Origin of the sequence: Streptomyces sp. TSRI0281 (assembly GCF_001905125.1) — a bacterium.
Lineage (GTDB): Bacteria > Actinomycetota > Actinomycetes > Streptomycetales > Streptomycetaceae > Streptomyces.
Genome location: NZ_LWLE01000009.1, coordinates 1 through 114,338, shown reverse-complemented (window position 1 = coordinate 114,338; position 114,338 = coordinate 1). Strand labels below are relative to the sequence as shown.

The following is a 114,338-nucleotide window of genomic DNA, read 5'->3' as shown; positions in this document are numbered from 1 at the left end:
GGCCAGTGGATCGACCCACTGGGGCGGACCGGCACCGGTCCGGCCGTGCCGCTGTCGGAGGGGTACTTCGATCCGTACTACCTGACGGCCCTCGCCCCGGCCGTGGTGGACATCGCGCCACCGCCGCCGGGACCGTACCCGCCGGGGCAACCGCCGCCCGCGCCCGGCCGGGTCCAGCCGGCGGTGGAGGCGGCCCTCCGTCGGCTGGCCGGGCTGCTCACCGGCCGCGTCCGGGTGACCTCCGGTTTCGACCCGGGCGCGGCGGACGCGCGGGCGACCGGCCGGGCGGTGCTCCTCACCCATCCCACCACCGGCGCGGGCCGGCTCGCCGCGCTCGCCCACCGCGCCGGCTTCGACGTGGTCACCCACCGACCCGACGGCCAGGTGTACGCGGAGTGCGTGCCGGGCGAGCTGCTCGTGATGAACACTGGGCCGGGGGTGGTGACCGAGGGACAGCAGCTCACGCTGGGCGTGACGCCCGCTCCACCGTCCGGTGCGACGGTCCGCTGGCGCACGGTCCACTGCGGCCCCGGCCGGGGCACATTCACCGCTCCCGCGGAAGGGCCCACGGCGTCCCTCACCGGGCAGGCGGCGGGACGGGTCGTCGTCACGGCGGAACTGCGCGACGGACCGCACACGCTGACCGTGTCCCGGGAGATCACGGTCCTTCCGGGGCCGCTCGCCAACGGCACGGCCATCGGCGCCGACGGCACACGCGCCCCTGCGGATCCCGTCGTGGGCGTGCCGGTCGACCCGGTGTTCCTGGCCCGTCACGATGACCCGGCGCACGTCGACTACGGCACCGACCCGAACCATCACCGGATGCGGCGCGAGGCGGCGCGGCTCCTGGACGCGCTGGTCGGCCTGCTGAGGGACGGCGGGGTGACGGGCAAGCTCGTCGTCCAGGCCGCCTTCGAGCCGACCGGCACCCCGCTCGCACGGGCGGGCCAGGAGCTGCGGCTGACCCACCCGGGTCTCACGCCCGGCGCGTTGGCGGTAGGGGCGCACCGCGCGGGCTTCACCCATGTCAGTGTGAGTGGCGCTGTCGTGACTGTTCGTCAGGCGATCGGCGACCATCCTGTCGAGGTGGGCGCGGTGGGCCTGACCGACGGTGTCCTGGAGGTCGGGGCGGTGGCGAAGCTGACCGTCTCGCCCACCGAGTCGCAGGTCGGCGTGCTGGGCGTCCTCGTCTGGTCCACCGGCGACGGCGCCGCCTCCCTTCTGACCACCGCCCCCGCCGAGATGTCGGTACGGGGCGACCACCCGGGCCCCGCGTGGGTCCAGGCGTCCTACCGCCCGGCCACCGGCCCGGGCGCGTACCAGATGACCGTCCGGCCGCATCCCGACCTGGCCGGCCACGTCCTGACACCCGCGGAGCGGGACCTCATCACACACCTCCTCGCCGAACTGCGCCCGCTGGGCGTCGAGGTGGTCACCAAAGAGCTGACCGGAGGGTCTCCATGACCGACATCGTCTTCACCCCGACGTTCAAGCACACCACCTGGGTGGACAACCGCGACCGGGTCTCCGCGAGCGGCCCGAACGGCTTCAACATCCGTTTCGACACGCTGCAGAAGGACCTGGAGACGCTGTCGGGGGTGGTGAAGACCATTGACACCGCGATCAAGACCAGCGGGGCGCCGCCCGTGGCGGTCGAGCGAAAACTGTCGGTGGCGCCGGTGTTCGCGCCATTGGCGGGCGAAACGAACTGGGAGCTGGACACCACCGGCGTCGCGGGCCGTCCGGGTTCGTCGGAGACCGCACGGGGGATCATCGCCGTCACTCCGCCGGACGGAGCGAAGCTGCTGAAGTTCCGTGCCCTGGGCAAGAACACCACCGGCGGCTCGCTGACCATCGCTCTGGTCCGCTCGACCGTCCAGCCGGCCCCGGCCCAGGAGATCCTGTCCGTGGTCAACGGCACCGGCACGTACGACAGCCCCCAGGACATCGCACCGGGCAAGGAGCGCGTCGACATGGCCGCGTTCCGCTACGCCGTGAGGGCCACCCTCATCGGTGCCGGCGCGGGCAGCGCCACCATCACCTCTCTCCAGATCTCGTACATCCTCGACTGAAAGCAGGCTCCCCATGGGAGAAGGAAACCTCTACGTCAGCGTCGACTACGGCAGGGCCACCGGCCCGGCCGTCGACGACGGGACCCGGCCATGGACCCGGGAGGATCCCCCGTTCTGGGCCAACGCCAGCATCTGGCTCGAACCGGGCATCGACAAGGCGAAGGTCGGCCAGCCGTCCTTCATCCACGTCCGCGTCTCCAACAAGAGCCAGCAGGAGATGAAGAACGTTCAGGTCCAGACGTTCATCTTCACCCCGACCGTGGGCGTTCCGGTGACGTTCAACGACTGCATCAAGAACAACGGTGCGAAGCTGGGGATCCCGTCGGGCTCCGGTACCAACGCCGCGGACGACGGCAATGTCGTCAAGATCGGCCCGTGGACGCCCGTACCGGGCGACCTCAAGGGTGACGGGCACATGTGCCTCATCGCCAACGTCTTCCAGACCGAGGAAGGGTCCTTCCCCCTCCCTCCGGACCCGGGCAGCCACGAGATCGTCTCGCAGGACGAGAACCCTTTCAATCCCAACGGGGATTCGCACCAGTGCCAGCGCAACATCCAGCTCCTGCCTGCCACTCAGCAGGCCATCCAGCAGCCGGTGAAGGTGGTGTACACGACCCGGCCCTCATCGCCCACCGTGCACCCGCGTGCGTACCAGATCAAGATGGATCTCGTGGACATCGACGGCTTCACCGCGGACGAGTTGTTCATCCTCTCCCGTCAGCGCGAGATCGAGTTCAACGGTTCCGAATCCAAAGACGGTGAGCTGCGGCTCAAGACCTCGTGGGGCACCGAGCGCATCGCACGGGGCCCGCGCCCGCTCTCCTTCGATCTGAAGGCCGAAGGGATTCCCGGTTTCGGCCAGACCTTCGAGAGGGACGCGAAGATGCCGCAGGACATCCCCAGCGAACTGGAGGTCCAGATCGATCCCGAGGCCCCGGTCGGGAGTCTGCACACCTTCGACATCACCCTCCACGACGAGAAGGAACTGGTCGGCTCAGGCCTGCGCGTCATGGTCCTGGTCACCGAGTAGGTGAGAGCGGCGACAGGCATGGGTGAGATCCACATCCGCGTGCCGGTCCGGGTCTCGCTCGTGGGCGAACCCGGGCCGGAGGCCCTGGAGGCGCTGCGGCAGCGGCTCACCAGCGCCGTCGCCGCGCGGCTCGTCCGGGCCGAGCGGATGCTGCCCCGGTACGGGTCCGGGCACGGTCCGGGCAGGGGTGGGGAGACGTTCGACGGCGGGCGGGAGGCGGCGGACGGGTACGCCGTGCCGTCGTACGACGGCGAGGGACGGCCGACCAGGATCCCGGTGCGGGGCAAGGCCCCGGAGAAGCCGTGGACCGTGGTACGCACGGTCCGGACGCGGGTGGCGGTCGACCGCTACCTGGCCTTCGTCGCGGAGGTCCTCGGCCATCCGCTGCCGTTCGCGGTGCTGTACGAGGCGCAGACGGGCGTGGAGTTCCCGCTGGAGGTCTCACTCGTGCGGGTCGACGCCCCCACCCTGCCGGAGGAGCTGGGCGAGGAGCTGCTCCGCCGGACGGCGCAGGCGAAACGGCCGGCGACGCCGGGGGAGGGGCGCACCGAGCCGGCGTGGGTGCTGACCGCCTCGTCCGCCGCCCTGCGCGCGCTCCACGCGCTCGACCGGGGCGGCCCGGTCGCCGCACGTATCCCGGCTCTGCAGTCCGGGCATGTCCTGTTCGCGGTCATGCCGCTGCCGAGGATCGACATCACGGACGTCGCCGTCCTCGGGTCGGGGCTCGGCTTCACCGTGCCGGTGCGCGAAGCCGGTTTCTGCGTCGACCCGGTCCTGTTCGCCCAGGTGACGGGCGTGCCCTGGGAACAGTACGCGCAGGAGTTCGGCGCCGAGGAGGTCACGGTGTGGATCCGGTCCGCCGTGGTCCGCCCCTCGTCGGGTCCGGCGCGCGGCGCCGACGGCCGGGTGCGGGAGGATGTCGTGTTCCTGCTGCTCGACCGGCACACGGGCGGCGCGGCCCCGCACCGGGAGCCCGCCGCGCGGCTGTTCACGCAGGAGGGGCAGGACTTCCCGGGGCTGCCCGAGCCGGTGCGGCGGCGGGCGGAGTGGCCTGACGAACCGGGGACCCGGGTGCTGTACGCCCGCGCCCATCTGGACCTGACGCCCGAACGGATCGGCGCCGCGATCTTCCGGCCGGTGGCCCGGCAACTCGTCCGGCTGCTCCTCGCCCGGCTCAGGGCCGGTGAGGACGCGGGCCGCGCGACGGACGCGCTGCTCGACGAGGTGGGTGCGCCGCATGTCCGGGGCCGCCTCGGCAGCCTCTTCACGTACGTACTCGCCGAGCTGGAACGGGAAGGCGCCCTGGACGAGGTGTTCGACGCGGTGGACGGCACGGGCCGGTTCGCGCTGCGGGCCCGGCTGCTCCAGCACTGCGCGGTCACCCCGTACGCCCGCCACGCCCGGGTCCAGCGGCTGCGCACCGCCCTCGCCGCGGAGCGGGCCTCGACCGCGCTGCACGCGTACGTGCCGGGCGGCACGGGCCGGGGGGCGATTCTGCTGGACCACGAGGAGGCCCGGAGGGTGCCGGCCGGCGAGGTCCTGATGAAGGGCGACGAGATCTACTCCCGGCGGGTGTCCGGGCTGCGGCCGAAGCACGGCAAGGTGGAGGCGCTGCGCGAGCACCTGCTCCGTGAACGGCACCGGCTGGTCGAGGAGATCCTCACCGGGCAGGACACCGAGGTGTACGACGCCAAGCAGTTCTCCGCGCTGGCGCTCGCCCGCGCGACGAGGGCCGCTGGGCTCACGGAGGACGACTTCGAGAAGGTCGACGTCGAGTACACGATCCGGCTCCTCGAAGTGATCGCGGCAGAGCGGGACGGCCTTCCCTCGTACGACCTCCGGTTCGAGATCGTCTCGCGGACCGTCGGCAGCGGCGAGGAGTGGCACCGCACCGCGGGACCGCTGGTCGAGCCGTTCGGCGAGTTCGAGACGCGGCTCGTGCAGTGGGGCATGCTGCGGTCCGGCGAGGCGCTCGAAGTCGTGAACCTGATCGTGGTGGGCGTGGGCGCGCTCGTCGTGGGCTGGGCGACGGGGATCGTCGTCATCCTGCTCCGGTTCGCCGTCCAACTGGGCGGCGGGCTGCGCGCCATCGCGGGCAGCATCACGTTCTCGGAGCTCCTGTACGTCCTCAAGGTCGTCTTCGGGGACGAGCACCTGACCCCCGAGGGGGTGGCGATGGCGGCCCTGGAGGGCTACCTGGGGGCGGTGGGCTTCCGGTTCGGCACGGGGGCGGGAAACGCGGTGGGCACCCTCAGCACGCGGCTGCTGCGGAACAGGGTCGCCACCGGCGTCGCCCGGAAACTGACCATGGGCGTCGTGTCGGGCGCCTCGACGGCTGCGCTCGACGTGTTCGCGCACGACCTGGTCGACGTCACCCTGCGCGGCGGCACCGGCTCCGACATCAGGGCCTATGTGGGGGCGATGGGGTCGGGTGCGCTCATCGGGTTGTTCTTCTCGTTCGTCGGGGATCCGGTGCTGCGCCGTGCCCATGAGGCCGTCACCAAGCGGCTCGGCCCCACGGTGGCGAAGGCGGCATTCATCGCGCAGCTGTTCGCCGGGCAGGGGACGACGGCCGAACAGTGGGGGGCTGCCTCGGCCGTGGGGCAGCAGCGGATGGAGCAGACGCTCGCCGGAACGCTGCGGGAGGCAGAGGCCGGTACCTGGGCGAAGGCGGTGGGGGAGCGGTTGGACGAGGTGGGCGAAGAGCTGGCCCGGCTCCGCACGACCAGTGGCCCGGCGGCGCCGAAGGCCGTAACCGGGGCGGAGGCGGCGCCGCGCGGCGCCGTGCCGAAGGCCGGCGTACCGAAGGCCGATCCGCACGCCACCGAGACCCCGGTGCCGCCCGGGACCCCGCCGCCCGTACTGCCCCCAAAGGCCCCTTCCCCGGGACCGGTTCGGCCCGCAGGGCCGCCGCCGCGCTGGCGGACGCGCAAGGAACTGGAAGCGGCCGCCCGGGCCGGCGACCCGGAGGCCATGGCCGCGCTGCACTGGTACCGGACGGCCACGCACGCGGAGCTGCGCGCCCTGGAACCGGGCGATCCGCTGGCCACGGCGGAGCTGAACCGACGCTACGGCGGTCCGGGCCGCCGCTGGGGGCCGGACCTCAAGCCGTCCTCGGCAGCCGTGCAGGACCGGCTCAGGCAGGACCTGACCGAGGTACGGGCGGACGTCGAGGCGCGGCGCGCCCAACTGCCCCCGGACGATCCACGGCAAGTGCCGCGCAAGGATCCTCGCGGCTGGGAGAAGAAGCGCACATGGGGTGGCGGGGAGGAGGGGGAGCCGGTCCCGCCGACGGCCAAGGCGGCGGCCGGTTATCAGGGAACGATCGCCGTCGCCCGGTCGGACATTCCCGCCCTGGCGGAGCAGCGCTTCGACGGGGGCTCCTTCCTGGCGCTCGGCGAGTACGAGCCGACGCACCAGATCCGGCCCGGGTCGAAGGTCACGAACATCAAGGCTCACGGCCACGCCGAGCAGGCGGTGGGCCAGCAACTCAGCAACCGGATCAAGGGCTTCACCCCCGCCGAGCTGGCGGCGGCCCGCGGGCGCACGGTGTGGATCCGGGTCGACCAGGAGGTGTGCTCGTCGTGCGCCGCCGGGCTCACCGGGAGGGTGGAGCAAGGGGTGATCGGCACGCTCAGCAGGCTCCATCCGGACATCGTGTTCGAGATCACCGCCGACGACACCAGCAAGGTGTACCGGCTGGTCGGCGGAAGGTGGGCCGAATGACGCCGGAGCGGCACTACCACCTGCCCGAGCGGCAGCCCTGTCCCGAGGGGCTTTCCCCCGAGGCGGCGCGGCGCCTGGAGCAGGTGGTGCGCGAGGCGGTGGTGGCGGCGATCCGGCTCGCCACACCGAGCGGTGGCGACGCGCGGGGGACCGGTGGGCCGCCGCGCGAGCCGTACGCGCCGGGGCGGGCCGTGCCGGACGGCTACCGGGTACCCAGCTTCGACGGCGAGGGCCGGCCGGTGGTCCTGCCGGTGCGGGGCGGGCGGGCGGCGCGAACCGGAGGGACGACCGGGCGGCCGATCGGCGGTCTCGGGCCGGGGAGCCGGTCCGGCTCCGGGGCGCTGAACCCGGGCGGGCGTGCGGGGCGTCTGCGGCCCGACCCGTCGGCCGTGGGCAGCGCAGCCCCGATGGCCGCGCTCTCGGCCGTACGGGACCGGATGGGCCCCGCGTTCCGGGCCGCGCCCCTCGGCCGGATCACGGTCAACACCCTCTGGTTCGGACAGACTTCGGCGCATCTGATGCCCACGACCGGCGGTGGCACCCCGCCGGGACCGGCGACGGTGTCGGCCCGGCTGGGTCCTGGGACGTTCTATCTGCATCCCGTCTCCCGCGACCGGCTCGGCATCCTCGCGGCGGGGGCCCCGGGGGCCGCGTACGCCGTTCAGCGGGTCGCGGCGGACGGGGGCCGGCAGGACACCGCGCTGCTCGTTCTCACCCGGGACGTCGATCCGGTGCGGGCAGGCATCGTCGCGTACACGACGGACATCGGCGCGGCACCTCCCCCCGCGCCCGCCACCGCCTCCGCCGGGCGGAAGGCCGGGGACCCCAAGCAGGCGGTGGCCCTGATCGTGGCGGCGCTCCCGCATCTGGGACCGACGTCTCCGGCGAGCGTCGCGACGGGGCTCCTCACGGCGTACCTGCGCGATCTCGACCACGACGGGCTCATGGCCGCCCTGGAGGAGCTGCGCGGGCTCGGCCATCTCGGCACGGTGCTCGCCTGGGCCCGGGCACACGAGTTCCGCCGTTTCCTGAGCGAGCGCGGTGTGCCGCGGGCGTATGTGCTGAAGCACTCCGAGCTGGACGCCGCCGATGTCGCCGCGCTGGTCGGCGGGATCGTGTGGGGCGCCGGTGAGAGCTACTACCAGATCGTCGAGATCATCGGCATCCTCGCGGGCTCCGCCGCCTCGGAGCGGCTCGCGCAGGAGCGGCACCAGCTCTGGCAGGGCATCGTGCTCCTCGTCGAGAATCCGCTCGTCACCGGCGTGACGGGGGTGAACCTGCTCGTCGCCACGGCCATGGAGAGGTTCGAGCAGCGGGAGTTCTTCGACCTCGGCCGGATCATCGGGCAGATCGTGGTCTTCGTGTGGACGACGTGGACGGCCCTGAAGTCCGTGCCCGCGATCGCCCGGCGGGTGGCGCAACTGAGCGTCACCGTGGCCCGGATCGGGGTGGCCGCCCTGAAGGAATTCGGGCTGAGCTTCATGGACGTCCTGCGGTTCCTCCTGTCCGAGAAGCACGTGCTCAACCTCAGCGCCCCGGGCGGGATCACCCTCATGATGGTCGGTGAGGACGTCGGGATCTCCAGCCCCAAGGTCAAGGGCACGTCCTCGCTGGCCAGGAACGAGATCGTCAAGGCTCTGGGGACGGACAAGGCGCCGCTGACGGGCGCCGAACTCGACGAGCTGTTCCAGCTGTTGACCGATGCGGAGAAGAAGGCGGCGACGGACCCGGCCGAAGCCGGCGCCGCGGCGGCGGCCGATGCCGCCTCGGTGACCCCGCAGAACCTGGAACCCCTCGTGGTCCAGGCCCTCACCGAGGTCGAGGGCATGGCGGGCAGCGCGGAATTCTCCGCGACGGGGCGGGGCTCGCGCATGCACAAGGCGCTCAGCGACCTGGTCAAGAAGCACTTCCCATCCGCCGTCTTCGAGGCCTTCAGCGAGCAGCCGCTGCGGGAGTTCGCGAAACTCCCCCCGTCCCTCCTCGACACGCCCGTCGAGACCTTCGTCGCCAACACCCCGGAGGTGGCCGACTACGCGAGCAACCTGAAGTCCCTGTTCCGATCGGAGAAATCGGGAGCCGTCCGTCTGCTGGGCGACCTCAGACCGGACCTCGTCACGCGCTCGCCGAGCGGCCTCGTCATCTGGGACCTCGTACCCGTCCAGCGGCAGGCCCACGTCGCCAAGACCTTCCTCTACCGGGCGGTTCTCCGCCAGGGCGGCGAGTCCGTCCAGGCCGCCGAGATCTACTACAGCCACTTCGGCAGGACCGCCGAGGAGATCCCGAAGCTGCGCGCCTACGAATCCGCCGTCCGCAACGCGGCGAAGCAGCGCGCCATCGCCAAGGCCATCAAGGAGAGCCATGGCGCAGGCGGATCGCAGTGAGGCGTGCCGGGGCATGAGATTCCTTTGTCCCGGGACACGATGGGATGAACGCTCAGTCAGTACGCCGTGACCCGGTCGGGTTCCGGGGCGGGTGCGGTCGCACGGTGCTGCGGGTGACCTCCCGTGGTGGGGCGCGGGCGGACCGGCCACCAGATGGCCCGGCCGAGGAGTGCGGCAAGGGCGGGGACCAGCACCAGCGAGAGGACGAGCGCGGAGAGCATGATGCCGAGCGTCAGTGCGAAGGCGACCTGTTCACTTCCGGGGGATGTGGCGAGCGTGGCGAAGGAGCCGGCCAGCACCAGCCCGGCCGTCGCGATGGCCGGTGCCGTATGCCGTACCGCGCGCGCAACGGCGGCGCGGGCCGGGCCCGGTCGCTGCATCTCCTCCCGGATCCGGTCGGCGATCAGGATGTTGTAGTCGGTTCCCAGTGCCACGACGAACAGGAACAGCACCAGGGGGAGGGTGAAGTTGACGCCCGGCTTGCCGATGCCGTGCTGGAACAGCAGCGTTGCGGCGCCGAGGGTGGCGGCGAAGCCGAGCCCGACGGAGAGCATCAGAACCACCGGTGCGAGCAGGCTGCGCAGGAGCAGCAGCAGGATCAGCGCGATCAGCGCGGCCGCGACCGGGAACACGATCTTCAGGTCGTGGTCGACAGCGGTGGAGATGTCGGCGAAGATCGCCGCCGTTCCGCCCACGTGTGCCGTGGTCCCGGCAGGTGTGTGCCGGGCGACCGCGGCCCGAATCGGCCCGGAGGCCAGGTCGCGGGCCTGCCGGCTCTGCGGGTCAGCGGTCGGGTAGACGTCGATCCGGGCGGCGCGGTGGTCCTCGTTCAGGACGGTCCGTGCGACCTTGCCCACGCCACCGACCTGGGCGAGCGCATGGGAGAGGCTGTCGAATCCGGCGGTGGTGAGGGTGCCGCCGTCCTTGGCGGTGATGAAGACACTCGTCGGGTCCGACACTCCGGCCGGCAGCGAGCGGGAGATCTCGGCCGCGGTGGCCGCGGCGGGGGTCCGGTCGCCGGAGTCGCCCCGGCCGTAGTCCATGCGCATGCCGATCAACCCGGCGGCAAGCGCGGCGAGCAGCCCGACGGAGGCCGTCAGCATCAGCAGCGGGCGTCGTGTGACCAGCGCGCCCAGGCGGGCGGCACGGCCTTCGCGCGGCTTGTGGTGCAGGGTCCGGGAGGGCCAGAACATCTTGCGCCCGGCGGCCGCGAGCAGCGCCGGCAGCAGGGTGAGACTGCCGAGCAGCATCACCAGGACCGCTACGGCGATCGCGGGGCCCAGCGAGCGGAACTGTCCGAAGGTCGCCAGGCCCAGCGTGGCGAACGCGGCCACGATGGTCAGCGCCGCCGAGGTGATCGCGGTGCCCACCCGGCCGGAGACCTCCTCGGCCGCCTCGCGGGCGGGCTGTTCGGGCCGGTCGCGCAGTTGCTCGCGGAAGCGGAACAGCAGGAACAGCAGGTAGTCGATGCCGATACCGAGCAGGACCACGTTGATCAGGCCCGGGGTGCCCGCGTCGAGCTTGTGCCCGGTGATCATCGCGGCACCCGCGACGGCACCCACCGCCACGCCGCCGATGACGGCGACCGCGAGCAGCGGCAGCAGGGCCGCCAACGCGCTGCGGAACGCCAGCACATTGAGCAGGATGATGAACCCCAGGACGAGGGCGCCCCCGACCTTCGCGGCGGTCTCGTGGGCATCGGTGGTGTCGACGGTGTCGGCGAGACTCCCGGTGAACCCGGTGCGCATCCCCGCTTCGGAGAACTGCGTCCGGGCGGCGTCCCGGAAGGTCCGGTAGACACCCTGGACCCCCTTGTCCGAGGGATTCCCTGTCAGTTGGACGGAGAGGAGCTCGAAGCTCCGGTCGGGCGCCGTCATCGCCGGGGCGATCCGGGGCGTCTGGGAGCGGTCCGGGACAAGGAACTCCGGCATGTCGTCTTCTCTGGGCATGATCACCCGGCGCTGGGCCAGCTTCGCCGCCTCGGCCCCGACCCGCCTCCGGTCGGCGGCGCTGAGGGCCTTGCCGTCGGATCGGGCGACCAGCACGGTCACCGTGGTGGCGTCGGGGTTCACCCCGAACTGCTCCTCGGCGATCTGCAGCGCGGCGGCCGAGTCGTAGCTGCGGGGCAGGAAGTCCCCGGTCCGGTGCTGGGTGACGCGGGCGATCAGTGTCGGGGCCAGGGCGCTCAGTACGACACCCAGCACCGCCCAGAGGGCGATGACCTTCCACGGGTGTCGGGTGGAGTACCCGGTCAGAGCGCGGATCACGATGTGTCCTCCGGTGGACGGACTTGGATGCGGACGTCGGCCGGGGGCTCCCGGCCGGTCTCCAGACCATCACTCGCAGGGGCCGTCGAGCGTCGTGGCAGCGGATGATCCGGACCGGGGCCCAGGGGCCCTTCCCGGCCCGCGGCCAGGACCCTGGTCCTGGTTCCGATCCAGGTCAGCGCCCGGAGGCGGGGGCCGTGAACCGCCGCCGGTGGTGCCGGCGCTGCGGCTGCTGTGCAACCCTGTCCCGGGGGCCGGGAGGCCGGACACAGGGAGAACAGAAATGCCCAGCAGCCGACACACCGGGCCCGGCGATGCCCGAATACCGCTGCACATCGACAGTGCCGAGCCGCCGTGGACCCGTAACGACGCACTCGTGACCGCCGGGGCCTGCGCGATGAACCTGCTCAGCTACGTGTTCTTCAACGACCCCGACGGCCGGCACGACGTGAGCGTGGCCGGGTTCCTGCTCGTCGCGCTGGCAGCCGTGCCGCTGCTCGCCCGGCGCAGCCACCCGGTGGTGGCGCTCGCCGCCGTACTGGCACTCGATGCGACGGCCGCCCTGACCGTACCGCTGCCCACGCACTTCGGTGCCGTCCTGGTGGTCGCCCTGTACTCGGTCGCCAGGGCCTGCCCCGGCCGGGTGACGGCGGTCGCGGCCGTCGCGACGGTGTCGCTGACGCTGCTGAGCCAGGCCAACGGCCGGATTCCGCCCTGGCAGGATGCCATCGCCTCGCCCCTCACCACGCTGATCGTCGTGGCCACCGCCGTGGCGATCAACCGCTGGCAGCAGGAGGTGGCGGCCAACCGCAGGCTCCTCGCCGACCGCGCGGTGGCCGACGAACGCCGCCGCATCGCAAGGGAGTTGCACGACATCGTGGCCCACCACATCACCACCATGCAGCTGATGGCCGGCGGAGCGCGGGCCAACCTCGCCGAACCGGAGGTGGTCCGGGACGCGCTGATCACCCTGGAGTCCTCCGGACGGCTCGCGCTGCGCGAGATGCGCCAACTCCTCGACGTGCTGCGGGCCGGCGACGAACCGGAGACCGCGCCCTCGTTGCCCCAGCCCGGCGTGGACGACCTCGACCGCCTGGTGGCCGAGTCCCGCCTCGCCGGACTGCCGACCGGGTTCGGCGTCAGCGGGCCGCAGCGCCCGCTGCCGCCGACCGTCGGCCTCACGGTGTTCAGGATCGCCCAGGAGGCCCTCACCAACACCCGCAAGTACGCGGGAGCCGCCCGCGCGTCCGTGCAGCTGACGTACCACCAGAAGCGGGTCACCATCGAGATACGGGACGACGGCGGGGGCGCACCGCCGCAGGAAGGGGCGCCGGCGGTGGGCTCGGGCGGTCACGGGCTCACCGGCATGCGCGAGCGCGTCGCCCTGCACGGCGGCACCCTCACTGTCGGCCCGCAGGCCGAAGGGGGGTTCGCTGTGGTGGCCGACCTGCCACTGCCCACGGACGAGGCGGACGAGGCGGCCTTCCAGCACGAGGGGTCACGCCGATGAGCGGGAGCATGCCGACGCCGGAGAGGATCAGGGTGCTGATCGTGGACGACCAGCCACTGGTCCGGCGGGGCCTGTCGCTGATTCTCTCCCCCGACCCGTACTTCGAGGTGGTGGGCGAGGCCGAGAACGGCGCGCTGGCCGTCACCCTCGCCCATCAACTGCGCCCCGACGTCGTGGTGATGGACATCAGGATGCCCGTCCTCGACGGGGTCGGCGCGACCGAGGAACTCGCCGCCACCCTGCCCGGCTGCCGGGTCCTGGCCCTGAGCACCTTCGATCTCGACGAGTATGTCGTGGGCGCCCTGCGCGCCGGAGCCTACGGGTTCCTGCCCAAGGACAGCTCTCCGGAAGACCTGAGCGCGGCGATCCGCACCGTCCACGCAGGCGAGGCCGTCGTCGCGCCGCGCCTGCTCACCCGGCTGATCTCCACCTACGTACGGGCACCGAGCGGCGCGCGGCCCGCCCCCACCGGCCCGGGGGAACTCACCCCCCGCGAGGTCGAGGTGTGGCATCTGATGGCCACCGGCCTCGACAACACCGAGATCTCCCGAGCCCTGGACATCAGCGTCTCCACGGTCAAGAACTACATCACCAGCATCTTCGGCAAGCTCGCCGTCCGCGACCGCGCCCAGGCGGTCATCGCGGCGTACGAATCGGGCCTGGTCACTGCCCGCGCGGCAGCCGTGGACCCTCCCGGCGACGGGCACACCGGGTAGCGGGAACCGCCGCGCCCAGCTCCAGAGACGCGACGGAGCCCGCAACGCCGCCTCCCCGCCGCCATCGACCCGTCAAACGCACCCCGGCCGTCCCGCAGGGGTACTTCCTGGTTGTGCGGAACCAGGACCAGGGTCCTGGCCGCGGGCCGGGAAGGGCCCCTGGGCCCCGGTCCGGATCATCCGCTGCCACGACGCTCGACGGCCCCTGCGAGTGATGGTCTGGAGACCGGCCGGGAGCCCCCGGCCGACGTCCGCATTCAAGTCCGTCCACCGGAGGACATCGTGATCCCCCCCCCATGGACCGGACAGTGCGCACGCGTATCACGCAGCACAGAAGGCGATGAGGAGTACGGCATGACGCCAAGAAAGACCGCACGGGTCGGCGCGGTGGGTCTCGTGACGGCCGCGATGGCGGCCACCGCCTTCGCGGTCCCCGCCCGGACAGCATCGGACGGCGCCTCCGCGAGGGCGGGGCACGAGGCGACCCAGCGCGCGATGGACGCGGAGGTGGAGGGAGGTATCCCCGGCATCACGGCCCAGGTACGCGACACCGACCGCGTCTGGACGTCAACGTCGGGTGTGGGCAACCTGACAACCGGCGCGCCGCGCGGCAAGAACGACCGATTCCGGATCGGCAGTATCACCAAGACGTTCGTCGCGACCGTCCTGCTCCAGATGGAGGCGGAGGGGAGAGTCGGTCTCGACGACACCGTGGAGGACCATCTCCGCGGCCTGGTGCGAGGCAACGGCAACGACGGGCACAAGATCACCGTACGTCAGCTTCTCAGCCACACCAGCGGCCTGTTCGACTACCTGGCCGACGAGGAATACCTCAGGACGTACATGCGGGGCGACGGCTTCCTCAAGCACCGCTACGACACCCTGCCGCCCGAGAAGCAGGTGGGGGTGGCGCTCTCCCATCAGCCGCTGTTCCCGCCCGGTGACAGACTCTCGTACTCCAACACCAACTACGTCCTGGCCGCGCTGATCATCGAGAAGGTGGGCGGGCGGACCTACGAGGCCGAGGTGCGCGACCGCATCATCGAACCGCTGCGCCTGAGGAACACTTCCCACCCCGGCAACAGCATCCACATACCCCGGCCCAGCAGCCGGAGCTACTCCAAGTTGTTCGCGTCGGACCCCGATCGCATCGACGACGTCACCAGCATGAACGGGTCGCAGGGCTGGGCCGACGGCGACATCATCTCCACCACCGGCGACCTGAACCGGTTCTACAGGGCCCTGCTGCGCGGCAAGCTGCTCCCGCCGGAACAGCTCAAGGCCATGAAGACCACCGTCCCGGCCCCCGGCCGCCCCAACGTGTCCTACGGGCTGGGCCTCACACAGTTCCGCACGAGCTGCGGATCGACGGTCTGGGGCCACGGCGGAGGCATGGTGGGGTCGACCTCCCTGGCCGTCACCACCGGGGACGGCCGCCACCAGCTCGCCTACAACCGCAACGGGGACTGGAGCGTGGCATCCCCGGACGGCATCATGGAGGCCGAGTACTGCCCCACGGCCTCCTCCGGCTGAGCCCCCTCTCCCTCCTCTCCTCGCCCACTGACGACAAGGAGGGGAAGAGAGGAGGGACGGTGCTTCAGCGGACCCGAAACGGGTGCTGACCTGGACGAGCGCTGGAACTCACCACCGCGGGCACCGGAGCGGGAGGTCGCGCCCATTTGGGCTCGCCTGCGGCGGTCCCGTTACTTCGGGTCGAAGGACTCCCAGGTGCCGGCGATGCCCTGCTGACCCGCCCAGGGCACGGACCAGTCGCAGACACCGGTTCGGAAGATCGACTGCAGATCCTCGAACTGGGCGTCGGTGCCGGAGTCCCCCTTGATGCCGGTGAGCCACTGGTCCATGTCGGACAGCATCCCGGCGAGAGTGAATCCGTGCCCGCTGGAGCGGGTGAGCATGACCTGGTTGGCGTGGGTTCCGTTGGCCTTGTCCAGGCGCGCCCGGGTGGAGAAGGAGTGGAAGCGCATGTGCATGTCGTCGTGACCGCCGCCGGGCTCTCCGCGGCCGTGGCCATCGACGCCGCCTACCGCCTGCGCGCCCCGGGGTGCGTTGCCGACCCCCTCACCGCCCAACTGGCTGCTGCCAGCTCCCCGCCGACGCCGTGTGCCTGGCGATCAGCCACCCCGGCGACACCCGTAGCACGGTCGACACCGCACGCCGCGCCCGTGAAGCCGGCGCCACCGTCGCTCAACCGCGCTGAGCACGGATGAGGTCGCGGTACCACGCGAAGGACGCCTTCGGGGTGCGGACCTGGGTGTCGTGGTCGACGTGGACGAGACCGAAGCGCTGGTGGAAACCCTCGGCCCATTCGAAGTTGTCCATCAGGGTCCAGGTGAAGTAACCGCGCACGTCCACGCCCTGGGCCACGGCGGTGGCGACGGCCTGGAGGTGGGTGTCCAAGTAGTCGATGCGGTCGAGGTCGAGGACGGTGCCGTCCGTGTTGACGACGTCCTCGGTCGAGCAGCCGTTCTCCGTGATGTAGACCGGTGGGAGTGCCGGGTAGCGCTCCTTGAGGCCGACGAGCAGTTCCCGTAGGCCGTCGGGGACGACGGGCCAGTAGGAGGTGCGGCGGTAGCCCTTGATGGGGCCTCTTCGAACGGCAGTCCCTCGGAAGCCGGCGCCTGGATCCGGGTCGGGTTGTAGTAGTTGATGCCGAGCGCGCTCAAGGGGGCCGAGACCAGTTCGAGATCGCCGGACCGCACGGAGCCGCCGAGGGTCGTGTCCGCGCCGAAGTCCGACAGGTCCGGGTAGGTGCCCGTGAGGATCGGGTCGTTGAACAGGCGGTTGTGCAGGTTGTCGTAGGCTCGCGCGGCGGTGTGGTCGGTGGGGGAGTCCGCAGCGGGCCAGACCGGGGTGCAGTTGTTGGCGATCATCACTTGGAGGCCGCGCGCCCGCAGCTCCCTCAGCGCCAGGCCATGGCCGAGCAGTTGATGGTGGGCGGCCGGAAGGCAGTCCAGGAACAGGGTGCGGCACTGCGCGACATCCAGGATCTGCTTGCAGCCGAACGGCTCGGAGGTCTCGACCCTCAGGACGACGGCCAGCCTGCCCTGCTTGATGACCTCGCGGGCCTGCGCGCTGTCGGTGCCGATCCGGAACCAGCCCTTGCCCGGGCCGCCGTACATCTTGTCGATGAAGGCCTGCATGTCGTACGTCTTCTGCGCCTCAAGGCGGATGGCGGTCATCTCGTCGCAGCTACGGTCCTTGAAGAAGTAGACCGAGCAGATCACGCCGTTGGTGACCAGGTCGTTGACCAGCACTCGCTGGCCGCCGCGCCAGGCCCGCTCGATCCAGGAGTAGTAGTTCTGCTGGTGGGTAGGCGAGTCGTGGGCGGGCCAGTCCTTGAACGTGGGCCACCCGTTGGGGTCGTGCTTCCCGTCGCCCTTGGTGATGAAGTCGAAGACGGCGCCCGTGCCGTCGGGGTAGTGCTCGGGGCAGTCCTTGGGCGCGTCGGCGACGCCCTGCTCCGAGAACGGCTTGCCGCAGATCAGCCGGCCGCCGAAGCCCTCGTTGGACATGATGTGGTCGTGGGCGTCGACGAAGCCCCTTACACGCCCCTGGGCGTCGGTGCCCTTGAAGGGCTCGCCCGTGACGCCGATCTGCGTGTCGGGTGCGGGCCGGGCGGTCGGATCCCACCAGTTGGGCTCCGCCGCGGAGCTGGGCATCGGGCCGAGTGCCAGGGTCATCACGGCGAGGAGCAGTGACACCACCGTGAGGGATCTGAGTCTGCGGTACGGAGGTTGAACCATGGTCATCGCATCCCTAAATGTGAGTTGGGCTCATGTTCTGCTCGCGACTTAGGGATACGAGCCCGCAGCGCCAAGCCCGACGAATCCGCTCACCGGTTTCGAGGTGTTCTACCGGCCCCGCCTAGCGCCGATCCGTGAGTGTCCTTCCGGCGAGCGCCCGGACGTCGAGTCGGGCTTGAAGAGGCCAGGGGGGCGAGGCTTGATGTCGTGGGCGGTCAGTGCACGATACTGACGACGGTGTGGGGTGGTGCGCGCCGTGGACTTTGGGGGAGTGGTCCTGCATGCCCACGAGCCCCTCGGGGGTGGAGAAGCCGCTGAGTTTGGTGTACGCCTCGAAGGTGACCTCGGTTCCTTCGCGGGTGACCCCTTGTGCGGTTTCGGGGTGGGAGCGGGCCTCCTGCGCGATCCAGGGCCTGCCGGCCGCGCGGTTGGCCATGATCCGCTCCAGCATCGCGCGGCAGGCGGTGACGGAGAGGCTGCCGGAGTAGTAGACGCCCCGGCTGCCCCAGTTCAGTCAGGGGCCCTCCTGGTGGGTGAAGTGATGCAGTACTCCCGTACACCGCCGCGTGGTCCGAAGGCGGCGGAGGCGGGCGGAGTACAACAAGGTTGAGGCTGGTGTGAATGTGACGTGCAGGGGGCAGCGGTGGCCGAGGACGGCGCCGGCCGGGCCGGGGGATACCGTATCGGAGGGCGGTGACGGGTCCGGCTGCGCACAGGCCCTTCTGCAGGTAGGGACAGCGTTGCTGATCCGATCAAGCGCGGGGGCGGAAACGGTCGCTGCCGCCTGTGCAGCCGAGGCAGGGCCACCCGCAAGCTCACCGTGACCCTGGATCGACTCCGCGCCGACCGCCGGCTTGACCAAGCCCTGATCCACGGGCCCGACCCGCTCCACCTGTCCCTCGTCTTCGGCATCGGCGAGTAGACCGCCATTCGCTACGCGGACTCAGCAGGGGCCCTCCTGGAGCAGGCTGTCGAGACCCGGCCCTTGTCCTGACGCGAACCCATGGGTCCATCCTCCAGGATCAAGGCAGCGGTCCCTCGGGTTCGCGCTGGAGACCCTTCAGTTTCCATGAGCTCGCGGGCCTCTCCGCCCTGTTCTCGTATAGCTAGGCCAGGTGGTGGCGTGTGGCGCTGAGCAACTACTTGGGGCTGCGGTTTCGCTGTTGAAGGGCGGCGAAGTTGAGCCGGGCCGCGATAGGTGGAACCCAGCCAGGCATGCGGGAACTACGGGAGACGTGTCGCAGCGCGGACAAGGTCGGCGACGGCTCTGGACCGGCTGTGCGGGGGCCAGGCAATGACGGTGGTGACTTTCGGCGCGTCCAGCACGGGCACGGCCGCGAGGTCACCGTGCAGTTGGGCTCGGCACGACTCCGGTGAGACCGCGCAGGCCCGGCCGAGCGCGACGAGCTGCAGCAACTGTGCGTGGTCGCGGACCTGTGGGCCGGGGCCGGGTGGGTAGGTGCCGTCGGGGTCGGGCCAGCGTGGCAGAGGCAGGCCCGGCAGCCCGGTGATGTCGGCCATGAGTACATGGGCCCGGTCCGTGAGCGGATGCCCGTCCGGCAGGACCACCACCTGGCCCTCCGTGCTGAGCTCTTCGGTGTGGAACCCGGCCGTCGAGTCGAACGGCCGGTGCAGCAGCGCCACGTCGGCCCGGCCTTCGCGCAGGAGTCGTTCCTGCTCAGCCGGGCCGCACAGGATGACATCGACGGGGACTGCGCCGGGTTCGGCGGCGTACGCGTCGAGCAGTTTCGCCAGCAGCTCGCGGGACGCGCTCGCTTTCGCCACCAGGACCAGGCCGGGACGGCCGGTTGCGGAAAGGGCGGCGCGGCGGGTCCGGCGCTCGGCGGCCCCGACCGCAGCGAGGGCCGCCCGGCCCTCGGCCAACAGCACGGAGCCGGCTTCGGTCAGCGTGACGGTGCGGCTGGTCCGATCCAGCAGCGCTGCCCCGAGCCGGCGTTCGAGTTGCTGGATGGCCCGTGACAAGGGCGGCTGCGCGATCCCGAGTCGCCGCGCTGCGCGCCCGAAGTGCAGCTCTTCGGCCACGGCGACGAAATACCGCAGTTCCCGGGTTTCCATGCAGCCACGCTACCCCGGTTCAATACCCTGTCGGTATCGTTGGTCATCGGATCGGTCTTGGACCCCCGGCGGGGTCCGGGGGCAGCATGGTCCCTATGAGCGAACGAACGATTGCGCTGGTCACCGGTGCGAACAAGGGAATTGGCTACGAGATCGCCGTGGGCCTGGGCGCCCTCGGCTGGAGCGTTGGCGTCGGAGCCCGAGACGATCGGCGCCGTGAGGCAGCGGTGGAGCAACTGCGCACGGTCGGCGTCGACGCCTTCGGCGTACCGCTGGACGTGACCGACGACGCGAGCGTGAGCGCCGCCGCGCGGCTGATCGAGGAACAGGCGGGGCGCCTCGACGTGCTCGTCAACAACGCCGGTATCACCGGCGGGATGCCGCAGGAGCCCAGCCGGATCGATCCCGTCACCATCCGGACGGTCGTGGAGACCAACGTGATCGGCGTCATCCGCGTCACCAACGCGATGATGCCTTTGCTGCGCCGCTCTGCCTCGCCGCGGATCGTGAACATGTCCAGCAGCGTCGGCTCCCTCACCCGGCAGTCAGGAACCGCCGCTGAGCTGACGACGGGACCGGTGGCCGTGGCGTACGCGCCGTCGAAGACGTTCCTGAATGCCGTCACCCTGCAGTACGCCCGGGAGTTGAGCGGCACGAACATCCTGATCAACATGGGCTGCCCCGGCTACGTCGCGACCGACCTCAACGGCTTCCGCGGCGTGCGCACCCCCGAACAGGGCGCGGCGATCGCCATCAAGCTGGCGACCCTGCCCGACGACGGCCCGAGCGGCAAGTTCTTCGAAGACGCCGGCGTAGTGCCCTGGTGAAGTGCACGGCGGTCATCACCCGCCGGGGCGGTCGGCTTCGCCCGCGCGTCTCGAAACAGGTCTATCGACTCTGATTCCCACATGAATGGCAATTCACCGCAGGTTGCAAGCAGCGTGACCATGTGGTTCCAACAAGCGTGACCTACGGGATCCGGATCGCGTAGGTCACCACACCCCCCCCGTGGTTCCAACTACCGTTTCACGGCAAAGAAATCGGTGTGTACCGTCTCGACTGCCTCCGGGTACGCCTGGGTCTCTCGTGCTCGGCGAGCGCCCGGTAGATGCCGGCGACGGAGGGGTTCTGTCCCTCGCGCTTGCCGGTGGGGATGATCAGGGGGGATCTGCTCGACGGACTCGCCGAGTGCCTCGCGCCGGAGCACGGTGTGCAGCATGTCGTCGGCTGGCCGGGGTCGGCACCCGCAGCGACACAGACCAAGACCCCCACGAGGCCGTGCCGCGCGCACTGCGAGCCGCCTACGGCCTTCGCCCAGACAGCCCGGTCAATCACGGGAGGCCAGGCAGCTCCTATGCCGGACGGAGCGTGCTGGAGGATCCGTACGGCGATGCGCGCCCCCACCTGACGCGGGGGAACTGGGCACGCCGCAGCCGTAGACCGAACGGCGGTATCCGCCCCACACGAACACCAGGCTGCAGCTGCTCGATCCATTCACGGGGCGGTCCCAACCGCGTACGCCGCGAACAGTTGGTCGTACGGCCGGCCGATCGCGGCGTGGCGGCACCGGACCAGCGCTCGGCCCTGGTGCCGGCCACAGCCCGGCCTTCGGGCCGGGCAGCATCGAATCGCGTGGGTCGGGCGGTTGAGCGGACTGACCTGCTCGGCTCGGGCACCTCCTGGCAACGGCGGCCCGCAGGGGCGGCCCGCAGGGGCGGGCCGCCGTGCCGGGGTGGGGAGGGGGACAGGCGTCAGCCGGTTCGGTTGACGACGAACTGCGAACCGGGCTCGATACGGACGTCGCCATCGGCCGAGTCGGTGATGGTCACGCCGGTCAGTGTCGCGCTGCCGCGGGCGCCGCTCATCGCGAGGATTCCGGAGCCGTTGACCGACTTGTCGATGCGGACGTGGGTGATCTTCACGTCCGGCATCTTGCCGCCACCCGTCTTGAACTGGATGCCGTCGTACGTCGAGTCGAGGATCTCGGTGTCCCGGATGGTGACGCCCGGGATGCCCTGGCCCTGGGCGAAGAGTGTGATGGCCCCGAACTCCTGGTCCTCGTTCCAGAACGCGCCGCCGGTGCGGTGCAGGGCGTTGTTGGCGATCAGGGTCTGCCCGGAGAAGGGAAGCGGGTCGTGGTCGGTCGCCAGCATGATGCCGGGGTAGTTCATGGTGTCGGAGATGATGTTGTTCTCGATGGTGTTGCCGTATCCGCCGTAGACCGCGATGCCGTTGGCGCGCCACGGCAGTTGGATCGTGTTGTTGCGGAAGTGGTTGTCGTGACCGACGTCGACCGAGGTGTCCTTGACGTACTTGCTGGCCCAGACAGCCAGGGCGTCGTCCCCGGTGTTGCGGAAGGATGAGTTGAAGACGGTCGAGTTACGGGTGCCATTGGCGAAGTTGATGCCGTCGGCGTAGGTGTTGCGGATCCGCATGCCGTTGAATTCGAGGCCGTCTCCGGGGCCCCACAGGTCGGGGATGTTGGAGTAGTCGCGGCCGGCCCAGACGCCGACGTTGGCATGCTCGATCCACACGTTGCTGATCTTGGTGTCCTCGCCGAAGCGCCCGTTGAGGCCGACGCCGCCCTCGGCGTTGCCGTCGCCACCGCGGATCGTGCCCGAACCGAAGATGGCGATGTCGGAGATCTGTGTGTTGTCGTCGATGTCGAAACCGAAGTTCCCCTCGTGCGGGTGGTTGATCCCGCCAGCTTCCTGCGGCGGGGTGAGGGTGTACAGCTGGGAGTGCCACATGCCCGCGCCGCGGATGGTGACGTCCCGGATACCCACCTGATTGAACTGGCCCCGGTCGAGCGGGTCGTCGGTGAGGATCTTCTGCTCCTGGCGCCACTGACCGGCGGGAATCCACACACAGGGGATCTGCCCGTTCTGGTCGGCGGTCACCGCGCGCTGGAGCGCGTCGGTGTCGTCGATGCCGTCGTTGGGGACGGCACCGTACTCGGTGATGGAGACGCAGTTCGCGGGCTTGCCGGCCGGGGGCGCCACCTGCTCCAGGTCGATCAGGTCGACGATGTAGAAGGAGGCCCGGTCGTCGGCATCGCGCTGGAGCCGGAACCTCGTGCCGGCCGGGTACGACTGGGCGAGGAGTGCGTGGGACTCGTCGAACAGGCGCCGGGCGTCACCGCCGGGCCGGTTGGTGAGTCCTTCGGGGTCGTCGGTGCTGCCGTACAGCCAGCTGTGTTTGGACGACAGAGCCAGCTTCCGGACAAAGACGTCGTTCGCGTAGAGGCTGATGGTGGCCTCGGCGCCCCCGCCGGCGGGGGCATCGGGGACGGAGTTGCGCACGACGACGGAGTTGGACGGGTTGGTGGAGGTGAACTCCACGTACTCCCCGGTGGAGTTGAGGCGGACCGACTTGCGGCCGGAGGACTCGGTGGCGAAGTTGGTGTGGCCGAAGGTCCGCTTCTGGTCGGCGGTGAGAAGGGTGCCCTGGTAGCGGGCATCCTCCGCCTCGTACTCGGTGTACGGCACGGCCGCGCCCCGGCCCACGACGAGGGAGCGGGCGAAGACGTTGTTGCTCTCGTCGGTCTCGGTGAGCGTGCCGGTGGCGTCGGCGGTCGCGGTGAGTGTCGCCCCACCGGTGGTGGCCGTCCAACTGCCGGAGATCGGCACGTTGACCGTCTGGCCCGCGGCGACGGTGCCCGTGGTGCCGTTGAGGGTGCTGCTTCCGGCGGTCAGCCGGGTGACCGTACCGGCCGGGGCGCCGGTGGTCCCCCGGTTGTGGACCGCGACGGTGAAGGTGACCGCGGACCCGGCGGCGGGGCTCGCCGGGTTGGTGGTGATACCCGTGATCCGGAGGTCGGGGCCGGGACTCCGACCGACGACCAGTTTCGCCGAGGCCGTACCGCTGTTGTTGCTGTTGTCCAGCTCGGGGACGATGTCGGTCGGGTCGACAACCGCCGACACGGTGTACTCGCCCATGGGCCGCTTGCCGACCTGGACCGGGACGGTCGCCGAGGCACCGGCGGCGAGCGCGGCGACCGGGCCGGAGCCGGCCACGGCGCCCCCGACGCTGACCTCGACCGTGGTGGCGGCGGCAGCGGCGGTGCCGCTGTTGCGCACCGTGGCGTTGACGGTCACACGGTCCGTCTCCGAGGGGGCGGACGGATCCCAGGTCAGATCGGTGACGGTGAGGTCGGGGCCGGGGGCCGCCGTGCCCACGACTTGGAACTCGGCGACCTGGGCACCGGGGGCGCCGGTGTTGGAGGAGAAGGTCAGCCGCAGGTCGGCGTAGCGTCCGGTCACCGGGATGGTGACGGTGTTCTGCCCGGTGGCGGGGCTGAACGCGTAGTCGGCCCGTGCCTTGAGCGAGGTGAAGCCGGAAGCGGCCTGCTCGCGTCCGAGTACCTCGATCGCCTGCGTCCTCGCACCCCACACCTGGTCGGGGTTGAGCTTGACGACGACGGCCGTGACGTCGGCGTTGGCGCCGAGCTTCACCGTCAGGCCGGACGGGAATCCGGCGGACTCCCAATAGGTGGCGGTGCTGTCGTCGTTGGCGTTGGCCGCGACGTAGTTCTGCGTCGTCGAGGTCGCCTCGATGGGCTTGTTGCGCGCCAGGTTGGTACCGACGGGCGGCGGGTCGACCGGTCCGGAACCGTTCTCGCCGTAGACCTCGACCTCGGAGAGCTGGGCCGCGTCCCAGCCGGTGTTCGCCGTCACCCGGATCCGGAGGTACCGGGTCGTCGCGGAGGTGAGGTCGATGCTGACGGTGTTCGCCTCGGACGGGTCGAACGCGCGGGACCGGGACGCGGCGAGCGTGGTGAAGTCGCTGCCGTTGCCGCTGCCGAGCACCCCGACGGTCTGCGAACGGGCCTCCCAGGTGGTGGGGAGCTTCAGGACGACGCGGTCGACCCGGGTTCCTGCACCGAGGTCGAGCTGCACCCACTGCGGTAACGCCCCGGCCGGGCCCTCCCAGTAGGACTGCTGGCTTCCGTCGGTGACGTTGCCGGCGACGTACGCCCCCTGGGTGCCGCCTGCCGTCACGGTTCTACCGAGAGCGATGTTCGGTGGTGGTGCGGCTGCCGCGTACGCGTGGACGGGAAGGAGTCCGACGGCGATCAGTCCGGCTATCAGCATGCCGACCGTCAGCCGCAGGCTCAGGATGTTGCCTCTCATATGGGCCTCTCCAAGCGCTGGGCCACGGCTCGGCGTTCCGTTACCGGCCCCGTATCGCAACAGGGTGACGACGAGCACGGCGCCCAGCTGCAGGTGGGGACAACAACAGTGGCTCTCGCCAGGAAACCAGCAGGACTCTGACAACGAATGACGACGCCCTACCAACATATTGAGCGTTTTGGTTCATATTTTGCGTCGTCGAGGTGTCAGGTTTCTATCAGGTCACCGCTTTGTCAACAGCCGTGACAGAACCCACGCGCTGGACGACGCGTCCCCGCAGGTCAGCTTCGAGAAGTCCGCGCAGGCGAACGGCTCCGGTCCGGGAGGCGTTGGGCCTCCCGGAACCGGCGCCGGGAAAGAAGGAGGAAAGCGGGGAGGGGCGCATGAGGGGAAACGGGACGCTGCGAGGGAGCGGAGGGGTACGGGTGGGTCAGCCGACGGGCGGCGGCGCCGTCGACCCCCGTACGACGAGCTCGGGCTCGAAGGTGTACCTGACGCTCCATCAGTAGATCAGGGACACCGCCTCCACGCCGCCTCATCCAGCTCCGGGCGCAGGGCGGCATCGACGGCCATCGCGTAGGCAGGCGTCGTATCGCGTCCCAGCGGGTGAGGGCTTCGCGGCCCAGGCTCGGGCCCGTTGGCAGGCGCTGGGGCGGTGGGCTCGCAGCCCGCCACGGCCACAGCCGCGCCCTACCCTCCTACCGCTCACGCGCCTGGGCCGTCCTCGCCCCCGCCATCCCCACCCCGCCGGACCGCTCACCGTCGTCCCGGCCTCCGTTCCCTGGAGCCCACCTCATGACCCACCCGAGCCTGCTGCCCGCCATTGCCGCCCCGAGGCCGGCACCGGCCCGCCCGCTTGACCTGCGCGTCCACGTTCAGCACATCCAGGTCGACGATCTCACCGTCACCGACACCGACCCCAGCCAGGTCCTCGCCCACGCCCGCCAGGCGGTCCGCACCCAGCCCGACACCGGCGCCCTGCTCGGCCACGGCTCCACCACCCCTCTGACCCTCCCGGCCGCGGCCGCGCTCCTGTGTGCGCTCCACGACCTCGACGACCTCACCGACATGGGCCTCTGCACCCCACCCGGCACACCACCCGCGTCAGCGCGGCCCAAGACCAGCACGGTCCCCGTCACCCTGGAACTGTCCGACACACCCGACCGGGAGAGCTGACGTGCCCGCCCGCCGACTGCGCCTCCTGCGCTACGTGACCCTACGCACCCTGAGAAACACCGCACTCCTCCAGCAGCGCCCGCACCACCAAGCCCCCGGCCGCCCTGCGCACCCCGCTGCACCGAACAGCGGCTGCGCCTCGTGCCCCGGCCCCGCATCGGAGAGGAGGGGGGAATGAAGGGATCGAGGGGCAAGCCCCCTATCGCCTCCGCGTCTGACACAGTCCTTCTTGTCCAGGGCTGTCCGAGGGCTGACCAGCGCGGACTCCTGGGGGTGGACGACCGGCCCGCTCCAGCGGCCTGATTCGTCCACCCCGCGGACTCCTGGGGGTGGACGACCGGCCCGCTCCAGCGGCCTGATTCGTCCACCCCAGCTCTCTCCGCGCCAGGCCACTTCGAGCCGGACGGCCATGCCGGGCAGCGGCAGCACACACCCGCGTACTCACCGCTGCCCCGGTCCTCACCGCGTACGCGATGGCCAGCGCGGTGAGCGGGTGCCGTGGCTGAAGAGGATGACCGCGGTGACGGGTAGTGGTGAGTACAGCCACCCGTCAGCGGCTCGGAGTGTGGGGTATCGGACTGCGGCACCGTCCCGCGTTCCAGACCATCCGAGGCGATGCACCTGGAAGGTCCGGATGCGGTGGACTGGTTGCGGCGAGAGGATCGGAGTACGGGCAGCGGCCCGACCGCGCCGGGCGGCAGGCCTTCTCCGGGCCGGCTCTCCCTTCCGGTGCTTCCGGCCCGCTTCCCGGTGTTGGATCTCGCCGCTCGTGACATGTCGATCTTGCGTGACCTGGCGGTTCTTGGCTGTCTCACGGCCTTGCCACCCATGATCAGTCTCAATCCGCAACATTTTCTCGCGAGGGCGAGGGCGAGATCAGATGGCTTGTCCGAGTCGGCCGAGTACACCACGCTGAGCCCCGAGCATGAGGGCTACCGGCGAGCCCCGATCGCGCACCGATCACGCTGGTCTATACGCCGGACACTCACGGACGGAAGGCTGGGCCATGCGGAAACTGATCTACGGCATGAACCTGACGCTGGACGGCTACATCGCCGCGGCCGGCGACGACATCGGCTGGAGCGGGCCGCCGAGCGACGAGCTGTTCCAGTGGTGGCTCGACCACGAGCAGGCGAGTGGCCTGTCGCTGTATGGGCGCAAGCTGTGGGAGACGATGAGCTCCTACTGGCCGACCGGCGACCAGCAGCCCAACGCCACCCCGGCGGAGATCGAGTTCGCGCGGAACTGGCGGGACACGCCGAAGGTGGTGTTCTCCTCGACGATCGACAAGGTCGACTGGAACACCCGCCTGGTCACCGGCGACGCGATCGCAGAGATCACCCGGCTCAAGGCCGAGGACGGCGGCCCCATGGACATCGGCGGCGCAACGCTCGCCGGGGCGGCCATGCGCGCCGGGCTGATCGACGAGTACTTGATCGCCGCTCATCCGGTCCTGGTGGGCAGCGGCACGCCGTTCTTCACCGCGCTGGACAGCTGGGTGAACCTGAACCTGGTGGAGACGCGGACGTTTCCCGGCGGTGTGGTCCTGACCAGGTACGAGAGGAGGCGCTGAGCAGCATCACTCACGCGGCAGACCAAGCCTCATCTGTGAAGACTCTGCCTTGCGGAAGGCAGATGCTCACAGCGGCATCGGACAGGTCCACCGCGTCGTCCCGATCAGCGGCCCCCGCTACCGGCTCAAGAACCGCCTCCAGGTAATCGAGCGCGAGACGGACGTGGCCTGACAGGTGGGGGCGAAGAAAGGTACGCGACTGGGGATCCAACTCCGTACGCCGACAACAGGGTCCCGATTGGGCGACCGGGACCCTGTGATCCTCGCTGAGATGGAGGGTTAGTTGGTCCGGTAGCGGGTGGCGAGTGCGGGGCTTTGTGCTCCGAAGGCCGCGAGGTCGGCTGGGAGTGAAGTGGATGTGGAAGCGGGGGTGCTTACCGAGCCAGGTCCTGATCTCGGCGGTGTGGTGGGTGGCGTAGTTGTCACACACCAAGTGCACGTCCAGGCCGGTGGGCACGGCCTTGTCGATTCGGATCAGGAACTTCTTGAACTCGATGGCCCGGTGGCGTCGGTGGAGTTCCGATATGACGGTGCCATCAGCGATGTTGAAGGCCGCGAACAGGCTGGTGATGCCATGCCTGCAGTAGTCGTGGGTACGACGCCCGGGCATGCCCGGCATCATTGGCAGCACGGGCTGGGAGCGGTCCAGCGCCTGTATCTGGGACTTCTCGTCCACGCACAGCACGACCGCCTTCTCGGGCGGGTGGTGGTACAGGCCGACGACGTCGACGGCCTTCTCCACGAACAACGGATCCGTCGACAGCTTGAACGCGTCCTGGAGGTGCGGCTTGAGGTCGAACCTCGTCCAGATCCGCCCGATCGTCGATCTCGACAGGCCGGAACTCTTGGCCATGGAGGCCCGCGACCAGTGGGTGTCCTTGCCCGCGGTGGATTCCAACGTCGCGGTGAGCACGTCTTCGACCTGGTCGAGAAGGATTGAGGGCGGCCGGCCGGGACGCGGCTCATCGGTCAGCCCGTCCAGCCGCAAGCGGATGAACCTCGACCGCCATCGGTTGACCGTCGCGTGAGCGACACCGAGTTCGGCGGCGGTCTCCTTGTTCGTGCCGCCCTCCACACACCGCAGCACGATCTTCGCGCGCAACGCCAGATACTGCGCGGTCTTCGCCCGTCGCGCCCAGCGCGTCAACTCCGCACGTTCCTCGGCGGACAGCCCAACATCGACAGGACGAGGACCCCGAGGCGACATAAAAACAGCCTGCCAACTTAGAGCTCCCATTTCCGGCGCAGGACACTAGGGACGATCGGGTACGGGGGACACGGAGCTGCCCTGCTTCGGCACCACGCCTCGCCGCTCCTCTGAGGTCTCCGGCGTCCCAGCGGCCTCAGGAGCCTCCGGTGTCTCTGCTGCCACCGGCTGTGGCTCTTCCGTACGTCCGAGCGCCCTCCGGACCAGTTTTCCGGCCGCGACCCAGAAGCGGTCGGGCAGGAACACCGCGTCGGCGATGATCATCGCGCCGGAGAACAGCGGCAGCCCCATGAGGACCGCGATCCCGATGTGCATCCCGAGCAGCATCGTCAGCACCGGGTACTTGAGCCTGCCGAACAGCACGAACGGGAAGGCGACCTGGAGGAGCACGGTCAGGTAGCCGACGACCGCGATGGCCAGCGCCTGGTCGTCCGCCCAGTGCGACAGCGCGGGCCACGGCTGGAAGAGGTCGAGGTTCAGGACGTAGTGCAGCGCGGTTCCGGCGCCCCAGGTGCCGCCCTGCACCTTGTAGAGGCCGGCGGCGCCGTAGAGGAAGCAGACCTGGACGGCGATCACGAGGAGCCCGCAGTTGTGCACGGCCGTGACCAAGGTGCGTCGCGCGTCTTGGAGTTGGGGCGGGAGTGCGGGCAGCCGCCCGCAGCCGCGCGGGCGGCCGACTCTCCTCGAGTCCAGGGACCAGCGGCGGCCGGACGCGGTGAGGACGAGGTAGAGCGCCATCAGGAGGACGAGGTTGTCGCCGCCGTCCGTCATGAAGATCGACCGCGCGTGGAACGAGGCCACGACGACGGCGAAGAGCACGGAGACCGCGCGGGTCCGCCAGCCCAGCAGGAACAGGACGCTGACGACGAGCGCGGCCGTGTAACAGAGCTCGAAGTGGAGGCGGCTGTCGGAGAGGGTCAGCACGCTGACCCAGCCGGTCTGGTCGAAGAGCTGCCGGGCCAGGTCCGGAGTCCACGGGGAGCCGGGGCCCCAGATCTCGTCGCGGTGCGGGAACTCGCGCAGCAGGAAGACGAGGTAGAGCAGGCCGTACCCGATGCGCAGGACGGACACCGCGTAGAGGGAGAGAGGGCGTTCGGTCAGCAGCGCCCACGCGTGGCGCGCCGCGCCCGTCACCCGTACCAGCGGGCGGGTCGGGCCGCCGACCGCGTTCAGCGGACGGATCGGGCTGCTGGCCGCCTCAGGTAGGCGGGTCGGGCTGTTGGCCGGTTCAGGCATCGGAGGCCACCTTCCACCAGGGCAGAAGCCGTGTCTCGGCGTTCTTCGCGGCGGCGGCACGGCGGTCACGGTCCGTGCTGCCCGGAGCGGCTACGGGCAGGGTGACCACCCGGAGCTGGATGTTCTCGAACCGCCGCTTGCCGTCCCGTTCGGCCATGCGGTCGGCGGCGATGTTGCGCAGGTAGCGCTGCATCATCACGGCCCGGTCCGAGCGCGGTACGTCGTCGCCGCCGTGGAGTTCGACGTACGACGTCCAGGACCGGCGCAGCATGTTCTGCGAGGTGTGGCTCGGGAAGGCGTTGTGCTCGATGGCGGAGGCGTCCACGGCGGTCAGGTCGATCCAGCCGCTGACCTGGATAGAGCCGTCCGGGGCCGTGTGCGCCGTCCGCGCGGAGATCTGCCGGTTGACGGAGTCCGGGTCAGGGGCGAACAGCCGCCAGTTCTGCTCGAAGAGGGGATAGACCCAGGCGTCCACCTGTGAGCTGAAGCGCTGCGACACCGTATTCGACGGTGCCACGTGCAAGAACACCAGACCGACGTGGGCCAGGGCCATGGTCAGGCAGAGCGCCACGGCGGTGTTGAGGACTCTTCTGCGTACCTGTCTGCGTACGTACTCGCCTACGTGCCTGCGTACATGTTCCGTTGCGGCTCCACCCAGCACGTGCCCCAGCCCCGCCCTGTTCTTCTCGTCGTCCGTCTCGTGGAAGCGTGCGGCGGGGCAGGAGGACATGCCCCGCCGCACACCGGTCATCCGGCAGCGCGTGAGCCGCGCCGCCGGTCAGCCCTCGTGGTGGCCGTAGCCCTCCGGCTTGTCGCCGTAGCCGCCGTGCTCCTCGCCGTGGTCGCCGGGGCTCCCGTCGCCGTAGCCGCCGCTGTCGTGACCGCCGGAGTGGCCGCCGGTGCCGCCGCCCTTGCCGCCGCCGGAGTGGCCGCCGGTGCCGCCGCCCTTGCCGCCGCCGATAACGCCGCCCTTGCCGCCGCCTGTGGTGTTGCCGGCGATGTTCCCGGAGGTGTTGCCGACGGTGTTCCCCGTGGTGGTCCCGGTGGTGGTCGAGCCGCCCGGAGTGCCTCCTGTGGTGCCGCCGGTCAGGACGCCGCCGAGCACCCCGCCCAGCACCCCGCCGGTCCCGCCGGTCGTGCCGCCGGTCAGGACGCCGCCGAGCACCCCGCCCAGCACGCCGCCCGTGGTGCCGGTGGTGGTCCCGGTCGTCGTGCCCGTCGTGGTGCCGGTGGTCGTACCCGTGGTGGTGCCGGACGTGGTGCCGCCGGAGCAGGTGGACCGGGTGATGCGGTTATTGTCCAGAGTGACCGAGCCGTTACGGGCCAGCGCGCGGCCCTCGATGGTCGCGCCGGTGGTCACGCTGATTGACGTCAGCGCCAGGATGTTGCCGATGAAGGTCGAATTCGTACCGAGCGTCGCCGAACTGCCGATTTCCCAGAACACCTTGCACGGCTGCGCACCGTTGATGAGGTTGACACGGCTGCCGGACGCCGTCGTCAGACCCGATCCGACCTGGAAGACCCATACGGCGTTGGGGTCACCCTGCGCGTCGAGAGTGAGCGTGCCGGTCAGGCCCAGCGTCGAGGATGCCGTGTAGACGCCGGGCACCAGCGTCAGACCCCCGGCGTCCGGCGGGAGCGCGGCGTCCGTGGCCTGGCCCGCCGCGTTGTTGAACGCCGCCACCAGGTCCGACTTCGCCTGGAGCGCCACGGCGTCGGCCGAGTGCTGGACCCCGTTCACGAGCCCCGGCGGGAATCCGCTGATGGCCGTTCCCGGGCTGACGCCGACGTCCCCGGTGATCACGGTGGGTCCGGTGTTGGTGACCGACTCCCCTGCCAGCACGGCGAAACTGTCCGCCGTCCCGAGCGGTACGGGCGTGGCGATGGCGAATGCCGGGGCCGGTGTCACGGCCACCATGGCTGCGGCGACCGTCGCGGTGAGAGCGGCGGTGAGCCAGGAAGAGACAATGCGCCGTACTGCGATATCAGGAGTTCTGAGCTTCATCAGAAACCGGTTTTCTGTGCGAGGCGGCGGCTTCCGAGCCGTTCACGTTTTCCCGGAAGCCCTCGTGTGTCGGCAGCACATTACGCACAGCAGTAGCTCTTAAACCCGGAGGAATGGTGGCGAGTCGGACCTTTTTTCTAGTACTAATTCAGGACTATAGGAAATTCCAACGAGCCACCCCTCTGTCTTCGTTTTGTTTTTACGTGGCGAGGAACGTTTCTGCGCGCTGCAGAAATGTTTACTCGAAAGTTCATGCCCCACAATTACGAACCGATCAAAAAACAATCCGTCACCATATTTCCCCGCCGAAGTAGAGCAGTCTTCTCGGCCGGCGTGTCCGAACGGCCTGAACTTCTGTGTTGGCACTTGGAATGCCAGTGCTGTCACAGCTGATCCTCTCTGGCAGATGTCCGCGTAGTCCGTCACCGGGGCACGTCCGGTCCGGCCCCCGCGAAAGGCTGTGGGCTGTCGCCGCGGGGAGGGTGACGGGCTGGATGCGGGCGACGCGGATTTTCACGCCGAGGTCGACATCAATGGTGCCGTTGGCGTGCAGGGCCCGGGTGGGCTGCTTGAGGAGGTCGTCGGGGATGTTGCCGAGTTTCTTGATGTCGACGTGCACGAGGTCGCCGGGTTCAGCCCGAGCAGGTACGCGATGCGGGCCGGTCCCCAGCGGCGCAGAACCCTGACCTTGATGATCCGCCGCTCGGTCCGGGTCGGCGGGCACAAGCGCATGTACTCGCGCTTCGTGGCCCTGCGGATCCGGCCCGCCGGACGTGAGATCCGCAAGGCCACGGCCGGCAGCGAGCTTCCGATGCGCTGGCTGCTGGCGGAGTGGCCCGCCGACCAGGACGAGCCCGTGCAGTTCTGGCTCTCCAACCTGCCCGGGACCACCCCGCTGCCCGTCCTTGTGCGCACCGCGAAGCTCCGCCGGCGCATCGAGAACGACTACCGCGAGATGAAACAGACACTGGGCCTGGCCCACATCTCGCCGTACCTGACCGAGCACATCAAACGGTTCGGCGAGTACAGCACGCACGAGTTGGGCATCCAGCCGGAGGCGTACGATCCGAAGTTGGACGTGGACTTCACTCCGCTGCGCGAACAGCAGCCGGCTGCGGCCGGCTGCGGTCACACCCCCTGAGAGGTCGGGGCCGGGTCGGCATGGCCGAGCACGCCAAGCGCGAGGCTCGCCCCGAAGCCGTCGAGCAGGCGCACGGCGACACGCTGGCGTCATACCTCCCTGCTCAGGCGGCGGGCCGCAGATGTTCGTGCGCCCACTCTTCGAAGCTGGTCAGGCCGATGCCCAGCGCACGGGCGAACTGTGGCCGGGCCGGCTGGCCGACAACCTCCATGAACTCGTGCGTGGCGCCCATGTCTCCCATTCCGGCGGCGCGGGCCTGTTCCTCGGTCATGTCCGGGGCCGTCAGCGGGACGCCCACGGCGCGGGAGAGGATCTCGGCGATTTCGGTCATGGTCAGGTAATCGCTGGTGAGCTCCAGTTCCACTCGGTGGAACTCGGCGGGGGCGGACATGGCAGCCGCCGCGGCTCGGCCCACGTCCTTGGCTGCTACGAGTGCCAGGTGCGTGCTCGGTTTGACGACGGTGACCAGACCCCCTTCGACGCCGCGGGGGAAGTAGAACCGCATGGACGGCTCGAAGTTCTCCATGAAGAACGACGGCTTGAGCAACGTCCAGTAGGGGAAGTCGAGTTCGCGCAGCCGGTCCTGGATCGCAGCCTTCGTGCCGAGCGGGGCTTCCATCACCGCCCACCGTCCTTCGGCCCAGCCCGGAGCCTCGACGTGCTGTCCCACGCCGCTGGTGGAGGACTGGACGAACTGCTCTACACCGGCGGCCCGCGCAGTCGTCATGAGGTTGTCCGCCTGGCTGACCTCGCCGGCGAAGTCGAACCCCTGCTCGGTATATGCGGGCATCTGCACGGAGAAGACGGCCCGCACGCCGTCCATGGCCGCCTCAAGGGTTGCGGGCTCGGTGAGATCGCCCACGAACAGGCTGGCGCCGAGTTCTTCGACTGCCCGTGCACGCGGCGTGCTCGGGTCGCGCACCAGGGCGCGCACCGGTGTTCCCTGCGCGAGCAGGGCGCGGGCGGTGGCACCGCCTTGGCGGCCAGTGGCACCGGCGACGAGAACCGGTGTTGGGGCAGTGGCCATGTGTACATCTCCTCAGCGGTCACGTACATCACAAACGGCGGGGCACGCCGTTTTGTGTTCGCTACAATACGGCGGGGCCCGCCACTAATCAATGTTGGGGAGATCATGACCGGCCAGCGCTCGGACGCCCGCCGCAACTACACGCACATCCTCGCCGTGGCCGAGGCCGAGGTGGCGACCCAAGGAGCCCAGGCATCCCTTGAGCAGATCGCCCGCATCGCAGGCGTCGGATCAGCTACCGTGAGGCGCCACTTCCCCACCCGCAAAGCCCTGCTCGAAGCCGTCTTCAAACAGCGCGTCCATGACCTGTGCGATCGCGCTCATACGCTCTGTGGCGAGCACGACAGCCGCTCCGCGCTGGTGGAATGGCTGCGCGAGCTGCTCGCCTACTCACTCGCCGCACGCGGTCTGGCGGACGTCCTCTCCTACCAGCCCCTCCAGGACGAGGCCACCCAGGACTCCTGTGCGCAGGCCATCGGTGGGGCCGGCGCCTTGCTGCTACGCAAGGCCATTGACGACCAGACTGTCCGGGCGGACATCACCATCGACGATCTGCTCATACTGATCGTCGGAATCGCCCTGGCCACCGAGAAGTACACCGACCCGGCGATGCAGGCGGACCGCGCCTTCCGGCTCGCCGTCGCAGGCTTCGGCGCCAACGGCACCTGAGCACTCACATACGACCGTCACAGCCCTGGCAGTGGGGGACCGGCTCGTGACCGCGGACCACCTGTCGGCAAACGAACGTTGTCTTGAGCCGCCCCAAGGGGCGTCCTTGACGTTGAGCAAGCCCGGGTGAAGCCCCGGGAACCGCCTGATGGACGTGGCTATCTGCCGCTGTCCATCACGCAGATTCCCCGGAGGTCCGATGCTCGTACGGCGCGTGGTGATGCCGCCCTCGCCGCTTGAGTCATGGGCGGTGCTCGGCGAGGACGCCGCCCCGGTCGAACCGATCGCGCGCTACCTGGCCTATCTCACCGATATCGAGCGGTCACCGAACACGGTCAAGGCGTATGCGCATGATCTGAAGGACTGGTTCCCCTTCCTCGGCGTCCGGGGCCTGGACTGGCGGGAGGTGCGACTGGAGGACGTCGGCGAGTTCGTCGCCTGGCTGCGGCTACCGCCAACAGCCCGGGCTGGGGCGGTCGCGGTGCTGCCGTCGGTCGAACATCACTGCGGCGAGGCGACGGTGAACCGAAAACTGTCGGCGGTCAGCGCCTTTTACCAGCACGCCGCACGCTATGGCGTCGATGTGGGCGAGTTTGCTGACGACTGGCAGTCGGCCGGGGGCCGCAGCACCGCGTGGAAGCCGTTCCTGCACCATGTGAGCAAGGGCCGACCACAGCAACGGCGGGCTATCTCGGTGAAGACTGACAGGAACTCCCCCGCACCCTTGCCGCAGCCGAGGCCCAGGCCATCCTGGATGCTTGCGAGCGGCTTCGGGACCGGCTGCTGTTCGCCGTCCTGGTCGAATCGGGCATGCGGATCGGGGAGGCCCTCGGCTTGCGGCACGAGGAAGGGGCCGTCGCTGAGCGCGAGTTGTCGGTGGTGCCGCGGCTCAACGACAACGGCGCCCGCACCAAGTCGGCGAGGACAAGGACGATCCCGGTCAGCGCTGAGCTGATCCGGCTGTAGGCCGACTACCTGCACACCGAGTACGGCGACCTCGACTCCGACTACGTCTTCGTCAACCAAGGGCAGTTCGCCTTCGTGGTCCAGCCATGAGGAGCGGTGGGTGAGCCGGGGGTGGACCCGTTCCCATGCCTGAGTTTCGGCCTTGCCGTAGTTGGTGGTGTCCGTGATCGTGGTGATGGCAGGCTCGGGCCAGGTCTCCGGTTCGGGGAAGCGGAATTCCGGGCCGTGCTGGGCGGTCGGCCGTCGGCGCCGTGCATCCGCGGTGTCTTCGGCAGACGCATGACACGGTGGGAGCGGACCCGGCCGACCGGCTCGACCGGCAGGTCGCGCAGGACCCAGGCCAGGCGGGTGACGTCGTAGCCGGCGTCACTGACGATCACGATGCCGGGTCCCCGGTCTGCCACTGGCCGGCGGTGATGAGCCGCTCGACGACACCTCGCAGTTGGTCGGCCGTGATGACGGTCGCGTCGTCCTCCGGGCCGAGCCGGACCGCGTCCAGAATCGCGGTCCAGGACGTGGCGCCCGGCTCCAGCACGGCGACGAAGGAGTAGGGCCGGCCCGGGACGGGCCTTGACCCCGGAGTCTGGACACCGGAGAGACCTGGATCTTGATGGTCCAGGAGAACGGAGTCTCCGTGGGGATGAAGCACTACCCCGCCGGGTTCAAGGCGGATGCGGTCATGTTGTACCGGTCGAGGCCGGAAGCGACGATCAAGTCCGTCGCCGGTGATCTCGGGGTGAACGCCGAGACGCTGCGGAACTGGATCCGGGCCGCGGACGGGCGCCGTCCCGGCGGCCACTCCGCGCCGCCGGCCGCCGGCCGGGCCCGGTGGTGACGAGGTTGCCGCGTCCACACAGCCGGCGGGGTACTACACCCGTGCGACCGGCGCGGAGGTCGATCGGGACGACCTGTTCCGTGCGTGTGCCTCCCGTCTGCCTCCCGTCTGCCCCGGTTCATGGTCCCCCGGCACTTCATTGAAATGGAGGAGCTCCCGATTGAACTGGAGGCTCTCCCGTCGACGCGGAACGGGAAGATCGACCGGGCGAAACTCCGGGAGATGTTCCAGGAGCTTTCGGTGAGCCGGGGCTGAGGCGTTGCCGCGTCCGGGCTGTCGTGATCGGCACCTGCCGACGGCTGAAGGCGTCTCTCGGCGCATCGGATGAGTTGAGGGACGCCTTCGGCCCACACGCCGCCGGTATCCGCAGCGGCAGGGCTCCGGGCAGCCATGACCATCCGTATTGCCGTTATTTGATACCGCGGGGGCGTTTCGTTCACCCCCCGCTTTGGTGCCGGGGAACTTGGTGAATGGTTCCGTCTGTGGATTCCGGGACGGGCGCCCACCATCCTGGAACAGCGGAAGGGGAACGGCCGGACAACGCCGGACGGGACTTTTCACACATTCATCACTCTGAATTCTGGGAGAAGTCATGAAGTCTGCCCGCGTGTTCGTGGTCACTGTTCTCTGCGCGCTGATGATCGGCACCGTCGCCGGTACCGCTGTCGCCGAGACCGGCAGCGCCGACATCGTGGCAACGTCCTCCGCCGCGCCCGGCAACGACAGCGGTTGGGGTCTTATCCCGGCATGACCTGTGGGTACGTGGGAAGAAGCCGGCCCGTGGTGAGTTCCGGAACCTGTGGTCCATCAGATCCCGGAATGCAGGAATCATGCGGAGAGAGAACGCTCGACTCCTTCATCGATGGAATGCGGGAAGTTGTCCGTAAAGTCAGTGACCGGGAAAGAGAAGTGCTCGGGCATATCGTGCGCGGAGCCACCTACGGGGAGATCGCCCGGCGCATGGATGTCAGTCCGCATACCGTCGACACCTACATACGCCGGATACGCGCGAAAACCGGAGCCCGGAACCGAACGCATCTGTTGCTGCTGGCTCTGTCGGTCGAGGGGCTACTGACGACGCCGAAGCCTCCCGACCGGACTCAGGTCTGACCGGATCCAGGTCCGACCGAACTCAGGATCGAGTGCCGAGTCGTTGCCGCGGGCGCCGGATGGCGCGCGAACACGTGACTGTCGGGACCGGCGTCCCTGCGGCAGAATCCTCACTGCGCCGCAGCGGTGCTCAGGTAGTTCCTCCCCTTTTCCCTCAGTGTGTCCGGGCGTCGTGGCGCCCTACACGCCTTATTCATCCCGCATCGCCCGGACTTGCGGTGAGATCGGAGAGCTGTGCCTGGACGGCGAGTTCTGAGCCAGCCGATGCGGTCCTTCGTCGAAGAGCTGGTTCTGTGCGTGGCGGCCAACGGCGGCCGAGGGCCCGCCCTGCTGTGGCCCGAGGATCCGACGACCTTGCCGGCCCTGCTGGAGCTGCCCCGCCCGGCCCGTCCGGAACCGGGCGCCGATCTCTCCGTGCCGGGCGGACCGGGCACGGAGGAACTGGCGGCCGAGCTGGGCCGCAGGCTGCAACTGCGGGTGCGCCCCTGCTTCCGCTTCCTGTCGGCGGACTCCCCCGTCGTGGAGAGTGCGCCGAACGGTGCCGAGTCCACGGTCACGGTCCTGGAAGGAGCCTGCCGCTGCGTTCTGTCGCGTGTCGGTGAGGACCCGGCACCTGGCCCCTTGCACCCGCTGGGCATGCGGCTGCGTTCCGGCAGCACTCTCTTCATGCCCCAGGACCACACCTACCGGCTGTCGGAGATCCACGCCCCGACCACACTGCTCGAACTCCACCTGGAGGGCCCGGGCTGACGGCGTGCGCCCCCGGGCGGCCGCCCGGATCAGGTCAGGGCTGTCGTGGGTGCCGCGTCCGGCTCTCCGTCGTCGTTCAGCAGCCCCCTCGCGGCCACCGCGACGCCGGCCTGGAAACGGCTCTCGGCACCGAGAGCCTGCATCATGTCGCCTATGTGTTTGCGGGTGGTGCGTAAGGACATGCCGAGCCGCCGCGCGATCGTCTCGTCCTTCAGTCCTGTCGCCAGCAGTCGCAGGATGGTGCGGTCCAGATCCTTGGCGACCGCCTCCAGGCCGTCGGTGGCCGCGTCGGAGAACGGCTGGGCCTGCGACCACACCTGCTCGAACAGCTCGTACAGGAAGTGCACGACCGACGGCTCCCGGATCACCACCGCGCCCAGCCGGTCGTTGCGGTTGGTCATGAACGCGAGTTCCCGGTCGAAGATGATCATCCGGCCGACGAGCTGGTGGGCGGTCCGGTACTCGCCGCCCAGCGCGCTCACCGTGGCCACGTACGCCTGGCTGGGGCTGTTGAACCGGGCGGTGTGGTGGTACACCGTCCGCATCCGCACCCCCCGAGCGAGCATCTGGCTGTCCCGGAGCAGTGCGTCCTGGAGCACCTCGGGCGGGCGGGTGCCGCCGGGCTGCACGGTGACCATGTCCTCGCGGCACTGCTCGGCCGCCCGGTTCAGCGCGGCCCGCACATTGGTGAGCCCGGGAATGGTCTCCAGGTCCGTGGAGACACCGTGCCTCCCCTCGTTGTAGTCGGCGGCCAACTGGGCGAACTGGTCGCGGAAGAGGCGCAGTTGCGTCTGCTGTTCCGCGATGGTCCGCTCCACCGATGCGGTGGCCACGGCCGCGACGAGGTCCGGGTCGACAGCCCAGAGGCGGTCGTCGCCCTCCCCGCCTCTGTGCACCAGGCCGATCCGGACGAGGTGGTCCACCGCACCGCTCACCGCGGTCTCGTCGACCCCCGTCTCCTCGGCCAACAGGGCCGGGTCCAACCGACCGTGCAGAGCCAGCCGGCGGTAGACGGCCACTTCCTCGGCGCTGAGTGTGTCTCCCACGGTGAAAACGTTGTCATCGATCTGCTGATCCACCATCAGTTCTCCGCTCCTGATACCCACATGGACACGTGCCGCACCCTCATCGCACTCAACGACTCCCGGCTGCCACGTACGGGCCGCCGACCGGTTGCCCGCACGTGCTGCGGATCGCTTCGTACGGGACAGGCGACCGCGGGAGCAGGTTCATTGCTGGGAATCTTGTGGCTGGCGGACGCCGGGTCGACCAGGCCTTGCAGGACGGCGAGTTGAGCGCTGCCCTGCAAGGCCGGTCCGAGGAGGGCAGGATGGGTTGACTGGTTCTGCTCATGGCGGTGATCGAGTCTCCGGTGGGCTGTCAGCTTCTCTGCCTCTAGAGAGCCGTAAGCCGGGGAATCGGTTGCTCCGGCACGCTGGTCGGGTCACTTCGGTCCTGAATTCGCCCTGCGAAAGCACTCCTTCCTCCTGCCCCGTGCAGGGGAGGAGGCACCGTTGCCGCCGCCGCGGACCACGCGCGGCCCCGGTCCGGCCCTTTTCCGGGGCCGACCCGGGGCCCGGGGCTCGCACGAGTCCCCGGTAGGTCGTTCTTGATGGCTCTTGGACGTGTCTCGGAGCCAGATGACGATCGTGGTGACGGTGAGGGTGCCGTTGAAGATGTAGCCGCGTTTGTCGTAGTGGCTGGCCACCGACCGGAACTGTTTCCCTTTGCTGACGCAGCGCTCGACCACGCTGGGCCGTCGGTACTGGGCCTTGTCGAAGGCGGGTGGACGGCCGCCGGCCCGGCCGCGGTGCCGGCGGTTGGCCCGCTGGTCGTCCGGCTCGGCGATGGTCGCCTTGATACGCCGTCGGCGCGGGTGGGCGCGGTTGCTGCGGCTGGAGTGCGCCTTGTCTCCGCGCAGGGGATCCGGGCGTCGGCGTGGGCGGCCGGGCCCGCGGCGAGGAACGCGCAGCGTCTCCAGCACCGGCAGGAGCATGGGGCTGTCGCCCCGCCGGCCCGGCGAGGTGAGCCAGGTCAGCGGGCGGGCCCGGTCGTCGGCCGGCAGATGGACCTTGGTGGTCAGTCCGCCCCGTGAGCGTCCCAGCGCCTCCCGCCCATCGGCCTCCACAGGGGCCCCGCCCCCCTTTTCGGGAAGTCCCGGGGCACCCGGCAGGTGCCGGGCCCCGGCCGGGTGCTGGTGAGCCCGGCAGGAGGTGGAGTCGATGTCGACCGCCCACTCCCGCTTCAGCTCGCGGGCCGGAGCGCCGTCGGGATCGCCGGCATCGGCCCCGATCTGCAGCCCGGCCGGGATCCGCCGGCCGGCAGCAAGGGCTCGATCACCCGCCACTGCGCATCGGTCGGTTCATGACGCCGCACCATGCCCGACGCCTGCCCGGCCCAGAACCTTATCCATTCCACGCCAGGGCCCTGACCCTGGGTTTTGGACACCAGAGACACTTGGATCTTGATGGTCCGGGGCGGCCGGGTCCGGGATCGTGGTGCGGTGCTTCTTGCGCAGGCGAAGGCCGGCGAGTCCGAGTTCCGCATCACGCGGGCGACGCGCTTGTGGTTCAGGCGCTTGTGGTTGACGCGCTCGCCCGTCTCGCGGAGCTCGGCGGTGAACCTCGGGACGCCGTAGGTGCCGTCGGACTCGCGGTGCACGGCCCGTATTCGTTCGGCGAGCCGGGCGTCGGCCGTCTGCCGGACGGCCCGGTCCGCGGCCGTGGCACGCCAGTAGGAGAAGCTGGAGCGGGCGATGCCGAGCATGGTGCACGGCCGCTTCACGCCGTAGCGGTGGTGGTCGGCGACGAATTGGAAGCGGTTCACCAGCGCGTCTCCCCCGGGAATACTTCGCCGCCTTCCGGAGGATCTCGCGTTCTTCCTCCAGCTCGCGGACCTTTCTGCGCAGGGCTGCGTTCTCCGCTTCCAGCGGCGTGGGCGGCTCGCCGGGTGCTTCCGTCCGGCGTTCCCGGGGCCGGCTCGCACCAGCTGCCCGGACCCAGTTGCGCAGGGTCTCGGGGTTGATCCCCAGATCGGCGGCGACCTGAGGGGTCGTCGCCTCGGGCAGCGACTGGTACAGCGCGGCCGCGTCCGCCTTGAACTGCGACGGATGGTTCTTCGTGACCACGAGATGTCCGTTCTCAGATCCTCGGAATCCAGTGTCTCGTGTGTCCAGGATCAGGGGTCAAGCCCCCGTCGCGGTAGGACTTCGGACAGCCGCATCCGTCCGTATTGCCGTCGATTGCAGCCCCGTGGGCTTTTCGTCCACCCCCCGCTTTGGTGCCGGAGAACTTGGTGAATGGTTCGGTCTGTGGATTCCGGGACGGGCGCCCACCATCCTGGAAGAGCAGAAGGGAAACGGCCGGACAACACCGGACGGGACCTTTCAAACATTCCCCACTCTGAATTCTGGGAGAAATCATGAAGTCTGCCCGCGTGTTCGTGGTGACTGTTCTCTGCGCGCTGATGATCGGCACCGTCGCCGGTACCGCTGCCGCCGAGACCGGCAGCGCCGACATCCTGGCGACGTCCTCCGTCGCGCCCGGCAACGACAGCGGTTGGGGTCTTGTCGCGGGATGACCTGCGGGTACGCACGGGGAAGTCGACCCGTGGTCAGTTCCGGAGCCTGTGGTCCAACAGGTCCCGGAACGCAGGAATCAGACAGAGAAAGGGCGCCCGACTCCGTGAGCGATAAACTACGGAAAGCTGTCCGGAAAATCGGTGACCGGGAAAGAGAAGCACTCGGACACATGGCGCGCGGGGACACCTGCGGGGAGATCGACCGGCACATGAGCGTCAGTCCGCATACCGTCGGAAAAAACGCGGCAACCGGACTTTCGTTACGTGAATGCGCGGTGGGCGGCCCGCGGCAGCGGCCGGTGCCGACACCGTCGGAGGGGCCCCGCGAAACAGTTTCCTTCGCCGAGTTGCTGAAGAGACATCGGGGCCGGTCCGGGCTGACCCAGCAACAACTGGCGGACTTCGCGACGTTGAGCGTCCGGGCGATCCGGGACCTGGAGAGCGGACGGGTCCGACGGCCCCGGCGGGAGAGTGTGGGGCTGCTTGCCGACGCCTTGCGGCTGGGCGATCCCGAGCGCCTGCAACTGCACGCCGCCGGTGGAAGCCCGGCGGACCTGCGGGTCGCACCGCTCGAACTGCCCGCGCCGTCCGCTCCCCCCGAGCCGCCCGCTCCGCCCGGCACGCTGGTGGGCCGCGAAGCGGAGCTGCAGGTTTTGCTCGATCAGGTGACTGTGTACGGTCACCGCCTGGTGAGCGTGGTCGGCATCAGCGGCATCGGGAAAACGCATCTGGTGCTTGAGGCGGCCCAAGTGCTGCGTGCCAAGGGCTGGCGGGTCGGGTGGCACGCGTCGGCCGGGGACCCCCTCTGCTGCGGTGCGATTCCTGCGGCCGGCTCCGGTTCCGGCGGGCCGCCTCCGGGTGCCGCTGACCTGACTGACGACCTCGTCGGGGCGATCGGTGAAAGGCATGAACTGTTGGTGATCGATGGCGGCGACGCTTCGGGTCCCGGCAGGGTGGACGTTGGCGAGTTGCTTCGGCGTTGTCCGGGGCTGCGCGTCGTGGTGACCGGTCTGACGCCGCGATACCTGCCGGGTGAGCGCGTACTGCCGCTCACCGCGATGGCCGTGCCGGAGGAGGCGCGGGACTATGACTACGCCCGGTTGAGCGAGGTCGAGTCCGTGGCGTTGTTCCTGTCCCACATGCGCCGGTCACGGCCGGGATTCCGGCTTCGGGAGGACAACGCGCACGCGGTGGTGCGGTTGTGTCGCTGGCTCGACGGTGTACCCAGGGCACTTGAGTACGCGGCGGGCTGGTGCCTGGTGTATCCGCCTGAGCTCCTGCTGGCCCGAGCCGGTCGGGACTCCTCTCTCCTCTCCTCCCCGGCGGGCTGCGGCTGCCAGGACCTGCTGCATTCCCTGGCGCGCAGCGTCGACATCGTGGCCGAGTGCTGTCGCCATGTGCTGGCTGAGGTGGCGGACCGTCCGCACTGGACGGTCGGGGACCTCGATCACCTGGTGCCGGATCCGGCTGCCGCCCTGCACGCGCTGCTGGTCCACGGCCTGGTGCGGCCGGTGGGCGCCCACCTGCCGGAGCGGTTCACGGCGCTGCAACTCGTGCGGCTCCTGTACGCGCGGGACCGAGCTCCGGCGAGGGTGGCCCGGGCCGGCTGAGACTGCCGCTGATACTGCCTACCGGGGCCCACCGCGGCCCATACGTTTACCCGTGTCTTGTGGCGGTCGATGAAAGGGATGGGAAATGGTCACCTGCCCGGAATGCGAGAACTCGGTGGTTCCCGCCGGAACTCCGGTGATTGGCGAGATAGTGGAATGCGGTGAATGCGCCAGCGAATTGGAGATCCTCACGCTGGATCCGATACGGGCCGCGCTCGCGCCGGAGATCGAAGAGGACTGGGGCGAGTGAGCGGCGCCGTGCCGTTCGCGGTCCTCGCGTCCCGTGTGCGGGCCAGCGAGAAAAGGATCCTCGAAGCCCTCCGTCACAGAGGGATTGCCCATCGGCACCTCGACACCCGTGAGTGGTGGCAGCAACTCGGTGACCGCGGCCCTCAGCCGATCGTGCTGAACAGGGAGATCGGGCTCGCCAGGGCGACGTACGCCGCCCATGCGCTGGAGGCGGCGGGTGCGACGGTGGTCAACTCCGCGCGGGCGACCGAGCTGTGCGGGGACAAGTGGCGCACGTCCGCGGCACTCGTCGAAGCCGGACTGCCGACACCGCGAACGGCCCTCGGGCTGACCCCGGAAGCCGCGCTGACGGCTCTGGAGAGCATCGGCTATCCGGCTGTGGTGAAGCCGCTGCAGGGTTCGTGGGGCCGGCTGGTCGCCGCGTTGCCGGACCGGCAGACCGCGGAGACCGTGCTGGAGTATGTCGCCGCGTTGCCCGCACCGCAGGCGCGGATCGTCTACCTGCAGGAATGGATAGCCAAACCGGGGCGGGACATCCGGGTGATCGTGGTGGGCGGCGAAGCGCTGGCCGCGACCTACCGGCGCAGTGAGCACTGGCGGACCAATGTGGCGCGGGGTGCGGTGAGTGAACTGTGCCCCCTGACACCGGACATCGCGAAACTCGCGGTCATGGCCGCGCAGGCCGTGGAGGCCGAGATCGCCGGTGTCGATCTGATCGAGGACGAGACGGGAGAGGTCCTTGTCCTGGAGGTCAACCACGGTGTCGAGTTCTCCGGTCTGCAGCAGGCTCTCGGTGACGCGGTTTCCGTCGCCGACCGGATCGTCGACCATCTCCTGGAGAAGTCACGCTCATGCTCCGAGTAGCGATCGTCGGGGCATCCGGCTACATCGGTGGCGAGCTGCTTCGCCTGCTGCACGGTCATCCACGGGTCACCGTCGTGGCCGCCACCTCCGACCGCCTGGCCGGGCGCCGGGTCGACGGCCCGCATCCCAACCTGCGCGGCCACACGGACCTGTGCTTCGTCGGCCACGACACATTGGAGAGTATCGATTTCGATGTGCTCTTCCTGGCCGCTCCGCATCGGAAAACCATGGGAAGGATGGACGAATTCCTGAAACTGGCCGGGACCGTCATCGACCTGTCCGGCGATTTCCGCCTACGAGATCCCGAAATCTACGCCTCCTACTACGGGGTCACGCACACCGCACCGCATCTGATCCCCGATTTCACCACCGGGCTGCCTGAATGGCATCGCGCCCAACTGGCCACGAGCGACCGGATCTCGGTTCCCGGCTGCATGGCCACCGCCGGCATTCTCGCGGTCCGGCCGTTGGCCCGGGCGGGTTTGATCGAGGGCACGGTCCGGGTGGACGCCAGAACCGGTTCCAGCGGATCGGGCGTTTCCAGCGGACCCGCCGGCGCCCATGCCGAACGCAGCGGTGCCCTCCGCGTGTTCGCTCCCTCCGGGCATCGGCACGAGGCCGAGATCGCGCAGGCCACGGACCGTACCGTACGGATGACCGCCACCGGCGTCGAGGCGGTCCGCGGCGTGCAGGTGCTGTGCCACACGAAACTGGCGTCCGGCGTGTCGGAGAGAGACGTCCGGTCCGCGTTCCGCGCGGCGTACAGGAACGAGCCGTTCGTCCGGGTCATCGCCCAGCGGCAGGGCCTGTACCGGCTCCCGGAGCCGAAGATCCTGACCGGATCCAACTTCTGCGACGTCGGGTTCGCGGTGTCCGAGGGTGACGGCACCGCGGTCCTGATCGGCGCACTGGACAACCTGGTCAAGGGCGGCGCGGGCGGCGCGGTGCAATGCCTGAACGTCCGCTTCGGCTGGCCGGAGCGGACAGGGCTGGAATTTACCGGACTGCATCCGAACTGACGTGAGGCTGATAAAGCGAATGCGGGACATACTTGTGGTCAAATGCGGCGGGAACGCCGCTGTGCGGTCGGAGGCGATCTGCGCGGACGTCGCCGCCGTGCACCGCGGCGGCAGACCGGTGATCCTCGCCCACGGCGGTTCGGCGGACATCGACAGGCTCGCCGAACGCCTCGGTGTGCCTTCCCGCCGGCTCGTCGCCCCGGACGGGGTGTCGACCCGGTACACCGACGAGCGAACTCTCGAAGTGGTGCAGCTGGCGCTGGCCGGCTCCGTCAAGCCCCGTCTGCTGGCCGCCCTGCGCGCATGCGGAGTGAGCGCGGTCGGGCTGACCGGCCTGGACGCCGGACTTCTCGTGGCCGCCCGCAAGTCGGCGCACCGCGCACTCGTCGGCGGACGCCGGGTCGTGGTCAGGGACGACCACAGTGGACGGATCGTCGCAGTCAACGGCGACTTGCTGTCCACGGTGCTCACGGCGGGGCTGCTGCCCGTGGTGTCGCCGCCCGCCGTGGCTGAGGACGGCCGTGTGGTCAACACGGACGCGGACCGCGCCGCCGCGGCCATCGCGGGCGCCGTCCGGGCGAGCACCCTTGTGCTGCTCACCGGGACGAACGGGGTGCTGGCCGACCGGCACGACGAACGGTCGGTGCTCCCCGTCTGCCGGGTTCCCCGCCGGGGGACACCTCCGGTGGTCACCGGCGGCATGGGGATCAAGCTGATCGCGGCCCGGGAGGCACTGCTGTCCGGTGTGCACCGCGTCCTGATCGCGGACGGCCGTCGACCGTATCCGGTCCAGGAGGCCCTGGCGGGCTCGTGCACCGAAGTGCTACTGGAGGAAGAGTGACGACTTTTTCGGACACGGCCGCGATCGAACTGCTCCACGGCATGCTGAAGATTCCCTCACCGTCCTTCGCGGAGTCGGAGCTGGCCGCTCACGTGGTGGATGCCATGCGTGGAGCCGGTCTCGCCGCGTGGATCGACGAGGCGGGCAACGCGGTCGGGGAGATCCGGCATGGCCCGGGGCCGACGGTGATGCTGCTCGGGCACATGGACACCGTGCCGGGGGACATCCCGGTGCGCGTGGACGGCGATCGCCTGTACGGCAGGGGTTCGGTCGACGCCAAGGGGCCGCTCGCCACGATGATCTGCGCGGCCGCCGGCAGTACCGGGTTCCGCGGCCGGGTCGTGGTCGTGGGCGCGGTGGAGGAGGAGACCACGATGTCCCGGGGCGCGGTGGAGATCCGCCGTACGCACGAGCCGCCGGACGCGCTGATCATCGGTGAGCCCAGTGGCTGCGACACGGTCGTCCTGGGATACAAGGGAAAGATCGACCTCCGCTACCACGTGCGGTGCGAGGCGACCCACCCCAGCAACACCGTGCCCAAGGCGTCCGAACTGGCGGCCCGGGCGTGGACGGAGCTGCTGGACCTGCTCGGCCCGGAGGCGAGCCACGCCCGATTCGACAGTCCCGGCCCGACCTTGACGTCGATCAACGGTGGACTGACGTCCGCCACCGCGGAGTTCAGTATCCGGATTCCCCCGGGTTTCGACAGCGAGGGCCTGGTGGCCGCGTTGTCCGAGCGGCTGGACCTGGGCACCCTCCAGGTCGTCAACACGGTGCGCGCCTGCCGTGTCGGCCGCAACGACCCGGTGGTGCGGGCGCTGTCGGTCGCGATCCGCGCGCAGGGCGGCAGCCCGAGGGCGAAGGTGAAGACCGGTACCTCAGACATGAACACACTGGCCGAGAAGTGGACGATGCCGATGGCCACCTATGGGCCGGGGGACAGCAGTCTGGATCATTCCGACCGGGAACACATCAAACTGTCCGAGTACCTGTTCGGCATCGGGGTGCTGACCCGTGCCCTGGCCGAACTGGATGAGCATTTCACCGGGAAGAACCGATGAGTGACGATCACGCGCGCACGGCACGGGAACTCATTGTGCGGATGTGCGCCAACCCGGAGGGCGGCCACCTCGGCGGATCGATGTCCATGGTCGAGATCCTGGTGACGCTCTACCGTCACGTGCTGAGGATCGACCCGCGGAGGCCGCAGGCGCCGGACCGGGACATCCTGCTGCTGAGCAAGGGACACGGCGCGATCGGACTGTACGCGGTCCTGGCGGAGCGGGGCTTCTTCCCCGCGGAACTGCTGGCGAGCTACGGCGCTCCGGACAGCATGTTCACCGCACACCCGAATCCGGCCGTCCCCGGGGTCGAGATGCCGACCGGGTCACTCGGGCACGGACTGCCGCTCGGTGTCGGCTTCGCGCTCGCCGCACGGTTGGACGGGAGTGAGCGGCGTTGCTTTGTCGTGCTCGGCGACGGCGAACTGCAGGAGGGCTCGGTCTGGGAGGCCGCGATGGCGGCCGGCGCCCAGTCACTGGACCGGCTGGTGGCGATCGTGGACCGCAACGGGCTGCAGATCAGCGGTGACACGGAAGAGACCCTGGGCCTTGAGCCACTCGGGGACCGTTGGCGCAGTTTCGGGTGGACGGTACTAGAGGTCGACGGGCACGAGCCGGACCAGTTACGGACGGCCCTGTCGCGTATCCCGCACACCCCGGGCAGACCGACCGTGCTGCTGGCCCGCACGGTCAAGGGCAAAGGACTGCCCTATATCGAGGGCCAGGCCCGCAGCCACTACGTCCGGCTCACCGAGCGCGGGCACCGGCGTGCCCATGCCGCGGTGATGCGCGGCGAACGACCCTGAACGGAGACGACATGTCCGTCGTGACAGCCGAACCCACCGTGCCCGACGAGGCCCGCGAGGCCCGGGAGGTGTACCGGGACGTACTGGTCGAGTTGCTCGGCGAGGACGAACGCCATGTGTGCCTGGACAGCGACACCGGCCTGTTCTCCGCCACCCCATGGGGTGAGAGCGCGCGGCGGTATCTCAACCTCGGTATCGCGGAACAGAACATGATGGGTGTGGCGGCGGGACTGGCCAGGTCCGGCCGGATTCCCTTCGTCAACACCATGGCGACCTTCGCCGCCACCCGGGCGCTGGAAGCGGTGAAGCTCGACATCGCCTGGAACAACCTGCCGGTACGGATCGTCGCCACCCACGGCGGGCTCTCCGCCGGCCACCTCGGTTCCACCCACCATGCGCTGGAAGACCTCGCCGTCATGCGGATGCTGCCGAACATGACGGTGCTGGTGCCCGCGGACGGCCCCGCCACCGAGGTCCTGGTCCGAGCCGGCGCTGAGCTGCCGGGACCGGTGTACCTGCGCCTCGGGCGCGGCGCGACGCCGAGCCTCGCGCCGGGGGCGGAGCCGGTGCGGATCGGGATCGCGCAGTCCTTGCGCCGGGGATCCGACGTGACGCTGATCGCCACCGGACCGCATCCCGTGCTCACCGCGGTCGAGACCGCCGACGAACTGGCCCGCGACGGGATCGACGTGGCCGTGCTCAACATGCACACGGTCAAACCGCTCGACCGGGAGGCGATCGTCGCGGCCGCCACCCGCACACGCGGAATCGTCACCGTCGAAGAACACTGGGCGGCCGGGGGCCTCGGTTCCGCCGTGGCCGAGGTCGTGGCCGACCTGGGTGTCGCCTGTCCGGTACGGCGGGTGGCGGTCGCCGACCGGTTCGCCGCCGGTACCGGGGGACACCGGCATCTACTGGAGCGCAACGGGATCTCCGGCGCGACGGTGACCGAGCACGTGCGACGGCTGCTGGCTTGAACCCCCGGCGTCGAAGCGACCCCGGCGGTCCGGACCGGCCCTCAACCCACTCCATCCCACGATCCCGGACCGGGATCGTGGGATGGAGTGGGTTGAGGTCATCGGGCGGGGAACGCTCCGGCCCATTCGGTGTCGGCGATCTCCGCGGCGCGTTCCCAGTGCGGTGTGTAGTCCGTCGTCGCGGCGATGGCGGCCAGTGCCTCGCGGTGGTGCCAGACCTTCTCGAACGCGTCGGCGTACCGGTCGAGCAACGGTCCTGAGTCCGGATGCAGGTGCGCCTTCTGGATCGTGAAGGAGTCGTCGAGGACTCGCAGGGTGGCCGGGAAGTCCTCGGGACGGTAAGGGCGGTCCACGACGCCGGGCAACGCCCACGGGTAGGCACCGAACCCGCGGCGGCCGGTGAAGACCCGCTGCGCCGGCAACGGCTGCAGCTGGTAGGGCACGGCGGGCACCCCTTCGGCACGCAGGGCCCGCTGTACGACAGAGCGCAGCGGGCCCGCGAACGCGTCGGCCAGCCCGAAGGCGGCGGGATTCACCCGGATGCGCAGGATGTGCCAGGCATGGGTGCGGTCCTGTGGGACCTCGGGCACCAGGAAGCCGGGATACGCGGCCAGCCGTCCCAGCAGCCGGCCGACGTGCTCCTCGCGGACGGCCATTTCGGCGGGGAGTTGAGCGAGACGGCTACGGGTGAAGGCCGCCTGTATCGCGTTCGGTTTGCAGTTCCAGCCCAGCAGATGCGCCACGTAGCTGCGCTCGCCGCCTGCCGGAATGAGCTCACCGAACTGCCGCAGCATGGTCGCCCTGGTCGCCACGTCCGCGTCATCGGTGGTGATCAGGCCGCCCTCACCGCAGGTGGCGAGATTCTTGCTGACGTTGAGGCTGAAGGTGTTCACCGCGCCGATCGAGCCCACGGACCGGCCCCGGTACCGGGCGCCGTGCGCCTGCGCGGCGTCCTCGATCACGGTGACCCCGTGCCGGGCGGCGATCTCGGTGATCCGGTCCAGATCGGCGGGCAGACCGTGCAGGTGGACCACGACGATCGCCTTGGTCCGGCCGGTGATCGCGGCCTCCAGCGCCGCGGGGTCCAGATTGAACGTGACGGGGTCGATGTCCACGAACACCGGTACGGCCATGAGATGGAGCGGAGCGGTGGCGCTGCCGATGAAGCTCAGGGCGGGCACGATGACCTCGTCGCCAGGCTCCACACCCGCGGCGCTCAGCGCGACCGACAGCGCCGCGGTTCCGTTGCTCACCGCCACACAGTGCTCCGTGCCGACGTACTGCGCCCACTCCCGCTCCAGGCCCGCGATCTCCTGCTCTCCCGACGAGGCGGAGGTGAACCGGCCGGACCTCAGTACCCGATGGACCGCCTGCTCGTCCTGATCGGTCACCATCGGCCAGGGCCTGATCCCGAGTTCCCTGGGGACGGCCCGGCCACCGCCGAACATCGCAAGGTCGACCGCCGGCTGGGCCGGTTGCTGGATAGTCACCGCTGAACCTCTTCTCCATGTGATTCCGCCCGAACGTCGCGCATGTCATCGTCGGCGTGCGCCGTCGGGCCCGGCGGCAATCACACCGGCAACTCACCTGCGTTCCTTCGCGGTGCTCCCGGGAATTGCCGCTCCGACTGCCGCCGGTGGCGAGCGCCGCTCGCTAACTTCGTTCCTGATTCCAGACCGGAACCGGAATGAGGGAATACGTGACCAGGCCTTTCGGTGAAGCGAATTCGAGTGTGGCCGGGGAAAGTCCGGTCACCCGTCACCAGCGCGTTCTTTGTCAACTGGTCGCCGACGTCCTCGGGGTGAGCGACGTAGGGATCGACGACGGGTTCGTGGCGCTCGGCGGAGACAGCATCATCGCCATGCAACTCGTCAGCCGGGCACGGAAAGCCGGTCTGCGGATCACCGTCGGCGATGTGCTGACGCGGCGGGACATGGAAGCGCTGGCACAGACGGCCACCACGTTGGAACAGGAGCCGGCGCCCGTCGCGGACAGCGGGGTGGGACCGGTCGTCACCACTCCGATCATGCACTGGTTCCGGGAACGCGGTGGCGTGGTCGACACCTACAACCAGTTCGCGGTCCTGCGCACGCCTTCAGGGCTGACGGAACCCCGTCTGATGTCGATGGTGCAGGCTCTGCTCGACCACCACGACATCCTGCGCCTGCGGCTGTCCGTGCTGGGCGACGAGGCGGACTGGGCGCTGGAGACCCGGCCGGTGGGCGCGGTCGACGCGGCCTCGGCCGTCCGGCGGACAGATGCGGCGGGGCGCCCCGAGGAGGAGTGGGCCGCGCTGGTGCGACAGGAGTCGGACGCGGCGCGCGACAGGCTGCGCCCCCAGGAGGGCAACGTCCTCCAGGCCGTGTGGTTCGATGCCGGACCGGATCGCCAGGGCATGCTCGCCCTGGTCGTCCATCATCTGGCCATCGACTCGATTTCCTGGCGCATCCTGGCCGCCGATCTCTCCACGGCCTGGCAGGCCGTCGAGAAGGGCGCCGCGATCACTCTCGATCCCGTGCCGGCCTCGTTCCGCCGCTGGTCCGAAGTACTCGGCGAGCAGGCGCACGCGCAGGCCGGTGTCGCGGAACTCCCCGGCTGGCTCGAACGGCTGCGTCCCGGCGCCGCCCGGTTCGGCGACCGGGCGAGGGTGCCCGGTCAGGACGTGGAAAGCCGGGACCGGAGTTTCACCGAGTCCCTGCCGGCCGAGTTCACCGAGGCGTTGCTGACCACAGTGCCGTCGCTGTTCAACGCCGGTATCAACGACGTTCTCCTCGCCGGTCTCGCGCAGGCGATGGGCGACTGGCACCGCGGACGCGGCACGACGGGCGACGGCACCGCATTGCTGCACCTGGAAGGCCACGGCAGGGAAGACGCACTCGCGGAGGTGGATCTCTCCCGGACCGTCGGCTGGTTCACCAGCCTGTTCCCGATCAGGCTCGACCTGGGCGAACCGGACCGGACGGATGTGCACGCCGCCGGAGCGGCGGTGGGGAACGCGGTGAAGCGGGTCAAGGAGCAGGTGCGCGGCATTCCCGACAAGGGAGTCCGGTACAGCCTCCTTCGCTATCTGAACCCGCGAACGGGTGCGCTGCTGGAGAAGGCGGCCCAGCCGGAGTTCGTCTTCAACTACCTGGGCCGTTTCGAGGTCTCGGACGACGACTGGTCGGTCGTACCGGAGTACGGGACCGGTATGGACGACACGGGATCAGGCATGCCCATGGCCCACAGCATCGAGGTCAACGTGGCCACGGTGGACCGGGCGGACGGCCCGGTGCTACGGGCCACCTGGACCTGGGCCGACAGCGTCGTGTCCGAGGCGGACACCCGCGAGCTGGCGGAATCGTGGTTCCGGATGCTCCGGACCCTGGTCGCGCACGCCCGCGAACCCGGAGCGGGCGGACTCACCCCGTCCGACCTGACCCTGAGCTCGCTCAGCCAGCACGAACTCGAAGAGATCGAATCCGACCTGCGGGCCTTCTGAGGAAGTTGACACTGAAGATGAACCAATCGGTAGTCGAGGACATCCTTCCCCTGTCACCCTTGCAGGAAGGCCTTCTCTTTCACGCGCTGTTCGACCGGGAAAAGCACAGCCCCTACCTCGCGCAATTCGCGGTGGACCTCGACGGACCGGTGGATTCCGCGCTCCTGAGGGCGGCCGCGGACACCGTGATACGGCGCCACGCCACCTTGCGGTCCGGATTCCGGTACCGAAAGACAGGCGAACCGATACGGGTGGTCCGCCGCGATGTCCCGCTGGACTGGCGGGAGACCGAGATCGGTCAGGAAGGCGCGCCGGAACGGATCGCCGAACTGACCGAGCTGGACTGGGCCCGGGGCATCGACGTCGGGGGATCGTCGTTGATCCGGTTCACTCTCGTCCGGCACACCGCCCGCCGCCACCGGCTGCTGGTGACCGCCCACCATCTTCTGCTGGACGGGTGGTCCTTCGCCCTGCTGTTCCAGGAGCTGTTCGCGGTGTATTCCCGGGCCGGCGGTACCGCCGGCCTGCCCTCGGTGCGTCCGCACCGGGACTACCTGGCATGGCTGGCGGAACAGGACCGGGCCGGCGCGGAGCGGCACTGGGCGGCGGCCCTGGAGGGGTTCACCGAGCCCACTTTCGTCGCGCCCGCCGATTCCCGGAGCGGTCCGCCGCCGGAGGAGGTGGCAGTGCTGCTGCCGTCGGAGACGACGGCGCTGCTGACCGCGCACGCCCGCAGGAACCACGTCATGCTCAACACGGTGTGCCAAGGGGTCTGGGCCATCCTGGTCGGTTCGCTCACCGGACGCGACGATGTGGTGTTCGGCTCGACGGTCAGCGGCCGTCCGGCAGAGCTGACCGGCGCGGACTCGATGATCGGGATGTTCATCAACACGGTTCCGGTACGGGCGCGGCTGGACCGGGCGGCTTCGGTGAGCGCACTGTTCGATCAGATCCAGGCGGGGCGCGCCGCATCGCTCGACCACGACCACCTCGGCCTGACGGAGATCCAGACCCTGACCGGGTCCCCGACCGCGCTCTTCGACACCAACGTGGTCTTCGATAACTTCCCGATGCACGACTACAAGGTCGACTCGCCCGACGGTGAACTGGAGGTGGGCGTCACCTTCCGTGACAGCGCGCACTATCCGCTGACCCTCGCCGTCGAACCGGGCGAGCGGCTCGCGCTGCGCCTGCACTACCGCCCCGACCTGTTCACCGCCGACCGGGCGGCCGAGATCGCGGACCGGCTTGTGCTGCTGTTCGAGCAGGTGGCCGAGGATCCGGACCGACCGCTCTCCGCGCTGACCATGCTGTCGCCAGGGCAGCGCGACCGGGTCGTGCGGAAGTGGAACGACACCGCGGTCGAGCTGCCCGAGGTGACGCTTGCCGACCTGTGGTCGGAGCAGGTCCGACGCACGCCGGACGCGATGGCCCTGGTGGCGTCCGACGAGCAACTGAGCTACGCCGAGCTGGACGAACGAGTGGATCGGCTGGCGGCGCAGCTCGCCCACAGAGGCGCGGGCCCGGACCGGGTCGTGGCCGTGGCACTGCCCCGTTCGGTGGAACTGGTGGTCGCGATCCTCGCTGTCGTCAAAGCGGGCGCGGCCTACCTTCCGGTGGATCTGGACCACCCCGCCGGGCGGATCGCCGCGATGGTCGCGGATGCCGGGCCGATCCTCGTACTGACCGACTCGAAGAGCGCCGGCGCCCTCCCCGGCGCCATACCGAAGCTGTTGCTCGACGAGCCGATCGCGCGGGTCCCCGCCCGGCCGGTGCGACCGCGCCCGGCGCACTCCGCCTATGTCATCTTCACCTCCGGATCCACCGGACGGCCCAAGGGGGTCGTGGTCCCGCACGCGGCCATAGTCAACCGTCTGCTGTGGATGCAGGCCCAGTACCGGCTCACCGATGCCGATCGGGTGCTGCAGAAGACCCCGGCCGGTTTCGACGTATCGGTGTGGGAGTTCTTCTGGCCGCTGATCTCCGGGGCGAGCCTGGTGATGGCGAAGCCCTGCGGACACCGCGACCCCGCCTATCTGGCCGAGCTGATCCAGCGTGAATCGGTGACCGTCACACACTTTGTGCCCTCGATGCTGCAAGCGTTCCTCCGGGAGCCCGGCGCGGCCGGCTGCACGAGCCTGCGCCAGATCATCTCCAGCGGTGAGGCTCTGCCCGCGGAGACACAACGTGAACTGTTCAGCACGCTCGGCTCCACCGAACTGCACAACCTCTACGGACCGACCGAAGCCGCTGTCGACGCGACCTACTGGCAGTGCCGCCGTGGCGATGAGGGAAGTTCGGTGCCGATCGGCCGGCCGCTGGCCAATGTGGCGGCGTATGTGCTGGACGGCGGGCTGCGGCCGGTGCCGCCGGGTGTGGTGGGCGAGCTGTACCTGGGCGGGATCCAGCTCGCCAGGGGATATACCGGGCGCCCCGCGTTGACCGCCGAGAGGTTCGTGGCCTGCCCGTTCTCGGCGGGGGAGCGCATGTACCGGTCCGGTGACCTGGTCCGGTGGACCGCCGACGGGGAGCTGGAGTACGTCGGCCGCGCGGACGCGCAGGTGAAGATCCGGGGCTTCCGCGTGGAGCTCGGCGAGGTCGAGGCGGTGCTGGCCGGCCACCCCGAGGTGATTCAGGCCGCGGTCGTCCTCAGGGAGGACCGGCCGGGTGACCAGCGCTTGGTCGCGTATGTCGTGGCCCGGTCCTCGGGCCTCACGGGCCGGGAACTTCGCCGGTTCGTGTCGGACAGCGTGCCCGACTACATGGTCCCCGCCGCGGTGGTCCTGGTCGAGACCATGCCGACGACGATGAACGGGAAGCTCGACCGGGCCGCGCTCCCGGAGCCGGACCGGGCCGCGCACGCCGTGCGGGAGCCGCGGAGTCCGCGTGAGGAGATCCTGTGCGAACTCTTCGCTGAAGTGCTCGGGGTGCCCCGCGTGGGGATCGACGACCATTTCTTCGACCTGGGAGGGCACTCCCTGCTGGCGCTCCGGCTGCTCTCCCGGATCCGGTCGGTCCTGGGGGAGGGGTTCGAGATCCGGGACCTGTTCGCCGAACCCACGGTGGCCGGACTGGCCCGGCTGACCGGAGCCGCGCGCCCCGCGCTGACCGCCCGGGCAGGAGCGGAGCCCGTACCGCTGTCGTTCGCCCAGCGACGTCTGTGGTTCCTGAACCGGATGGAGCGCGACGAAGGAACGTACAACGTGCCCGTCGCGGTCCGTCTCACCGGGGCGGTGGACAGGGACGCTCTGGCACAGGCGTTCGCCGACGTGGCGGAACGGCACGAAAGCCTGCGCACGATCTTCCCCGAGGAAGGTGGCGAGCCGTACCCGGTCGTTCTGGACTCGGTTCCCGGGATCGAGGTCGTCGAGATGGCACCGGCGGACCTCGCCGACGCCACGGCGGAGCGGGTCCGTCACCGGTTCGACCTCACCGCACACGCACCCGTCCGGGCCACGCTGTTCCTGCTCGGCCAGGAGCAGCACGTCCTGCTGTTGGTCATTCAGCACATCGCGGCCGACGGATGGTCCCTGCGTCCGCTGCTGAGGGACCTCGGCCTGGCGTACACCGCCCGATGTGACGGGAGCGCACCGGACTGGCCGGCGCAGCCCGTGCGCTACGCCGACTACACACTGTGGCAGCGAGAGCTGCTCGGCAATGCCGAGGACGCGGACAGCCTGATGGCACGTCAATTGGAGTACTGGCAGCAGCAGTTGGCTGCACTGCCGGCGGAGCTGACGTTGCCGGCGGACCGGCCGCGCCCCGCGGTGGCGGCGCAGTCCGGTGGGACCGTGGCCGTCCACTGGGAGCCGGAGCTGCACAGCAGGCTGCTCGATCTTGCCAGGTCCGCCGGCTGCACGCTGTTCATGGTGCTGCAGGCGGGTTTCGCGGCACTGCTGACCCGTATGGGCGCGGGCACCGACATTCCCTTCGGCACCCCGGTGGCGGGCCGGTCGGACAGCGCGCTCGACGACCTGGTCGGGTTTTTCGTCAACACCCTGGTGCTGCGCACCGACACCGCGGGCGATCCCGGGTTCGCCGAACTGCTGCGACGGGTCCGGGAGACCGACCTGGAGGCATTCGGACACCAGGACGTCCCCTTCGAGCGTCTCGTCGAGGTCCTGCGGCCCGAGCGGTCGCTGTCCCGGAACCCCCTGTTCCAAGTCATGCTCCAGGTGCAGCACGCCGAGACCACCGCCCCGGCCTTCGCCGGACTGGAGGGCGAACGGGCCCCGGTGACCTGGGACGTCGCCAAGTTCGACCTCAGTCTTGAACTGGTGGACGAGCGCGATGCCGGGGGAGCACCGGCCGGACTGACCGGCTACCTCGAGTATGCCGAGGAGCTGTTCGACCGGACCACCGCCGAACAGCTCGTGACGCGCCTGCGACGGCTGCTGGAACAGGTGCTCGCCGCCCCGGAACGACCGATCAGCGCTGTCGACGTGCTCTCGGACGGGGAACGGCGGCGCTTCCTCGCCGCGCGTCCCGTGCCCGCGCTCGCGCCGCGACCTGTGTTCCTGCCCGACGCGTTCCGGGAGCAGGTCGCCCGCACGCCGGACGCGACGGCGCTGGTCTTCGAGGACACCGCGATGACCTACGCCGAGCTCGACGCACGTGCCACCCGGCTCGCCCGCCACCTCGTGAGCCGGGGCGCGGGCCCGGACCGAGTGGTGGCGGTGGCCCTGCCCAGGTCCATGGACCTGGTGGTCGCGCTACTGGCCGTACTGAAGGCGGGCGCCGCGTTCCTCTTCGTCGACATGGCGTACCCGGCGCGGCGGATCGCCCACCTGCTGGAGGACTCCGCCGCCGCCCTGGTCGTCACCGACAGCGAATCCGCCGGGTCGCTGCCCGCACGCGAGCCGGTGCTCATCGACGGCCCCGCGCTCGACGACGAATCATCGGAAGAACTCAAGATCGCGATCACCCCGGAGCATCCGGCGTACGTCGTGTACACCTCGGGGTCGACCGGCCTGCCCAAGGGCGTGATGGTGACCCACGGCGGGCTGGCCAATCTGCTCGCCTTCTACCGTGAGGAGGTCATCGCCACCGCCGAGCGGACCCGAGGTTCGCGGCGCTGCCGGATGGCGCTGACCGCGTCCCTCTCCTTCGACACCTCGGTCGTCGGTCTGCTGTGGCAGGCCGTCGGCCACGAACTCCACCTGATCGGCGACGACACCCGCCGCGACCCCGCCGCCATGGCCCGGTACATGGACCGGTGCGGCATCGACGCTCTCGACGTGATGCCCAGCTATGCCGAAGAGCTGATCCAGCAGGGGATGCTCGACCCGGCCGGAACACCGCCGGCGGTGCTGATGACCGGCGCGGAAACGGTGGGCGAGAAGCTGTGGACACGGATCCGAGAGACCGAGGGGATCACCGTCTACAACATCTACGGACAGACCGAGACCACTGTGGACTCCCTCTTCTGGACGTCGGACGACAGCGACCGCCCTCTGATCGGCCGTCCGATCGCCGGAGTGGACGTGTTCGTGCTCGACCCTGGGCTGCGTCCCGTCCCGCCGAAGGTGATCGGCGAACTGTACGTCGCTGGAGCCCAGTTGGCGCGCGGTTACGTGAACCGTCCTGGCCTGACCGCGGAGCGGTTCGTCGCGAACCCGTTCAGGCCGGGACGGCGTATGTATCGCACGGGTGACCTGGTCCGGTGGACCGACGACGGCGCGCTGGAATTCTTCGGCCGGGCCGACGACCAGGTGAAGATCCGTGGTTTCCGGGTCGAACTCGGTGAGGTGGAGGCGGCACTGGCCCGCCACGAGGGCGTCGCGCACGCGGTGGCGGTCCTGCGCGAGGACCGGCCCGGGGACAACCGTCTCGTCGGATATGTGCTCGCGCGGAACACGGAACTCGACGTGAGACAACTGCGGGAGTTCGCACGGCAGAACCTGCCGGACTACATGGTGCCCGCCGCGATCGTGGTGATCGAGGAACTGCCGTTGACACCGAACGGGAAACTCGACCGCGCCGCGCTGCCGAAACCGGCGTACCCCACCGGCACCCGGCGCGCGCCGCGCGATCTCCGCGAGGAGCTCCTGTGCGGGCTGTTCGCGGAGGTGCTCGGCCGTGACGCGGTGGGGATCGACGACGGCTTCTTCGATCTCGGCGGCCACTCCCTGCTGGCTGTGCGGCTGAGCAGCAGGGCGCGCTCCGTGCTGGGCGTGGAACTGCCTGCCCGTCTGCTGTTCAGTACCCCGACCGTGGCCGGGCTGGCGCAGAGCCTTGACGAAATTCTCCCCGGCAGGCCGACGCTCCGGCGGGGAAAACGCCCGGACGTGCTGCCGCTGTCCTTCGCCCAGCAGCGGGTGTGGTTCCTGAGCCAGTGGGAGGAAACAGGCACCAGCTACAATCTCCCTGTCGCTCTGCGCCTCTCCGGTCCGCTGGATCGGGGAGTTCTCGAACAGGCGTTGTCCGATGTCACGGACCGACACGAGAGTCTGCGGACGGTTTTCGTCGAACGTGACGGCCGGCGGGTGCAGTCGGTGCTCGCGCCGGGAGCGGTCCGGCCGGAACTGGTCCACCGAGAGGTGTCCGGGGCCGAGGTCGAGGCGGCGATTCGCGCGGCCGCGGACCATCCGTTCGATCTGGCCGCACAGCCTCCCATGGTCGCCCACCTGTTCACGACGGGCCAGGAGGATCACGTCCTGCTGCTGGTGTTCCACCACATCATCTGCGACGGCTGGTCGCTCGGACCGCTCATGCGCGACCTTTCCGCCGCCTATGCCGCCCGCGCGCGACGCGACGCTCCACAGTGGGACGAGCTGCCGGTGCAGTACGCCGATTACGCGCTGTGGCAACGGGATCTGCTGGGCAGTGAGGAAGACCAGGACAGTGTGCTGTCCCGTCAGCTGAGCCACTGGCGCGCCCAGCTGGCCGATCTCCCGGTGGAATTGACCTTGCCGACGGACCGGCCCCGGCCCGAGACCAGCGACTACGCAGGGGGATCGGCGGACGTCGAGTGGGGTCCCGACCTCCATCGAAGCCTGCTCGCGGTCGCCAAGGAGCACAACTGCACGCTGTTCATGGTGCTCCAAGCCGGATTCGCTGCCCTGCTCAGCAGGCTGGGCGCGGGGACGGACATTCCGATCGGCACCCCGGTGGCCGGCCGGACGGACGACGCGGTCGACGAGGTCGTCGGGTTCTTCGTCAACACGGTGGTCCTGCGGACCGACGTCTCGGCGAACCCGAGTTTCGCGGAGCTGCTCCGTCGCGTCCGGGCCACCGACCTCGCGGCCTACGAGCACCAGGACGTCCCGTTCGAGCGGCTGGTCGAAGAGGTGAATCCACCACGCTCGCCCAGCCGCCACCCGCTCTTCCACATCATGGTCCAGCTCCAGCACGCGACCGCCGGTCCGGAATTCCCCGGTCTGCGGGCGACCGAATGGCCGGTCCCGTCGACCACCGCGAAATTCGACCTGGTCATCGATGTGGAGGAGCGGCTCGACCAGGACGGAGCGCCGGCCGGGCTGGTCGGGGCCTTGACGTACTCGACCGCGCTGTTCGACGCCTCGACGGGTGAGCGGCTCGCTGACGGCCTGCGCAGGTTACTGACGCAGGTGGCCCGAGACCCGGAACGGCTGGTCGCTGACCTCGACGTACCACCCGTCCAGGACCGGCGGTCCGCTGTCGTCACCGAATGCCCGGCTCCGTCGCGGGGCGTGGCGCCGACCACCACCGGCCCGCGTACGGCGAACGAGGAGGTGCTCAGCGAGCTCTTCGCCAAGGTGCTCAGCCGCGACTCGGTCGGCATCGACGACAACTTCTTCGCCCTGGGCGGGCATTCGCTGCTGGCGACCCAGCTGATCTCCCGGGTGCGTTCGACCCTGGGGCTGGAGCTGCCGGTCCGTGAACTCTTCCGAGCCCCGACCGTCGCCGGGGTCGCCGCATACCTGGCGAAGGCCCGGCCCGCCCGGCCGGCGCTGCGGCCTGCCACTTCCCACTGACAGTGGGGCGTTCACCGACTCACCTGGGAGACGGACCTGATGCTCACCATGTTCGGACTGGAACTGATGGAGGAAGCGGTGTACCGGGAGATCGGCGCATCGCCTCCGCCGGTCGCCGAGGAGATCGCCGACCGGCTGGCGGTCGCTCCGGATCTGGTCCGTGCCTGCATCGACCGGCTGCTCGAACTCGGCCTGGTGCGGGGTTCCTTCGAGGTGCCCGGCAGATTCGCGGTGGTCGACCCGATACTGAGCCTGCAGCAGTCGCTGGCCGGCCAGTACGAGGAGTTGACGCGTCGGCAGCGGCGGGTCGCCGAGACCCATGCCGAGGTTGTCCGCCTGCTCATGTCCGACGCCTCCGGCCGGCCGGGCAGGGTCGAACAGGTCGAGCGGCTCCTGGGGATGGACGAGGTGCAGTGCCGGGTGGACCGGCTGGCGGGAGAAGCCATCCGTGAGGTGCTGACGTTCGTGCCCGGTGGCGCGCGGTCGACGCCGGAACTATCGGCAGCACGCCGCAATGACGAGGCGTTGCTGAGCCGCTCGGTGTCGATCCGGACCGTCGGCACGGGCACCGACTCCTACGACGCCGCGACGATGGCGCACGTGCACTGGCTGACCGGCAACGGGGGCCAGTTCCGCGGCTTTGACGCGCCGCTGCCGGGAATGATCCTGTTCGACGGTTCGGTCGCGCTGGTGCCCCTCGACCCGCAGAACACGGCGGCGGGCGCGCTCCAGGTCACCGATCCCGGCCTCGTCGCTCCCATGGTCGTTCTGTTCGAACAGACCTGGTCGTTGGCCACACCGCTGGACGCCGGGCGTTCGACGACGGACGACACCTTGAACGGCAAGGAACGGGCGCTGCTCAGGCTGGTCGCCGAGGGGTGTACCGATGCGGCCGCCGCAGGTCAGTTGCATGTTTCGCACCGGACCGCTCGACGCATGATGGCGGTGCTGATGGAGCGCCTCGGCGCCCGCAGCCGCTTCGAGGCCGGGGTCAAGGCCGCTCGGCTCGGCTGGCTCTGACCACCGAACGGGCCCGTCCCGCACCTACCTCCGACGCCACGTCACCTCAACTCGGTCGACCTCCACCGGCCCGGCTCGATCGCCATGAACTGACCACCTTGAAAGGACAATTCCGTGAACAATCCGTTCGACGACGAAAATGGCTCCTATCTCGTCCTGGCCAATGCGGAGCGACAGCACTCCTTGTGGCCCGCGAACATCGACGTGCCCGCCGGCTGGTCCACCGTCTTCGGAGCGGGAACGCGGACCGCGTGCCTGGCCCATGTCGAGGAAAACTGGACGGACATGCGGCCGGCCGGCCTGGCGGCCACGATGGACGGGGCCCGACCGCCGGCGGCGAACGAGATCGCTGATGCCGGGCCGACGTTCACCGGGAAGTCGCGGTGAGCGGCGTGCGGGACACCACGATGGTGCCCCTGCACCGGACGCCGCACGCCGAGCGGACTCTGGTCGGCCTGAGTTTCTTCGGCGGTGGCACGGCCGCGTACCAGCCGTGGACCGCGCACATGCCCGCAGGGACGGACCTGGTCGTGCTCTGCTACCCCGGCAGGGAGGGGCGGTTCGCCGAGGACTTCGCCCGTGACTGGGACGAACTGGCCGCCGATGTCACACGATCACTGCGCGAAGCCGATCTCGGCCCGTACATCCTCTTCGGGCACAGCATGAGCGGCTGGATGGCCTTCGACGTGGCCGCCCGGCTCGACAGTGACGAGGCGCGGAAGCCCGAAGCGCTCGTCCTGTCCTCCTGCAACGCCCCGGACCGCGGCCTGACCGACAGCGAACGCCTTCCCACCCCCCAGGACGCGGACGAGCGACTCCTGGAGTGGCTCGGAACCCACGGCCTGTTGCCCCAGCACGTCCGTGAACACGCCGGCCTGACCGAGGTGGCGCTGGAGCTGATACGGGCCGACATCGACGTCCGCAACACCTTCGTCTACGGCGGCGCCGAGGTGAGCGTGCCGCTTCAGGTGTTCTCCGGTGCCGACGATCCGTTGATCAGTGCCGACGCGGCTGCTCGGTGGAGCGCCCTGGCCTCCGGCCCGTACCGGCACGACGTGCTCGGCGGCGGTCACTTCTACACCCCGGAGATCTGGCAGACCCTCCCGAGCCGGATCGCTTCGATCAATTCCGCCGCAACCGGCTCTGTCTCCTGAGGAGTTGCCCGTGTCCCCTGTGTCCCCCGTGTCCTACGCCCAGCGGAGGCTGTGGTTCCTGAATCGCGTGAACGGCGGGTCGGCGGTCTACAACTGCCCGCTCGTCATCCGGATGAGAGGCGAACTGGACCGCACCGCCCTGGCAGCGGCGCTCGCCGACCTGGCAGACCGGCACGAAGTGCTGCGCACGGTGTACCCCGGTGTCGAGGGCGAACCCGTACAGCGCGTACTTGCCCGACGGCCCGAGCTGGACGTGGTCGCGTGCGAGGAGAGCGGGCTCACCGACGCGCTGTCCGCCACCGTCGACCGCGGCTTCGACCTGACGGCCGATCTCCCCATCCGGGCGACGGTGTTCGCGCTGGCACCGCGGGAACACGTGCTGGCGTTGGTGCTCCACCACATAGCCTGCGACGAGGGATCCTGGCAGCCGCTGCTCACCGACCTGGCCGCGGCGTACCGCGCCAGGGCCGCGGGCGAGTCACCTCAGTGGTCGCCGATTCCGGTGAGTTACCGGGACTACGCCGTATGGCAGCGTGACTTGCTGGGCCAGGAGGACGACCCGGAGAGCCTGCTCGCGACACAGCTGTCCTTCTGGCGCGAGCAGTTGGCCGGGCTGCCCGCCGAGCTGGACTTGCCGTTCGACCGGCCGCGCCCCGCGATCGCCGACCACCGCGGTGACTGCGTACCGCTGAAGCTCGACGGCGATCTGCATCGCCGCCTGCTCGCGGTCGCCGCCGACCACGGGTGCACCACCTTCATGGTGCTCCAGGCCGGGCTTGCGGTACTGCTGTCCCGGCTGGGGGCCGGTACGGACATCCCCATCGGCACCGCGGTGGCGGGACGCCTGGACGATGCGCTGGAGGGCGTCGTCGGTTTCTTCGTGAACACCCTGGTACTGCGCAGCGACGTGGCCGGTGATCCGACGTTCAGCGAGTTGCTGCACCGGGTGCGGGATGCCGATGTCGCCGCCTATGACCACCAGGACGTTCCTTTCGAGCGGCTGGTCGAGGACCTGAACCCGGAACGGTCACTGGCACGGCATCCGCTCTTCCAGGTCATGCTCACCCTGTCCAGGGGAGAGGAGGCGACGTTCTCGTTGCCGGGCCTGACCTGTACTGAGGAGCAACTGGACTGGGAGGTCGCGAAGTTCGACCTGTCCGCCGACTTCCGGGAGCATCGCACGCCGGACGGGGAAGCGGCCGGCATCGACGGTTCCCTTGAGTACGCGACCGGCCTGTTCGACCGGGCCACCGTCGACCACATCGCCGATGCCCTGCCCAGGCTGATGCGGCAACTCATGTCGGCTCCGCAACGGCCCATCGGCGACGCCGATCCTCTCTCCGCCGAGCACCGGCACCAGGCCCTCGTCGCGTGGAACGACACCGCCCGGCCCGCGTCGTCGGCCACCGTGCCGGAGCTGTTCGAGGCGCAGGCCGCGCGGACGCCGCGAGCCACCGCGGTGGTGTGCGGGAGCACGAGGCTCACTTTCGCCGAACTCAACGCTCGTGCCAACCTGCTCGCACGTCGTCTGCGTGTTCAGGGAGCCGGGGCGGAGCGGTTGGTCGCACTGGCCCTGCCCCGGTCGGCCGAGTCCGTCGTCGCGATGCTGGCGGTGCTCAAGACGGGTGCGGCCTACCTGCATGTCGACCTCGAATACCCACCTGACCGCATCGAGCACATGCTGCGCGACGCCGCACCGGTCGCCGTCGTCACGGACACCGCGACCGCGGCAGCGCACGGGTTCGGTGAGTTGCCCGCGGTGTTCGCCGACCGGATCGAGACGCCGTCCGGCCCCGTGGCCGACCTGAAGTGCCGTGTACTGCCGGACAGTGCCGCGTACGTCATCTACACCTCGGGATCCACCGGCCGTCCCAAGGGTGTGGTGACGCCGCACTCCGCCTTGGGCAACCTGTACGCCTTCCACCGCGCGGGCCTGATCGCGCGCACCGAGGCCGCGGCGTGCCGGCGGCTGAGGTCCGCCGTCACCGCCTCGCTGTCGTTCGACACCTCGTGGGAGGCGCTGTTCTGGATGCTGGCGGGACATGAACTCCATGTCATCCGCGATGACGTCCGGCGCGACGCCGGCGCGTTGACCGCCTACGTCAGGTCCGCCGAGGTTGACGTCCTCGACGTCACCCCCACCTACGCGGAGCACCTGCTCGACGAGGGCCTGCTGTCCGGACCGCAGGCGCCACTGGTGCTGTTGCTCGGTGGGGAAGCCGCCGGTCAGTCGCTGTGGACGCGCCTCCGGGAGGCGTCCGGCACGCTCTGTTACAACCTCTACGGCCCCACGGAATGCACCCTGGACGCGTTGTGGTGGGACGCCGCGGACAGCCCGCACCCGCTGATCGGAAGGCCGATCGGGAACACCAGGGTCTTCGTGCTCGACGAGCGGTTGCGCCCCGTCGCGCCGGGTGTGCCGGGCGAGTTGTACGTGACCGGCCCCGGCGTGGCCCGCGGCTATCTGAACCGCCCGGCCGCGACCGCCGAACGTTTCGTCGCCTGCCCCTACGTGGCGGAAGGGGAGACGGGCAGCCGCATGTACCGCACCGGCGACCTGGTCCGGTGGGACCGCCAGGGCAGGCTGGACTATCTGGGCCGCGTCGACGACCAGGTCAAGGTGAGGGGCTTCCGGATCGAGCTCGGCGAGGTGGAGGCCGCGCTGACCCGCTGCCCCGGCGTGGCGCAGGCCGCCGTGGCCGTGCGCGAGGACGCAAGGGGCGACAAGCGGCTCGTGGGGTACGTGCAGTCGGCCACGGACCACGCGCTCGACCCGCGCGGGCTGCGCAACCGGCTGGCCTCGATCCTGCCCGACCACATGATCCCGTCGTTCTTCCAGCCGGTGGGACGGCTGCCGATGACGCCCAACGGGAAACTCGACCGGGACGCCCTGCCGCCCCCGGACTTCGCGCACCGTCCGGCGTCGCGTGGCCCGCGTGGACCCCACGAGGAGGTCCTCTGCGACCTGTTCGCGCAGGTCCTGGGGCTCAGCCAGGTCGGAGCCGAGGAGAGTTTCTTCGAACTGGGCGGCCACTCCCTGCTGGCCGTCAGGCTGCTCTCCCGGGTACGAGCGGTGCTCGGCGGCCAGCTCACCATCGTGGACCTGTTCCAGGCGCCCACCGTCGCCGACCTGGCGGACCGGCTGGCCGCGGGCGCGCAGCACGACCCGCTGGCGTCCCTGCTCCCCCTGCGGACAGGAGGCGATCGGCCCGCGCTGTTCTGCGTGCATCCGGCCGCCGGGATCAGCTGGGGTTACGCGGGCCTGCTCGGCCACATCGATGCCGGCTACCCCGTGTACGGACTGCAGGCCAAAGGCCTCACCGACGCGAGGGCGTGCGGCGGATCCTGGCGCCGGATGGTCGAGGACTACGTGGAGCAGATCCGGTCCGTCCAACCCGAAGGACCCTACCGGCTGATCGGATGGTCCTTCGGTGCCGTGCTCGCCCACCTCCTGGCCACCGACCTCCAGGCCGGCGGAGCCCAGGTCGACCTGCTCGCCCTGCTGGACGGCTACCCGCCGGACTCGGTACCCGGCTACCGGCCACTCGAAGACGGCAGTTCGGAGACATTCACCGAACTCCTCGACTCCTTGGGGTACGACCTGTCCGAGTGCGGCGAGGAACTGCTGCGCTTCGACGACTACGAGCGGACGGTCCGCCGACCGGGCAGCACGCTCGAATGGTTGACGCGTGAGGAAGCCGCCGCGCTGGCCCGGGTGTTCGTGGACAACGACCGGATCTACGAGGAACTCCAGCCCCGGACGTACCGGGGGGACCTGGTGTTCATGTCCGCCACGGAGGGGAAGCCGGAGGACGCCCCCGCACCGGAATCCTGGCGTGACCACGTGACCGGAAGGCTTGAGGTGCATGAAATCGACTGCGCCCACGGTGAGATCACCCAGGCGGAGCCGATTTCACGGATCGGCGCCGTCCTCGCCGGGAAACTCGCCCTGCTGGACACTCCGCGGCCCAGGGCGGGGGAACGATGAGCGGCAGGACCCGCCCAGGCTCGGTGACCGGGCGCGAGTTCCGGTTGTTCTGGTTCGGGGAGACCACGAGTCTGCTCGGCAACGGGATCGCCGTGGTGGCACTGCCGCTCGTCGCCGTCCTCACCCTGCACGCGGGCACCTTCGTCGTCGGACTGCTGACGTCCGTCGCCTATCTTCCGTGGCTGATGCTCGGTCTGCCCGCGGGCGCCTGGGTGGACCGCCTTCCCCGCCGCCCGGTGATGCTGGTCTCCGATGCCGTTTCCTTCGTCGCTTTCATCAGTGTTCCGGTCGCGGCCTGGGCAGACGTACTCACCATTCCGCATCTGCTCGCGGCCGCCTTCGTCTGCGGTTGCGCCAGCGTCTTCTTCACCACCGCACAACGTGCGTATCTGCCGACACTGCTCTCCGACACGGAGCTACTGGCCGGCAACGCGCGGTTGCAGGGCAGTGAGTCGACAGCCGAGGTCATCGGCCCCGGTCTGGCCGGAATGCTGGTGCAGGCTTTCGGTGCCGTCGCCGGACTGGTGGCCAACGCGCTGAGTTTCCTGGTGTCCTGGTTCTGTCTGCGGGCGATCCGGATCACCGAACCGCCGCCCTCGCCGCCTCCGGAGGTCCGGCGGCGCCGACTGCGCACCGAAGTCGGCGACGGCCTGAGATTCCTGTTCCGGGATCCCATTCTGCGCACACTCGCGGTATTCAGCGCGGTGTCCAACATCGCGTTGACCGGCCTGAGCTCGATCGAAGTGGCGTTCCTGGTACGGACGGTCGGGGCCGGCGAGGCCGTGGTCGGTGCGGTGCTGACGTTGTGCGGTCTCGGCGGAGTCGTCGGAGTGCTGTTGTCCCACCGCGTGTCCCAGCGATACGGCAGTGCGCGGGCCGTAGTGATCTGCCTGGTAGGCGCCGCGCCCTTCACGTTGCTCTTTCCGCTGACCGGCCCGGGAGCCGGCCTCGCGTTCTTCGTCGTCGGCGGTGTCGGTGTCGGCGCGGGTGTGGTCGCGGCGAACATCATCACCGACACCTTCCGCCAGCGGTACTGCCCACCCGACCTGATTGGGCGCATCAGTGCCAGCGCGGCTGTGATCAGCTTCGGCGCCATCGCTGTCGGCGGGTTGCTCGGCGGCACGCTCGGCGAGTTGTCCGGTGTCCGGGAAACGATGTGGATGATGGCCGGCCTGCACGTACTGGCAACGGCCATTCTGCTGTGCAGTCCGATACGAAGACTGCGTGATTTCCCCGAATCCGATCGTTCAATTCTTGCGGTCGAGGCAGGAAAGGCTGTGTCCTAAAGTGTCCTGGCCGCTTCTGCCCGCCATCGGACGCTTTTTCTGGCGCGACAGAGAAGTAAGATTTCGATAGCAAGGAAAAGTGCCCAAAAAGCTCATTGAAGCGAGGTCTTCATGCAAGAGATAAGCTCCTTGGAAAACCTTCCGGCCGCAGTGATGCTACGCGACGATCTGGATATCGATCGACTGAAAGCGGATCTCGTAGAGCTCAGCGGTTCCGAATTCTGGGCATTGCAGCGGTCCTTCGAGGACGGCGTCGTCGGAGAGGAATCCGATGTGGACTGGAAGGTTCTTTCCCTGCGTGCGCCGGGCGGGGACCTCCAGCGAACCGACCCCGGTGGCCCGGGACGTGACGGGTTCGCCGACACGCCTCTGATGGCGAAGGCGCCCTACCTCAGTCAGATCCTGTCCGAACTGGGCACCGAACTGCGCAGCGTCCGCTTGATGGCCCTGGCTCCCGGTGTGTCTGTCGAAGAGCACGCGGACACCCCGCTCGGGCTCCCCTACGGCTACGTACGGCTGCACATCCCGCTGGTCACCAATCCCGGGGCGGTACTGGTGATGGACGGGGTCGAACAGCGGTGGCAGCCGGGAACGCTCTGGTACGCCGACTTCGAACGACCGCATTCCCTGCGGAACGCCGGTGACCGCACCCGGATCCACCTGGTCGCGGACTGCGCCACCAACGACAAGCTGCTGGCCCTGTTCCCGGACAGCTTCCGAGCGGAGCTGCCTACCAGCGACATCGCCTACTACCGCCCCGTGCTGCCGCTCACGTCACGCGAGCTCGCCGAGTTCAGCTGCACCTTCGCGGTGCCGTTCTCCTTCATGGAGTGGGGACTTCCCGTGGTCGACGACCAGGAGAGCGACCTCGCCGCCGAAGTGACCGCCGAGGACGATGGCCTGGTCCTGCGCGTCGAAGGGCGCGCACCCGTGGAACTGCTGCACCTGGGCGCCGGCGAGTTCCGGTTGCTCGGCTGGAGCGAGGAACGCCTGCTCCGCCTCGACCTCTTCGACGAAGATCCGCGAGTGGAGCTCTCCACCCGGCGCGGACGCCGGCGCCAGGTGGTCGTCCGCCCGGCGCACCGGCTCGCCGCGGTCTGACGGCCCGAACCGTCAGCCACCACAGTCCACCCATCACGACCACTGCTTGGGGACAGTCATGCAGACACTGACCGAATCGCCCGCCCTCGTCGAGAACGGATTCGCCCGCTGGGACCTCGCCGAGGAATTCGGGATAGCCGAATCCGACGCGTCCTTCCAGAGCCTTCGCGCCGAGTTCGTCGACCTGCCACCGGACCCCTATGCGACGGAGGAAGGGCGCAACCGCCGCTATGCCCGCGGCATTTTCCTCCCCTGGTCGCGAGAGTTCAGCTGGATTCCGGACACGCACCTCGGCGAACAGGGTTGGATGAACGGCTACTGGCAGGCCGACCACAACCCCGACTATGTCGGCGTGGTCCGCAAGCTGCCCGCCATGAGTGAAACAGCCCGGAACAACCCGATCATCCACGAGATCCTGTCCTTCGACTTCGCGCAGACGCGATGGTCGCAGAACGACGCGGCGTTCCCGCTGCACGTCGGGGTGCATCTGATCAAGCTGGCGGTGGACGCCCCCGGACACGAGGCCATCTCCTCGCCCAATGAGCTCCATCAGGACGGCGAGCCGTTCGTCTTCGCGCACCTGGTCTATCGCCGCAACGTCGTCGGCGGCTCGAACGTGATCGCGCCGCCGAAGTACCGGGGCAAGCTGCCCGAGGAGGTGCCCGAGGGCGAGGCTCTGGCCGAGTTCGAACTGACCAAGCCGCTGGAGTCCTACGGCGTCACCGACGAGAAGGTCAGCCACTATGTGTCCCCCATCAGGCGCGGGGCCGGCCCGGAGACGGGCGAGCGTGCGGTGGTCCTGGTCGACTTCACCCCGATGCGGCAGCACATCTGAGACCGCCGAGTGCCTGGCGCACGTCGAGTCGAACCGGACCGACCCGCGCCGCGGAGCGTGCGCGAGTCCATCGCGGCGGACTGAGCGCCGCCCCGCCGCACCGGACTGACGCGCTGTCAGGCCGTGGGGTCCCGCATCCGGGCCCCGCGGTGCCCGGCCGGCCCACCCGCCGGCCCACCGCCGGCCGCTCCCGGCAGGCGCGAGCGTCCCGGGCAGCCCGGGACGGATCGACGACAACGACCGCCGCCCAGCTCCTCGGCCGGGGGATCGGTCCATGACCGGGCGAACACGGTGAGTGGGGAGATGAGGGTGGTGACGGGCGCTGTGACCATGGCGAGCAGGTACAAGGCAAGGCCCCACACATCGGGGGAGCCGGCCCGGCGCGATGTGGCCCTGTCCTTCGTGGGGACACACGCCACGGTGCGGAAGTCGGGGATGGCCTTCCCAGAACCTCTCCGAGCGGTCCTGGGAACAGATCGGGGCCAGCCTGCGGGAGCTGGTGAACTCCTCGGCCTGGTGGCTCGCCGACTGGCTGATCCACGGGGAGGCCACCTACGGGTGGCGACGCTACAAGGAGGCTGTGGAGCGGACCGGGCTCGACTACCAGACCCTGCGCCATTACGCCTGGGTGGCCCGCCGTTTCGAGCACGACCGGCGGCGCGACAGCCTCAGCTTCGCCCACCACGCGGCCGTGCAGAGCAACCGGGCTGCGCTCCCCGACAGCGCCGGCGACGGCGGGCAGGACGCCACCGCAAGCGCCGCGTCGCCGGCCGGAGGGCAGGGCGGGAGCAAGAGCACCACGCTGAACGTCGAGCTGTCCGCCACCCAGCTGGAGTACCTCTCCAAGGCCGCCGCCGCGCACGGGCTGCCCGTCGACAAGTGGGCGGCCCGGATGTCGGCGAGTGCCGAACGCCAGAGCGCCTGAGAGCGCACCGCCCCGGTGTGCCCGGGGCGAAACCTCTGCCCAGGTGCCGCGGCGGCCCGCCCGACCGGAAACCTCGCACATCGGAGTCAGTTGATGATCCTTCAGGGAAAGCGGGTGGCTCTGCCGCCCTCGCCCGTCGTCCACCGCCGGTTCGAGGAGCACGTGCGGGCCATCCCCGACGCCGTCGCCGTCGTGTGGTCCGGCCGGCAAGTGACGTACGCGGAACTCGACGCGCGGGCCAACCGGTTCGCGCACTTGCTCACCGCACGCGGCCACGGCCGCGGCGCGAAGGTCGGCGTCTGCCTCGACTACTCGATCGACATGATCGTCGCCGTCCTCGGTACCCTGAAGGCCGGCGCGGCCTACGTGCCCTTCGACCCCGCCTACCCCGCAGCCCGCCTGCGGCTGTTGCTCGGGCAGGTGCCCGACCTCGCCCTGATCGTGGCCTCCCCGGCGACGGCCGAGATGGTCGAGTCCGCGGGCGTCGAGGTCATGGACCTCGAACAGCTCGCAGGCCACCTCGCGACCCTCCCCGCGACCGTCCCCGACGTCCACGTCACCGGCGACGACCTCTGCTACGCGGTGTTCACCTCCGGCTCGACCGGCACCCCCAAGCTGACCGCGGTCCGCCACGAGGGCTGGTTCAACCTGATGAACTGGCTCCAGATCGAGTACGGCCTGCACCGCGGCTCCCACAACCTGGTCGTCTCCGCCTTCGGCTTCGACCTGTCCCAGCGCGCCCTGATGACACCACTGTTCTGCGGCGCCACCCAGCACCTGATGGCCAGCCGCAACTTCGACGCCATGCTGGCCTACCGCATGCTCACCCAGTACGACATCCGCGTCGTGCACTGCGCCTCCAGCACCCTGTACCTGCTGGTCGACTGGGAGAACGCGCGCGGCGGCGACTCCCTCGCCCGGCTCGACTACATACTGTTCGGTGGGGAGGCGCTGAAGAGCGAACGCCTCGCCCACTTCGCGCGCCGCCCGGGCACCACCTGCACCCTGCTGCACCAGTACGGCGTCGCCGAGTGCACGGACGTCGCCACCTCCTACGACCTGGCCCACCACCGGCCTGGCGAGCACGACATCGCCCCGGTCGGCCGACCCGCCCACAACACCGCCATCCACCTCCTGGACGCCGAACTGCGCGAGGTCGAGGCGGGCCAGTACGGCGAGATCTGCATCTCCGGGGCCGGCGTCGGCGCGGGCTACCTGGGCGCCGGCGGCCCCGAGAACGCCAAGTTCACGACCATTGACATGGAGGGGACGCCGCTGCGCCTGTACCGTACGGGGGACCGCGGCCGGATCGACGACAGCGGTGAACTCGTCGTCGCCGGGCGGATGGACGCCCAGGTCAAGGTGCGGGGCATGCGGATCGACCCCACCGACATCGAACGCGCTCTGGGCAGGCTGGCCGGCGTCCGCGAGGCGGCCGTCGTGGTCACCTACGACGGCGGCGAAGCCGAACTGAACGCGTTCGTCGTCACCTCGGGCAAGGACCTCGCCGAGGACGACCTGCGCACCCGTCTGCTGTGGACTCTGCCGCGGAACATGGTGCCGTCCCGGTTCACGAACATCCTGCGCATTCCGCTGAGCCCGCACGGAAAAGTGGACCGCGCCGCCCTGGCGGACATCTGCCGCACCCAGAGCGCCGACAGCAACTCCGTGGCATGACCAGGCCCTTGGCCGTGACGACAAACGAGAGGAATACGATGACCGCCGACCGTGTCCGCGCCATCTGGTGCCGGGAACTCCAGCGTGACGACATCACGTCGGACGACGATTTCTTCGCCCTGGGCGGCCAGTCCCTGATCATGGTCAGGATTCAGGGCGCATTCATCGAGGAACTGGGCGCCGAGGTCCCCATGGACCAGATGTTCCTCAACCCGACCGTGGCGTCGATCGCCGCCTACATCGACTCCCACGCCGCCCTCGCCCCGTAACACCGCCGGGAACGACGGCCGCCACGATCGGGAGATTTCGGGAGACAGGCTGATTCCGTTCTCCGACGCCTCGACCACCTCATGAGTGGCGCGACCTGGTCGCGGACCAGCGGCGTATTCCGAGCGGAACGCTCGAACGGATAGCGGCCCGCGGTGTCGAGGGTGAATGGCACGCACGGCTGAGCGTGTTCAGCATCAGTACGGTGTTCGACGAATGGGGATTGAGGCTGTGACGCCATGGGGGCGCTCTGTCGCAAAGCGTCCTGGCCGGTTCTGCCCGGACAGAACTCTTTCTTTTCCGGCCAGGCATGCGTAACGATTTACATCACCCCGGAGAATCAGGCAGAGAGGTCATCGCATTATGCTCACCGAAAGTCAGACCGCGGAATACCGGTCCGAAGGATTCCTGCTCCTCGAAGACGTCTTCGATGCCGGCGATATCGCCGCTCTGCGACGTGAGGTGACCGATCTCTACGGGACCGAGCACCCTGGGCGGATCTTCGAGGAGGACGGGACCACGGTGCGGGGCATCCACGGCTGCCACACCACGGGCGCGCTGTTCTCCAGGCTGGTGCGGCTGCCCGAGCTGCTTTCCGCGGCGGAGGAGCTGCTGGACAGCAAGGTGCATGTGTTCCAGTGCAAAGTCAACGCTAAGCAGGCGCTTCGCGGAGAAGTGTGGCAATGGCACCAGGACTACAGCGTCTGGGGGCCCAAGGACGGTATGCCGGAGCCGCGGGCGGTCAATGTCGCGCTGCTGCTGGACGACGCGACCGAGCACAACGGCCCGCTGCTGGTCGTTCCTGGTTCGCATCGAAACGGCGCGATAGCCCCGTGGCGTCCCGAGCCCGAGAGTACGTCGCAGTGGGAGGCCGACCTTTCGGCGAAGCTGAAGTTCGCGCTGGACGCCGAACAGATGGCCAAGGTGACCGCGGAGTCGGAGATCCGGTCCATTGTCGGACGTGCTGGAAGCCTGCTGTTCTTCCACCCCTGCATCGCGCACGGCTCCGGTGCGAACATGTCGCCGACCGACCGGACCATGGCGTTCGTCAGCTACAACAGTGTCGACAACGAATTGCGCGAAGTGCCCAGTCCGCGTCCGGAGTTCGTCGCGTCGCGTGACCACCGGCCGCTGGAACTTGTCGACGGCGGTCTGATCGCATGAGCAACCTCGATGTCTCACTGATCCGTACGCTGGTCGACTCCATCGCCCGGCACCGGGACGCGGTCGCGGTCATCGACAACGGCGTCGCCCATACCTACGCCGAACTCGACGAAGCGTCGGCCGAAATCGCCGGCGGCCTCGCCGAACACGGCATCGGCCCCGGTGACGTCGTCGACGTGCATTCGACTCGTTCGTGGTCCCGTTGCGCGGCGGTGCTGGGTGTGTGGCGCGTCGGAGCCGGCGTGCTGTCCATCGATCCGGCCATGCCGCCCGCCTGGACCGGCAAACTGGTGAGCAGCGCCGGCTGCGCCATGATCCTGCGGGCCGAGGAGTGCGCACCGGTCGAGGCGGGTGTCGCGGAGCACACCTTCCGATCAATTCGGGGAACGCGACGGGACGAGGTCGCGACCGGACCGCTCTGCTATGTCATCCCCACCTCCGGGTCGACAGGCGAACCCAAGGCTGTCGCGGTGCCGCCGGTCGTTCTGGCGGATCTGGGTAACTGGCATGTCCAGCGGTGGAGCCATGACCGGCCCCCGAACACACTGCACATGTCGTCCATCGGGTTCGACATGGTGTACGAGGACACGGTGGCGACCTGGCTGGCCGGTGCGACCCTGATCGTGGTGAACGATCAGGACAGGCTGGATCCCTTCACGTTGGTCGACATCATTCGCGAGCACGATGTCGCCCGGCTATTCCAGCCGGTGGTCGGACTGCACGGACTGGCCACCGCCGCGTGTGTCGCGGGCGTGAGAACCCCGAGTCTGCGGGAGATCTCGGTGGCGGGTGAACAGTTGGTGATCAACGAGGAGGTGCGGAAGTTCTGTGCCGACGGTGACCTGACGCTGGTGAATCAGTACGGGCCGAGCGAGACGCATGTGGTCACTCAGTACCGGCTGACGGGCGACGTCACCGGCTGGCCCGACCGGCCGCCCATCGGCACCGCTGTCGTCGATGCGGAGCTGCTGTGCCATGTGGACGGACGGCTGCGCCCGTTCACAGCCGGCGAGACCGGAGAGCTGGTCATCGCCGGGAATTGCGTCGGGATCGGGTACGCCGGTGACGACGCGCTCACCGCGCAGAGATTCAGGGAGGTCGAACACCGGGACGGCCGCATGCGTCGCTGCTATTTCAGCGGAGACCTGGTCACGTTCGACGGCGCCGACTTCCACTTCGTCTCCAGGCTCGACGACCAGCTCAAGGTGAACGGCTACCGAGTCGAGCCAGGTGAGGTGGAGTCCGTGATCGCCCGGGTCGCCGGTGTCCGTCGAGCCGCGGTCGTCGGGGTCAAGGTTGCCGCGTCCACACAGCTGGCTGTGTACTACACCCGTGCGACCGGCGCGGAGGTCGATCGGGACGACCTGTTCCGTGCGTGTGCCTCCGGTCTGCCCCGGTTCATGGTCCCCCGGCACTTCATTGAACTGGAGGGCCTCCCGTCGACGCGGAACGGGAAGATCGACCGGGCGAAACTCCGGGAGATGTTCCAGGAGCTTTCGGTGAGCCGGGGCTGAGGCGTTGCCGCGTCCGGGCTGTCGTGATCGGCACCTGCCGACGGCTGAGGGCGTCTCTCGGCGCATCGGACGCGTTGAGGGGCGCCTTCGGCCCACACGCCGCCGGTATCCGCGGCGGCAGGGCTCCGGGCAGCCATGACCATCCGTATTGCCGTTATTTGATACCGCGGGGGCGTTTCGTTCACCCCCCGCTTTGGTGCCGGGGAACTTGGTGAATGGTTCCGTCTGTGGATTCCGGGACGGGCGCCCACCATCCTGGAACAGCGGAAGGGGAACGGCCGGACAACGCCGGACGGGACTTTTCAATCATTCCTCACTCTGAATTCTGGGAGAAGTCATGAAGTCTGCCCGCGTGTTCGTGGTCACTGTTCTCTGCGCGCTGATGATCGGCACCGTCGCCGGTACCGCTGTCGCCGAGACCGGCAGCGCCGACATCCTGGCGACGTCCTCCGCCGCGCCCGGCAACGACAGCGGTTGGGGTCTTATCCCGGCATGACATTTCGGTACGAGGGAAGAAGCCGGCCCGTGATGAGTTCCCGAGTCTGTGGTCCACCAGATCCCGGAATACAGGAATCATGCAGAGAAAGGGCGTACGACTCCGTGAGCAATAAACCACGGGAAGCTGTCCGGAAAATCAGTGACCGGGAAAGAGAAGCACTCGGACACGTGGCGCCCGGACCTCTCCGGCAGCACGACGACCGCGGCCGGGGCGTCGAAGCCGGTGCTGAACGTTTCGACCAGTCGGCTATCTGATCGAGTGCCGCGTTGTCGTCGCGAGGTCGGCCTCCCGCGCAACCGAGGGGTTTCGACCAGCGGCTACGGCGGTCCGGCGTGTGCGGGCAGATCCGTGCGGGCGTCGCGGGCGTTCTGTCTCCGGCGTGCACGGCCCTCTGACGGGGCTGCCGACGGGCGCCGGATGACGCGCGAATACGTGACTGTCGGGACCGACGTCCGAGCGGCGGAATCCTCACCGCGGCCGCGGGGCCGCTCGCAAAGCTCCTCTCTTTCTCTCAGTGTGTCCGGGCGTCGTGGCGCCCTACATGCCTTATTCATCCCGCATCGCCCGGACTTGCGGTGAGATCGGAGAACTGTGCCTGGACGGCGAGTTCTGAGCCAGCCGATGCGGTCCTTCGTCGAAGAGCTGGTTCTGTGCGTGGCGGCCAACGGTGGCCGAGGGCCCGCCCTGCTGTGGCCCGAGGATCCGGCGACCTTGCCGGCCCTGCTGGAGCTGCCCCGCCCGGCCCGTCCGGAACCGGGCGCCGATCTCTCCGTGCCGGGCGGGCCGGGCACGGAGGAACTGGCGGTCGAGCTGGGCCGCAGGCTGCAACTGCGGGTGCGCCCCTGCTTCCGCTTCCTGTCGGCGGGTTTCCCTGTCGTGGAGAGCGCGCCGAACGGTGCCGAGTCCACGGTCACGGTCCTGGGAGGAGCCTGCCGCTGCGTTCTGTCGCGTGTCGGTGAGGACCCGGCACCTGGCCCCTCGTATCTGCTCGGCAGGCGTCAACGTCGTTGCGTCGCCCTCACGTTCACGCGCACCTAACCAGCCGGTCAACGAAGCCTGTACCCGAACAGGGCCCGCCGCGGGCGTACTTGTTACCGTCCCGTCGGCGGGACAGCACCCACCGGACCCGTCGGTGTGGTGGCAGTGTGCAAGCCGCCCGGCCACGCTCAACCCCACCCGGCCGGCGGCGACGTGGCCGGTGCCGGGACCGGTGTGGGGCCCCGGCGGGAGACACTCCAGTCGGCCATCCGGCGGACGTGTCCCGCCGGCGGGACAGCGCACCAAGCCCCTGCGGCCACACAGAAAATGACGGCCCAACATATCAGGGCGCACGGGACCGAGCGGGAACTCCCGATCGGCGGAGGAAGGAAACACTGACCATGGAATCGGCGCCGCAGGTGATCCACCCGCGAGGTGGACAGGACGAGACTGCACAACGCCATGACGCGCCCTCGGGCGGCCCGGTGCCGCTGGTGGACGAAGTCGCCGCGCTGTGGAAGGAACTCCTCAACTGCCCCGAGGTCGGGGCGGAAGACGACTTCTTCGCCCTCGGCGGGAACTCGCTGACCGGCATCAAGATCATCGAACGGGTGGCGCTCGACTACGGCGTCCAGCTCTCCGTCCGCGAGTTCTACCTGGCGCAGACCCCGGCCCGCGTCGCCGGGCTGATCGAGCAGGGGAGGTCCGGCACATGAGACTGACGCCGGGCCCCGCGCGCGACATCGACCTCGACACCGTCGACCTGTTCGACCTCGACCTCTACGGCACGGGCGACCCGCACCCCGTCTGGGACGTCATGCGCGCCAAGGCACCCCTGCACCACCAGGTCCTGCCCGACGGACGCGAGTTCTGGTCGGTCACCCGCTACGAGGATGTGTGCCGCGTCCTGGGCGACCACCGCGAGTTCACCTCCGAACGCGGCACCGTGCCCACCCACCTCGGCCAGGACGACGTCGCCGCCGGTGTGCTGCTCACCTCCACCGACCCGCCCCGGCACACCGAGGTCCGCAGGCCGCTGGGCTCCAAGCTCACCGCCCGCGCGGTCAAGTCCTGGGAGGACTCCATCCGCCGGTCGGTGACCCGCTTCCTGGAGCCGGCCCTGGACGGCGAGGTGTTCGACCTGGCCGAGAAGGCCCTGCTCCTCCCGGCGATCGTCACCGGCCCGCTGCTGGGCATCCCCGAGAAGGACTGGGAAGAACTCGTCCAGCTCACCGCCATGGTGGCGGCCCCCTCCGACCCGCACTTCCAGCTCGGCAGCGAAGCCGCCACCCTGGCAATCTCCCACCACGAACTCGTCGGATACGTCACCGAGTGGGTCAAGGACCGCCGCGACTCCGGAGCCGAGGACGACAGCCTGCTCCAGCACCTGATGAGCGTGCGCCCCGGCGGGGCACCGCTGAGCGACCAGGAGATCGCCCTCGACGGCTACAGCATCCTGCTGGGCGCCAACGTGACGACCCCGCACACCGTCTCCGGCACCGTGCAGGCCCTCATCGAGCGGCCCGAACAGTTCGGCAAGGCCCAGGCCGACCCGACCCTGATCCCCAACCTGGTCGAGGAAGGGCTGCGCTGGACCTCGGCCGCCTGCAACTTCATGCGCTACGCCGCGACCGACGTCCCCGTCGCGGGCGGCGTCATCCCGGCCGGCGCGGCGGTCGTCGCGTGGATCGGCTCGGCCAACCGGGACGCCGCCCAGTTCGCCGACCCGCACACCTTCGACATCACCCGCCCCAACGCCAAGCGCCAGGTCGCCTTCGGATTCGGCCCGCACTTCTGCATCGGCGCCCCACTGGCCCGCCTGACCCTGCGCGTCTTCTTCGAGGAACTTCTTCACCGGTTCGACTCCCTCGACCTGGCCGGCGAACCGGAGCACCTGCGCTCCTACTTCATCGCCGGCATGACCCACCTGCCCATCGCCGCCCAGAAACGGCTTATCTCATGACGTCCGGACCCGCCCTCGCCTCGCCGTGGTTCGTCCGGCCCCCCGCCGCCGGTACGCCCGCCGCCCGCCTGTTCTGCTTCCCCTTCTCCGGCTCCGGCGCCTCCGCGTTCAGCGCCTGGCCCGCCACGGCCGGCGACGCCGAGATCTGCCCGGTGCAGTTCCCCGGCCGCGAGAACCGCCTCGCCCACCCCCACTACGCCAGCTACGAGAACCTCGCCGACCAACTCGTCGAAGCCCTCACCCCGCTGCTCGACACACCGTTCGCGTTCTTCGGGCACTGCTCGGGCGCCCTGCCCGCCTACGAGAGCGTGCTGAGCCTGGCCGCCGCCGGCCTGCCCACCCCCCAGCGGCTGTTCGTGTCCGGCCAGCCCGCCCCGCACGAGGCCGCCCGCGACCGGATGCTCACCCTGGGCGAGGACGAACTGCGCGCCGAACTCGCCACGTTCCTGCGCAGCCGGGGCATCGAACCCCGCCCCGACATGATCGACATGGGCATGTTCGTGCTGCTGCGCGACCACGCCGCCGCCGGCGCCTACCGGCGTACCGAACCCGCCCGGATCGACTGTCCGATCACCGTCCTGCACTGGAGCCAGGACACCGACGTGGGCCTGGCGGACCTCCAGGGCTGGCGCCGCTACGCCGACTCGGTCGAGATCCGCGTCGTCGAGGGCGGCCACTACGACTTCATGGACGCGCCCGCCCAACTCCTCAAGATGCTCGCCGCCGGTCGATGATCTGGTCTCCTCCGGCGACTGGTCCGGGAAGACGAAGGCCGGCCGGGCCCAGCGCCTGCGTCCTCGACGCCCAGAGCATCAGGACCTCAGCCCACGTCCCCGCAGCCGGCCGGGGCATCGACGCAGGCAAGAAGATCGCAGGCCGCAAAAGGCACATCGGCGTCGACCCACTCGGCCTCCTCCTGGCCGTGCTGGTCACCGCCGCCAGCGTCTCCGACAACGCCGGCGGCATCTACGTCCTCTCGAACATCGCCACGGACCACCCCCGTTATGTTCTTCGCGGTCCTGCAATGGGGCCGCTGGCCTCCGGGGCCCGGTATGGCTGCGTCCCCTCTGTCGAAGACATGACCTGGGGGGGTGTCGCCGGGCCTGTGGGGTGCCGTCGGAGACGCTGATGAGAGACCCGGCCACCGCCCGGTCCGGCGCGATGCCGGGCAGAGACGTGGGCGGCAGGTCTGCATAACGTGGATGCGCGAGCACGGTGCCGTTGCCGAAGCCGGCACGGTCAACGACCCGGAGAGGGTGCGACGTTCGACTCGAAGGCGTGGGTGTCTTCCTCGGGATGGACGTAGGCAAGACCGCTCACCACGGCCACGGGCTGACTCCGGCCTGGAAGAAGGTCTTCGACAAGCCGATGCCCAACAGCGAACCGAAACTGCGGGCCGTCCTCGACAAGCTCAAAGCCAAGTTCGGCACCGTCCTGGTGATCGTCGACCAGCCCGCGTCCATCGGCGCTCTGCCGCTGACCGTGGCCCGCGACGCGGGCTGCGAGGTCGCCTACCTGCCCGGACTCGCGATGCGACGGATCGCCGACCTCTACCCGGGCGAGGCGAAAACGGACGCGAAGGACGCGGCGGTCAACGCGGACGCGGCCCGCACCATGCCCCACACCCTGCGCTCGCTTCAGCTGACCGACGAGATCACCGCCGAGCTCACGGTGCTGACCGCTTCGACCAGGACCTCGCGGCGGAAGCCACCCGAACCTCCAACCGGATACGTGGCCTGCTCACCCAGTTCCACCCCAGCCTCGAGCGGGTCCTGGGACCGCGGCTGGACCACCGGGCTGGCACCTGGCTCCTCGAGCGATACGGATCCCCGGCCGCTCTGCGGAAGGCCGGCCGCCGCAGACTCGTCGAGGTGATCCGTCCCAAGGCCCGCGCATGGCCGCCCGGCTGATCGACGACGTCTTCGACGCCCTGGACGAGCAGACCGTCGTGGTCCCGGGAACGGGCACCCTCGACATCGTGATCCCGTCCCTGGCCCCCTCGCTCGCAGCGGTCCACGACCAGCGCCGGGCCCTGGAGGCCCGGATCAGTGGCCTGCTGGAGGCCCACCCTCTTCATTCGGTCCTGACCTCGATGCCGGGAGTCGGCGTCAGGACCGCCGCCGTCCTGCTGGTCACCGCCGGCGACGGCACCGGCTTCCCCAGCGCCGCCCACCTCGCCTCCTACGCCGGCCTCGCCCCCACACCAGGTCCTCGGGAACCTCGATCCACGGCGAACACGCACCACGCGGCGGAAACCGGCAGCTCAAACGCGCCATGTTCCTCTCCGCCTTCGCCTGCATGAACGCCGACCCGGCCTCCCGCACCTACTACGACCGGCAAAGAGCCCGCGGCAAAACCCACACCCAAGCCCTCCTCCGGCTCGCCCGCCAACGCATCAGCGTCCTCTTCGCGATGCTCCGCGACGGCACCTTCTACGAATCCAGAACCCCCACCGTCACCCTCGCCGCATAACCGTCCCAAACAGATACACACCAGGCACCACGTCCGATCGCCTCCAGCAGTGTGCCGCTGGGCGACGGGCTGCGCAGGCAGTCGCGGTGGGTGGCGACGCAGGTCTCCACGGCCCGGCCGAGGCCCTGCTACAGATGGAACCGGTCAGCGACCTGCAGGGCATCGGGGGCACCGCGGCGGCACCTTCGGCGTAGGCGCCGGCCCGGTCTCAGCAGATGATCTCCACGCCGGGGTGACGGATCAGCCACGCGGCCAGCGGCCCGGCTTCACGCGTCGGGAGCACTTCGACCACGCGATGGGCTTCCACGCAGGTCAAGACGGTGGAGTAGGTCTGCCCGCGGCGGATCGCGAAGTCGTCCACGCCCAGCACACGCGGCGTGCTGAACTGCGGATCCGGCAACGCCGCGGGAGGCACCTGCCGCGGCCGGGATGTCGTTGTAGAGGAGAGCGGAGGCACCGCTGGCACCCGGCAACGGAACGGTACCGGCTGCCGCCTGCGTACGTAGCCAGCGCCTTTCCCCGAGCGCCGGACGGGCGGCCGACGGCGTCTCGCCGGCCACCGCCCAGCTGCTCTTCGCCATCGACAGAGCCAGCGTCAGATGTGCGTGTTCGTGGCCCACACCTGCTTCCCACCGGCCATGATGACGACGTTGCCGTCGGGCCGGATAACCAGGGTGGCATTGGTGAAGCCGACGGGGTTCGACGCCCATATCGCTCGACCAGCAGCGGTGTAGACGACGAGATTGCCGTCATCCTGGAAGGCCGCCATATTGTCCTTGCCGGAGGTGCCGGCAGCCCAGAGCACCCGCTTCTCCTTCCGGTCGAAAAGCACGAGGTTGCCGTCGGCCTGCATGCCCAGCTGCAGCCGGCCGGACTTCCAGGACGTGGCGGCGTGCAGCTTCGCGACCGGCTCGATGACGACGGGCGCCGGGGCCGTCGTAGGGGCCTCGTCCGCGGCGTCTTCCGGGAGCTCGGCCTGGGCGGTCGTCTGCCCCGTCGGTGAGGTGTGCCTCGTGGTCCCCGTGCTGGGGACCTCGGAGGGCACCGGGCTCTTGTCCTTGCCGACGTGCTTCTCGGGCGTCGCCGACGTGGATTCCGGCCCTCTCGGCACGCCGGGGCTCGACGCGGCCGGTTTCGCCCCTGCCTGCGCCGTCCCGGAGTCCTGGCCACGCACCAGTTGGACGACGACGAAGGCCAACGCGACGGTCAATACGGTGATCGTGGTGATAAGCGGCCATCTGGGCGTCATGAATGTCCTCAGGAGGTGCGGCATAAATGTGTCACTGGTGATCACGTGTCCGATCCGGAAGCGGTTCGGTCTGCACGTAAGTTGTGACAGGCACGCCGCGGCGCCGGGCCCGCGCCGTTCGCCCAGTTCACCGAGAACCCCAAGCAGCGAAGCCAGCAGACCGGCGCGTCCTTGGTCGCGGAGGTTGCGGTAGCCAGCCACTTCAGATTGACCTCAGAAGCCTTCTCCAGCGGCTGCAGACGCGGGCAGACAAAACCGCCGCGCACACGCCTCCGCTCCGTGGCGGCCGGCGAGAGGGGGTCACCTGGATGAGTGGATCTCCCGCGCCCCGCCGACGGAAGCCTCACGTTGAGCGTGTGCAAGCTCTGCTGACTTCCTGTCGGAGGTGGAAACCTGAGGATTCTCAGAAGCCGTTGTCTTATCAGATGTGATTCGCAGGTTTCCGCTGGTCAGGCATAGTTTCCGCACGGTTGAGGGAAGGGTGGGGCGTTCTGTTCGTCCTGGATGGCGTGGAGGTGGCCGGTGGCTTCGGTGATGGGTTTGCTGGAGGGCGGGAGACGGTGGCCCGGGTGCGGGTGCGGGTGGGGGGAACTCCGGGTGGAAGCGGACCGGGTTCTGGCCGAGCTGGGTATGGCGGAGATGGTGCTGGAGGGTCGGGTGATCGCGCGTGCGGAACTGGCTGAGGCTCTGGCAGCTCCCGTGGTGATCGAGGGCGTGTTCGCGCCTGGCCCGCAGGACACACAAACGGTGTCGGCGCCGGTGGTGAAGGTCCCGGTCCCGAGCGCCCCAGCTGTGAACCCGCAGCTCGGTACTGATGGGGCCATCCCTTCGGAGGAGCTACGCCCGGCTCTGTCGGACATGCCGCCGATTTGCGATCTGGATCGCGTCGGGAGCTGCGGCGGAGGCGGCCGAAGCGGAGGCGCCGGCACGGTCGCGGCAGATCGTCTCGCTGCCGTACCGTCCGGCGAGCGGCGGACGAAGGTATCGCTTTCCGGACGGCGATCCTTCGTCGTGTCCGTGAATGGTCACAGGAACGTCGTGGATCAAGGACATCCCGTTCTCGGTGTACGACGTGGTGCATGGTGCATGAACAAGCAGTTCACAGACGTCAGCTGTTCCAACTCTTCGAAGGACCGCCCTCATGGCCTCCCTGCGTACTCGTTCCGTTCTGCTCGCCGCCGCCCTCGTCACTGGAACCGCTTTGCTGACGGCCTGCCAGAGCGACACGGGCGACAAGGCATCCTCGGCCGCAACGGCCACCGCCTCTTCGACGGAGACGGCTGCCGGGGCTGAGGACTCATCGGGTGCGGACAGCAACGCCGACGCGTCGGCCCCCTCCGGCACGAAGGCGCCGGCCGCGGGGAGCGATGCCGGCGGTACTGGCAAGCCCGGTTCGGTATCCACGCCCGGGAGTGTCGGCGACGGGGCCGGCGAGGGTAAGGGGGGCAAGGGCGTGAGCGGTACGTGGTTCGGGAATGTGTCGTACCTGGCGCCCGGCAAGTACACGGTCAGCGGCCAGAAGGGTGAGGAGCAGGCATTCTTCACGTCCGATGGCACGGAGATCTGGGGCGCGGGTGACATCTGCGGCGACGAGAACGACCAGTCCGCCACCAAGTGCACCGAGCAGGAGCTGGAAGCCGCCGCGCGGAAGGGCGTCTCCGCCGAGGTGAAGATCAGCAACGGCATCGCCACCCGCATCACCGACGACCACTGACCCTTCAGCTACCTGGGGCGGCACGAAGCTCCGCTGGGACCTGGTCATGGACGACGCCGAGCGGCAGGCGCTGCTGGGTCTCGCGGAGGACTGCCCGACCACCACCGTCGTCTACGAGCGCGTCGCGTAGTGCGAGGCCATCACCGCCGAGAACGATGTGTACGACACCGAACCTGACGATATGTTCGCCCGCGAATCAGGCTGGTGGCCCCGGTCGGATAACACCTCCCTTTCAGTGCCTCACCGATTCTCAGTAGGGCACTGAAGCTTTGTCAGCGACCCAGAGACCTTTCCTCACCCACCCGGTGAGAAATTCTTCCAGTCACCACAGTTGTGGAGACCTCCGACCCGGCGGGCTGCACCCCAACGCATCCGGCTATCGGAAGATGACCGACGCCTTCAGCCGTGAGACCGAGTGGGCCATCGGCGTCGGGTGGGTCAACAACCGCGACGGTGGCGGCGGCGAGTGCAGTGACGAGCCGGGACGCTGGATCCCGCGGGGGGAGATCGCCCCCGGCTTCGGCGGCCCGCCGGGGTAGCGGGTCGAGTTCGCCGACATCAACGGCGACGGCCGCGACGACTACCTCGTACTCGGTCCCCTGGGCGAACTGCACGCCTGGATCAATGCCGATGGCGACGCCGACGGCAAGCCGGGCTGGGGCGAGCGCGCAAGATCGCCTCCGGCGCGGGAGCCAAGGGCACTCGCAGCTCGCCGCTTTCAGTTGCGACCGCCGCGCCGACTACCTCGTGGTCGACCGGTTCAACGCGGTCCGCGCCTGGATCAACGCGGGCGGCGACACATCTGACGGGCCGGCGTGGATCGACCGTGGCCAGGTGGCCTCCGGCACCGTGCCCGGGAGCGTCGCTCCGGTGGCTTCGCCGATATGGACGGGGACGGCCGGGACGACTACCTCCTGCTCCACCAGGACGGATCCGTCGACGCCTGGATCAACAACGGTGGCGACCCGGCCTAACGGTCATATCGGTGCAACCCGTTCAGACCTGTATCTTGTTCGTCGCGTCGCCTGGGCAGCTCACCGTCCGGGCGGACCGGCGCCCGTCGGGTATCCGCCGCTTCGGCCCGCCCCGGGCCATTGCGAGGCCGACGGCACGGCGCCCCAGGGCGACGGTGAGGACGACGCGTGCGACAACTGGTCTCGCCTGTCCCGGCTGTGCGACCGGCTCACCAGGGCCAACTCGGCCAGGGACAGGCTGTATGAACGAGCCCTGCCGTCACCCACCGAGATCCGGATCAAGGTCGAAGCTGCTGAGCGGATGGTGGCCCGGGCGGAGAAGCGTCTGGCCGCTGAGACCAAGGATCACCGGGAGAAGCTGAAGAAGTACGAGCTCCGCGCCCGGGAGGACCGGGCCGCAGGACGTCGCGGAGCGAACGGCCCGCCGCCGGTCCCGGCGGAGCACAAGACCCTCCTCGTTCGCCAGCGAAGGCGACTGGCTGGAGCGGGCCCGCACACCCCGACCGGCACCCTCCCCGGAGTCCCGTGCCTGCCTGCCTGACCGATCCCGATTCCCGGCGGGCTCCGGGTAAACGCGACGGCACCTGCAGGGATACAACATCCAGATCGTGTGCGCTCGCCGCCAGTTCATGCTGGCCATCGAAGCGCACAACAATCCCTCGGACAGAACGGCCTCCTGCCGATGGTGAAGACGACACAGCGCGACCACAAGGCCGCCGGGCTCCCCGGCGATATCCGGCCCTGGCTCGCCGACAGCGGGTACGCCTCGGCCACAGCCTTCAAAGTCCTCGCGGACCTTCCGCTACTCGTCTCGGTCACCAGCGATGCCGACCAGGCAGGTTTCCCCGCGAAACGTCAGCCGGCCCTGCCGGCCAGCAGGACATGGCGGATCGCCTCGCCACCCCAACAGGTCGGGCTCAGTACCGACAGCGAAGCGCCCTGGTCGAGCCGGGGTTCGCCCAGCTCTTCCAGCGGTCCGGGCGGCGCCTCAACTACCGCGGCCACCGTGCGGTGGACACCGAGATCAATCTCCTCGGCACGGTCCACAACCTCAACAAACTGATCAAGCACGCGCCCAGGAATCGCTCTTGACCTTCACCGGGCAGGAGCCGTGCGACAGCCTCTGCACTGCCCAGCCCGTGCACCGTAACCCTCAACACCCGGGCCAGGCAGGTCAGCCGGGTCGAAGAACCGTCATCTCGCCACCCGTCACGACGTGGGCAAAGCGACCAGGCGACCCGAGACCATCACCGAACCCAATCGCCTCAAAGGCCGCAGAGATCACATAACGAGCTGAGCGGCTCTGCCGGGGATCTTGGACTGTCGGTGACAGCTGACCGTCGTGCTGCCAGGGCTCGGGCGTTGATGCTCCTATTGCTCGTCAAGCGTTCTGAGGCACGAGGCGCAAGGTACTTTCGCTGCATGTCACTGACTCCCGACGACGAAGTCCGCAGCCGCGACGAACTGGTCTCCTTCGTTCGAGAACTGCGTCAGGACTACCTCCGCAGAGGATACGAATGGGAGAACCAGAGCCTCGACCGCTTCCTTGAGGCTCTTGCGGCATGGATGCATGACTCGCCGGGCTGGTACCAGAAACGTCGGGAAGGAACTCCCCGAAGGTGGGGACTGGACCTTCCTGGCCAGAGCGCTTCAGGCCGCCACTGTCTATGAGTGAAGTGTTCGCGTCTAACGGTCAGGCCGCATGGAGCCAGTCGCGGTAGGCGTGGGTGAGGTTGTCGTCTCGGCGGATTCCGCGTTCGAGGGTGGAGATGGTGGCGGGCCAGACACCGAAGTGACGGGCGACGGCGGTGAGGGTGATGTTCTCGGACTGCCGCAGCGGCCGCAGGTCGGCAATGGCGGGGACGGCGACCGTGGTGGTCAGGCAGCGGAAGATCTCCCGGGCGACGGCCCGTTTCAGCAGCCGGATGATCTCCTTCTTCGTGCGGCCGGCGGCGGTCTGTCGTGCCACGTAGTCGCGTGTGCGGGGGTCGCTGGACATGCGGACGAGGGCGATGCGGCAGAGGGCGGCGTTGGCTGCCCGGTCGCCTCCGCGTGAGAGACGGTGCCGGTTGGTTCTGCCGCTGGAGGCCGGAACGGGTGCGGCTCCGCAGAGGGCGGCGAAGGACGCCTCGGTCCGCATGCGTTCGGGATTGCCGCCCGCGGTGACCAGGAGCTGGGCGGCGGTGTCGGGGCCGGCTCCGTAGGCGGCTCGCAGGCCGGGGTTGTGGACGCTCACCACGTTGTCCAGGGCCTTGACCAGGGCCTGGTGCTCGGCGGTCAGTTCCTTGATGCGCCGGGCGAGACTCTTCAGTGCGGTGAGGACCGCGGTGTGGACGGCGTCCCCGGCCGGCCGCAGCCGGGCCGGGGCGTCGGTGCGGTCACTCCCTTTGAGCTGCCCGTATCGGGCGCGTGAGCTGCCCGTATCGGGCGCGGATGGCCTCGGGAGCGGTGACGAGGATGCTGCCGACCTGGTTCAGGGCGGCGGTGCGGGCCTTGACGGCGGAGCGGGCGGCGTTGTGCAGGGCGCGTATCCCGGCGACGGTGTCGTCCTTGGGGGCGCTGGAGGCCCGTCCGGACAGGGCGGCGCGGGCGGCGGCGTAGGCGTCGATGGGGTCGGACTTGCCGATGCGACGGCGTTCGGCCCGGTCGGGACGGTTGACCTCAACGACATGCTGCCCGCGCGAGACCGCAGCACGGGTGAAGCCGGCCCCGTAGGAGGAGGTGCCTTCCACACCGATCGCCCTCACGTGGCCGTGGGCGTTCAGGAAGGCCAGGGCGGCGGCGTATCCGGCGGTGGTGGTGGCGAACTCGGCGTCCGCGAGGTGGCCGCCGTTGTCGCTGATCACTGCGACGTGAATGGTGTCGGTATGGGAGTCGACCCCGCCGGACACGACCTGGTCCGCGGCGTCCTCCACAACCTCTGATGTCATGCTGATACTGCCTTCCCAGCCGAAGGTGGGCGCCGGCCGGGTGGCGCAGACAGGACATTGAGGGGGCTTCTGACCAAGCTCCTATCAGGTCATGTTCCGCCCGGCCGGAGCCATGAGAACAGGTCCCGGCGGCCGGACAGAACAACTTGAGGACAGCCCAGCAGGGCGTCAGTCAGTGCCCGAGCCACGGCCACCGGAACCTGAGTATCAGCATCAATGTCAGTGCCCGTTGCTACGTTCAAGCCGTTCGGCTCACTCACGCCAAGGAGCTCAGATGGGATCGCAACTCAACCCGTGCCTCGCCTTCAACGGGAACGCACGGCAGGCGATCGAGTTCTATCAGGACGTCCTCGGTGGCCAGTTGGATATGGGCACCTACGCCGAATACGGCTCGCTGGACGTGCCCCACCCCGACAAGATCATGCACGCCACGCTCCGCACCCCGGACGGCTACACGCTGATGGCATGGGACGTTCGGGAAGGGATGCCCCACACCCCAGGCAACAACGTCGCGGTCGTCCTCGGCGGCGACGACGCCAAACTCCGCGACTACTTCGAAAGGCTGTCCGTCGGCGGCATCGTGACGCTCCCTCTGGAGAAACAGTCATGGGGCGACGAGGCCGGCTCGCTCGTTGACCAGTTCGGGATCACCTGGATGGTCAACATCACCCAGTAGCCCAGATAGACCACGGGGCAGCACCAACGTCCGGCTCCGGGGTTAACGGACAAGGGGAGGGCTTCCGGATGGTGTTTTGGTGCGGAAGTGCCTGGTAAGCGCGGCACGGGGCACTTCCGGGTGGTGTCCGGGGTGTCGGGCCGTTCAGGGGGCGGTGACGGTCATGTGGCAGGTGCACAAGCCGGGGGGCCGACTGTGCGGTGACGCGGACGTCGAAGTCTCCGGGGCGGGGGCCGGCGGTCAGGGGAAGGGGGGTGACCTCCTCCCCGGATCGTCGTCGACACCGCCTTCCTCGACGCCAAGCCGCATTCTGCGAAGGGCTGATCACACGCGGAAGGCATCCCGTGCAGCCTGCCCCCGCACCAAAAGCGGTTGAGTAAACACGGAGGGCGGCGGGCCCGCAGCCCTCCGCTGTCAGGCTTCTGGTGCGGGTCAGGACGGGGGAGGGGTATTGCTGTCGCCGCTGTGGTGGGCGCGGGGCGTGCGGTCGTCCAGGGTGATGGTGACGAGCTGGCCGTCATCGGGAGAGAGCGAGGCGAGGCTGTCGCTGATGCGCTGGTAGACGGTGCCGGCGAGTTCCCGGTCGCCGTCACCTTCGGCGGCGGTGCGGCGGAGGACGGCCAGGCTGATGAGGACGGCGATGAGGGACCGGCCCGAGATATCGGCCGCGATCCGGTTCTCGCCCTCATCGGCGATGTGCGGAGGCATCCGGAAGTGCGGGTGCCTGCCTGCCCAGCCGGACAGGAGTTCCCAGAGATCGCGGTGGCACACCAGAACGGCGGAGGAGATCCCCGCAGCCTGTGTCAGGACCGTACTGTGCTCGGGATTGGCTACAGGCCGTTCCTGCTCTTCAAGCTCTTGCTCCTGCGGGGCGAGGCCTGCGACTTCGACCCGCAGGGCAGTAATCTGCTCGCCCAGTTCCGCCACAGCATGGGGCGTCTCGTCAGCATCCGTACGGGGCAGGGCGGCGATCAGCGGAGCGAGCTCCTGCGCCAGCACCTCGCGTACGGTTTCGGCCATCTGGGCCCGCGTCAGGGGAGCCTCCCTTCCGGCCCCGGCCCCGGCCCCGGCCCCGGTCTCGCTCTCGGCCCCGGCTTCAGGCGCGACGGACGAGCCGTCCACCGGAACAGATTCGTCTGAGTCCGGGAGGGCGTCAACGGTGGCGCTGTCCGTGCGCTGTTCCGGGACCGCGTTCCGCAGGGGCGTTTGGGCGTGCAGGGTGCCGACTGCCGCTGTGTTGTGCCGGCCGTTCTCTGCGGACGCGACCGCAGGGGCGACCGGAACAGAGGCCGTAAGGGTCTGCGTCATGTCCAGGAGGGTGGCCTGCAGGCCTTCTACGAGTCGGCCCAGACGGTGCAGTTCGTCAACGGTGTCGTTGTCCCGGCCCGAGTACGGCAGGGGCAGCAGGTCCTTCACGCTCTGCACGGCTTTGGTCATCGAGGCGATTCCCTCGGCGACGCGGACGTGGCCAGCCTCATTGTTGGTCTTCACCTCGCCGAGCCCTCGCTCAAGGGTCTCGCTCAGCGCGGTCCCGGTATGCAGCATCGCCTGGTGCAGCATGGTCAGGCCGCCAGGAACGTCCTCGCGGTCCCCGTTGCCACCCGTGTAGTCCCCATCCTTCTTGCCGAAGATCACGCCACCCTCACTTTACGTAGACAGTCCGTTACGCGACTACTCTCCCGTGCCGTCACGTTCCGTACAGCGGATTCCCTCACTACCGAGAGGATTGGCCGGATCGATCTTGCAACGGCCTGATATCTCCCGGCAGTTCAGCGCCCGTCAGACCGGAATGCGAGCGGAACCAGTGCCATCCATGAAGGCGTCTTGGATACAAGCGGCACCGATCAACAGGTCGAAAGCCCAATGAGCCGCTGCCGTTTCACCGCCGCCGGTTCAGTGGCGGCGGCTGAAGAGCGGCCGCGCTCCGGCGCGTCCGGCTGTGGGGCGGGAGGGGGCCGGATTGGCTACGGTCGGGTGCGCAGCAGCTCGGGAACGCGGCTGGTCTGTCCGAGCCAGGTGGCGACGTCCTTGTCGATGTACTCCGCCAGGCGCAGGATCTCGGTGTGGGCATCGGAGAGAGTGAGCCGGCGGGTCCGGCCGCGGCGGTCGTTCTGGTCCGGGAGGGGAACACCGCCGATGAGGGGGTCGTGGTGGACGGTGCGGTTGCGCAGGGAGCGGACATGGCTGGCGGTGGTGTAGACGGTGGTCCGTTTGCCGCCGCTGTGTTGCGGGTGAGGTGGGGCAGGGAATCGACGCGGGCACGGGCTGACTCGCTGCCGGGCTTGACCCTCACGGTGCGTGAGGGTCGACGATGTGGTGCATGAGTGATTCTTTCAACGCGTTCGAGATGAGCCCGCTTACCGAGCGAGGGCCCGGGGCGGTTGCACCGGAGGTTTTTCGTGGCATCTATGCGATGCCGATGTTCGTGACGATTCCGACATCCGATCTGGCGGTGTCGACGGATTTCTGGGTGCGCGGGCTCGGCTTCATTGAGCTGTTCAGGATTCCCGGGCAGGTGGTCCATCTGCGTCGTTGGGCGTTCCAGGACGTGCTGCTTGTCCCCGCGGCGGCAGACACGCAGGTGAGCGAGGTGCCGACGTTGAGCGTGAGCTTCTCGGCCGTCATGAGCCAGATCGACGAGGTTGCCCAGGCATGCCGGGAACTCGTGGCGGGCAGCGTGACCGGTCCGCGTGAGACCCCGTGGAACACGCTCGACATCGAGGTGATCACGCCCGAGCGGGCGCGGGTCGTGTTCACCGCGGCGAAGCCCAACGATCCCGACAGTCGGGAGGTGCGCGATCTCGCAGCGGTCGGGCTCGTCGCCCCGGGAGCGGCGGAGGACGGTCACCATGGTGTCCATGGTTGATCGGGACATCGACGACGGTGTCACGGTGGGCGCGGCTGCCGGGCTCGTGGGGGTGACTGTGCGCACTCTGCATCACTGGGACGAGATCGGCTTGGCGTCGCCCTCCGTGCGCACCGCGGCGGGTTACCGCCGTTACACCGAAGGAGACCTGCAACGTCTGTGCCGGGTCGTTGCCTACCGGGAAGCCGGGCTCGGGCTGGATGCGGTGCGTGAGGTGCTCGACGACCCGACCGCTGACATCGGCGCCACCCTGCGGGACCAGCGTTCCCGGCTCGCCGAGCGGATCCATGATCTGCAAGAGCTCGACAGGCGCCTGCAACGAATGAGCCACGCGCACGAGCGTGGCATCCTCCTGAGCGACGAAGAGCAGGCGGAGACATTCGGGGCGGACTGGGACGCGCGCCGATCCGAGCGAGCCGGCGCCGTGTGGGGAGGTTCCCTCCAATGGGCGCAGTTCGCCGAGCGCTCCGCCTCCCGCACGCGGGAGCAGTGGCAGTCGCTGTCTGACGCGATGTCGACGTTGCAGCGCGATCTGGGCGACGCTCTGGACCAGGGCGTCATTCCGGGCAGCTCAGAGGCGAACAACCTCGTCGAGCGTCATCGCGATGTCTTCTCCCACTTCTTCCCACTCACGCGGCAGATGCAAGTGTGCCTGGGACGGATGTTCGAGTCCGACCCGGGTTTCTCCGCCCACTACGAAGGCATCCGGGCCGGGCTGGCCTCCTGGTTCCGGGGGATCATCGACGAGTCTGCTCGCGCCCACGGCATCGATCCGGACACGGCGGCCTGGCAGTAGGACCCGCAGGGGCCTCGGGCCGCAGCTTCCGCCAGGGCCTCGTGGAAGTCCGCCGTTGCCCGCAGGGCGGCGGGCAGAAGCCTCATTGAGCCGCCAGCCGGTAGGCAGGTGAGCAGTTGAGTAGCAGGCAGCTGCAACCGCACCTCAGCACCAGCTTCCGGGGCGAGGTCACCGTCAAAATGGGACGCCCCGAACTGCCCGGCCCCGACAACATCACCGTCACCGCCGCCGGACGCACCTGGCCCGCCCTTCCACATCAACATGGGCAACCCCCACGCCGTCGTTCTCCTCGACGACCTCGACCACGCGGGCGACCTGACCACCGCCCCCGCCCTCGCCCCGGCCGACGCCTTCCCCCACGGCGTCAGCGTCGGCTTCGCCGCCCCCACGGCCCCGGGCCGCATCGCCCTGCGCGTCCACGAACGCGGCGCCGGGGAGACCCGCGCCTGGGGGACCGGCGCCTGCGCCGCCGTACAGAACGCGGGCCCGACGGCCGCCGCCGACAGCTACCTCATCGACGCCCCCGGCGGCCGGCTCCGCGTCGCCGTGCTCCCCGACGACACCATGTACCTCACCGGCCCCGTCGCCATCGTCGCCCAGGGCGCCGTCGACCTCTCGACGCTCGGGGTCGACACCAGTGCCGCAGCAGCCGCGTGAGACGGTCGGCCCGCCCGTTCACTCCGACGCGTGCCTTCGCGCCCTGCCGGTCCGAGTGACAGGCGGCATACAGACTGCGTGACAGCCGCGCCGGACTCCGCCGGACGGTTACCACCGCGCCCTCATACCCTCAGGGTTCAGACATTGAGGGCCCCACCAACTCTTGAGTTCGAGTGATCGTCGCAACACCCCGGCTCACGGGGTGCGATGGACTTCGAGATCCGCGAGGACGTCGCGCTGCTCGGGGGTGAGGCGTTCGCGTCGGCTTTTGGTGTCACTGATGAACACTCCGAGTTTCACGACGTGTTCAGAGCCGTGGTGGTGCGGGTCAGCCCTGGCGCTCGGTCAGGATGTCGCCGGCGTTGTTCCTCAGCGTCGCTGCGAGGTCGCGCAGGCTGGCCAGCCCGGCGTACTCAGCACGCGCTGCGGAGTCGGGCACGTCGGCATTGGCTTTCTCCCACAGGCCGTCGATGGACTCGTACGACTCGACGCTCTTCTTCCACGTGTCGCGGTCCTCGCGAGCCAAAGCCCGTGGTCGAGGACGATGTCCCGGCCGGCAGCCAGCTCGTCGGACACCTGTTGCCGCACGGTGTCGCCGACTGGGCGTTCGCGCTCGAAGTACTGTCCTCGGGGCAGTCGAGCCTTACCCGCCGTTCAGGCGGTGGACCCCTTCGTCGATCGACATGCTCAAGTCGGTCGGCCTGTAGGGGCGTCCGCGCGCTGTACGCGCGGGATCGCGCCATTGGACGGGCGGCGTATCGGTAATCTGGGTGGGCCCCGTTCCGCCCGGCTGGCTGGGCGTCGGCACCCGTAATCCACAGCCCGGAAGGCACTGCGGGGCGTGGTGGTCGGGTCGGACGCGCCAGGGTTGGTCAGCAGGTCACGGACCGCGGTCCTGCCTCCTCAGGAGGTTTCGCGCTGCCACTCCGGCCAGGCTTGGACGAGCGTGGTCATTCCCTCGGGGAACAGTGCCCTGCCCATGCCGAACCGCAGGTGCTGACCGGCATGCCCGAACATCACGTCAGGAGCCAAAAGCACACCGTGGCGGTCGACCAGCCACTCGGAGAACGTCCGCGCCTCCGTCGCCGTCAGCCACGGGTAGGCGCAGGTCCCGCCGGCCGGGGGCACCCAGTCCCACCCAGGCGTGGACTCCACGAACGAGGCCAGCGCACCTGCGTTGGCGCGGACCAGGCTGTTGGCCCGGTCGAGTAGCGCGGAGGCCGCTTGCAGGCCCGCGATGGCGAGGACTTCGCTCGGTGCGCTCGTGGCCAGCGTCGTCCAGTAGCGGTAGTCCAGCAGGCGCGCCGTCACCGCTTCGTTCTGCGTCACCGTCCAGCCGATCCGGACCCCGGCCATGCCCATGACCTTGGACACGCCCGTGACCGAGATCGCGTTGGCGGTCATCGCCGCCGCGGACGGGAGCCGGCGATGCGGCTCCAGTTCGATGCCTCGGTAGATCTCGTCGCTCAGCAGGAGGGTCTCGGTGCCGTCCACCAGGCTCAGGAGCTCCTCGAAGACAGGCGCTTGCGGCAGTGCTCCCGTGGGGTTGTGGGGAAAGTTCGCCACGATCAGCCGGGTATTCGGCCGCAGGGCGCGCCTGACCTCGTCCACGTCCAGGCGCCAACCGTCCTCCCGCCGGAGGCGGATCTCGGACACCTCCGCCCGATCGCACGTGGCACATCGATCAGCAGCTGGTACGTGGGGCCGATGACCACCACGTGGTCCTTGGGGCTGAGGATGGTGTTGAGGAGTACGAACACCGCCTCGGTGGCGCCGGCGAAGACCTGAACCGCCGACCCAGATGGGAGACCGGAGGACTGGGCGGCCAATTCCCTCAGCAGCGGGTGGCCCGGGGATTCGGTGTAGCCCAGGGTCAGGGACTCGTACCACCGGCGCGTGTCCGCGGGGGCGACCTCCCACAGCTCATCCAGCGACAGACCTTCGGTGTCCGATCCGGTCAGGTTCACGCGGCATGTGAACTCATGCTCGGCAAACATGCGCTCGATCAAGAATGGGGGCAGTTGCACGGCGTGATCCCGTCGACTGTGAGTGGGGTGTGGTCCGGAGCCGGGACCTGGGTTCGTGAACGCTCATGTGTCCCGCTTACCCGGGCAGTGGGAGGCGACCGATCGCTTTCTCGCCGATGGCCGCGGACATCTGCAGAGCCTGGTGAACCGTAGCTGCGCGTGGCTTCCTCGTAGGCGCCGATGCCCAACGACGGGCTCATGGCGTGCGCCGCCCCCGCAGGGGAAACCGGGGCGTGCCCGCGCGTGACAGGGCCGCGGCGGGCGGTGGCCGCACGGCCGGCGGGTGCGCCGCTGCGCGTGCATTCTCAGTCCGGGTCACGGCGGGGAGGCGGGGCCGGGCGGCAGGTGGACGGTCATGATCAGGTGGCAGGTTTCGGTACCGGTGCCGCGGTAGGTGTGGGGGGCGTTGCCGTCGAAGGTGGCGGTCTGGTCGGTTTCGACGTCGTGTTCGGTGCCGTCGACGATCAGGGTCATGCGTCCGGAGGTGACACTGACGGTTTCGACGACCCCGGCCTGGTGGGGGTGGCTGGGGTATTCCTCGCCGGGTTCGAGTTTCCAGCGCCAGACCTCGACCGGGGCGGGGCCTGAGGTCGTCAGCATGAGCCGGGCCTCGCTGCCCTCGGCGCCGGACCACAACGGCATCACGGTGTCGGCGGCCACGACGCGGACACGGCCTTCCGGGGGTCCCTCCATCAGGGCGGACACCGAGAGGCCGAGGGTGTCGGCGAGCCTGACGAGCGTGGCGAAGTTCGGGTTGCCCTGAGCCTTCTCCAGTGCGACGAGGGCTCCCTTGCTGACCTTGGCACGGCGGCCGAGCTCGTCCAGTGACAGGCCCGCGCGGGTGCGGGCTGCCCTGACGTTGTGCGCGAGTGTCCGCAGGGCTGCGTTCGTCCCGGGCATCCGATCACCTTCCTCCTGTGGACCACTGGAATGCACCGTGCGGTCGTTTGGTTGACACGGGTCGGTCGGTTTGCTGTACAGTTCAGTCGTTCCATTGCATGGTAAGGGATGTACCGTGATCGCTCTGCTGCTGGCTCTGGGCAGCTCGCTCGCCTATGGATGCGGTTGCCACCTGCTGCGACAAAACTCGCCGCCCGCTACGAGGCCGGTATCCACCTGGCCTCGCTCATTCTCTGGCTCTGCGAATCACCCCGGGGGTGCTCGCCGGGCAGCGGCCGGGAAGGCCCGTGTTCAGAGACCGGCGGCGGACCTGGCCTTCCCGCGCCACCATCGGCCGGCCTTCCGGTCCGCCCAGGTCACGGGTTTTCGGGGGTCGGCATGCGGCTAGGAGAGGCGGACCCAGCCCTGGACGTTCGCGCTGCTCGGCGTCTTGGTGATGGCGGGGGAGTCCTTGTCGATGCCCGTGGTGGTGAGGACCAGTCCGGTCTGCGGGTTGATGAACCGGAAGGTGCCGTTCTTCCGGATGACGGTCCACTTCTGGTAGGCGTCCGCCGGGTTGAAGGGCTTGGCGGTCACCGCGCCGTCGGCGGCGGTGGGAGCGGTGAGGGTCAGAGACTGGGCGCAGTTGTCGTACACCCTCACGGTGCCGTCCGTGTTCGTGTCGATCTTCCACAGCGACGAGTTGAACGCTGTGCCGAAATGGCTGACGCGGACGCTCGCCGGGGCCGTCGCGGTGCAGCCGCCGGCACGCTCCAGCCCCCACCGGCCACCGTTGCTGAGACCGTGCGTCTTGCCGTCGCCGACGATGTCCGGCCCGTAGTCGATGGCGCTCGCGGTGACGAACATGAGTGCCATGGTCCCGGTGGAGAGGGGCGGGTTCGCGTTCGGGCGGGTGACGTTGAAGTACTGCGGGAACGTGGTCGGCTTCTGCGCGGCGACGGCGGTGAGGGTCGGCCCCCAGCCGTTCTCCAGACCGCGCCAGAGACGAAGCAGCGAGGCGGCCACGTTGCCCTGCACCTGGTCGCCGACCTCCCACCCCGGGCCGTACAGGAAGCTGGTGTACGTACCGTCGGGGTGGACGTAGTCGAAGTCGTTGAACACGTAGGCGGCGGTGGCGTCCGCGAAGCCCTCGGTCCACGCGCAGGTCTCGGAACTCGCCGTCGGAATGTAGTGCGGAATACAGTTGTCGACGTTGGGCCACACCCCGTTGTAGAGGCGGTGCAGGAGGAAGTGGCCGCCCTCGTGCAGGATGGTGTGCTCGGAGTCGGCGGCTTCGCCGATGAGGGCGATGCTGTGGGAGTGGGGGCTGTAGCCGGCGGAGGTGGCCCCGTCGTTCACGTAGACGTTGAGCCTGGTACAGGTGCTGCTGTTCGGCTCGTTGGCGGTCCAGCAGTCGCTTGTCGGGTTCTCGCGTTTCCGCCACAGGTCGTAGAGGGTGTCGAGGGCGTGCCAGGCCCGGCCGGCCGTCCCCGTGGCCCGAACGGTGGGAAGGCTGTAGGTGCCGCCGGCGACGTTGGTCAGGGCCTGGGTCTGCTGTGTGTAGTAGGAGTTGTTCATCCCGTCGATGACGCGCCACAGTCGGCGGCTCTCCGCCCAGACCTTCACCCACATGGTGCTCATCGTGGCGGTCGTGGTGGGCGTGTAGCAGAGGTTGTAGTCGCCGTAATCCGAGGTGAGCTGGGAGACACCGAGCCAGTGGGGCTGGTCGCCGCTCTTCTCGGCGCCCCACAGTTCGACGTTGGCGACGCGGACCGCTTTGGTGCGGATGGGCTTGCTCGGTGCGGCCTCGGCGGACTGGTACGCGAACTGAAACGTGCCTGTGAGGCAGACCGGGGTCGCCGCCCTCGCGGCGGTGGCGGTGAACGGGACGAGGGCAAGGGCGGCGAGGAAGGCCGTGACCAGGGTGATGACCGGATGGGCTAAGCGCGAGCGGAGGGGCATGGGCGCCTTTCTGGAAGCACGACGACTTCCGGGGCGAAAGGCGGCGGCGACGGTACAGGAAACGGCGAACTCCGCACCTGCCGTCCGCTGCCGATCGACCCAGTCGACCCATGATCGAGGGCCGGTTCCCCGAACGGCAGGGCGCCGAAAAGCTCAACCCGGGCGCACGGGAGCACGTGGGGGCACAGGGGAGAGATCCTGATGGCCGCGGCCGAGGAGATCAAGGCCGTGCTGGCGCGCACCACCTTCGCGGGTGACCGGCACTGACACCAAAGGCACGCTGCCGGTCGGCACCGCCCCGTGCGGCACGCGAGTGCACGGAGCCTGACAGCGTCACTTGTATGCCCTCCCCGCATCACGTAGGCGCGGACAGGCCGACGCCGCGGAGTGCGGCCCATCTCCTCGACGCGGAGTCTTCCGTGCGGCCTGTCACCGTCCGCCCGAGAGGTTCACCGGCTCAGGCGGATGCGTGGTCCCCAGGCGAATTCGAGGTCGTCCAGCAGGACGGCTTCCAGCGCCTTGTCCCACCGGCCGCGCGGGAGGAACGGGGCGCTCTCCATCCGTTCGCAGATGATCAGGCTCTCGGTCGGCCGACCAGCATGTACCGGCCGTACTCGGCGGGCCTGCTGCCCGGCCCGTACCCGCGCAACAACGCCTGAAGACGCGCACGGTGCTGTCCGGCGAACGACTGAAGGCGCTCCACGTACGCGTCCCGCTCGTGCTCGCGCACGGCGCCCAGGACCACGGGCAGGATCTCGTCCGACGCCACGGGGGCGAGGAAGTCGCCCGGGTCGGCCAAGGCCCACGTACACCGCCGCGCCGCCGCCAGGACGCCCTTCGCGTTGTGTGCCAGCACCTGTCCGTAAGCGTCCACGCCGTACCGCTGGGTGCTCATACTGTGCCTCTGTTGTCCGCTTGGTGGGGGAGTTGTCTGTCGGATGTTCGGGACTCCACCCGGTGCGCAGCACGATGCACCGCCGTCGGACGAGTGCACCAAGGTCTCGACCGGCTCCGGGCGCTGGTTCACGTTGCTGTCGCCCAGTCGACTCCGAGCCCAGCGAGGACCTCGCGCTGCTCCTGGGGGAGCTTGTCCCGCCGGGCGCGGGTGGTGGGGAGCCACGTTCCGTGCCGGACCGCTGTCCCGTCCGGCAACTCCTCGCTCCACGACCGGGGCGCGACCGCCCTCCCCTCCCGCTGCTTGTACTGGGTGAGCGCGGCGACGTTCAGCCCGAACGCCCCATCCATGGCCGCTCCCTGCCGCGGTCGGGCCTTCCGGGCCGGGGCGGCCGGCCGTGGTGCGGGCGTGACTGACCTACCCGTCGAGATTCTCGGCCGAACCCGCTCGGACCGTGTGATGCGCCGGCCGACCCCGCCCCGCGTCTACGACCCCAAGGGCGGGCGCCCGCCCAAGCACGGCGACGAGTTCATCGGCAGCTCCGAAACGTGGGGCGCCGGCTCGGCTGTCGGTCTTGAGTATCAGGTCGACGGGCGCGACCCGGTGGCCTGGCGGGACGAGGCCAGGACCGGCACCCGACAGTGAGCGGCGCGCCATGACATGCGCCCTCGGGCTCACTGCGACTTGGTGGACCTGATCGGCAGGGCCGGATCGTGCGAGCGTGCCCTGCTGACATCGCTCGGGGGCGCCCTCGACAGACGAGGGAGCCGGATGTGGCGTCCATGCCGTGTCGCCGCGGGATTCGGCCGTTGCCTGAGGCGGTCTACGGCCCTACGGGAGGTTCGGTTCCCGGTCAACTTGAAAAACCGACTCGAAGGTATTTAGTATCGGGGCATGGGTAGGCCAGTGGATCAACTGACACCGAAGGGCGCGGCGACGCGCCGGGACATTCTGCGTGCCGCCGCCCGTGTCTTCGATGCCAAGGGGTACTCGCTGGCCCGGATGGACGATGTGGTGCTGGAGACCGGCCTCACCAAGGGGGCCGTGTACTTCCACTTCAAGAGCAAGGCCGCCCTGGCCCGTGCGGTCGTCGACGATCAGAAGCAGGGGATGCTTGCGCATGTGCGCAGGCGGCTCGAAGGGCTCGGGGGGCCGGCCGCGCAGATGCGCGGACTCGTCCCCGTCCTCGTGGATCTCGTCATCGCCGAACCCGCAGGCTGGTCCGTCGTACGGCTCGACCGTGAGCTCAGTACCGAGTCGCCGCGGGAACACGCTCAGGCGTCCGTTCTCGCGGAGTGGGTCGGCCTGGTCGAAGAACTCCTCCTCGCCGGCGCCCGTGAGGGCGACCTGCGTCTTTCGGCCGACGCCCACGCGCTGGCGACCGTGTTCGTGGGCGCGTTCGACGGGCTGAAGGGCGTCCTGGAGGCTACGGGGCGCGCTACTCCGGAAGAGCTGCGTCGCTCGGCGGGCGTTCTTGCCGAAGTCGTCGAGGCCGCCATCGGGGCGCACTGAGCGCCAGGCGGGCCGGATTCAACGCACGTCGACCACCTCGGCCTTTTCATCGCCAAGAAAAAAACCTTCAAGTCGGTATGGAGACAGAAAATGAACTATTCGGACACTCTCACCTCCCAGCTCGCCGTCGTCACCGGCGCGTCGTCAGGGATAGGCGCCGAGTTCGCCCGGCAACTGGCAGCCCTCGGCGTGGACCTGGTTATCGTCGCCCGCTCGAAAGACAAGCTGGAGGAGCTCGCCTCGACCCTGCGGACGAGGCACGGCGTGACCGTCAGACCCATCGCCCTCGACCTCTCCCTGCCCGACTCCTCCGAGACCCTCGCGCGCACGCTCGACGAACAGGGCGCCGTCGTGGACATCCTCATCAACAACGCCGGCTTCGCTTCGCACGGCGACCTCGCCGAGGCCGACCCCGGCCACATGGCATCCCAGGTGCAGCTCAACATCGGCACGCTCGTCGGCAACACCACCCGCCTCCTGCCCGGCATGGTCGAACGCGGGCGCGGCACCGTCATCAACGTCGCCAGCACGGCCGGATTCCAGGCGGTGCCGCACATGGCGGTGTACTCCGCGACGAAGGCATTCGTCCTGTCCTTCACACGCTCCCTCTGGGGCGAGACCCGCGGCACCGGTGTAACCGTCCTCGGAGTGTGCCCGGGTGCCACCGACACCCCGTTCTTCGACGTGGCCGGCGACAACGCATCGGTCGGCTCCCGGCGCACACCGCAGCAGGTCGTCAACACCGCACTCGCCGCACTTGGCGGCCGCAAAGCGACCGTCGTCGACGGCACCGGCAACGCCCTGGTGTCCCGCGTCGTCAGCCGCCTGGCACCGGAACGCCCCCTGATCCGCATCGCGGAAAGGAGCGTACGCCCGAGCGCGTGAACCCCGAAGAACCCACGGGCACCCCGGCGTTGCATACGGCTGCTGCGGTGGATTGGTACGGGCCGGTGCCGTCGGGGTGGTTGCCTGGGGGGGAAAAGGTTGCAATGAGTTGAGGACCCATCCGGCGGGGGTGGTGGCAGCGAATGATCAAGAGGTCACCTCCCGGTCCCCGGGGGTGACGACCGCGCGACCCCCACGGCGAGGGCTGATGAAACCGAACACCCACACCGTTCTCCACGACCCGTACGGCTTCTTCGGAGCGGACCTGCCCCTGGACCGTGCCCCCTACGAACGCCTCGTCACCGCCGTCCTGTCCTGGACCGACCCCGCCACCCTCAGCCCGCACGACTACGAACAGATCGCCCTGCAGCTCACCGGCCACGCCCGCGCCGTCGCCACCGACGTACGGCGTCACACCAGCCTCCTGGACGACGACACCGGCCCCCGAGCCCTCGCCGAGATCATCCTCGCCGAATCCCAACGACGCCTGAACACACCGCACAAGGGCACCCTGCTCTGTGTCCAGAACCGGGCCCGTCTGGTCCGTGCGCTTTACGAACCGCCTCGACCGCCTCCAGGACGCACCCGGCGACCGGACCGGGTGAAACCACCCGGTACCCGTGGGTCGGGCCGCGGTGATCGGCGCGCAGCCGGGTGAGCATCTCGCCATAGTGGTCGGCGTACAAAAGCCCTGCGACGACGTCGGCGGATGACGCTGCCGGTGGTGACGATGGCCGCTGACGGGCCGGCGACCAAGCTCGCGGGCAGCACGGCGAACCGGATTCTGGCCGCGGTGTCCTCGTTCTACGAGTACGCGATCTTGTCTGGGCTGCTGGAGCGGGCCAACCTCATCGAGAAGCGTCCGGACCCTGCGCTTCTGTACGTCTCCGAGCGGCATCGCCCGTTCATGGGACGGGCCAGCCGTGAAGCGGCCGGTCCGCCGGGCCGTGCGCGTCAAGACCGCCCAACGGGTGCCACGTCCGCTGGATGACGGCCAGGTCGAGTTGCTGCTCGGTCAGCTACGCGGGCTGCGGGACCGGGCGATCGTGCTGCTGATGCTGCCTGCGTCTCCCCGCCGAAGGCCCCTGCGAGTGCAACCTCTACCTGACTGCGCGAAGTTCGTCTCCACACCCGAGTACGCACCGCGCCTGCGGGCCCGACGTGAAGTCGAGCAGACCCTCGCTCTCGACGCCGCCCAACGCGGCTGGGACCGCGAAGTCGAACGACACCGCTGCACCAGCGACCGCATCGACAAACTTCTCGCGGACCTCGGGCTACCCGCCCATCCCGAAGGCAAAGCCGAAAACATCAGTCCCTGACCGCTACCTGGGGGTTACCGGACCGGTCCTTGCTCATCGACGAGCACCGTGGGCGGAGACAAGAACATGTCAGCTGCCGCCGGGCCGTAAGCGACGTTGAAGGTGTCCAGCCAGTACGACCAGCCCCGCACTCCCGCCGCGCTGCTGAAACGGTAGTTGAGCTGCCAGCGGACCCACTGCCCGGGAACAAGCCGTACGGCCGGGGGCCGTCGTGGCCGGGGAGGTATGGCAAAGAGGGGCTGGACCCGGGGAAGGACTCGCAACCGACCGTCGTTCTCTCGGAGCTGGACATCGACCTTGCGCAGGTCTTCCTGGCCGTCAAAAGGGTCGAAGCCGTCGCACTCATGCATACGGATCACGTGCGCGACCGCGGGCGACATAGGCGGGACACGAAAGCCGACCGGGACGGCGTTCCTGCGAGCCGCGGCCTCCCCTCCCCGAGACTGCTTCGTCCAGGACGTCCGTATCCACTGAACGGTGACCTCCATGACGCTTCCCCCTGCCACCTCATCGCAAGCCTCACTCTATGTCGGCCCGGCCTGACAACACCTCGGAGGAAGATCAACTTGAACTGTCCACATAAAGTTCCTGTTCGCGCTCGCGCACCTGCTCTGCTTCAACCTCATGCCCAGGATCAGGAACTGGAAGGAACTGACCTTCTACCGACCCAGCAAGACCACCGACCACGTGCACATCGACGCGCTGTTCGGCGAGCCGGGTAAGAACGTCATCGACTTCGATCTGATCGAGTCCCAGTTCCGGCACCTGATGAAGGTGGCTGTCTCCGTACGGGAGGGGGCGATCTCCTCGTCCACGCTGCTCAAGCGGCTGCGCCCGGGCTCCAAGAAGAACGCCACCTACGCCGCTTTCCGCGAGGTCGGCCGCGCGCGATCCGCACCGTCCAGCTGCTGCTCTACCTCTGTGATCCGGCGCTTCGCCGGCGGGTGACCGCAGCGACGAACAAGACCGAAGCATTCAACAGCTTCTCCCAGTGGACCGGCTTCGGCAACCGAGGGGTCATCGCGGACAACGACCCAGACGAGCAGGAGAAGGCGATGAAATTCAACGCCCTGCTCGCGAACGCGGTGATCTTCCATAACGCTCTGGACATCGCCGAGATCGTCAGGCAGCTGCTGGAAGAGGGCTGGACGATCGAGCCGGAGGACCTGGCTCACATCTCGCCGTACCTGACCGAGCACAGCAACCGGTTCGGCGAGTACTCCACCCACGAGCTGGGCATCCAGCCCGAGGCGCGTACGACCCGGAGCTGGACGTCGACTTCACCCAGCTCCGGGAGCAGGACCTGACTGCCGTCGGCTTCGGCCAAGCCGCCTGAGCCGGCCTCCATACCGTTCGCGCCTCCGCTGCTGATCAACCTCGGCGGCAACAGCCACACGACCCGCCTTCACCGGTGGCGCCGTGCTGTGCCTGCTCGGCGGGCTTCCCTGGCCAAGGTCCACCGGGCGCTGACGGCAGGACCTCAGGCCCCGCCCCAACCTGCCCGCGGCAGCCTGGGCTACGAGAAGAACGAGAAAAACGAGAAGAATGAGGAGCAGCGAAGTGTCACCAGGTGACCATGAGGTGACCGCTGCCCGCAGGGCGGTTTGCCGGATCCCGGGGAACGATGGGAAAGCGTCACTGCGAGAACCAGCCGCCGAGACAGCGCGCGAATCACCCGAGCCGCAGGAAGGGCATGTCATGACCGCCACCCGTCCCAAGGCCCCGACTGCACCAGGGGTGCGGTCCTGGTGGGGAATCCCGCTCGCCACCGCTGAGCGGTACCGTCGCCCGGTGGTCGCGGACTTCGATCCGGGTCTCTCCCACGACCGCTAGGGTGTCGTCTCCGTCCAGCCCGACAGCGGTGACTGGCTCGAAGCGGACAGCGGGATGGGCGAGGACTGCCTGAACCTGAACGTGTGGGCTCCCGAGCAGCCGGCCGACAAGGCGATCCCGGTGACCGGGTACATCCACGGTGGCGGATTCGAGTAGGGCGCGAACACGGAGATCACCTCGAACGCCGCCGGTCTCGCCGCGTCGGGGCGTGTGGCGGGTGTGTCGATCAACTACCGGCTCGGTGCGCTGGGTGCGCTCTCGCTGTCGCAGTACGGCGGCGCTCTGGCTGAGGCTTACTGAGCATGGCCAGTGACGATATGGGCTGGTGGGTGGCCAACGGCCTCGACCGGTTCGACCCGCACACCCTCGACCGCATCGTCGACGAGGTCGCGGAGTGGCGCATTTCCCGCTCCCGCGCGAAGAGGCTCGTCGCTGCCTACGACCAGGACAGCCGTACCCCGGTCGAGGTCCGTGCCGCGCTCATGGCGGACTACCTCTTTGCGCTCCCCGCGGCCCGCGGTGCCCTGGCCCATGCCGCCGCGGGCGGCAACGCCCATCTCCTGATGATCGGGCCCGCCGAGGGCGCTCCCGCCTACCACGGCACCGAGATGTACGCCCTGGTCGGCCAGGAGCAGTCGGGCCGCAGCGCGGAGCAGGCCGAGCGTGACACGCGTATCCGCGACATCGTGCTCGACTTCGCCACCGGCGAGCAGTCCCGTCTGTGGCCCGCCGTCGGGGACCGGCCCACCGCAGAAAGCGTCGGCAATCCTCCCTTCGAGGCCACTGCCCACTACCAGGAGGCCCTCGACCTGTGGGAGGGCATCGACCGCCCCTGACAGCCGTCGGGCGACACAGAGACGCGGCACGGCGCAGGCCCGCAACCGGCTGACCGCCCGGGGACCTGCGCCCGGAGCCCTGGCTCCACCTTCACACCCCGATGGGGCGAACGAGACAAGGAACTCGGCATGAGCCAATCGACCGCAGCCGGCGAAGCCACACCCGCGACGATGCGAGCCGTCGTCGTCACCCGCCCCGGCGGCCTCGACGCACTGGAGGTCGAGGAAATCCCCGTACCCGTACGCAAGCCCGGCTGGGTGCGGATCAAGGTGAAGGCGTTCGGTGTCAACGAGTCCGAGGTCACCACCCGCAAGGGCGAGTCGGATGCGGTGGTCACCTACCCGCGTGGTCCCGGCATCGAGGGCGTCGGCGTGGTCGTTGAGGCCGACCAGGACAGCGGGCTGCGGCCGGGGCGGCAGGTGGCCACGATGATGGGCGGCATGGGCCGCTCGTACGATGGCGCGTACATCCAGTACGTGACCGTCCCCGCAGGGCAGGTCATCCCGTTTGAGACCGGCCTGCCGTGGGATGTCGTCGGTGCGCTGCCGGAGATGTTTTAGACCGCGTACGGTTCCCTCACCACCGGTCCTCGACTTGCGGGCGGGACAGACGCTGCTGATCCGCGGCGGCACCTCCACGGTCGGGCTGAGTGCGGCCACGATCGCGAAGGACCTCGGCGCCACCGTGCTGTCCACCACCCGCAGCCCGGAAAGGGCCGGGGAACTCGCGGCCGTGGGCGTCGACCATCCTCTCGTCGACGACGGGACGCTCGCCGGCCGGGTGCGCGAGCTGCTGCCGGACGGTGTCGACGCCGCTCTGGAACTGGTGGGCTGCTCGGTCCTTGCCGACACCCTGCGCACCGTCCGGCGCCACGGCACCGTCTGCTTCACCGGAGCTCTGGCAGGCCAGTGGACGATCCCCGACTTCACCCCGTTCATGATCCCGGGCGGTGTGCGCCTGACCTCCTACGGCGGTCAGGCCGCCGACCTTCCGGCCGGCGTCTTCGCGCGCCAGCTCCGGGCCATCGCGAAGGGCGCCTCAGGGCCCCGGTCGCGAAGGTCTACCACGGCCTGGAACAGGTCCGTGACGCCCAGGCCACCGTCGAGTCCGGCAGCACGCCGGGCAAGCACGTCGTCGGCCATACCGATTGATCGTCTGGATACCTGTGCCTGGAGCCTCAGCTGCACCTTCACATCCCAGGGGGCGAACAGCGCAAGGGCACCTGTCAGTTCGCAGTCGCGGGAAACAGGCGCTCGACGGCTGCGACGATGGCGGCCCGGCGTGCCGTCAGGAACGCGGCGCGGTCCTCCCCGTGCGGGGGCAGCAGATCAGGCTGTGCAGCCCAGGCCGTGGCGATCTGGTGGACGAAGACGAGGATGTCGACCGGGTCCCAGTCGGCGTCCAACTGCCCGGCTTCCTGGGTGTCGCGGACCTGCTCGACCTTGCGGGCCACCGATTCGCGGAAGGTGTCGTGGGGGAGGGAGTCGCCGGCATCGAGCTGGAGTTGCCCCCAGCTGATGAGCCGGAAGCGTTCGGGGTGGTCGGTGAAGTAGTCGTGGAGGCGGCCGGCGTATCCGGGCAGGTCGGTGGGGTCCATGCGGGTCGCTTCGGTCACGGCCGCCAGCTCCTGCGCGGAGACGAAACGGTAGAGGGCCACCTTGCTGGAGAAGTAGGCGTAGACGCGTTCCTTGCTGGTCCTGGCCGCCTTGGCGATGCGGTCGATACGCGCCCCGGCGATCCCGTGCTGGGAGAACTCGGCCTTGGCGGCACTCACGATGCGGTCGCGGACCGAGTCTGCGGGGGTTGAGGCGCTCATGCTTCCACGCTACCCGACCAAACCGTTTGGTTTGCCGCTGGGCGATAGGGCGGCGTACGCTTAAAACCGAACTGTTTGGTTTGATCTGAGGAGATTCACGTGCAGCACAGGACACTCGGCACCCAGGGCCTGACCGTCTCGGCGATCGGCTACGGCTCGATGGGCCTGACCATGGGCTACGGCCCCGGTGACGAAGAGGCGGGCATCGCCGCCATCCGCCGTGCCCACGACCTGGGCGTCACCTTCTTCGACACCGCCGAGCTCTACGGCTGGGGCACGGGCAACAACGAGGTGCTGCTCGGCAAGGCGGTGAGCGACTTCCGCGACGAGGTCGTGCTGGCCACCAAGTTCGGCTTTGCGCAGACCGAGGAGGGCCTGGGCCTCAACAGCCGCCCGGACAACATCCGCACGGTCACCGACAACAGCCTGCGCTACCTGGGCGTCGACCAGATCGACGTCCTCTATCAGCACCGCGTCGACCCGGACGTGCCGATCGAGGACGTGGCCGGCACCGTCAAGGAACTGATGGACGCGGGAAAGGTCAAGTACTTCGGCCTCAGCGAGGCCGGCCAGCAGACCATCCGCAGGGCGCACGCCGTCCAGCCGGTCTCGGTCCTGCAGACCGAGTACTCGCTGTTCGAGCGTGACGTCGAACAGCTCTTCCCTCTCCTCCAGGAGCTCGGCATCGGCTTCGTTCCCTATTCGCCCCTCGGCCGCGGCTTCATCACCGGTACCGCGAAGCCCGCGGGAGAGTACGACGCCACCGACATGCGCAACACCGACCCGCGCTGGCAGCCCGGCAACTTCGAGAAGAATGTCGAAGCCGTGGACCGGCTGGGCCGGCTGGCCACTGCCCAGGGCATCACCGTCTCCCAGCTCGCCCTGGCCTGGCTGCTCGCCCAGGGGGATCAGATCGTCCCGATCCCGGGCACCCGCAGCGCCGCCCGTATGGAGGAGAACGCCCGCGCCGCCGATGTTGTCCTCACCGAGGGTGATCTCGCCGCGATCCGCGAGATCCTCCCGAACGGTGGATTCGGCGCCCGCTACGCCGAAGAGCATGCGCCCAACTGGGTCTGACCCCCACCCGAGCGGGCCAACGAATCGACCACCGGTCCCGTCGCATGAACATCCGGAGCCCGGCCGCTCTCACGGGCCGGTCGTGGCGTCGCGGGCCGCGAAGGCGGCCGGGGTGAGACCGGTGCGGTCGCGGAAGAAGCGGCCGAAGTTCGCGGGGTCGGTGAAGCCGAGGTGGGCGGCCACGGACCGGGCATCCCATGGGGCGTTTCCCAGCAGGCGCCGGGCTTCGAGCAGGCGCCGCTCGTCGATGAGCTCACGCACTCCCTTACCGGTGGCGTCCCGGGCGGCGCGGCTGAGGGTGCGGACCGAGCAGCCGAGCAACTCGGCGTAATCCGCGGCCCGGTGCAGTTCGCGGAAGTGCAGCTCCAGGGCGTCCGTGAACCTTCCGTAGGTGTCACCACTGCGCGTGCCGGCACTCCCGTCGGCGGGGGTGATCCCGAGGGCGTTGGCGAGGCGCAGCAGCAGCGATTCGAGCAGGCTGCGCCGCAGAGCGTGGTGAACATCGAGAGGGCGGCGCCCGAGTGCGCGGTGTTCGTCCAGAAGCTGGAGTGCCGTCTGCCGGAGCCAGGCGGCGTCGTCGGGGTGCGGGCTCAGCACGGCAGGAGCCTCGTGCGCGGTGACCGGGGCCAGCAGGCGGGCGATGTCGGGCCGCAGCACGTCCGGTTCGAACAGGACGAACGGGCCGCGGGCGGCGCCGGGCGGGTGCCACAACTGCGTGTGTCCGGGACGCACCCACAGCCACTGGCCAGGGGCGACGATTCGGGTGATGTGGTCGACGCCGTGCCGCAGCTCGCCCTCGGTGACGGCAATGAGGTAGTGGAAGGTGGCACGGCCCGGACGCGGCGGGTTCCACGGCCAGTCGTCGTGCTGGGCGAAGAAGTCCTCGACGGTACTCACCTCAAGGCCGTACGGGGTGCCGACCGGGGGCTGGAAACCGTACAACGGGACCGCGGCTGGCCTGGCCTGTCCGCTCGGGCTGGGGTGTCGCGTGTCGACCATCACGTGTCCGCAGCCTACTGCCCTTTTTGTCGGCTTCGAGGGAAGGATGGGATGTGCCGCCGCGACCACCACCTGAGGAAGGCAACGCCTCATGAACGGAACGACCCTGCACAAGACCGCCGCCGACTGCGCCGAGGAGCTTCCCGGCGCCCAGCTGGAGCACCCCTTCGGCGACGACTGGGAGGTCTTCAAGGTGCGCGGCAAGGTGTTCATGCTGATGACCGAGGTCCCGGGGCGTCCCATCGTGATCCTCAAGGCGGACCCCGGGGAGGCCCATGCCCTGCGGGAGCAGTACAGCCACATCACCCCCGGCTACCACATGAACAAGAAGCACTGGATCACCCTGGAGAGCGGAGAGGGCGTCGACAAGGAACTCGTCAGAGAGCTCGTCACCGACTCCTACCGACTCGTCGTCGCTCACCTGCCCAAGGCCGAGCAGCCCGTCGACCCGCACACCTACGGCAGCGGAACGCGGGCGGCCCGGTGAGCGCGGCAGGCGACCACCTCCAGGACACCGCCCGCCAGGCGGCTCTCACGCTGCCCGGGACGGACCACGGTTACCCGTTCACCAAGCACCTGGACGTGTACAAGGTCGCGGGCAAGGTGTTCCTGATCGTCACCGACGACCCGGACGAACAGATCATCACGGTCAAGTGCGAGCCCGAACACGCCCGCGCGCAAGTACGTGGCTACGTCTCGATCACGCCGGGCCGCTATCTCGACAAGCGGCACTGGATCTCGCTGGGGCCGGGCCCCGGCATCACCGAGCGGCTGGTCACCGACGCGGTCGAGGATTCCTACGACCTGGCCGTCGAGCGACTGCCTCAACGCGACCGTCCCCGTACCCGTACCCGATGAACACCGCAAGCGCGCCCACGAGCCGCTGAGCCCACGCCTGTCAGTACCCCATTGCAAGGCTCGCCACGCCCGCACACCTCCGCCTGCGATCCGAGAGACCGATGGAACCGACCGAAGCGACCCTGCCGCTCTTCGACGAGGAGCCCGCCCGGCCACTCGCCGACCGCCTGCGCCCCACCCAACTGGAAGACGTCGTCGGGCAGGACCACCTCCTGGCCCCGGACGCCCCGCCGGGTCGCATGGTCGCGTCGCAGCGCCTCGGCTCCGCCATCCTGTGGGGCCCCGGGTGTGAGTAGTTGAGGCACAGGAAACCCCGGTGAGAACGATCAAGGTCGGGTTCGCCTACTTCGCGGGCGCTTCGAGCTGGTGGGGGATGGTGCCGGCGCGTAGTTCCCGAAGGTCAGGGATGTGGTTGTAGAGGGTGCCCGGGGAGACGCCCAGCAGCTTGGCGATCGAGGTGATGGAGCGGCCGGGGTCGGGCAGCAGATCGCGGGCGGCGCGGATGACCGCGTCGGTGGCGACGCTCGGGCGCCCGCCGACGCGGCCGCGCTCGCGGGCGGCGGCCAGGCCCTCGTTGGTGCCGATGACGATGAGTTCGCGGATGAACTCGGCAAGCGCGGCGAAGACGTGGAAGACGAGCCGGCCGCCGGGGGTGGGGGTGGGGGTGTCGAGGTTCTCGTGGAGCGAGGTGAAGCCGATCCCGCGAGTACGGAGTTCGGCGACCATGCCGATGAGGTCCTGGAGGCTGCGGCCGTAGCGGTCCAGGCTGGGGACGACGAGGGTGTCGCCGGGGTCGAGGAAGGCGTGGCACGACTTCAGTTCGGGGCGGATAGCGTTCTTGCCGGACTTCTTGTCCGCGAAGATCTTCCGGCAACCGGCAACCGGCAACCGGCGGCAGTGAGCGCGTCGAGCTGCCGCTCCAGCTTCTGACCGCTGGTCGATACCCGCGCGTACCCGATCTTGATCTCGGTGCGGACGAGTGGTTCGGCGACGAGGAGGCCCGGCTCGGCCGGTTCGAGGGCGGTCATGGCCCCGGATCACGTCAGAAAACGGTGGTTCGGGGTTGTTGAACGCCTCTGGTTTTTGACTGTTGCCTCCGACATCGAGGTGCTGGCCCGCTTCGGCCGCGCGCTCGCCGCCCCGATCCGTTGCCGCATCCTGCTCGCCCTGCGCGTATGACGGAGACCTCTGGCTGGACCTTCGTTCCGTCTGGCTCCCGCAGAGCGAACTCGGGTTGGGAGTGAGGAGGGCAGGGTCCGGTCTGTCCCTCGCGGATCTGTCCAAGGCGAATCTGCGTGGCGCGGAGCGGACCTATGCAGTCCTGAACAGCGCGAGTGTGAAGGGCTGTCGGCGTTCGCTTCAAAGTGCACCGGGTGGTGCACGTGAACGTGCACCACGCGCCGTGGCCGAGCTTGCGGGAGTGTCATGGAGTGGCGTTGCTGCCTGGGCTGAGTTCCTTGAGGAATTGTTGTTGGCCGTGAAGGAATCCGTCCGCGAAGAGTGAGTGGGGGGAGAAGAGCGCGGTGAGCGTGATCTTGAGGTCCGACTGCTCGATGGACTGCTTGAGCAGTGAATGGGTCGCGTCCGGGTAATGCTTGACCGTCAATGCGCCGCCTGCGTCCAGCACCTTGTGGTAGGTGCGCTCCGTGTCGGCGGTGTCCACGTTGATGTCATGTCCTGCGAGGGTCAGCAGTACCGGTACGCCGCGCAGGGCGCGGAGGTCTTGCGTGGCGTCCGCGGTGTAGTTCTTGGAGATGAAGCCCCAGCGGTCGGTGGTCATGCCGTCCGCGTCGCCGTGCATGGCCCTGACGTACTCCTCGAAGGTCGCGTGGCGTTCCAGCAGCCGGCGGGTGGTGTCGCTCCTGGCGGTCTCCGCCTTGGTGCGGGCTGCTGACGCGCCGTCGGCGCGCAGTTCGGCGAGGAGGTTGTAGCGGCCCTGCTGGAGCCAGTTGATCGCGGGCGAGACGGCGATGACGAAGCTCACGGGCGTCTTGGCGGCGATCTTCGGCAGGACCCAGCCCGCCTGGCTGGCGCCCCAGAGCCCGATCCGGTCGCCGTCGATGTCCGGGCGGGCGCGGGCCCAGGCGATCGCGGCGGCTGCCTCATCGGCCCGGTCGTCCATGGACTGGTCCAGCCAGTTGCCGGGTGCGCCCGCGACGCCGGGCTTGTCCCAGGACAGGGAGGCGTACCCGGCCTTGGCGTTCGCCTCCCACATGGGCTTGTAGCCGTCGTCGTGGGTGGCGTCGACGGGGCCGTCGCCGTGGACGTACACGACCAGGCCGTGGTGCTTGCGGCCGTCCCTGGGGGTGGCCAGTACGCCGTTGAGGGTGTGGCCGCCTTGGCGGATCGAGACCCGCCGCTCGTCCATGTCGTAGGAGTTCTGCCACAGCACCACACCGACGAGGCCGGCGGCCACGATCAGGACCGTGACGAGTGACCACACGGCGATGCGGAGCCCGGGCCGTCGGGGCTGGGTCTTTGGACACATGGGATGGCTGCCTCTGTTCGGGTTTGAGTAAGCACCAAAACTATCATTGCTGGAACGAACGTCGTGAGTCTAATAGGTATGGGTCTCGGTTTCAGTCTTCAGGGGGAAAAGGGGGCAGGGTATGGGAATGGACCCGACAGGCCCTGGGGCCGGACCGGTGACGGTGCGGCGGGGCGTTCCGGCCGGAGCCGAGCGGCGGGCGGCCGAGCTGTACCGGGAGGTCTTCGGCCGCAAACTCGGTCCCGCCCTGAACCCGCCGGGCGGCCACTTCCCCAGATCGTCACCGTCGGACAGCACGCCGGCCTGGATGTCGGGGAGGGATCCGCCGGCCTCGGTGTCGGTGAGATCGGAGAGGGCCTGGTGGTGGCGTTGCCAGTCCAGCGGCCACGGGCAGTTCCAGCCCTCATCGATGGCGGTCAGCTGCTCGGCGCGTTTCTCGGCCCGTTCCTGGTCTTTGACCAGGCCGTTCGTGAGCGCAGGTTCGCCGCCAGCTGTCGGATCGCCACCAACTCGTCATCCGCTCCGCGTCGCTCCGCGTCCTGCCGCGGTGCGAGGTGCCCGTGGGCCCGATGGAAGCTGCGCCACGCGGCGAGCTCCGTCTCCCACGCTTCATCTCCCGGCACCCGCACCATCCCCTCCCGGTCGGGGGAGGCCGGCCGGGGGAGTGTGAGGCGGAGGTTGTCTTCGTTTCGGGATCGCGAAAATCTATGTTGGTCGGAGTAGACATCGGGCGGTGGTGTGGTTATGGTTTCTCTCGTAGCCCAGAGAGACGGCAGGGCCCGGCAGAGATGAACTGCCGGGCAGCAGTACCCGTAGTTGCAGTGTGCAGGGCGGTGCGGTGGTGGAGTTCCGGAGCCGGAGAAGTTGCAGGATGGCGACGGGGCTGACGGCCGGACCGGGTGGCCCGCGGTAGTCAGGGGCCGCCGTGAGCAGTACCGCAGTTCAGTCAGTGCAGTACCCGCACGTGCGGGTCGCGGTATCCAGCAGTGAAGTGAGTGGTTCCTCGGTGAAGGCGTCGGCTGCGGGCGTGCGCATCGGGAGGTTCGGCAGTGGGGTTCCAGGCCAGAGCGGATGCAGGACGGGCGACGGGGCTGGCTGCCGAAGAGTGGCGCTGTCACAGGCCACGGAGCAGTTCGCATCACCAGCAGTACGCAACAGAGCAGTACCAGCAGTTGGTAAGTGATTGATCCCAGAGGGAAGAACGGAGGAGCCAGGCGCCATCAGGATCGCCCGGGCGGAAGTCTTGAGCCCGGGTACCGCAGGACATCGATAGTGAGGTGGTCTCCGGTCAAGCAACCGCGATCCCCGCAACCCCCGGACCTCTTCCCGGCGGGCATGCGGAAACACAGAGCCGGCGTAGCCGATCAAGGCCGGCTGATGGTGTAGCAGTTCCTTCGGGGCCCGGGTGCCACATGGCACCCGGGCCCCTCCAGCG

At 69.4% G+C, this 114,338-nt stretch carries 97 protein-coding genes and 15 pseudogenes (1 of these 112 running past the window's edge); 74 read left to right on the top strand and 38 right to left on the bottom strand.

Features of this window, described 5'->3' with window-relative positions; all coding sequences use genetic code 11:
* The 5 genes in view from A6A29_RS16140 to A6A29_RS16120 are tightly spaced (at most 18 nt apart) and all read left to right on the top strand, a layout consistent with a single transcriptional unit that may run on beyond the window.
* Positions 1-1,464, top strand: partial view of a hypothetical protein gene (locus tag A6A29_RS16140; RefSeq protein WP_073720774.1) — the 3' portion only. 765 nt of this gene lie to the left of the window's left edge; the window shows 1,464 of its 2,229 coding nt (coding positions 766-2,229); the start codon falls outside the window, past its left edge; the stop codon is at positions 1,462-1,464.
* The gene (locus A6A29_RS16135) at positions 1,461-2,072 is read left to right on the top strand and encodes a hypothetical protein (protein WP_073720773.1); all 612 of its coding nucleotides are present in this window, start codon (positions 1,461-1,463) and stop codon (positions 2,070-2,072) included. The genes A6A29_RS16140 and A6A29_RS16135 overlap by 4 nt, the downstream gene beginning before the upstream one ends.
* A gap of 13 nt (positions 2,073-2,085) precedes the next feature.
* A complete protein-coding gene (locus A6A29_RS16130) occupies positions 2,086-3,102 on the top strand; it encodes a hypothetical protein (protein WP_073720772.1) in 1,017 nt (338 codons plus the stop codon).
* An 18-nt stretch (positions 3,103-3,120) separates the two neighbouring features.
* Complete coding sequence (locus A6A29_RS16125; protein ID WP_073720771.1) at positions 3,121-6,828, top strand: hypothetical protein; 3,708 nt, start codon at positions 3,121-3,123, stop codon at positions 6,826-6,828.
* Positions 6,825-9,209, top strand: a complete 2,385-nt coding sequence (locus A6A29_RS16120; RefSeq protein WP_073720770.1) for a hypothetical protein — start codon at positions 6,825-6,827, stop codon at positions 9,207-9,209. The genes A6A29_RS16125 and A6A29_RS16120 overlap by 4 nt, the downstream gene beginning before the upstream one ends.
* 56 nt (positions 9,210-9,265) lie before the next feature.
* Here A6A29_RS16120 and A6A29_RS16115 read toward each other — a convergent pair whose 3' ends face one another.
* Positions 9,266-11,476, bottom strand: a complete 2,211-nt coding sequence (locus A6A29_RS16115) for an MMPL family transporter (protein ID WP_073720769.1) — start codon at positions 11,474-11,476, stop codon at positions 9,266-9,268.
* Positions 11,477-11,759: 283 nt separating this feature from the next.
* Here A6A29_RS16115 and A6A29_RS16110 point away from each other — a divergent pair, with 283 nt between their 5' ends.
* From A6A29_RS16110 to A6A29_RS16100, 3 genes are all read left to right on the top strand, one after another.
* Positions 11,760-12,986 (top strand): sensor histidine kinase, encoded by a 1,227-nt coding sequence (locus A6A29_RS16110; RefSeq protein WP_073720768.1) that lies wholly within the window; start codon positions 11,760-11,762, stop codon positions 12,984-12,986.
* A gap of 8 nt (positions 12,987-12,994) precedes the next feature.
* Positions 12,995-13,702 (top strand): response regulator, encoded by a 708-nt coding sequence (locus tag A6A29_RS16105; RefSeq protein WP_198953090.1) that lies wholly within the window; start codon positions 12,995-12,997, stop codon positions 13,700-13,702.
* Between the two features lie 354 nt (positions 13,703-14,056).
* A complete protein-coding gene (locus A6A29_RS16100; protein ID WP_198953089.1) occupies positions 14,057-15,235 on the top strand; it encodes a serine hydrolase domain-containing protein in 1,179 nt (392 codons plus the stop codon).
* A 170-nt stretch (positions 15,236-15,405) separates the two neighbouring features.
* Here the strand turns inward: A6A29_RS16100 and A6A29_RS16095 are convergent, their stop codons facing one another.
* The 3 genes and pseudogenes from A6A29_RS16095 to A6A29_RS44015 all read right to left on the bottom strand — a co-directional run.
* Positions 15,406-15,687: a DUF6351 family protein gene (locus A6A29_RS16095; RefSeq protein WP_073720766.1), complete on the bottom strand. Its 282-nt coding sequence runs from the start codon at positions 15,685-15,687 to the stop codon at positions 15,406-15,408.
* A 220-nt stretch (positions 15,688-15,907) separates the two neighbouring features.
* A pseudogene (locus tag A6A29_RS16085) lies at positions 15,908-16,689 on the bottom strand (glycoside hydrolase family 1 protein); the annotation flags it as partial.
* Positions 16,672-17,472, bottom strand: a pseudogene (locus A6A29_RS44015) (discoidin domain-containing protein); the annotation flags it as partial. The pseudogenes A6A29_RS44015 and A6A29_RS16085, both read right to left, overlap by 18 nt.
* A 275-nt stretch (positions 17,473-17,747) precedes the next feature.
* Here A6A29_RS44015 and A6A29_RS16080 point away from each other — a divergent pair.
* Entirely contained in the window at positions 17,748-17,954 is a 207-nt protein-coding gene (locus A6A29_RS16080; RefSeq protein ID WP_073720765.1) for a hypothetical protein, read from the top strand.
* A gap of 736 nt (positions 17,955-18,690) precedes the next feature.
* On the opposite strand, the gene A6A29_RS16075 is transcribed toward A6A29_RS16080, so the two are convergent.
* Positions 18,691-19,542 (bottom strand): LysR family transcriptional regulator, encoded by an 852-nt coding sequence (locus tag A6A29_RS16075; protein ID WP_073720764.1) that lies wholly within the window; start codon positions 19,540-19,542, stop codon positions 18,691-18,693.
* Between the two features lie 95 nt (positions 19,543-19,637).
* Here A6A29_RS16075 and A6A29_RS16070 point away from each other — a divergent pair, with 95 nt between their 5' ends.
* The gene (locus A6A29_RS16070) at positions 19,638-20,369 is read left to right on the top strand and encodes an SDR family oxidoreductase (RefSeq protein ID WP_073720763.1); all 732 of its coding nucleotides are present in this window, start codon (positions 19,638-19,640) and stop codon (positions 20,367-20,369) included.
* A gap of 924 nt (positions 20,370-21,293) precedes the next feature.
* Here the strand turns inward: A6A29_RS16070 and A6A29_RS16060 are convergent.
* Positions 21,294-24,674, bottom strand: coding sequence for a CARDB domain-containing protein (locus A6A29_RS16060; protein WP_073720762.1), 3,381 nt, complete (start codon positions 24,672-24,674; stop codon positions 21,294-21,296).
* Between the two features lie 795 nt (positions 24,675-25,469).
* Here A6A29_RS16060 and A6A29_RS16055 point away from each other — a divergent pair.
* Together A6A29_RS16055 and A6A29_RS16050 are read left to right on the top strand one after the other, a co-directional pair.
* Entirely contained in the window at positions 25,470-25,850 is a 381-nt protein-coding gene (locus A6A29_RS16055; RefSeq protein WP_073720761.1) for a hypothetical protein, read from the top strand.
* A 1,006-nt stretch (positions 25,851-26,856) separates the two neighbouring features.
* Complete coding sequence (locus A6A29_RS16050; protein ID WP_073720760.1) at positions 26,857-27,423, top strand: dihydrofolate reductase family protein; 567 nt, start codon at positions 26,857-26,859, stop codon at positions 27,421-27,423.
* A gap of 10 nt (positions 27,424-27,433) precedes the next feature.
* Here A6A29_RS16050 and A6A29_RS16045 read toward each other — a convergent pair whose 3' ends face one another.
* From A6A29_RS16045 to A6A29_RS44010, 6 genes and pseudogenes are all read right to left on the bottom strand, one after another.
* On the bottom strand, positions 27,434-28,630 hold the full coding sequence (locus A6A29_RS16045; protein WP_338012874.1) for an IS630 family transposase: 1,197 nt from the start codon (positions 28,628-28,630) through the stop codon (positions 27,434-27,436).
* Positions 28,631-28,675: 45 nt separating this feature from the next.
* Positions 28,676-29,866, bottom strand: a complete 1,191-nt coding sequence (locus tag A6A29_RS16040; protein ID WP_107468230.1) for an HTTM domain-containing protein — start codon at positions 29,864-29,866, stop codon at positions 28,676-28,678.
* Positions 29,859-30,617, bottom strand: coding sequence for a DUF5819 family protein (locus A6A29_RS16035; protein WP_073720759.1), 759 nt, complete (start codon positions 30,615-30,617; stop codon positions 29,859-29,861). Before A6A29_RS16035 ends, A6A29_RS16040 begins: the two co-directional genes overlap by 8 nt.
* A 27-nt stretch (positions 30,618-30,644) precedes the next feature.
* Complete coding sequence (locus A6A29_RS16030) at positions 30,645-31,871, bottom strand: ice-binding family protein (protein ID WP_073720758.1); 1,227 nt, start codon at positions 31,869-31,871, stop codon at positions 30,645-30,647.
* A gap of 289 nt (positions 31,872-32,160) precedes the next feature.
* Positions 32,161-32,490, bottom strand: coding sequence for a hypothetical protein (locus tag A6A29_RS48065; RefSeq protein ID WP_443333356.1), 330 nt, complete (start codon positions 32,488-32,490; stop codon positions 32,161-32,163).
* A 2-nt stretch (positions 32,491-32,492) separates the two neighbouring features.
* A pseudogene (locus A6A29_RS44010) lies at positions 32,493-32,591 on the bottom strand (IS481 family transposase); the annotation flags it as partial.
* On the opposite strand from A6A29_RS44010, the pseudogene A6A29_RS44005 reads away from it, so the two are divergent.
* Positions 32,590-32,853: pseudogene (locus A6A29_RS44005) on the top strand (IS701 family transposase); the annotation flags it as partial. The pseudogenes A6A29_RS44010 and A6A29_RS44005 sit on opposite strands and share 2 nt — an antisense overlap.
* 262 nt (positions 32,854-33,115) lie before the next feature.
* On the opposite strand, the gene A6A29_RS16015 reads toward A6A29_RS44005, so the two are convergent.
* Complete coding sequence (locus A6A29_RS16015; RefSeq protein WP_073720757.1) at positions 33,116-34,039, bottom strand: NmrA family NAD(P)-binding protein; 924 nt, start codon at positions 34,037-34,039, stop codon at positions 33,116-33,118.
* Positions 34,040-34,144: 105 nt separating this feature from the next.
* Here A6A29_RS16015 and A6A29_RS16010 point away from each other — a divergent pair, with 105 nt between their 5' ends.
* The 3 genes and pseudogenes from A6A29_RS16010 to A6A29_RS46570 all read left to right on the top strand — a co-directional run bounded on the left by A6A29_RS16010 (position 34,145) and on the right by A6A29_RS46570 (position 35,674).
* A complete protein-coding gene (locus A6A29_RS16010) occupies positions 34,145-34,708 on the top strand; it encodes a TetR/AcrR family transcriptional regulator (protein ID WP_073720756.1) in 564 nt (187 codons plus the stop codon).
* 148 nt (positions 34,709-34,856) lie between these two features.
* Positions 34,857-35,219 (top strand): annotated as a pseudogene (locus A6A29_RS46575) (site-specific integrase); the annotation flags it as partial.
* Positions 35,220-35,455: 236 nt separating this feature from the next.
* A complete protein-coding gene (locus A6A29_RS46570) occupies positions 35,456-35,674 on the top strand; it encodes a tyrosine-type recombinase/integrase (protein WP_338012876.1) in 219 nt (72 codons plus the stop codon).
* A 41-nt stretch (positions 35,675-35,715) separates the two neighbouring features.
* Here the strand turns inward: A6A29_RS46570 and A6A29_RS47830 are convergent.
* Positions 35,716-36,323: pseudogene (locus A6A29_RS47830) on the bottom strand (transposase).
* Between A6A29_RS47830 and A6A29_RS15995 the strand changes: the two are divergent.
* From A6A29_RS15995 to A6A29_RS15985, 4 genes are all read left to right on the top strand, one after another.
* Positions 36,315-36,509, top strand: coding sequence for an IS3 family transposase (locus tag A6A29_RS15995; RefSeq protein ID WP_073720813.1), 195 nt, complete (start codon positions 36,315-36,317; stop codon positions 36,507-36,509). The pseudogene A6A29_RS47830 and the gene A6A29_RS15995 overlap by 9 nt on opposite strands.
* Positions 36,510-37,101: 592 nt before the next feature.
* Entirely contained in the window at positions 37,102-37,260 is a 159-nt protein-coding gene (locus A6A29_RS45830) for a hypothetical protein (RefSeq protein WP_198953088.1), read from the top strand.
* A gap of 32 nt (positions 37,261-37,292) precedes the next feature.
* A complete protein-coding gene (locus tag A6A29_RS15990) occupies positions 37,293-37,619 on the top strand; it encodes a response regulator transcription factor (protein WP_241838508.1) in 327 nt (108 codons plus the stop codon).
* Between the two features lie 264 nt (positions 37,620-37,883).
* A complete protein-coding gene (locus A6A29_RS15985) occupies positions 37,884-38,369 on the top strand; it encodes a hypothetical protein (protein ID WP_241838507.1) in 486 nt (161 codons plus the stop codon).
* Between the two features lie 29 nt (positions 38,370-38,398).
* Here the strand turns inward: A6A29_RS15985 and A6A29_RS15980 are convergent, their stop codons facing one another.
* The 4 genes and pseudogenes from A6A29_RS15980 to A6A29_RS48055 all read right to left on the bottom strand — a co-directional run.
* A complete protein-coding gene (locus A6A29_RS15980; protein ID WP_073720754.1) occupies positions 38,399-39,451 on the bottom strand; it encodes a helix-turn-helix transcriptional regulator in 1,053 nt (350 codons plus the stop codon).
* Between the two features lie 536 nt (positions 39,452-39,987).
* A pseudogene (locus A6A29_RS43995) lies at positions 39,988-40,748 on the bottom strand (IS5 family transposase); the annotation flags it as partial.
* Between the two features lie 171 nt (positions 40,749-40,919).
* A pseudogene (locus tag A6A29_RS48060) lies at positions 40,920-41,135 on the bottom strand (IS3 family transposase); the annotation flags it as partial.
* Between the two features lie 139 nt (positions 41,136-41,274).
* Positions 41,275-41,496, bottom strand: a pseudogene (locus tag A6A29_RS48055) (transposase); the annotation flags it as partial.
* A 293-nt stretch (positions 41,497-41,789) separates the two neighbouring features.
* Here A6A29_RS48055 and A6A29_RS45825 point away from each other — a divergent pair.
* From A6A29_RS45825 to A6A29_RS15925, 9 genes are all read left to right on the top strand, one after another.
* Positions 41,790-41,948, top strand: coding sequence for a hypothetical protein (locus tag A6A29_RS45825; protein ID WP_198953087.1), 159 nt, complete (start codon positions 41,790-41,792; stop codon positions 41,946-41,948).
* A gap of 170 nt (positions 41,949-42,118) precedes the next feature.
* Positions 42,119-43,558: a helix-turn-helix domain-containing protein gene (locus A6A29_RS15960; RefSeq protein ID WP_241838506.1), complete on the top strand. Its 1,440-nt coding sequence runs from the start codon at positions 42,119-42,121 to the stop codon at positions 43,556-43,558.
* A gap of 85 nt (positions 43,559-43,643) precedes the next feature.
* Positions 43,644-43,808, top strand: a complete 165-nt coding sequence (locus A6A29_RS15955) for a lysine biosynthesis protein LysW (RefSeq protein WP_073720752.1) — start codon at positions 43,644-43,646, stop codon at positions 43,806-43,808.
* Positions 43,805-44,671: a RimK family alpha-L-glutamate ligase gene (locus tag A6A29_RS15950; RefSeq protein ID WP_073720751.1), complete on the top strand. Its 867-nt coding sequence runs from the start codon at positions 43,805-43,807 to the stop codon at positions 44,669-44,671. Before A6A29_RS15955 ends, A6A29_RS15950 begins: the two co-directional genes overlap by 4 nt.
* Positions 44,659-45,690, top strand: a complete 1,032-nt coding sequence (gene argC / locus A6A29_RS15945) for an N-acetyl-gamma-glutamyl-phosphate reductase (protein ID WP_073720750.1) — start codon at positions 44,659-44,661, stop codon at positions 45,688-45,690. Before A6A29_RS15950 ends, argC begins: the two co-directional genes overlap by 13 nt.
* 19 nt (positions 45,691-45,709) lie before the next feature.
* Positions 45,710-46,531, top strand: coding sequence for a [LysW]-aminoadipate kinase (locus A6A29_RS15940; RefSeq protein ID WP_073720749.1), 822 nt, complete (start codon positions 45,710-45,712; stop codon positions 46,529-46,531).
* Entirely contained in the window at positions 46,528-47,592 is a 1,065-nt protein-coding gene (locus A6A29_RS15935; protein WP_073720748.1) for a M20/M25/M40 family metallo-hydrolase, read from the top strand. The genes A6A29_RS15940 and A6A29_RS15935 overlap by 4 nt, the downstream gene beginning before the upstream one ends.
* Complete coding sequence (locus A6A29_RS15930; protein ID WP_073720747.1) at positions 47,589-48,398, top strand: transketolase; 810 nt, start codon at positions 47,589-47,591, stop codon at positions 48,396-48,398. Before A6A29_RS15935 ends, A6A29_RS15930 begins: the two co-directional genes overlap by 4 nt.
* An 11-nt stretch (positions 48,399-48,409) precedes the next feature.
* Positions 48,410-49,375 (top strand): transketolase family protein, encoded by a 966-nt coding sequence (locus tag A6A29_RS15925; protein WP_073720746.1) that lies wholly within the window; start codon positions 48,410-48,412, stop codon positions 49,373-49,375.
* A gap of 98 nt (positions 49,376-49,473) precedes the next feature.
* Here the strand turns inward: A6A29_RS15925 and A6A29_RS15920 are convergent, their stop codons facing one another.
* Positions 49,474-50,865, bottom strand: a complete 1,392-nt coding sequence (locus A6A29_RS15920) for a DegT/DnrJ/EryC1/StrS family aminotransferase (RefSeq protein ID WP_073720745.1) — start codon at positions 50,863-50,865, stop codon at positions 49,474-49,476.
* Positions 50,866-51,062: 197 nt separating this feature from the next.
* On the opposite strand from A6A29_RS15920, the gene A6A29_RS15915 reads away from it, so the two are divergent.
* From A6A29_RS15915 to A6A29_RS15820, 21 genes and pseudogenes are all read left to right on the top strand, one after another.
* Positions 51,063-52,856, top strand: a complete 1,794-nt coding sequence (locus A6A29_RS15915) for a condensation domain-containing protein (RefSeq protein ID WP_073720744.1) — start codon at positions 51,063-51,065, stop codon at positions 52,854-52,856.
* Positions 52,857-52,873: 17 nt separating this feature from the next.
* Positions 52,874-60,811 carry an amino acid adenylation domain-containing protein gene (locus A6A29_RS15910; protein ID WP_073720743.1) on the top strand — a complete coding sequence of 2,646 codons (7,938 nt, stop codon included), beginning with the start codon at positions 52,874-52,876 and terminating at the stop codon, positions 60,809-60,811.
* Positions 60,812-60,850: 39 nt separating this feature from the next.
* Positions 60,851-61,831 carry a helix-turn-helix domain-containing protein gene (locus A6A29_RS15905; RefSeq protein WP_073720742.1) on the top strand — a complete coding sequence of 327 codons (981 nt, stop codon included), beginning with the start codon at positions 60,851-60,853 and terminating at the stop codon, positions 61,829-61,831.
* Between the two features lie 114 nt (positions 61,832-61,945).
* The gene (locus tag A6A29_RS15900) at positions 61,946-62,218 is read left to right on the top strand and encodes an MbtH family protein (protein WP_073720741.1); all 273 of its coding nucleotides are present in this window, start codon (positions 61,946-61,948) and stop codon (positions 62,216-62,218) included.
* Between the two features lie 5 nt (positions 62,219-62,223).
* A complete protein-coding gene (locus tag A6A29_RS15895; RefSeq protein WP_241838504.1) occupies positions 62,224-62,985 on the top strand; it encodes a thioesterase II family protein in 762 nt (253 codons plus the stop codon).
* A gap of 10 nt (positions 62,986-62,995) precedes the next feature.
* On the top strand, positions 62,996-66,973 hold the full coding sequence (locus A6A29_RS15890; RefSeq protein WP_241838503.1) for a non-ribosomal peptide synthetase: 3,978 nt from the start codon (positions 62,996-62,998) through the stop codon (positions 66,971-66,973).
* Positions 66,970-68,259 carry an MFS transporter gene (locus A6A29_RS15885; protein WP_073720739.1) on the top strand — a complete coding sequence of 430 codons (1,290 nt, stop codon included), beginning with the start codon at positions 66,970-66,972 and terminating at the stop codon, positions 68,257-68,259. Before A6A29_RS15890 ends, A6A29_RS15885 begins: the two co-directional genes overlap by 4 nt.
* A gap of 111 nt (positions 68,260-68,370) precedes the next feature.
* Positions 68,371-69,360, top strand: a complete 990-nt coding sequence (locus tag A6A29_RS15880; protein ID WP_073720738.1) for an aspartyl/asparaginyl beta-hydroxylase domain-containing protein — start codon at positions 68,371-68,373, stop codon at positions 69,358-69,360.
* 58 nt (positions 69,361-69,418) lie between these two features.
* A complete protein-coding gene (locus tag A6A29_RS15875; RefSeq protein WP_073720737.1) occupies positions 69,419-70,195 on the top strand; it encodes a 2OG-Fe dioxygenase family protein in 777 nt (258 codons plus the stop codon).
* A 499-nt stretch (positions 70,196-70,694) separates the two neighbouring features.
* Complete coding sequence (locus tag A6A29_RS15870; protein ID WP_241838502.1) at positions 70,695-71,120, top strand: hypothetical protein; 426 nt, start codon at positions 70,695-70,697, stop codon at positions 71,118-71,120.
* 93 nt (positions 71,121-71,213) lie between these two features.
* Positions 71,214-72,797, top strand: coding sequence for an amino acid adenylation domain-containing protein (locus tag A6A29_RS15865; protein ID WP_073720736.1), 1,584 nt, complete (start codon positions 71,214-71,216; stop codon positions 72,795-72,797).
* A 38-nt stretch (positions 72,798-72,835) separates the two neighbouring features.
* On the top strand, positions 72,836-73,066 hold the full coding sequence (locus A6A29_RS15860; protein WP_241838501.1) for a phosphopantetheine-binding protein: 231 nt from the start codon (positions 72,836-72,838) through the stop codon (positions 73,064-73,066).
* Between the two features lie 361 nt (positions 73,067-73,427).
* Positions 73,428-74,228 (top strand): phytanoyl-CoA dioxygenase family protein, encoded by an 801-nt coding sequence (locus tag A6A29_RS15855; RefSeq protein ID WP_073720734.1) that lies wholly within the window; start codon positions 73,428-73,430, stop codon positions 74,226-74,228.
* Positions 74,225-75,742 (top strand): AMP-binding protein, encoded by a 1,518-nt coding sequence (locus A6A29_RS15850; protein ID WP_073720733.1) that lies wholly within the window; start codon positions 74,225-74,227, stop codon positions 75,740-75,742. The genes A6A29_RS15855 and A6A29_RS15850 overlap by 4 nt, the downstream gene beginning before the upstream one ends.
* 337 nt (positions 75,743-76,079) lie before the next feature.
* The gene (locus tag A6A29_RS45820; RefSeq protein ID WP_198953085.1) at positions 76,080-76,238 is read left to right on the top strand and encodes a hypothetical protein; all 159 of its coding nucleotides are present in this window, start codon (positions 76,080-76,082) and stop codon (positions 76,236-76,238) included.
* A gap of 624 nt (positions 76,239-76,862) precedes the next feature.
* A complete protein-coding gene (locus A6A29_RS15845) occupies positions 76,863-77,279 on the top strand; it encodes a hypothetical protein (protein ID WP_241838500.1) in 417 nt (138 codons plus the stop codon).
* 341 nt (positions 77,280-77,620) lie between these two features.
* Complete coding sequence (locus tag A6A29_RS15840; RefSeq protein ID WP_073720732.1) at positions 77,621-77,935, top strand: phosphopantetheine-binding protein; 315 nt, start codon at positions 77,621-77,623, stop codon at positions 77,933-77,935.
* Positions 77,932-79,182 carry a cytochrome P450 gene (locus A6A29_RS15835; RefSeq protein WP_073720731.1) on the top strand — a complete coding sequence of 417 codons (1,251 nt, stop codon included), beginning with the start codon at positions 77,932-77,934 and terminating at the stop codon, positions 79,180-79,182. Before A6A29_RS15840 ends, A6A29_RS15835 begins: the two co-directional genes overlap by 4 nt.
* Positions 79,179-79,916: a thioesterase II family protein gene (locus A6A29_RS15830; protein ID WP_073720730.1), complete on the top strand. Its 738-nt coding sequence runs from the start codon at positions 79,179-79,181 to the stop codon at positions 79,914-79,916. The genes A6A29_RS15835 and A6A29_RS15830 overlap by 4 nt, the downstream gene beginning before the upstream one ends.
* Positions 79,917-80,185, top strand: a pseudogene (locus tag A6A29_RS45815) (transposase); the annotation flags it as partial.
* Positions 80,186-80,478: 293 nt separating this feature from the next.
* Positions 80,479-81,654: pseudogene (locus tag A6A29_RS15820) on the top strand (IS110 family transposase).
* Positions 81,655-81,862: 208 nt separating this feature from the next.
* Here the strand turns inward: A6A29_RS15820 and A6A29_RS46565 are convergent.
* On the bottom strand, positions 81,863-82,054 hold the full coding sequence (locus A6A29_RS46565) for a transposase (protein WP_241838499.1): 192 nt from the start codon (positions 82,052-82,054) through the stop codon (positions 81,863-81,865).
* A 195-nt stretch (positions 82,055-82,249) separates the two neighbouring features.
* Positions 82,250-83,104 (bottom strand): hypothetical protein, encoded by an 855-nt coding sequence (locus A6A29_RS15810; protein ID WP_158074402.1) that lies wholly within the window; start codon positions 83,102-83,104, stop codon positions 82,250-82,252.
* A 940-nt stretch (positions 83,105-84,044) separates the two neighbouring features.
* Here A6A29_RS15810 and A6A29_RS15805 point away from each other — a divergent pair.
* The 5 genes and pseudogenes from A6A29_RS15805 to A6A29_RS48045 all read left to right on the top strand — a co-directional run bounded on the left by A6A29_RS15805 (position 84,045) and on the right by A6A29_RS48045 (position 87,262).
* Positions 84,045-84,617, top strand: coding sequence for a hypothetical protein (locus tag A6A29_RS15805; protein ID WP_073720727.1), 573 nt, complete (start codon positions 84,045-84,047; stop codon positions 84,615-84,617).
* Positions 84,618-85,003: 386 nt separating this feature from the next.
* Positions 85,004-85,156 (top strand): hypothetical protein, encoded by a 153-nt coding sequence (locus A6A29_RS45250; protein ID WP_158074401.1) that lies wholly within the window; start codon positions 85,004-85,006, stop codon positions 85,154-85,156.
* A gap of 1,317 nt (positions 85,157-86,473) precedes the next feature.
* Positions 86,474-86,683, top strand: coding sequence for a transposase (locus A6A29_RS48050; RefSeq protein ID WP_158074400.1), 210 nt, complete (start codon positions 86,474-86,476; stop codon positions 86,681-86,683).
* Between the two features lie 19 nt (positions 86,684-86,702).
* Positions 86,703-86,888, top strand: a pseudogene (locus A6A29_RS47825) (NF041680 family putative transposase); the annotation flags it as partial.
* Between the two features lie 68 nt (positions 86,889-86,956).
* The gene (locus A6A29_RS48045; protein ID WP_443333355.1) at positions 86,957-87,262 is read left to right on the top strand and encodes a DUF7660 family protein; all 306 of its coding nucleotides are present in this window, start codon (positions 86,957-86,959) and stop codon (positions 87,260-87,262) included.
* A gap of 22 nt (positions 87,263-87,284) precedes the next feature.
* Here the strand turns inward: A6A29_RS48045 and A6A29_RS46555 are convergent, their stop codons facing one another.
* A complete protein-coding gene (locus A6A29_RS46555) occupies positions 87,285-87,827 on the bottom strand; it encodes an IS110 family transposase (RefSeq protein WP_241838497.1) in 543 nt (180 codons plus the stop codon).
* Between the two features lie 142 nt (positions 87,828-87,969).
* Positions 87,970-88,521: an IS110 family transposase gene (locus tag A6A29_RS46550; RefSeq protein WP_241838496.1), complete on the bottom strand. Its 552-nt coding sequence runs from the start codon at positions 88,519-88,521 to the stop codon at positions 87,970-87,972.
* A 274-nt stretch (positions 88,522-88,795) separates the two neighbouring features.
* Here A6A29_RS46550 and A6A29_RS15775 point away from each other — a divergent pair, with 274 nt between their 5' ends.
* Positions 88,796-89,197, top strand: a complete 402-nt coding sequence (locus tag A6A29_RS15775; RefSeq protein ID WP_073720724.1) for a VOC family protein — start codon at positions 88,796-88,798, stop codon at positions 89,195-89,197.
* A gap of 432 nt (positions 89,198-89,629) precedes the next feature.
* Here A6A29_RS15775 and A6A29_RS43055 read toward each other — a convergent pair whose 3' ends face one another.
* The gene (locus tag A6A29_RS43055) at positions 89,630-90,832 is read right to left on the bottom strand and encodes a hypothetical protein (RefSeq protein ID WP_079182783.1); all 1,203 of its coding nucleotides are present in this window, start codon (positions 90,830-90,832) and stop codon (positions 89,630-89,632) included.
* Between the two features lie 685 nt (positions 90,833-91,517).
* On the opposite strand from A6A29_RS43055, the gene A6A29_RS15765 reads away from it, so the two are divergent.
* From A6A29_RS15765 to A6A29_RS15755, 3 genes are all read left to right on the top strand, one after another.
* Positions 91,518-92,063 carry a glycosyltransferase gene (locus A6A29_RS15765; protein WP_073720809.1) on the top strand — a complete coding sequence of 182 codons (546 nt, stop codon included), beginning with the start codon at positions 91,518-91,520 and terminating at the stop codon, positions 92,061-92,063.
* Positions 92,056-92,859, top strand: a complete 804-nt coding sequence (locus tag A6A29_RS15760; protein WP_198953084.1) for a MerR family transcriptional regulator — start codon at positions 92,056-92,058, stop codon at positions 92,857-92,859. The genes A6A29_RS15765 and A6A29_RS15760 overlap by 8 nt, the downstream gene beginning before the upstream one ends.
* 261 nt (positions 92,860-93,120) lie before the next feature.
* The gene (locus A6A29_RS15755; RefSeq protein WP_073720722.1) at positions 93,121-93,516 is read left to right on the top strand and encodes a hypothetical protein; all 396 of its coding nucleotides are present in this window, start codon (positions 93,121-93,123) and stop codon (positions 93,514-93,516) included.
* A gap of 328 nt (positions 93,517-93,844) precedes the next feature.
* Here A6A29_RS15755 and A6A29_RS15750 read toward each other — a convergent pair whose 3' ends face one another.
* The 7 genes from A6A29_RS15750 to A6A29_RS15725 form a co-directional block, all read right to left on the bottom strand.
* Entirely contained in the window at positions 93,845-94,042 is a 198-nt protein-coding gene (locus tag A6A29_RS15750) for a hypothetical protein (protein ID WP_073720721.1), read from the bottom strand.
* 377 nt (positions 94,043-94,419) lie between these two features.
* Entirely contained in the window at positions 94,420-95,172 is a 753-nt protein-coding gene (locus A6A29_RS15745; protein WP_158074399.1) for a pyridoxal phosphate-dependent aminotransferase, read from the bottom strand.
* Entirely contained in the window at positions 95,085-95,483 is a 399-nt protein-coding gene (locus A6A29_RS45805; RefSeq protein WP_198953095.1) for an aminotransferase class I/II-fold pyridoxal phosphate-dependent enzyme, read from the bottom strand. Before A6A29_RS45805 ends, A6A29_RS15745 begins: the two co-directional genes overlap by 88 nt.
* Before the next feature lie 375 nt (positions 95,484-95,858).
* A complete protein-coding gene (locus A6A29_RS15740) occupies positions 95,859-96,443 on the bottom strand; it encodes a helix-turn-helix domain-containing protein (protein ID WP_073720720.1) in 585 nt (194 codons plus the stop codon).
* A 384-nt stretch (positions 96,444-96,827) separates the two neighbouring features.
* A complete protein-coding gene (locus tag A6A29_RS15735; protein ID WP_073720719.1) occupies positions 96,828-98,384 on the bottom strand; it encodes an RICIN domain-containing protein in 1,557 nt (518 codons plus the stop codon).
* Positions 98,385-98,958: 574 nt separating this feature from the next.
* Positions 98,959-99,279: a hypothetical protein gene (locus A6A29_RS15730; RefSeq protein ID WP_073720718.1), complete on the bottom strand. Its 321-nt coding sequence runs from the start codon at positions 99,277-99,279 to the stop codon at positions 98,959-98,961.
* Positions 99,280-99,407: 128 nt separating this feature from the next.
* Positions 99,408-99,629, bottom strand: coding sequence for a hypothetical protein (locus A6A29_RS15725; protein WP_073720717.1), 222 nt, complete (start codon positions 99,627-99,629; stop codon positions 99,408-99,410).
* 67 nt (positions 99,630-99,696) lie between these two features.
* Between A6A29_RS15725 and A6A29_RS48040 the strand changes: the two are divergent.
* From A6A29_RS48040 to A6A29_RS15710, 3 genes and pseudogenes are all read left to right on the top strand, one after another.
* A pseudogene (locus tag A6A29_RS48040) lies at positions 99,697-99,846 on the top strand (NF041680 family putative transposase); the annotation flags it as partial.
* A 327-nt stretch (positions 99,847-100,173) separates the two neighbouring features.
* A complete protein-coding gene (locus tag A6A29_RS15715; RefSeq protein WP_073720715.1) occupies positions 100,174-100,791 on the top strand; it encodes a TetR/AcrR family transcriptional regulator in 618 nt (205 codons plus the stop codon).
* A gap of 90 nt (positions 100,792-100,881) precedes the next feature.
* Positions 100,882-101,676, top strand: coding sequence for an SDR family NAD(P)-dependent oxidoreductase (locus A6A29_RS15710; RefSeq protein ID WP_073720714.1), 795 nt, complete (start codon positions 100,882-100,884; stop codon positions 101,674-101,676).
* 599 nt (positions 101,677-102,275) lie between these two features.
* Here the strand turns inward: A6A29_RS15710 and A6A29_RS47820 are convergent.
* Positions 102,276-102,377, bottom strand: a pseudogene (locus tag A6A29_RS47820) (kinase); the annotation flags it as partial.
* A gap of 8 nt (positions 102,378-102,385) precedes the next feature.
* On the opposite strand from A6A29_RS47820, the gene A6A29_RS15700 reads away from it, so the two are divergent.
* Together A6A29_RS15700 and A6A29_RS15695 are read left to right on the top strand one after the other, a co-directional pair.
* A complete protein-coding gene (locus A6A29_RS15700) occupies positions 102,386-102,667 on the top strand; it encodes a hypothetical protein (RefSeq protein ID WP_073720713.1) in 282 nt (93 codons plus the stop codon).
* Positions 102,624-102,995: a hypothetical protein gene (locus A6A29_RS15695; RefSeq protein WP_198953083.1), complete on the top strand. Its 372-nt coding sequence runs from the start codon at positions 102,624-102,626 to the stop codon at positions 102,993-102,995. Before A6A29_RS15700 ends, A6A29_RS15695 begins: the two co-directional genes overlap by 44 nt.
* 14 nt (positions 102,996-103,009) lie before the next feature.
* On the opposite strand, the gene A6A29_RS46545 is transcribed toward A6A29_RS15695, so the two are convergent.
* Entirely contained in the window at positions 103,010-103,483 is a 474-nt protein-coding gene (locus tag A6A29_RS46545) for a hypothetical protein (protein ID WP_073720712.1), read from the bottom strand.
* A gap of 91 nt (positions 103,484-103,574) precedes the next feature.
* Here A6A29_RS46545 and A6A29_RS15685 point away from each other — a divergent pair, with 91 nt between their 5' ends.
* The 6 genes and pseudogenes from A6A29_RS15685 (at position 103,575) to A6A29_RS47815 (ending at position 106,816) form a co-directional block, all read left to right on the top strand.
* Positions 103,575-103,943 (top strand): Tn3 family transposase, encoded by a 369-nt coding sequence (locus tag A6A29_RS15685; protein ID WP_338012875.1) that lies wholly within the window; start codon positions 103,575-103,577, stop codon positions 103,941-103,943.
* Positions 103,940-104,302 carry a transposase gene (locus tag A6A29_RS15680; RefSeq protein ID WP_241838494.1) on the top strand — a complete coding sequence of 121 codons (363 nt, stop codon included), beginning with the start codon at positions 103,940-103,942 and terminating at the stop codon, positions 104,300-104,302. Before A6A29_RS15685 ends, A6A29_RS15680 begins: the two co-directional genes overlap by 4 nt.
* 391 nt (positions 104,303-104,693) lie before the next feature.
* Positions 104,694-104,828: a hypothetical protein gene (locus tag A6A29_RS47520; protein WP_274535806.1), complete on the top strand. Its 135-nt coding sequence runs from the start codon at positions 104,694-104,696 to the stop codon at positions 104,826-104,828.
* 54 nt (positions 104,829-104,882) lie between these two features.
* Positions 104,883-104,984: a carboxylesterase family protein gene (locus A6A29_RS46540; RefSeq protein WP_241838493.1), complete on the top strand. Its 102-nt coding sequence runs from the start codon at positions 104,883-104,885 to the stop codon at positions 104,982-104,984.
* Between the two features lie 146 nt (positions 104,985-105,130).
* Complete coding sequence (locus A6A29_RS46535; RefSeq protein WP_241838492.1) at positions 105,131-105,664, top strand: hypothetical protein; 534 nt, start codon at positions 105,131-105,133, stop codon at positions 105,662-105,664.
* Between the two features lie 129 nt (positions 105,665-105,793).
* Positions 105,794-106,816: pseudogene (locus A6A29_RS47815) on the top strand (alcohol dehydrogenase catalytic domain-containing protein).
* Positions 106,817-106,890: 74 nt separating this feature from the next.
* Here the strand turns inward: A6A29_RS47815 and A6A29_RS15665 are convergent.
* Positions 106,891-107,481: a TetR family transcriptional regulator gene (locus tag A6A29_RS15665; protein WP_073720710.1), complete on the bottom strand. Its 591-nt coding sequence runs from the start codon at positions 107,479-107,481 to the stop codon at positions 106,891-106,893.
* A 99-nt stretch (positions 107,482-107,580) separates the two neighbouring features.
* On the opposite strand from A6A29_RS15665, the gene A6A29_RS15660 reads away from it, so the two are divergent.
* On the top strand, positions 107,581-108,558 hold the full coding sequence (locus A6A29_RS15660; RefSeq protein WP_073720709.1) for an aldo/keto reductase: 978 nt from the start codon (positions 107,581-107,583) through the stop codon (positions 108,556-108,558).
* A gap of 69 nt (positions 108,559-108,627) precedes the next feature.
* Here A6A29_RS15660 and A6A29_RS15655 read toward each other — a convergent pair whose 3' ends face one another.
* Entirely contained in the window at positions 108,628-109,455 is an 828-nt protein-coding gene (locus tag A6A29_RS15655) for a helix-turn-helix domain-containing protein (protein ID WP_241838489.1), read from the bottom strand.
* A gap of 193 nt (positions 109,456-109,648) precedes the next feature.
* On the opposite strand from A6A29_RS15655, the gene A6A29_RS15650 reads away from it, so the two are divergent.
* The 3 genes from A6A29_RS15650 to A6A29_RS15640 all read left to right on the top strand — a co-directional run bounded on the left by A6A29_RS15650 (position 109,649) and on the right by A6A29_RS15640 (position 110,711).
* Positions 109,649-110,044: an MmcQ/YjbR family DNA-binding protein gene (locus A6A29_RS15650; protein WP_073720707.1), complete on the top strand. Its 396-nt coding sequence runs from the start codon at positions 109,649-109,651 to the stop codon at positions 110,042-110,044.
* Positions 110,041-110,415 carry an MmcQ/YjbR family DNA-binding protein gene (locus tag A6A29_RS15645; protein WP_073720706.1) on the top strand — a complete coding sequence of 125 codons (375 nt, stop codon included), beginning with the start codon at positions 110,041-110,043 and terminating at the stop codon, positions 110,413-110,415. The genes A6A29_RS15650 and A6A29_RS15645 overlap by 4 nt, the downstream gene beginning before the upstream one ends.
* Positions 110,416-110,516: 101 nt before the next feature.
* Positions 110,517-110,711 carry a hypothetical protein gene (locus A6A29_RS15640; RefSeq protein WP_241838488.1) on the top strand — a complete coding sequence of 65 codons (195 nt, stop codon included), beginning with the start codon at positions 110,517-110,519 and terminating at the stop codon, positions 110,709-110,711.
* 46 nt (positions 110,712-110,757) lie between these two features.
* On the opposite strand, the gene A6A29_RS15635 is transcribed toward A6A29_RS15640, so the two are convergent.
* The 3 genes from A6A29_RS15635 to A6A29_RS15630 form a co-directional block, all read right to left on the bottom strand.
* Entirely contained in the window at positions 110,758-111,303 is a 546-nt protein-coding gene (locus A6A29_RS15635) for a recombinase family protein (RefSeq protein ID WP_443333354.1), read from the bottom strand.
* Positions 111,231-111,443 carry a recombinase family protein gene (locus A6A29_RS48035; RefSeq protein ID WP_443333353.1) on the bottom strand — a complete coding sequence of 71 codons (213 nt, stop codon included), beginning with the start codon at positions 111,441-111,443 and terminating at the stop codon, positions 111,231-111,233. The genes A6A29_RS15635 and A6A29_RS48035 overlap by 73 nt, the downstream gene beginning before the upstream one ends.
* 395 nt (positions 111,444-111,838) lie before the next feature.
* Positions 111,839-112,903, bottom strand: coding sequence for an alpha/beta hydrolase family protein (locus tag A6A29_RS15630; RefSeq protein WP_073720705.1), 1,065 nt, complete (start codon positions 112,901-112,903; stop codon positions 111,839-111,841).
* Positions 112,904-114,338: the final 1,435 nt, after the last annotated feature.

Coding starts and splice junctions, on each gene's coding strand:
- A6A29_RS16135 (WP_073720773.1), top strand. CDS start 1,461: ATGACCGACATCGTCTTCACCCCGACGTTCAAGCACACCACCTGGGTG.
- A6A29_RS16130 (WP_073720772.1), top strand. CDS start 2,086: ATGGGAGAAGGAAACCTCTACGTCAGCGTCGACTACGGCAGGGCCACC.
- A6A29_RS16125 (WP_073720771.1), top strand. CDS start 3,121: ATGGGTGAGATCCACATCCGCGTGCCGGTCCGGGTCTCGCTCGTGGGC.
- A6A29_RS16120 (WP_073720770.1), top strand. CDS start 6,825: ATGACGCCGGAGCGGCACTACCACCTGCCCGAGCGGCAGCCCTGTCCC.
- A6A29_RS16110 (WP_073720768.1), top strand. CDS start 11,760: ATGCCCAGCAGCCGACACACCGGGCCCGGCGATGCCCGAATACCGCTG.
- A6A29_RS16105 (WP_198953090.1), top strand. CDS start 12,995: ATGCCGACGCCGGAGAGGATCAGGGTGCTGATCGTGGACGACCAGCCA.
- A6A29_RS16100 (WP_198953089.1), top strand. CDS start 14,057: ATGACGCCAAGAAAGACCGCACGGGTCGGCGCGGTGGGTCTCGTGACG.
- A6A29_RS16095 (WP_073720766.1), bottom strand. CDS start 15,687: ATGCGCTTCCACTCCTTCTCCACCCGGGCGCGCCTGGACAAGGCCAAC.
- A6A29_RS16080 (WP_073720765.1), top strand. CDS start 17,748: ATGCCCACGAGCCCCTCGGGGGTGGAGAAGCCGCTGAGTTTGGTGTAC.
- A6A29_RS16075 (WP_073720764.1), bottom strand. CDS start 19,542: ATGGAAACCCGGGAACTGCGGTATTTCGTCGCCGTGGCCGAAGAGCTG.
- A6A29_RS16070 (WP_073720763.1), top strand. CDS start 19,638: ATGAGCGAACGAACGATTGCGCTGGTCACCGGTGCGAACAAGGGAATT.
- A6A29_RS16060 (WP_073720762.1), bottom strand. CDS start 24,674: ATGAGAGGCAACATCCTGAGCCTGCGGCTGACGGTCGGCATGCTGATA.
- A6A29_RS16055 (WP_073720761.1), top strand. CDS start 25,470: ATGACCCACCCGAGCCTGCTGCCCGCCATTGCCGCCCCGAGGCCGGCA.
- A6A29_RS16050 (WP_073720760.1), top strand. CDS start 26,857: ATGCGGAAACTGATCTACGGCATGAACCTGACGCTGGACGGCTACATC.
- A6A29_RS16045 (WP_338012874.1), bottom strand. CDS start 28,630: ATGTCGCCTCGGGGTCCTCGTCCTGTCGATGTTGGGCTGTCCGCCGAG.
- A6A29_RS16040 (WP_107468230.1), bottom strand. CDS start 29,866: ATGCCTGAACCGGCCAACAGCCCGACCCGCCTACCTGAGGCGGCCAGC.
- A6A29_RS16035 (WP_073720759.1), bottom strand. CDS start 30,617: ATGACCGGTGTGCGGCGGGGCATGTCCTCCTGCCCCGCCGCACGCTTC.
- A6A29_RS16030 (WP_073720758.1), bottom strand. CDS start 31,871: ATGAAGCTCAGAACTCCTGATATCGCAGTACGGCGCATTGTCTCTTCC.
- A6A29_RS16015 (WP_073720757.1), bottom strand. CDS start 34,039: ATGGCCACTGCCCCAACACCGGTTCTCGTCGCCGGTGCCACTGGCCGC.
- A6A29_RS16010 (WP_073720756.1), top strand. CDS start 34,145: ATGACCGGCCAGCGCTCGGACGCCCGCCGCAACTACACGCACATCCTC.
- A6A29_RS15995 (WP_073720813.1), top strand. CDS start 36,315: ATGAAGCACTACCCCGCCGGGTTCAAGGCGGATGCGGTCATGTTGTAC.
- A6A29_RS45830 (WP_198953088.1), top strand. CDS start 37,102: ATGAAGTCTGCCCGCGTGTTCGTGGTCACTGTTCTCTGCGCGCTGATG.
- A6A29_RS15985 (WP_241838507.1), top strand. CDS start 37,884: ATGCGGTCCTTCGTCGAAGAGCTGGTTCTGTGCGTGGCGGCCAACGGC.
- A6A29_RS15980 (WP_073720754.1), bottom strand. CDS start 39,451: ATGGTGGATCAGCAGATCGATGACAACGTTTTCACCGTGGGAGACACA.
- A6A29_RS45825 (WP_198953087.1), top strand. CDS start 41,790: ATGAAGTCTGCCCGCGTGTTCGTGGTGACTGTTCTCTGCGCGCTGATG.
- A6A29_RS15960 (WP_241838506.1), top strand. CDS start 42,119: ATGGCGCGCGGGGACACCTGCGGGGAGATCGACCGGCACATGAGCGTC.
- A6A29_RS15955 (WP_073720752.1), top strand. CDS start 43,644: ATGGTCACCTGCCCGGAATGCGAGAACTCGGTGGTTCCCGCCGGAACT.
- argC (WP_073720750.1), top strand. CDS start 44,659: ATGCTCCGAGTAGCGATCGTCGGGGCATCCGGCTACATCGGTGGCGAG.
- A6A29_RS15940 (WP_073720749.1), top strand. CDS start 45,710: ATGCGGGACATACTTGTGGTCAAATGCGGCGGGAACGCCGCTGTGCGG.
- A6A29_RS15930 (WP_073720747.1), top strand. CDS start 47,589: ATGAGTGACGATCACGCGCGCACGGCACGGGAACTCATTGTGCGGATG.
- A6A29_RS15925 (WP_073720746.1), top strand. CDS start 48,410: ATGTCCGTCGTGACAGCCGAACCCACCGTGCCCGACGAGGCCCGCGAG.
- A6A29_RS15915 (WP_073720744.1), top strand. CDS start 51,063: ATGAGGGAATACGTGACCAGGCCTTTCGGTGAAGCGAATTCGAGTGTG.
- A6A29_RS15910 (WP_073720743.1), top strand. CDS start 52,874: ATGAACCAATCGGTAGTCGAGGACATCCTTCCCCTGTCACCCTTGCAG.
- A6A29_RS15905 (WP_073720742.1), top strand. CDS start 60,851: ATGCTCACCATGTTCGGACTGGAACTGATGGAGGAAGCGGTGTACCGG.
- A6A29_RS15885 (WP_073720739.1), top strand. CDS start 66,970: ATGAGCGGCAGGACCCGCCCAGGCTCGGTGACCGGGCGCGAGTTCCGG.
- A6A29_RS15880 (WP_073720738.1), top strand. CDS start 68,371: ATGCAAGAGATAAGCTCCTTGGAAAACCTTCCGGCCGCAGTGATGCTA.
- A6A29_RS15875 (WP_073720737.1), top strand. CDS start 69,419: ATGCAGACACTGACCGAATCGCCCGCCCTCGTCGAGAACGGATTCGCC.
- A6A29_RS15865 (WP_073720736.1), top strand. CDS start 71,214: ATGATCCTTCAGGGAAAGCGGGTGGCTCTGCCGCCCTCGCCCGTCGTC.
- A6A29_RS15860 (WP_241838501.1), top strand. CDS start 72,836: ATGACCGCCGACCGTGTCCGCGCCATCTGGTGCCGGGAACTCCAGCGT.
- A6A29_RS15855 (WP_073720734.1), top strand. CDS start 73,428: ATGCTCACCGAAAGTCAGACCGCGGAATACCGGTCCGAAGGATTCCTG.
- A6A29_RS15850 (WP_073720733.1), top strand. CDS start 74,225: ATGAGCAACCTCGATGTCTCACTGATCCGTACGCTGGTCGACTCCATC.
- A6A29_RS45820 (WP_198953085.1), top strand. CDS start 76,080: ATGAAGTCTGCCCGCGTGTTCGTGGTCACTGTTCTCTGCGCGCTGATG.
- A6A29_RS15845 (WP_241838500.1), top strand. CDS start 76,863: ATGCGGTCCTTCGTCGAAGAGCTGGTTCTGTGCGTGGCGGCCAACGGT.
- A6A29_RS15840 (WP_073720732.1), top strand. CDS start 77,621: ATGGAATCGGCGCCGCAGGTGATCCACCCGCGAGGTGGACAGGACGAG.
- A6A29_RS15835 (WP_073720731.1), top strand. CDS start 77,932: ATGAGACTGACGCCGGGCCCCGCGCGCGACATCGACCTCGACACCGTC.
- A6A29_RS15830 (WP_073720730.1), top strand. CDS start 79,179: ATGACGTCCGGACCCGCCCTCGCCTCGCCGTGGTTCGTCCGGCCCCCC.
- A6A29_RS15805 (WP_073720727.1), top strand. CDS start 84,045: ATGGCCTCCCTGCGTACTCGTTCCGTTCTGCTCGCCGCCGCCCTCGTC.
- A6A29_RS45250 (WP_158074401.1), top strand. CDS start 85,004: ATGACCGACGCCTTCAGCCGTGAGACCGAGTGGGCCATCGGCGTCGGG.
- A6A29_RS48050 (WP_158074400.1), top strand. CDS start 86,474: ATGGCGGATCGCCTCGCCACCCCAACAGGTCGGGCTCAGTACCGACAG.
- A6A29_RS48045 (WP_443333355.1), top strand. CDS start 86,957: ATGCTCCTATTGCTCGTCAAGCGTTCTGAGGCACGAGGCGCAAGGTAC.
- A6A29_RS46550 (WP_241838496.1), bottom strand. CDS start 88,521: ATGACATCAGAGGTTGTGGAGGACGCCGCGGACCAGGTCGTGTCCGGC.
- A6A29_RS15775 (WP_073720724.1), top strand. CDS start 88,796: ATGGGATCGCAACTCAACCCGTGCCTCGCCTTCAACGGGAACGCACGG.
- A6A29_RS15765 (WP_073720809.1), top strand. CDS start 91,518: ATGAGTGATTCTTTCAACGCGTTCGAGATGAGCCCGCTTACCGAGCGA.
- A6A29_RS15760 (WP_198953084.1), top strand. CDS start 92,056: ATGGTTGATCGGGACATCGACGACGGTGTCACGGTGGGCGCGGCTGCC.
- A6A29_RS15755 (WP_073720722.1), top strand. CDS start 93,121: ATGGGCAACCCCCACGCCGTCGTTCTCCTCGACGACCTCGACCACGCG.
- A6A29_RS15740 (WP_073720720.1), bottom strand. CDS start 96,443: ATGCCCGGGACGAACGCAGCCCTGCGGACACTCGCGCACAACGTCAGG.
- A6A29_RS15735 (WP_073720719.1), bottom strand. CDS start 98,384: ATGCCCCTCCGCTCGCGCTTAGCCCATCCGGTCATCACCCTGGTCACG.
- A6A29_RS15730 (WP_073720718.1), bottom strand. CDS start 99,279: ATGAGCACCCAGCGGTACGGCGTGGACGCTTACGGACAGGTGCTGGCA.
- A6A29_RS15725 (WP_073720717.1), bottom strand. CDS start 99,629: ATGGATGGGGCGTTCGGGCTGAACGTCGCCGCGCTCACCCAGTACAAG.
- A6A29_RS15715 (WP_073720715.1), top strand. CDS start 100,174: ATGGGTAGGCCAGTGGATCAACTGACACCGAAGGGCGCGGCGACGCGC.
- A6A29_RS15710 (WP_073720714.1), top strand. CDS start 100,882: ATGAACTATTCGGACACTCTCACCTCCCAGCTCGCCGTCGTCACCGGC.
- A6A29_RS15700 (WP_073720713.1), top strand. CDS start 102,386: ATGACGCTGCCGGTGGTGACGATGGCCGCTGACGGGCCGGCGACCAAG.
- A6A29_RS46545 (WP_073720712.1), bottom strand. CDS start 103,483: ATGGAGGTCACCGTTCAGTGGATACGGACGTCCTGGACGAAGCAGTCT.
- A6A29_RS47520 (WP_274535806.1), top strand. CDS start 104,694: ATGACCGCCACCCGTCCCAAGGCCCCGACTGCACCAGGGGTGCGGTCC.
- A6A29_RS46540 (WP_241838493.1), top strand. CDS start 104,883: ATGGGCGAGGACTGCCTGAACCTGAACGTGTGGGCTCCCGAGCAGCCG.
- A6A29_RS46535 (WP_241838492.1), top strand. CDS start 105,131: ATGGCCAGTGACGATATGGGCTGGTGGGTGGCCAACGGCCTCGACCGG.
- A6A29_RS15665 (WP_073720710.1), bottom strand. CDS start 107,481: ATGAGCGCCTCAACCCCCGCAGACTCGGTCCGCGACCGCATCGTGAGT.
- A6A29_RS15650 (WP_073720707.1), top strand. CDS start 109,649: ATGAACGGAACGACCCTGCACAAGACCGCCGCCGACTGCGCCGAGGAG.
- A6A29_RS15640 (WP_241838488.1), top strand. CDS start 110,517: ATGGAACCGACCGAAGCGACCCTGCCGCTCTTCGACGAGGAGCCCGCC.
- A6A29_RS48035 (WP_443333353.1), bottom strand. CDS start 111,443: ATGACCGCCCTCGAACCGGCCGAGCCGGGCCTCCTCGTCGCCGAACCA.
- A6A29_RS15630 (WP_073720705.1), bottom strand. CDS start 112,903: ATGTGTCCAAAGACCCAGCCCCGACGGCCCGGGCTCCGCATCGCCGTG.